Genomic DNA, 115343 nt, shown 5'->3' on the forward strand with positions numbered 1-115343 from the left:
GCAAATTGACGCGCATCGCCGGAGCGGATTTCTCGTTATTCCCCTCCCCTTACGGAAGTGTTGCACTTGAAAAGAGCCAAGCCTTGGCGCTTGGCGAAGAGCTGGTGAAAGCAAGCGCGTTGAAACGCTCTTTCCCGGTGCCTTCAGCTGGCATTCATCCCGGCCTTGTGCCGCAGCTGTTCGAAGATTTCGGCACTGACAGCATCATTAACGCAGGCGGCGGCGTCCACGGCCATCCGGACGGCGCGGCAGGCGGCGGCAAAGCATTCCGCCAGGCAATTGACGCCGTACTTACTGGACAATCGCTTGCCGAAGCCTCAAAACAACATCATGAATTAAAAACAGCTTTGGATATATGGGGGTAACAACCATGAATAAAACGGTCATCTTCTGTGATTTTGACGGCACCATCACCAATTCAGACAACATCATCGCCATCCTCCAGCATTTTGAGCCGCCGGGATGGAATCCGATAAAAGACCAAATCCTGTCTCAGGAAATATCCATCCGCGACGGCGTTGCGCAAATGTTCTCGCTGCTGCCTGCAGCAAAAAAAGATGAAGTTATCAAGTTTGTCTTGGAACAGGCGCAAATCCGTGAAGGTTTCGCCGATTTCGTCGCTTATACGCGCGAACGCGAGATTCCTCTTTATGTTGTCAGCGGCGGCATTGACTTTTTTGTCCATCCGCTCATTAAACCGTTTGGCCCTTTTGCCGGCGTTTATTGCAACGAAGCGGATTTCTCGGGCGAGTCGATCCGCCTTGAATTTCCGCATGGCTGCGACGAACAATGCCCGAGCCAAGGCTGCGGCTGCTGCAAGCCCTCGATCATTCGCCAATTGCTCGAGGACGGCGCACAAAGCATCGTCATCGGCGATTCCATCAGTGATTTAGAAGCCGCGAAGCAAGCGGATTTCGTCATCGCGCGCGACTATCTTATTGGGAAATGCGAAGAGATTGGCTTGCCGTACAAGCCATTTGAAAACTTCTATGACGTCATGTCGATCATCGATGAAAAACTGGGGGTGAAGTCATGACCGCATTCCAAGAAAGATGGCAGGAACTCGCAGACATCAAAGACGAATTGGCATTGCGCGATTGGTTCATGGGAACGAGCGGAAACCTGGCAATTAAAGTTCAGGACGCGCCGCTGGAATTTCTCGTCACCGCGAGCGGCAAAGACAAACGCAAACGCACATCGGAGGATTTTTTACTGGTGGATGCGGAAGGCAAAGCAGTGGAAGAAACGCCGCTGAAGCCTTCAGCTGAAACGTTGCTGCATTGCGCAGTCTATGCCAAAACCAGTGCGGGCTGCAGCCTTCACATCCATACGGTTGCCAATAACGTTATTTCTGAAATCTACGGCGACCGGGGCAAAATCGACTTTCAAGGTCTGGAGCTCATCAAAGCATTCGGGCTATGGGAAGAAGACGCCGTACTGACGATTCCCATCATTCCAAACCATGCCCACATCCCCGACCTAACGGAAGAGTTTGAAAAACACCTTTCTGCTGACAGCGGTGCAGTGTTGATCCGCAACCACGGCATCACGGTGTGGGGCAAAAATCCATTTGAAGCTAAGAAACTATTGGAAGCAAGCGAGTTCTTGTTTCAATACCAGCTCGCTTTATATCAAATACAATCCCATTAAGAGAGGAAGATTAACATGGCAATCATCAAAATCCAAGGCACAAACGAAACAATCGAAGCGCAGAATGAAGTAGCAGCATTTCTAGAGCAGCAGGAAGTCGTCTACGAACATTGGGACATTGAAAAATTGCCGGAGCATTTGCGTGAGAAGTTCGACCTCAGCGACGCTGAAAAAGAAGAAATCTTAACGGCATTCAAAACCGAAATCGATGACATCTCCGAGCGCCGCGGCTACCAGGCATCGGACATCATCTCTCTTTCCGATTCCAATCCGAAGCTGGACGAGCTATTGAAAAACTTCCAGCGCAAGCACATCCACACAGACGATGAAGTCCGCTATATCGTCAGCGGCCACGGCGTCTTTATCATCCAAGGCAAAGATGAGCGCTTTTTTGAAGTCCATTTGACGCCTGGCGACTTAATCTCTGTCCCTGAAAACATCACGCATTACTTCACATTGGCCGACGACCGCAAAGTTGTCGCAGTACGCATCTTCGTCACTACTGAAGGCTGGGTTCCTGTTTACCAAGAAGAAGGCGTACAATCTTAATAAAAAAGAACCGGCAATTGCGCCGGTTCTTTTTTATTGTGCTTCTTTCCTTAACTTATTCCGTCCTATCCATAACCCATAAAAGTTGAACAAGAGAATATTTATAATCGATATTCCGCAAAACAGCTACGCTTGTCGCGGGCGTCTCCGTGTTTTGCTCCATATCAAGAGATATCTTAGCGGAGGCGCGTCAAGGGGCTAGGCGAAGCTAGGAGACGAGTGTTCTTCTCGTCTCCTAGCGAGAGCCATGCCCAAAGCGACCGGAGCGATTTTTAATATGATACTTCTTTAATTCAACTTATATAATTTGATTTTAATAATCAAAAAAGTTTCGAAACTGAGGCATTACTCTTTAAACCTACTAAACAACTTGGTATAATAATCAATAATCAAAGGAGGCTTCTGTATGTCTATTCCAAAACCGCTTGTGCAATCCAACCAAGCATTTATCGTCCTCACTGTCATCCTTGCCCTTATTTTCCATAAAGCGATTTTATTGCTGCCATTCTTAGTCGGCGTTTATACATTAATCACCAAGAAGAATCCTGTCATCCAGTTCAATAAACGATTTCTGAAAAAACCTGCGAACCAGTATGTCCAGGAAGATCGCGACCAGCAGATTTTCAATCAATGGATTGCCACAATCTGTCTCGGGTTGTCCCTGCTCTTGTTTGCGCTCGGTGCAACAACGGCTGGCTACGTGTTCAGCATCATGGTGCTGATCGCTTCAGGAGTGGCGCTGATGGGCTATTGCATCGGCTGCACTATCCGCTACCGCTATATGATGTGGAAGCACAATAAAACAAAAATCCAGTATTAAACCGAAAGCGGATGCTTTCGGTTTTTTTTGTTTTATTTAATTTGGCCGTTGCCGCGGATCAGGTATTTTGTCGAAGTCAACGCCGGCAAGCCCATTGGGCCGCGTGCATGCAGTTTTTGCGTGCTGATGCCTATTTCTGCTCCGAATCCGAATTCAAAGCCGTCCGTAAAACGGGTCGACGCATTGTGGTAGACAGCAGCCGCGTCCACTCGATTGAAGAATTCCAAAATGCTTTCATTTGTCTCCGAGATAATGGCCTCTGAATGCTTGGTGCCATAAGTGTTGATGTGGTCGATTGCCTGCCCGGTTGTGTCGACAACTTTCAGTGCTACTTCGAGCCCCAGGTATTCCGTCGCCCAATCACTTTCGGTCGCAGCGCATACACCGTCCCATTGCCGGGCCGCTTCGTCTCCGTGGATTTCCACGCCTTGCTGCTGGAACGCTTCTATCAGTTGCCCAAGATGCTTATCTGCCCAGGCTTGGTGGACCAGAACCGTTTCGCAGGAATTGCACACGGACGGGCGCTGGACTTTCGCATTGAGCGCAATCCCAAGCGCCATGTCGACATTCGCCGTCTCATCAATATAGACGTGGCAATTGCCTGCGCCCGTTTCAAGCACCGGCACGGTGGCGTTCGCGACGACGGTCTGGATCAGCTTGGCTCCGCCTCTCGGAATCAGCACGTCCAAATAATCGTTTAGCTTGAACATCTGCGCCGCCGTCTCTCTGCTGGTGTCTTCGATCAATTGAACGGCATCGACTGGCAGCGGGCTTTTTTGGAGCGCATGGTGGATTACTTTGACAAGCGCTTTATTGGAATGGATGGCTGTCGAACTGCCGCGCAGCACGACCGCGTTGCCTGTTTTCAAGCACAAGCTGGAAGCATCGACCGTGACGTTCGGGCGCGCTTCGTAAATCATGCCGACAACGCCGAGCGGCACACGGATTTTTTCCATCTGCAGGCCATTCGGGCGCTCCCATTGCTCGAGCACTTCGCCGACCGGATCCTCAAGCTCTGCTACTTGGACCAGTGCCGAAGCAATTTCCGCCAGTCTGCCTTCATCCAGCTTCAAACGGTCGATGAGCGATTCGCTCATTCCCGCTTTCCGCCCCGCTTCTACGTCCTTTTCGTTCTCCTCTAAGATGAATTTCTGTTCTTCCAGCAATTGCGCCGAAATCCGCTCCAACGCTTCATTTTTTTGCGCCGTTGTCATTTGCGCCATAATCGCTGCCGCAGCTTTCGCTTTTCGGCCTTTTTCAATCAGGCTATCCTTTTGAACCGTTTCAAAAACTCCACTCATCTATCAGATCCCCTTTCCTGCGTGGCTGAACCACTGGCTTCGGTGGATGACCACCTGCCGTTTTCCGGTCTTTGTAATGACCCGGGCCGCTTTGCTGCACAGCCCTTTGATTTCCTGCAATTCCTCAGAAGAAAAGTTCACTTGCCCTCGGCCGATGACTTCCCCCGCAGGATCGACGACTTCCACGACCTCTTCAGCTGTAAAGCGTCCGAAGATTTCCGTAATGCCCACTGGCAATAAACTCCTGCCTTGCTGCGAGATTGCCAGTGCCGCGCCGTGATCCACTTCGATCTTGCCATGCGCTACCGAATGCAGCGCCAGCCATTGTTTTGAATTTTTCACTGTTGCCTGCGGCTCATCGCCTATATACGTCCCATCGCCAGTGCCGTCAACAATGTCGAGCAGCTTGTCCGGCCCGCTTCCTGCGCCAATGAAAATATGTGTGCCCAGCGCGAGTGCAGTCTGGGCTGCTTCCACTTTCGATTTCATGCCACCAGTACCGACAATCGATCCTTCGCTTGATGTTTCTTCAATGAGCTGGTCCGGTATTTCCGATAGGAAGCCATAGCGTTCCGCATCGGGGTTGTTGCGCGGATTGTCGCTGTATATGCCATTGATGTCTGTTAGAATGATCAACATCTGTGCCTGCACCAATCCGCTGACCAACGCCGACAACATGTCGTTGTCACCGAACGTCAGTCCTTCAACTGACACCGAGTCGTTTTCATTGATGATCGGCAGAATATTGCGCTTCAATAACTCCGCCAGCGTAGCACCGGCGTTATGATAAAGGTCTTTTGCCAGGAGATTTTGGCGCGTCAGCAATAGTTGGGCCGTGACGATGCCGTGCTTTTTGAATTCCTCTGAATAGGCGTGGAGCAGCTGCCCTTGGCCGATTGCAGCGGCAGCTTGTTTACCGACAATGCTGACCGGCCGCGCCGAGTAGCCCAAATCGGTGAAACCGGCAGCGACTGCCCCAGAAGATACCAAAATCACTTCATGCCCCTGCGCTTTCAGCCGCGCCAAAGCATGGCCATGCTCCTGGAGCTTTTCAATGCAAAGCCCACCATGAGTATTGGTCAATGAACTGCTGCCTATTTTCACGACAATCCTCTTCTTTTTCACAAACTGTCACCCCCTGTCCTTCATAAGTCTCCGTCTCATCCGAAAATCAATAATAGCATTATTATGCGTTAATATGTATTTTTAGTCAATATATTTTGATTATTTATACAATATCTTTACAAATAAGCATAAGTTGCGTATATTCTTCTTGGCCAGCGTGAGAGGAATTAATCTGTAATTCCGGGAAATAGGCCTTTTCGTTAACAAGGAGTAAATCAGTCTTAACATGACGAAGCGGCCAGTTGACATGACTTGCGAAAGATTTAACAAGTACAAGCTAACCATTAACATGAACTGTTTGAAATTCAACCGGCACTAACTATAAGTCTCACTCTGCGATTTAGATTCAATAGCGCAATATCTGAACCACTCTATAAAAAAAGCCCCGGATTCAATGGAATCCGAGGTTTTTAGAAAATCATGCAGTGTTAGGTTCCGCGTCAGCGGCTTTCAGTGATTTGTATTTGATGATTTGCGCTGCATACCATAGAAGAACTACCAATGTGATGCATGCGCCGATAATCATGGAAAGCTGGTAATCCATATTCAGCCCTTCCGGCGCGTAAAAGATGTATGTCGCTACGACGCCTGTCATGAAGCTTGCCGGGATACCGGTGATCCAATGGAATTTGAAATTGCTTAGTAGATAGACCGTCGCTGTCCACAGCATAACGGTCGCTACGACTTGGTTGGTCCAGCCGACATATCTCCATAGGAATGTATAATCGATTGTCGCCATATAGAATGTCGGAATCGCCAAGGGGACTGTCACCAATAATATTTTCCACTTGCCTTCCATGTCCGTGAATTTAGACAGGATGTCAGTGAGAATCATGCGGGATGAACGTAATGCTGTGTCGCCTGTTGTGATTGGCAGGATGATGACGCCAAAAATTGCCAGGATGCCGCCCATTGTGCCAAGAAGCGAGATGGAGATTTCGTTGACTACGCCAGAAGGTCCGCCTGCAGCAAGCGCCGCTGCCAATCCTTCTGTACCGCTGAAGAATGTCATTCCGGCAGCTGCCCAAATCAAGGCGATCACGCCTTCAATGATCATCGCTCCGTAGAAGATTTTGCGGCCATCGGTTTCTTTCTTCATTGTGCAGGCAATGATCGGGCTTTGTGTGCAGTGGAAACCGGAAATGGCACCGCAGGAAATGGTGACCATCAGAAGCGGCCAAATTGGCAGTTCGCCGGGATGCAGATTAGAGAATGTCAGGTTTGGCATCGGCTTGCCCGAGAAAACCAGCGCAACCGCCACGGCGATTGCCATGAATAGCAAGATGCCGCCGAGAAGTGGATAAATGCGGCCAATGATGCGGTTGATCGGCAAGATGGTCGCAAGGATGAAGTAGAAGAAAATGAGCCCCAACGCTACCGTAAAGCTGATCGGTGAAATTTGGGAAATCAGCTGGGCCGGACCTGCTGTGAATGCAGCTGCCACCAGCAGCATCAGCACTAGCGACAAGCCGTTGATGAAGATTTTCATGTGCTTGCCGAGATAACGGCCGACAAGTGTTGGGAATTGAGCGCCGCCGTGGCGCATCGACATCATGCCTGAGAAATAATCATGTACAGCTCCTGCAAAAATCGAGCCGACAACGATCCAGATAAACGCAACCGGCCCGTATAAAGCCCCGGCGACCGCTCCGTAGATCGGCCCGAGCCCGGCGATGTTTAGAAGCTGGATCAAGTTTCCTTTCCACCAGCTCATCGGGATGAAATCCAGATTGTCCCTTTTGGTATATGCGGGTGTTGGTGTATTGTCATCCACCACAAAAACCTTTTCGATGAATTTCGAATAAAATACGTAACCGAGAATAAGAAACAAAAGTGCGCCAAAGAAAGTTACCATATGCTGTGTCCTCCTGTTGTGTGTTTTAAGATATGATTATGATAACATGAATAAAATATAATATTTTGAAAAAATAATATTTTCTTTCAATTTTAATCAATTTGACCCTTTTTTTCCCTCTTAAAAAATAAAAAAGAAGGCATAAATGCCCCCATGACGCGGCTTTATCCCTTTAATTAAAGATATTTTAATTCATAACTCTTTATTTTCGTTCAAGAAAAACAATCGAATTCCTGCAAAAATGTTATTCGGTAATAAGGTGGGAGTGAATGAGCAGCCTTCGCGTTACTTCGCTAATATAACGGTCAATCAATGCCATGGCTGCCATCTCCTTCGATGAGAAGTTGAAGTTCTTGCGTAACGTTCTGCCAATCACTGTTCAATTGTGTGAATGCTTCCATCCCTGCTTCACTCAATGCGTAATACTTGCGCGGCCTGTTTCCTGTCTGATCCCAGCTTCCTGTCAGCAGCTTCTGCTTTTCAAGACGCCGCAGCAATGGCGGCAAGGTGCTGGGATCCAATAACAGCCCACGCTGCTCCAATAACTTCACTAGGGCAGAGCCGTATTGCGGTGTCTTTAATTGGCTCAGGACTGCGAGCGCCAAGACGCCGCTGCGGAGCTCGGATGCCCAGCCGTCCAAAGATGATTTGTCCATCCTATTCACCTCCAGGTTTAATCCATGCTTATCGAATTGCTTATACTATGTATCCTAAAGCATCGGAAAAACAATGGCAAAATATAAACTGATGATTCCGTAAACTAAACATAGGACACTACTGATTTCTGCACGTGTTGCCAATAAAAAAAAGCCCCTCCATGAAGGGGCTTGAGAATCAAAAAGCGATATCAATTTTTTTGGCAGCTTGGATTTTCTTTTCATTTCCATCGAACAAATCACTGGTAGTGATGCTGACAGCGTCGATATCCGGGTTTTCAACGATAAAGCCGATGCTGCCTTTTTTGGTTTCCCCCGGGGCGATTTCGCCGTTCAGTTCTTCAAGGTAAATATCGTCTTCCCATAATTTCGTTTCGCCTGCATTTGTTTCCAGCAGCGCGACCGGAGCGAAATTCAACGGCTCTTCTGTCGTGTTTTTAATTTCCACGAAGAATTTCACCACATGGAAATCCGTGTCATGCGTATAGGAATGGTAGAAGTCGATCAAGCCATAAGACGGTTTATAATGGAAGAGCTTGGCTTCTTGAATCGTCAGATTGATGCCGCCAATCTCTTGTGTGCCGGATTCCTGGCTGGCAGCGTTCAGCACGATTTCGCCTTTATCATCCCGGATGCTCTGCCCGGCTTTCAACAGGCTCTGGTCCGCCGTCACTTGCGGATTTTGCACATAGTCTTTGTAATAGGCCGGAGCTTCACTGCTTGGTTCTGCAGCTTCAGCAACTTGGCTTTCTTGTTTATCCGAGCATCCTGACAGCAAAATCGCCGATGCCAGAACGAGGTAGATGGCTTGCTTTTTCATAGCGGCTCCTCCTTGTAAAAAGCCCCTCGGCCTCGATTGGCAGAGGGATGCTTTTCAGTTTTCCAAATTTATTTGTCGTTGATTTCGACTTTCGCTTTCAGCAAGTCGAATATACCCTTGGCCATGTCGGTATTTTCAATATTGCCGGCAAACTTCTCGCTCGAAGGCCCGAACGCGTAAACCGGAACATCTTCACCCGTATGTCCGCCGGTTGTCCAGCCAGTATGCGTGCGCTCGTTGAAGATTTCTTCAATCGCGTTATCGATTTGTGTCAGGTTTTTCGTTTCTGCAGCTTTTTTGACCGCTCCGATTTCTGCGTCAGTCAGCTCCAAATCGATAAACTCGCTCAAAGTCTCTTCTACACCAGCGCCGTCCACAATCTGCTGTGCCATAAAGTCAGGCGTACGTTTAGCAGCTTTGATTGGCTCGCCAAACCAGTTGTAGATGCCGTCAGAGCCGATTGAGAATCCGCCTGTTGAATGGTCAGCTGTTGTGATGACCAATGTATTCTTGTCTTTCTTCGCAAATTCGATTGCCGCTGCGAACGCTTTTTCAAAGTCCTGCATCTCGCTCATAGCACCGACGATGTCATTGTCATGTCCAGCCCAATCTACTTGGCTTCCTTCGACCATCAGGAAAAAGCCGTCTTTATCTTTTTCCAGCCTGTCGATTGCCGATGTTGTCATTTCTTCAAGCGACGGCACTGACTCTTCACGGTCAATCATTTTCGGCAATCCCGCCGGAGCGAATAAACCGAGAACTTGCTCGTCATCATTGGCCAATAGCGCTTCCCGGTCAGTTACATAGCTATAGCCGTCTTTCTCAAACTCTTCCGTAAGGTTACGATCTTGGCGATCAAATAAATCCGTTCCGCCCCCGAGAAGTACATCCACTTTATGCTTGCCGTTAATCATCTCATCATAATAATCATCCGCGATGGCGTTCATATTTTTGCGTGCCACGTCATGTGCGCCGAATGATGCTGGAGTTGCGTGCGTAATTTCAGATGTCGCCACGAGGCCTGTTGCTTTGCCTTTTTCTTTCGCGGCTTCAAGAACCGTTTTCACTTCGCTTTTATCATTATCGACAGCAATTGCATTGTTATATGTTTTAATCCCAGCAGACATCGCAGTTGCAGCCGATGCTGAATCCGTAACGTTTTGTGCCGGATCTTCCGGATAAGTCATTTGCTGTCCGACAAGATGGGAATCGAATGCCGTGCCTTCAGCGAATTTTGTTCCGGCATTGTCCTGCATATAGCGGTAAGCTGAAGTATAAGAAGTGCCCATGCCATCACCGATCAGGAAGATGACGTTTTTCACTTTCCCTTGGCTATGTGCTTTCCCTTGGCTTTTCCCAGGTGCCTGAGCTTCAGCGCTAGGAACTGAAACGGCGATTCCTGACAATGCGACTGCTGATGCGATGATGAATGGAAGTACTTTCTTCTTGAACGGTTTGCTGGTCATTTTTCCGCCTCCAATAAGTTAGTTGCTAGAACAGCATACTTTTTTATTGTTAAGGCCACATAAATGCTATTTATGTTTTGTGTAAATTATTTTAAAATAAGATTACAAACATCACTGCATACCGCGCCGTTTCTATCTTTTAGGCAATAAAAAACCATTCCCCAATGCCAAGGAATATGGCTTTAGGGGATGGTTTTTTGCTTTTTATGGATTGTATGCATTAATTCGTTTTTTGCGGAACTGCATTTTTTGCAAGGAAAAGATAGGCGAGCAATGCGATCAGGCACATCGTGAAAATGGTAAGCCCCATCGGCACAGCTGTTTCTTCCCCGGCAATGCCGACAAGCGGAGCCGTAATTGCTCCGAGTATGAATGGCAGCAGGCCGAGCAGTGCGGAAGCGCTGCCCGCTGCTTGGCTCTGGCTTTCCATAGCCAGCGTAAACGAAGCTGTGCCGACCACACCGATTGCTGTGACGAAAAAGAAAATCGGGATGACAACAGCCCATAATGGTCCATTGAAACTTACCATAGCAAGAAGGACTGCTCCTGCCACTACTGCAGCATACAATGCCCATTCCAAAAATTGCTTTTCAGAAATCCGATAGGCGAACCGACCGACCGCATAGCTTCCGATAATCAACCCAATGCCGTTCATGCCGAACAGCAGACTGAAAACCTGCGGCGATACACCATAGATATTTTGATAAATGAACGGCGTACCGGAAACATAAGCGAATACGCCGCCGATCAAGAAGCCTTGAGCCAGTGCATAACCGGTAAACTGCCGGTTTTTTAGGATAGTGGAGAAACTGCTGAACGTTGACAAAAGATTGCTCGGAATCCGTTTTTCCACTGGCAAACTTTCAGGCAGGCGGAACGCTGAAATAAGCAACAAGATAAGGCCGAGCAATGAAAGTGCCATGAAAATGCCTTTCCAATCCGAGAACAAGAGCACTCCGCTGCCGACAGAAGGCGCAAGCAAAGGCACAAGATTATTCACGACCATCAACAACGCGAATAAACGCGTCAGCTCTGCACCACTGCTGACATCCCGCACTATTGCCCGGGAAATAACGAGTCCGGCCGAAGCCGCAAATCCTTGTGCAAAACGCAAAAGGACAAAGATGAAAATATTCGGTGCAAAAACACATGCTGCTGAGGCAATGACGTATATTGCCAAAGAAATAATCAACGGCTTGCGGCGGCCGTGCATATCACTGAGCGCACCTGCAAATAATTGGCCAATAGCCAGCCCGAGCAAAGTCGCAGTTAAGCTGAGTTGTACTGATGAAGCTGTCGTGTCGAAAACATTTGCCAAAACCGGAAAAGCCGGCAAATACATATCGATAGTAAAAGGGATAAGCGATGTAAGCGCCCCTAAAAGTATGATGAAACGTGCACGTTTAAAACCGGTCAAGTCTCCCATATGTAAACATCCTTTCTTCCAGGAAACCATTCCCGTTCTTTTTTTATTTATTTCCTCAAATTATTACGTGGGGCGAAGAAAATAACTGTTTTCTACAATAGCATAATTTATGGAGTGTTCATCTTGTTTTGACTTGAAAAACAAAAAAAGAACCGGCAAAGAGCTTTAAAGCTCTTTGCCGGTTCTTGAAACTAGATCAATTTAATTATATGCCATTTCCGTATCTGTCTAAGCAATTCTAGAAGCTACTGGATCACGCCTTCTTCTCTTAGTACGTCTTCAAAAGCTTCCACTACTTTTCTATCATAATGGGTATCTGTCATCTTTTTAATTTCTTTGAAGGCAAATTGGGCATTAAAGGCTTTCCGATAAGAACGATCTTCCGCCATGGCATCGAATGTATCGCTGACTGCGATGATGCGGGCTTCTAAAAGAATCTCTTCCCCTTTTAAACCGTATGGATATCCAGTCCCGTTTAGGCGTTCATGATGTTGGGCTAAAATAGGAGAAGCCTCTTCATAAACAGTCCCTTTCAACATTTCAGCACCATCCAGCGGGTGTTTTTTTATTATATTGAATTCTTCAGTCGTCAGGGCGGTCGACTTATTGAGTATTTCTTCCGAGATGTACACTTTCCCTATATCATGAAGGGAGGCGGCAATATTAAGATTTTCTAACTTTACTTTGCTCAACCTCATTTTTTTAGCGATTTTAATTGAATAATTGACTACGCGATCTCCGTGGTTGTATGTGTAACGATCTTTTAGTTCTACTTGCTTAACAATATCCATTAGCGCTGACATTTCCTTGCTGAGGTGAATGAATACAGGCTCTGTACTTACCCATATAAAAGTTGTATCTATTAGAACCTCGAAATGGACTGGCTCCTTTATTCCACTGACAGAAAAGTATTCGTGAGGGCCGAATTCTATTTTTTGCCCATCAACTTCTCCAACTATTTTTCCGGACAAGATATAACAGAATTCCATCACTTCAGGATTATCAGCTGGATACATATAAAACAATTTTTCTTTTTCAAGAAATTGGAGCATTATTTCTGTGCCATCCCCGCGTGAGAGCAGGCTGATATTTGAAATGTCTAATTGAACACTATCTAGTACAGTGCCCTTCTTCCCTATTTTAAAACCTTCCAAGCCACTCACCTCAGTAACATGAAAAAAGAGTTCTTTCTTAATGAGAACTCTTTTTTCATAATTATAAAAAATTCAGGAATATTTAAATACAATTTATTTATAGCCAACTATGCGTATCGGATCAATCCACACGGACTTATGTGCAAATTGTACCAATCGCCAAGTGCATTCGGCCAAGATGCCATAATCAGCTGCTTTTGCGATGGCTTTTTCAGATATTCTCCAAGTTTCGTTATAGACTTTTTCAATGATTTTGTCGAGTTCTTGCAGATACCGTTCTGTTTTCGCTTCCGCTTTTTCTGTTTTGCTAAGCAATTGCTTTTTCAACTTCTCAATTTTCTCTTCTGCTTGTTTGCTGTCCCGAGTTTGGCCAGATTCCAGTGAATCGGTGAATTCGGCAATGTCTTGTTCGAGGGCCGTAATTTTTTCAGCGATCCGGTTTTCTTGGATCGCCAGCGATGATTCCAGCTGGATGATTTTGTCGATATGATTCTTCGTATCTTCGCCTTCGTTAACAGCTTGGGTCAATTGTTCCCGCGCACCTTTCAGTTCTTCCTGAAGTTCTATTACTTCTTTGCCCTCTTCGATTCTGCGCAGTTCCAGCAGGTAATCTTCTTGCAGTTTATCCGCTTTTTTTACAGCCTGTTCGATTTTCCGGTCGATTTGCTCATTTGCTTTTTCGACAATTTGATGCCCTTTTTCATAATCATGATTCTCTTCCGCCAAGGCACTTGTTCCAACCCCTAAAAATAACACTGTCGCTAGCATTGCTGTAAAAAATTTCTTCATCCTTGACCTCCGATTTAATTTATTAGGCAATTAAAATCATTTATTTCCATAATAAGTAATCCTTAAGTTCTATAATATCCAAATTAATTCATTTAGTCAATTAATTTAAAATGTTCAGTTTTATTATAATGAGCCCATCCACAAAGTAAAAGTGGACAGGCTTTTAGTCAAGAATGGCGGTTGATGAATTCCCGGATTTTGTGTCTGTATATTTCTGGCGCTTCATACCCTGGCATGTGCGAGCAGTTTTCAAAGACTTGAAATTCCGCTCCTGGCACCAGGCTGGCGTAGTATTCCGTGGCTTCAGGCGTTGCTTCGTCAAAACGGCCGCACGTGAACAGCGTGGGCACATCTATGTCAGCAAGCCTTTCAGTAACGTCAAAGTTCTTCAGCGTCCCGGTCACCGTAAACTCGGACGCGCCCCACATAAAATTATAGATTTGAGTATTGAGCTTTTCCAGTTCCGCCACCATTTCTTTCGGCCACGGATTCAAGCGGCACATATGCTTGCTGTAATAAGCCATCATCGCATCTTGGTATTCTTCAGTATGAGTTGTTTTTAAGCGTTCACTTTTCTCAATAATGTCCTGGACTTCTTCGGGGAATTCCTCTAAGCAACTCCGCTGATTGGCTTCCCAACGCGGCGCGCTGAGTGCCGGGCCAGAGAAAATAACGCTCTTGACACCCTTCGGCTTCTTGTCCAGCAAGTAAGAAGCTGCGAGCATCGTGCCCCACGAATGCCCCAGCAAATGAAATTCTTCCAATTCCAATGCTTCGACCACATGTTCCAGCTCTTCTACATAACGGTCCACTGTCCATAAATCGGTGTCAGTCGGATGGCCGGATTTGCCGCATCCGAGCTGATCGTATTGGATAACCGGACGTTCGCTGCCGAGCTGCCGCAGCGGATCGATTTCAGAACTCATTCCGCCTGGACCGCCGTGCAGCACCAGCAGCGGAATTCCTGGACCGTCCCCTGTAATGCGGAACCAGACATTGCCGCCTTTGACCGGTACAAACCCTTCTGTTATATGTTCCATCCGTTCATAACCTCCCTAGATGTTGTCTTTTATTAAATTCTTCATTGGTTCGGATTTCCCTTTAAAGCCCCTACCGATTCGGTGTTCAAACTTCTGAAATGAAATAAATAACAGCTTTTTATACTGTTTCCAGCCTTTTCACCGATCTTTTTATCAGTTTCTTTAAGATTTTTTCGTTTTTTCTGTAAGTTTGAAAAATTTGTATATATTTTGTAATAAAGAGATGCTATACTCCGATTACTAGGCATAATATATCAGTCATAATTAATTTTTTAGTCTTTTTTGTTCAATCTTAGTCATAAGTCCCTTTTGGAAATCAGTTTCACCTACTTGCATCCGGATCCTCTGGTTGTTTGTAGCGATCCAGCCAAGTCCCATAGTCTCAAAAAAAAGAACATCAGCTTGAAGGAGGAGAAAGAGAATGAAGAAAAAGAGATTGAAGAAAAAAGCTACGAAGGGGTTTGCTGTGGTATCGGCTTTATTGCTCTCCGGCGTTGTTTCAACCAGCACGGTGTTGGCAACTGAATTGGTTTCGGTTGCGGAGTTTACAGCAACAGGCGGAAATATCGAAATTAAACAAGGGACGGTCAAAAAGTTCAATATCATCGTGTCGTATCCAGATGGAAACTCAAGTACAAAAGGGGAATTGTTTGTCGATTCTAATTATTATTGGGACGGTAACAAAGTAGCCTCCAATACTCCTAAAAAGGTCGTTTTTGAAGGAAGAACTTTAGAAGCAAAAGTTGAAATAACCGTTGATACGAAAAATGTACCATCTAATCAATATAGCTTCCCTGTCAATGTAAGAATTACAAATACAGCCAACGGCAAAGGAAATCATTTATTTAACGAGACTCCAGACATGATATCAATCAAAGTAATTCCAAGCGACACGACTGCCCCTGCAATCTCCATAACAAATCCGGCCAACGGCGGCTTCTACCAGACAAGCCAGCTCCCGGCAGAACCGGCGTTTACTGTAGTTGATGAAAGCACCACAACAAACAGCTACACGGGCTGGAGCAAAGAAGAAGGCAATCATACGCTGACGGTTTCTTCTATTGATGCTTACCAGAACCAAGGCAACGCTTCTGTTGCTTACACTGTAGACAATACGAAGCCGCTCATCACTTCCCAAGTGGCGGATGGCGGCGTCTATAATTCCAAGACTTTGGAAGCGCTGCAAGACAACTACTTTGAAGTAAGCGAACCGAACTTGAAAGCTTCCCAAGCAGATCCGCTAGACTTCTCAGTCGGTGAGCATACAGTGCTTATCACCGCAGAAGACAAAGCGGGCAACCAAGCGGAGAAATCAATCACCTATATCGTCGATAACGAAGTTCCTTCGATCTCATTCAACTTCACTACTGGTGGGTTTTATACTTCTTCCGCTTTTGAGGCATTCAAGCCGTATTTCGAAGTTAAGGACAGCAATTTAGACGCTGCGAAAACTAAAGCCGCAGAACCTGTCCTGGCAGAAGGTCCCCAATCGTTGACTGTTGAAGCGGCAGACCTTGCCGGCAACACGAACAGTGCGAAAGCATCTTATACGATCGATGACACAAAACCGAATGTGGCTATCCATCTGGAGGAAGGCAAGTTCTATAACCAGCTTGCTTTAAGCTCTGTTGGAGAATTTTATTCCGTTTCTGATTTGAACCTCTTCAGCACAAACGCTGACGGATTTGGGACAGAAGACGGCGTACACCAGGCTTCTGTAACTGCTACGGATTTGGCCGGCAACGAAACGGTGGAAACCGTGAATTATGTAGTCGATACAGCGGCACCGGCAATCGCAATCGATGCTGAAAAATTAGGCAACGGCGGTTTCTATACTTCCGATTACCTAGGAGAACTTGCTGACTTCTACACCGTGAAAGACGCCAACTTGGATGCTGGCACAGTTACAACAAGCGAATTGAAGTTCGAAGAAGGCACACACACCTTCTCCGTGACAGCGGAGGATCAAGCTGGAAATACTTCAACTGAAACCGTCACTTACACAGTAGATAATTCAGCTCCTGAACTTTCGTTCAACCTGAAAAACGGCGGCTTCTATCAATCAGCCAACCTGCCGGCAAAATATTTTAATGCAACGGATAAAAACGGCGTAGTCAGCATCGTTTCCGCTGATGATTTCGCAACTGCTGAAGGCGCACATACTTTGACGGTAACCGTCATGGACGCAGCTGGCAACAGCACAACTGATACCGTGTCATATACGGTGGACAATACGGCGCCAGAAGTGGCGATTTCTGCACCAGCCGATGGCGGGTATTACAATTCCACAAACTTGCCGGAACAACCAGCATTCACAGTAAATGAAACCCATTCTTATAAAACAAATACCATTGGTTGGAATACGACGGATGAAGCGACGCACACCGCAACTGTTACAGCTACTGATGAAGCTGGCAACACCGGCCAAGCCGCTGTTACGTACACACTGGACAACACAGCGCCAGCCATTACTTCCACTTTGGTTGATGGCGGCATCTATAATGCGGCATCTCTTCAAGCGCTTGAAAGCTATTACAGCGTTTCAGACACGAACCTGAATAAAGAGACAATCGTTTCAAGCGAGTTGATTTTGACTGAAGGCAAACATACTGCAACGATTACGGCAACCGATAAAGCCGGCAACAAAGCCGAAAAAACGATCCGTTACACAGTGGACAATACAGTACCGTCCATCCAGTTCAATTTTGCGGACGGTGGTTTCTATACGGCCGGTAAATTCCAGTCATTTAATCCATATTACTCCGTAACGGATGAAAACCTGGATGAAAACTCTGTTTCTGCAGAAGAAGCAAGTTTGGCTGAAGGCGCAAACAGTGTGACAGTCAAAGCTGCGGATTTGGCGAAAAACACCAACGAAGCGACGGCAAGCTACACAATCGACAACACGAAGCCAACAGTTTCATTAGCTCTTGAGTCCGGCAAATATTATAACCTCGCTGCACTTGAAAAACTGGGGACATACTGGACTGCAAAAGATACAAACTTAGAAGAAACCATTGCTCCAACGCTTGCCACAACGGACGGAACGCACACAGCAACCGTAACGGCAATCGATAAAGCGGGCAACGAAACAACCGTTTCCGTCGAATACCACGTCGATAACACGGCGCCGGTGATCAAGCTTGATGAATCAAAACTGAAAAACGGCGGCTTCTACACCGAAGCTTACCTTCAGTCATTGAGCGAAAAACCTTATGCAATCGTTGACGCAAACCCAGCAACGGACAGCGCAAGCGATTTTGAAACCGAAGAAGGAACTTACGATTACACCATTACAGCGACCGATAAAGCGGGCAACACTTCTTCTAAAACTGTTTCCTATACGGTCGATAACACAGCGCCAAGCATTTCATTCGAGTTGGCTGAAGGCGGCATCTATAACGCAGCTTCTCTTGAAGCGATCGGCCAATATTACAGCACTGCAGACAAAAACGGCAATGTTGCAGTTGAAGCAGATAAATTGGTAACGAACGTGGATGGCAGCTACACATTGAACGTAACGGCAACCGATGGAGCCGGAAACACGTCGACTGATTCGATTACGTATACGCTCGATAACACCAATCCTGAAATCGCCTTCCTTTTGGAAAACGGCGGCCATTACACAAGCAAGTCGCTTGCTGATGTTTTGGGCAGCGGTAATTATTTCACAGCTAAGGATGCACATCTAGGAAAAGTCGATGCGGATGAATTAGCGACGGCTGAAGGCGAGCATACGTTAACCGTTTCGGCATTGGATGCTGCGGGCAACCAAATCGAAGCTTCCATCACTTATGTGGTCGACAATTCAGCTCCAGTCATCAGCGGGCTGCAAGGGCTGTTCGATGGCCAGCGCTTCCTGCAAGGCCAAACTGTATCGGTAACTCCAGTTGTAGCTGATAATTTCGACAAGGATCTCCAAACGGCAACAACGCTATTGGATACATCAAAAACCGGGAAACAAAGTGTCACTGTCTCTATAACCGATAAAGCGGGCAACGTGAGCACGTACACAATGTCCTATTACGTATACGGCTTCAGCGGAGTTCTTGAGCCGATCAAAGCAGACGGCAAGAGCACATTCCAGAAAAACAGAACGGTGCCAGTGAAGTTCCAGATTGCTGACGGCGGCTTGTTCGTTAAAGACGCAACGGCAACAATACACTTGGTTAAAGTTTCCGGCAACGATGTTGGGGAAGAAATCCTTGTGACTTCGACTTCAAATGCCACAACCGGCAATCTGTTCCGCTATGACTTGACTGACAATCAATACATCTTCAACCTGGGGACGAAAGATTTGGAAGTCGGACAGTATAAAGCCGTAATTGCTATCACGCTTGACGGCAATACGATCCACCAACATTCACCGGTTTTCAGCATCAAAAAATAACAGACTCCCAGCACCGCTTCGGCGGTGCTGATTTTTTTTGCAATTAACTATATGAATAAATTAGCTGAAACAAGAAGCCCAGTTCATTAAACCCTAGAAATAAGCATAAAAAAGCATCGGTCCTAAGGGAGCCGATGCTTTTCTAATTTCGCTTATTTCACTTCAACCGTCCAGCCAAGTGCATCTTCCACTTTGCCGGTTTGTATGCCGGTGATCGTATCGTATAGTTTTTGCGACAACTCGCCTATTTCATGGTTATTGACGACCATTTTGCTTCCTTGCCAATTGAGTTCTCCGACCGGAGAAATGACAGCCGCCGTTCCGGTGCCGAAAACTTCTTCGACCTTGCCGTCCGCAAAAGCCTGGAAGATTTCCTGGATGGAAATTTTTCGCTCCGTTACCGGCACGCCCCATGAATTCAGCAATTCGATGATTGATGTCCGTGTAATTCCTTTTAGGATGCTGCCATTGAGTTCAGGCGTCAGCACTTCTCCATCAATCTTGAAGAAGATATTCATGCTGCCGACTTCCTCGATGTATTTCTTTTCGACGCCATCGAGCCATAACACGTCTGCATTTCCGGCTTGTTTCGCTTGGGCTTGAGCCTGGTAGCCGGAAGAATAATTCCCCGCTGTCTTCGCCATGCCCGTACCGCCTTTTACCGCACGCGTAAATTGGTCTTCGACATGGATGATGACCGGTTTCATGCCGCCCGGGAAATAAGAACCCACAGGTGACAAAATCACCATGAATTTATACGATTTTGCAGGCGCTACAGCCAAATTGGCTTCTGTTGAAATGATGAACGGACGGATATATAAAGATGTACCTGGTGTTGAAGGCACCCAGTCTTTCTCCAGTTCAATCAGTTTCCTCAAATATTCCAGCATCAATTTTTCGTCGACTGGTGGAATGCTCAGGCGTTCGCTTGATAAATTCAGGCGCTCAAAGTTCTTTTCGGGACGAAACAACAAAACGCGCCCGTCTTCCGTGCGATAAGCCTTCATGCCTTCAAAAACAGTCTGCCCATAATGGAAAATCATCGCTGCCGGATCCAGCGTAATCGGTGCGTAAGGTGTGATTTTAGGTTCATGCCAACCTTGGTCCGTTGTATATTCCATTGTAAACATATGATCCGTAAACAAGGTGCCAAAAGGAACCTGATCCTGTAAGGGTTTCTCTTTCAACTGTGTGCTTTTAACAATTTCAAGCTCGGATATTCTTACCAATGTCAGGCACTCCTTTTCAAATTTCATAATTTTATTGGGTAATGTGAATAATTATACGCTTTTACATTGTAGTATTAAAGTGATTTTTCGGAAATGCCGAAAATTAAGAAAAAAGACCTTCTCGATTTGTTTTTCTTCAGGAAAATACACAAGAAAAGGAACCGACTGATTAGTTGGATTCTTTTCTTTGTTTCGTTAGCAGCTAACCGCTTACATTCATCTAATTATACATCTTTATTCCATCTTTTTTTCCAATAAAATGGATATATCATTCGATTATGACGAAATACTGTCCGATCTGACCTAAATATTGTCCGGAAATCCAAAATACTGTCCGCAATACCCAATTTACTGTCCGCGAGCATTTTCTGTGAAAGTTCAACCCCCTGAATGGAAACAGTTTACCGCGGTAAACTGCCTGGGTCCGTGAGCGGCTGGCCGCTTACTTCCATCTGCCACTCTCCACTAACTTGCCTTTTAAAAAGCACTCCTTCGATGCCATCTGGCTATCGCAGGAGTGCTTTTTAACTGACCACATCGATAAAATGCGCAAGAATACGGGCCGTCAGCCCCCAGATCACTTTGTCTTCATAGAGGTAGAAATATTCTTCCATTTCACGCGCGCGCCAGCTGTAATCCCGGCCGCCCTCGATTAACTCATACGGAAAATCGTCTTCCGGCTGCACATCAAACTGGATTTGGTAGACCCGTGGTCCGTTGTTGATAAAAAATGATAAGGGCACACTGAACAAGCTGTCGACTTCTGCCGGGTTCGGTTCGAACGTCGCGGATGGTGCGATAAATCCGGCAAAGGCATAAACGATCATGCCGAACGGCGACACGATGTAGTCGAGTGCGAACACTTCGGAAATCTCATCTTCACTGATGCCGAGCTCTTCATTGGTTTCCCGCAGCGCTGCGGATTTGGCCGAATGGTCCTCGGGATCAATCCGGCCGCCCGGGAAACAGACTTCCCCCGGCTGTTTGCGAAGCGTATGCGCACGCGTTTCGAACAGCACATGCACTTCGCCGTCTTTTTCGATCAATGGCAGCAAAATCGAGAACTTCGAAAAATCCCGGCTGCCGAGCACCTGGGGTTTATGGTTTTTTATCTTTTCGGTAATTTTTTTGGCGTCCATCATCCAATCACCTCTCACTTAATCATCAGTATTTCCCGAATATCCTCTTCTGTCAAGGCGGCCAGGGAGTCCTGCCCCGAATGGATGATTTCATCGATCAAGTTTTTCTTGCGCTCTTGCAAGTCGCTGATTTTCTCTTCGATCGTCCCTTTGGCGAGCATGCGGATGACCTGCACTTCATTCAGCTGGCCCATGCGGTGCGCCCGGTCCGCTGCCTGCTGTTCAACCGCGGGATTCCACCACAGGTCGTAGAGGATGACCGTATCTGCCCCAGTCAAGTTCAATCCCGTACCTCCGGCTTTCAATGAAATCAAAAACAAATTGCCTTCTCCTTCATTGAAGCGGTCGCATAATTCCACGCGCTCCTTCGGCGGCGTCTGACCGTCTAAATAGAAATAAGGGATGGCGTGCTTGTTGAGATTCCTGCCGATCAAACCGAGCATTTGTGTAAACTGCGAGAAAATGAGGACGCGGCGCCCAGCAAGCCGACTTTCCTCCACTATTTCCATCAATTGATCAAATTTGGCAGAACCGCCGCCGTAATCTTCGACAAACAGCGCTGGATGGCAGCAAATTTGGCGCAGGCGCGTCAAGCCGGCCAAAATCTTGATGCGGTTTTTCCGCAAACTGCCTTTCGCCAAGTGCTTCAGTGCATCTTGCTTTAATTCCGCTAAATAAGCAGCGTATAGCTTTTTCTGTTCTGGCTGGAGTTCGGAATACTGGGTGGTCTCCACTTTTTCCGGCAGCTCAGCGAGCACTTCTTTTTTGGTGCGCCGCAAAACGAACGGCCGGATGCGCTTCGCAATATTGTCCCGCCGCAATTCACTGAAAGCGCGGCGGTTCGGCAACAATTCCGGAAAGACGACACGGAAAATCGACCATAATTCATCCAGCGAGTTCTCGATCGGGGTGCCCGTCAGCGCAAAGCGGTATTTCGCCTGTATGGCGCCTGCCGCTTTCGCCGTCTGAGTCACCGGATTTTTGAAGGCTTGCGCTTCATCGAAAAACACCGTATGGAATTGCTTGTCGCGGTAGAGGTGGCCGTCCATCCGCAGCGACGGATACGACGTGATGACAATATCGCAGCCTGAGACGCCCTTCAGCTTGGATGCACGCGTGGCACTCGTGCCGTCGATGATGCGTGCATTGACCTGCGGCGCGAATTTCTTCAGCTCGTTCAGCCAATTATAGGTCAGCGACGAAGGCGCAACGACCAGCACGGGCAGTTTTCGCGCCCGGACTTCCGGCAGCACCGAAACGATGAATGCAATGCTTTGCAGCGTTTTGCCGAGCCCCATATCGTCTGCCAAAATGCCGCCGAACCGGTATTGCGCCAAAAGCTTCAGCCAGTGGAAACCGGCTTTTTGGTAATCGCGGAGCACCAGCTGCAGCGATTCCGGCACAGCCGCTTCCAAAGCGTCCGGATTCCCAAAGTTTTTCAAGAGCTTCGCAAATTCTTCTCCCGGTTCCGCAATCCCGCCTTTTTCGAGCCCTTCTGCCAATCGCATGCCGTGCAGCAGCGGTACACGGATTTCCTCTTCTTCCAAATCCTCAGTGGACAGGTCCATTTCTTCCATAAATTCATGAAGCGCCCAGAATTCCGGTGTTTCCAGCGACATCAATGTACCCGTAGGCACCCGGTAATATTTGCGCTTTTCCTGGATTGCTTTCATGAGTTGCTGAATTTCCGTTTCCGGAATCCCCTTCAAATCGAAGTGGAACGACAGCCAATCGGTCCGTTCTTTTATTTCAATTCGCATTTTCGGTATACTTGGCGCTTTTTGCACGCGCAGCTTGACTGCCGTTGTCGCGAAAATTTTCGCCAGTTCTTCCAGCTCATGCACGGTGTGGTAAAGAAACTCGTATTCCGCTTCTTCATCTTGCATGAAAAAACCGCCAGGCGTCTGGATGAATAAACTGTCAGCCATGATTTTCATGATGCGCTGTTCGATATCCAACCGGCGCCGTACGCCGGGAATGGAACGGTATTCATGCTCCTGCTCCTCGCACGGATTAACGGTGAACTGACCGTATTGAAACTCTATTCCGGCCAATAGCCGGTTGCTGACCCGGTCCAGGAAAACTTTTGCTGTCAATGGCGTTTCTTTCAAGGTTTTCGAAACCGGATCCGCTATATCGACTTGGCCGAGCCGCATCAAGCCGGGAACCGCGTGTTCCATGAAATGGCTGAGCTGCTGAGCAGATATTTCCATTCGCTGCAGCCCTTCGCCGCTGAGCATTTCTTTCAATTCAGCAAGCCGGATGCAGTCTTCCTCCGTCAGCTTGAACAATTGTCCGTCGGCCAAAGCGCAGCTATATGCACGGAAGACCGCAATCTCTTCCAACCCACTGACTTCCAATCCATAGCCTTCGCCTGCCCGGTCCACTTCAAACGACAGCGGCAGCCGTTCGCCGTAGCGAATACCCTTATAGCAGCGGCTGTCCTGCATGAATTTTACGCCCGGCGCCGCTTCAAGCAGTGGCAGCAGCAATTCCCAAGCAGCTGCGGATATCAATAAAGTCTTTTCTTCGGTTAGGGGTCCAAGCGGCTGGCTTTTCAAGAGAAAGCGCAGCACCGCATCGGTTTCGCGCATGAAGTTATGGCGTTCGGGATTGTAAATCGAACCCGGCGCAAACTCGGTGATTTTTCGTTGCCCAAGGTGCTGGAGAAAACTCCAAGGCTCCGCAATCTCCTGCAATTCCACTTGCCCGGCAGCCAGGCGGATGCCAAAGCCATTTCCAGCGTCCCCGAGCGAAACCGGCACACACGTAAATTCGACATTGAGCGTCTGCCGTGCGTCGAAATGAAGCCCTTTGCCGCTCGGGCGTTTAGGCTCGTTGCCGAATAAGCCGAGCATGCGATCTGCCAGCGGCTGCTCCGCTTGCTGCCGCTCCTCGAGCGCCAATAGCGTTGCTGCAATGTGCTGGCAATAGGTTTTCACAAAACCAACAGGCGGGCAGCTGCAGAATGCTTTCAACGACCCATTGGGATCCGGCTGTACCGTGACAGTGCAAACTTCTCCGCTGTAAACCCGCGCTTCCGCAAGTTCTTCCGTTTGCGGCATGAGCTCCACTTTTCCAGCCAGAAAATAAGCCTTCCCTTTTTTATAAGCGGCATCGCCGCAACATTTTTTTATGAGTCTGTCATTTAAAGAAAAATTCATGGTTTTACCCCTTTGCCGTCCATCTCTTGTATTCTCCATTATCGCTAAAATCTTTCTTTCTGTACAATGGACAGCTTGTTCCGGGTAGTCGACTCTCTTAGTTTATTTATAAACGTAGAAAAACCCCGCCACACTTGCAAAACGCAAATGTGGCGGAGTTCTATTTTGCTTACCAGGCTAGAGAAATCTTGCTTCTCGCTGCTCTCCAATCCAGAAATCTATTATTCCGTATAAAGAGACATCGAGATCTCTTTTACCCGCGCATTTTTATCTTCTGATTCTGCCACCACAACGTAACGCTCATTTTCCAAAATAAATTCACCCGACACGATTTCTCTGTCTTCCATTTCATTGAAGTAGGCAGTGATTTTAATGTCCTGTCCGATTGCCTCTTCCATCTGGGAAACCGTCAGTTGGGTAAAGCCCCGAAGGTTGACATTGTTGATGGTTGTTTCAAAAAAGCCATGGAAAAGTGTAAAGCTTTCGTAGCGTAAAGCGACGCCGCCTTCGTATTCCCCTTTTTCAATCCAATTTGGATAACGCGCTTCCACCTCAACCACTTCATCACCGAGACTGATTCCGGTGTCAAAATATGCATGGCCTAAAAGTACTTGGAGTTGCTTTTTGGGGGCAAGCTGCTCGGTTTCTTTTTCTGCAGCCACTGTAGTTTCCTCTGTGGAATCTTCCGGTGGAGCTTCAATCATTTCGTCCATTTTCTCTTCTGAACTTTTATCTTCCGCTTCTACTGCCTTTTCCTCCGTGGAATCTTCCGTTACAGTTTCAATCGATTTATCTGTATTTTCTTTAGAACTTTCATCTTCCACCAATGGCAATTCCGGGTTTTCTTCAGAAGGCGATTGATTTTCTTTACCACCTTGAATTTCTGTTGGCACGTCTTCTTCTATTAAATAAGGGTAGGCCCAAAGCCCGGACACTCCGATTACAGCTACCCCTACAAGCGCAGGGATAAATTTAGGCACACGCGCTGGTTTCCGAACGTTGTTTCGCTCCTGTGCCGCTTTCAAAATCTGTCCTTTTTTCGCTTCTGATAAGGTCACTTCTTTCGGAACCGATTCATCCAATAGCCGTTTCAAATCCTCACGCATGGTCAATCCCCTCCTCCGAAAATGTACTGCCCATCTGTTGGCGTCCTCTAGCAAGCCGCGTCTTCACTGTGTTATCCGGTATCTTCAGCACTTCGCTGATTTCCCGTACCGATAGCTCCGCATAATAATAAAGCCACAGCACTTCCCGGTATTTCAGAGGGAGCTTGCCGACTGCTTCCACTACTTCACTGCTTTTCTCTGTTGCCAGCACCGTATCTTCAGCTGAGCTTTTATTCGGCAAGAGAGGGCTCAGCTTGTTTGTCAATTCGATTTTGCGGTGCGCCCAGCTTTTGAAATAGTTATGGCATTCGTTCACGGTGATGCGGTACAGAAAAGTTTTGACGCTCGAACGCCCTTCGAACTTCTCGAGATTCGTATAATAGCGGATGAAGACGTCTTGCACGATGTCTTCTGCCTTCGCCCGTTCTTTCACAAACGAATACGCCAACCGCATCAAATAATGCCCGTACTCATCCATCGCTTCCGTAAGCAACCGATCCTTTTCGTATTTCTCCAAGCCCTCTCCCCCTTTTACTATCTGTTAGACAAAGCTCAATGCCCCGCCGTTTCGTTTTTCTCAAAAAAATACTCGTTCAGCTTTTTGCAGCTAAACGAGTTAACTAATTTCGTTCCCTCAGGAGATGAATTTCTATGCCTAAATGCACAAGGGTTTCTGAAGAGCTTATTCAATTTAATCTTCAACAGCGACGCTTTTTATGAACTTCTTATTTTTGCTTTTGTCTTCCACCCAAACTTTTACCTGCTATAAACGTTCCATGTCTTCAATTTTTTTGTTATTCTTTTACAAAAACCTTGCCAGTATCGGAAATAACGAGAAACAAAGTTTTTTCTTCTTAGAGCGAAGAAGTACCTTCAAAAGCATAAGCCCATCTGGTAGTGAAAGGATTCCCAGGGTTTTGCCCTTCGGTGGGCATGATATCCTCTTCCCTCAGCTCCAGTTTGTCGTACTAACCAGAATCTGTTCTTGGGCTTGTTGAGGGTAAATTCCGGAAGCGAAAGGAAGACGCCGGCAGCCAAAATCAGCATAAAAAAGGCGTACCTTCCGTATTTTTTTGCAGGTATAAGATGCTTGCAAATCGTCACATGCACCACTAAGAACACAATCGAGAAACTTAGCGTTATCACGTTATCGTAAATGGCTCTATTAAAGAAGAATAATATAGCAAACAGGCAGATCGATATAATTGCGCCAACCAAGTAATCTTTCACTGTTAGCCATCTCCTTCATGGCGTTTTGAATAGTTTAAGAAGTTTCATTTAAGTACATACCAGTTAAATCCTCTTTTTCCCAGAAACCGCTACCGTGTGAAATTGTCTTGAATTTGGGCCTTTTACTAATGCCACTTCTAAAAATCCGTTGTCCTTCATAAGGGGAATTAGTTGATCGTTTATCATGTTATCAATTCCTTCCCACTTCTCCTCATTCTTGCCATTACAAAGCGTAATTACACAAGCACCGCCAGGTTTTAAAACTCTAGATATCTCTGAAATGGCGGCAGATAATTCATCCCAAAAATAGATGGTGTGGATGCTGAATATTTTTTCAAATTGCTCGTTTTCGAAAGGCAGGCTTTTCACATTTCCATGTACCAGTTTTGCCTTTTCTTCCTTCAGCGCTTTTTTGTTTCTCATCGCAGCTGAGCGGATTACCGCAGGCGAAAGGTCCAATCCCACTACTTTCTCAGCTTCATTTTTTTCTAAGATCAACTTAATTGCGTACCCTGAACCACATCCAAGTTCCAAGATATTTTCTCCCGGTTGTATATCCAGCAACTCAATCGTCCATAAGGTCTCTGGCTTATGCTGCCACACCATCTTTTCACCTATGTAAGCTCCTATCAACCCTTTAGGTGTTCTGTACTGCCCATCAATAAACGCTTTAACTCTGCTCATTAACTCCATGACTCACCAACTTTACTTTATTGTGTTAAAAAATAAGTGTTGGTAAAAGTATACCGATACGGGCGCTTTAAAACAGCTAAAAAATTTCCGATTCTCATCCGTTTCATGTGGAACAAAACACCTTCAAATAATGAAACAAAAAAGATGACCCCTTACACCATGCGGGAATCATCTTATCGCAACAGAAAGCTGCTGGCTACTTGTATTCACTCGTTCTCCAGATGGGGCCTGGTTCATCTTTCATCTGTATTTGTTTTGTTGTGAGGTTGATTCTCTTTTCGTTGTTCTGTTTTTCTTTCAGTTCGAATTCGGATATCACATCGTCCATAGCTTCTTTTGTTGAGTTTTAATTGTTATGCTCCCTGGGAACCACAATTTAAAGAAAAATTCATGGTTTTGCCCCTTTGCCGTCCATCACTTGTATCCTCCAGTATCGCTAAAATCTTTCTTTCTGTACAATGGACAGCTTGTTGCAGTTTGCGACTCTCTGACTTTGTTGTCCCGGCGCATGATGAGCACGAACAACTTCCATTTATAGCTCACTTGCGTTTTTTTTGAGTTGTGTTTTTCTATAAACTGAGAAAACCCAACAAACTTGTTGTTACACAAGAATGATGAGCTTCTTTCTTTATATACATTTAGTTGGTAGCTTCCGGTAATCCCTCATATGTTAACTAGTCATTTTAATTAAGAACTCTACCTATTCATTAATTTAAGCTACAGAAATGAAAAATATATTTTATTAACTTTGAGCTAGCAACACTTTAGCAACAACTTTTTAGTAATATAAAGAAATAACTGTAAATTGAGAAGAGGCATGATTATGAAGATGCAACAATCCATTTTAATTGTCGAAGACGAAGAATCCATTCTTGATATATTAGCTTATGCCTTGAGAAAAGAAAGATATATTGTACACGGAGCCACTACAGGTGAAGCCGCATTGTCCCTTTTCCAGGGCACCGAAATAGATCTGGTCATTTTAGATTTGATGTTACCTGATACCACTGGCTTCGAGCTATGCAAGAAAATAAAAGCGACGAGCAATTTACCTGTCATGATGTTAACCGCCCGTGATGACATCGTCGACAAAATATTGGGATTGGAATTGGGTGCTGATGATTATATGACAAAGCCCTTTGATGTACGGGAAGTGAATGCAAGAGTAAAGGCATTGCTGCGGCGTCCCTCACATGGACAATCCATCAATTATTTAGCGGTAAATGAAGCTATCCGTATTATTCCTAACTCCCATACTGTCCTGAAACACGAAGAACCGGTAGCCATGAAACCAAAAGAATATGAACTTCTGTTGTTATTCGCCCAACATAAAAACCGGATATTTTCCCGTGAGGAAATCTTGGATACAATATGGGCCATGGATTTTGAAGGTGGACTGCGAACGGTGGATGTTCATGTGCAACGGATTCGCAAAAAGCTGGATTCATCGATTATTGAAACGGTATTTGGCACCGGTTATAAAATGAGTGGGTATTAGTTGATGAAATGGACAATCCGAAAGAAATTTTTCATAGGATTTTTGTTGCTATTCACCTTAGCCGCCTTCAGTTTTTATCAAATCATGGAAAACACAATTGAAAGTAACACAACATCCGTGCTGGAAAATGATTTAACAAAATTACAGCATACTTCCAAAGAATACATCAAACAGTTCTCGAGATTGCAGGGCAGCGATGAGAAACTATTTGCCGAGTTTGGCAGTACGATTGCACAAGAACTCAGTAATATCAATTCTCAGAGCATTTCCATCTATGACGCTGATGGATCTTTTCTAAATGAAGCAACGCCTATTGATAACCCCTTGCTGATGGAGAACCAAAAATACCAGGAAAGCTTAAAGGAAAACAGCAGCACAGAACTTTCGGAGGCTTTCCAAAATAAGGCTGCTTATACTCTTGAAACGGTCGCAGGTGGAACACTGATTCATTTCGCATATCCGGTCTATATTGAAGGTGCTTTTTACGGTGTATTGAAGTTTACTGGCGATTATTCGGCAATGTTTAAACACAATCAACAGTTATTGAACAGCTTCACACTCCTCAGCATCCTGCTTTTTGTCGGTGTATTTATCATTTCCTTGTTGCTGACAAATCAACTGATCAAGCCTTTGCATGCCCTTTCTAATGCCACAAAACAAATTGCAAAAGGCAATTATAAAGTGAAGGCGGATGTACATACTTCAGATGAAATTGGGGAACTGGCGAAGAATTTTCAACTGATGCAAAATGAAATTCAACAGCAAATGCATGTAATCGAAATGGAAAAAGAGAAAGTATTGTTGCTGGAGAAAAAACGCACTGATTTTTTTCATAACGTAACGCACGAACTGAAAACACCCCTGACCACCATTTCCGGTTACGCTCAAATCATCGGAGAAAAACAGTTCGACGACCCCCTATTCTTAGAAAAAGCCGCCAGCAGGATCCATTCCGAGAGTGACCGGTTAAACAAGATGGTTGTTCAATTGCTCTCTTTCTCTAAAGCTCAAGCTGATGTAGCCCGTACGGTTGAGGTATTTGATTTGTTCTCGCTTATCGAATCGGTCTGTGAAGACATTAAGATGGAAGCGACTGATGCTAAGATGCCTATACTGTTAACGGGCCAGCCTTTTAGCATGAAAGGCAATCCGGATGAAATGCGCCAGGTCATCCTTAATGTCTTATCGAACGCAATCAAACATGGAAAACCGAATCGTGCAATTGAAATTCATATAGAAAAGACGATCATTATTAAGAATTACAGCGATCTTATCCCCCAGAAGATTATGCAGCATGTTTTTGAACCGTTTGTTCACGGTAAAGCAAAAGACAGCCATGGATTGGGACTGTTTATTTGTGAGCAAATCATCACTAAGCATCAAGGCACGATTTCATTCGGTTATACGGATGAGCAGGCAATCATTGAAATTTCTTTACCTCAGTGGCAACAAAACGGAAACAAGTTTGAGATGGTTGGAAATAACATTGTTCTATGATCAGTATGTGCACAAACATACTTGAGGAGGAATAAGAATGAAGAGAAAAATTCAAGGTTTCACCATGCTGGCTATCGTTACGGTCTTTGCAGCTGGTTATGCCATCCAAAGCAAGGCGGATACAGAAAAAACAGTTACCATCACAGAAGACGTTCGACTCGAAAGTTCCCTTTCGGATAGCGCGATTGGCGTATCTCATGAAGGAACCATTCCAGTAGAGATTCCGGTAAGTGAAACATCCAATTATACAGGTTTTTTGGGAAATCAAATCATTTTTAATAGAGATGGTGCCACTAACCGAGTAAGTATTCCAGAATTAGAAGAAAGTGAAATCGCTGCTCGTGAATTTAATGAAGTGTCCGAAAACGGCAAGCGCGCTCTTAGTAGAGATGGTGCTCAAGTTTATGTGATGGATTTAGAATCAGGTACTGAAAAAGAAATCGGGTCCGGTACTGAAATGGATGAATATTACTTTGCAGATGCCGAAGGAAATGAAGTGATTCATATTATGGATACATCTGAAAAGATTCAAATTCAAACAATTGAAGTGGCTACCTTAAAGATTGAAAACTGGGATTTGACCAGTCTGTTTAAAGTAGATGGCTTGTATCTATCGAACATTCGTAAGGACAAGGATGGCATCTATGTAACAGGAGAATCTATTGACCAAGGGCCTGGTCTGTATCATCTGAATTATGACGGTGAACTGCGGTTGATCATTGCCTTGCCTGAAAGCGACTCACCAATACTCGGCTCGGTAATGAATAGTTATGACTTCTTAGATCCCAACAATATTATTTTCAATGGGATGTATAATGAAAAATCAGGTATTTTCTTAATGGATTTGCTGTCCGGTGAAGTAACCCAATTAGTAGCAGGCGGTGAGGACGAGGAAGGAATATGGACACCTTCTTATAAACTGTCTCCAGATAAAGAAAAACTTCTTTTCGATACACCCGTACAAGTAGGCGATGGTTATAAAACAAATATTTATATGGCCGAAATTATGGATGGCAAGTTAGTGAATGAAGTTCAGATTATGGGAAATGCTGATTTATATGCAATCATCAGTATGACAGGCGCTTGGAGCGCGGACTCTAAAACAGCCTATGTTGGTACTACAACAGCGAAAGATAAATTCATCGATGCGGTCGAGATATTTACTATCGAGTAAAAAGAATTTCTAATATGAATGGCCAGAAGGTTCAGTTACACCCTTCTGGCCATTTATATTTTCACTTTAAAAAGCTTTAGATTAGTTTCTTTGATTACTTCCGATAACCTCATGATATGTAAACCGAATTCACGCCAAAGCTCTTTTAATCCTAGAGCACAGAGCTTAGATTGTAATGTTACATTCAGACACAAACAACCTGACGCTTCAAGAATATTTATATTAGTCTTCATTTAACACTTGATAAAGACTTACTTCGTAGTCAGAAATAGAGATGAAGTGATGAATCTCTGATGGATTTAGTCCTCTCAAGACTCCTTGAACCGTTCCTAGAAGCAGCGGTGCCTGTGCGCCGATTTCTAATTGATACATTACTTGATCGGCATCGTAAGAATCAAAAAAGTAGGCATAATCCCCTCTGACGCAAAGGGCGTGAGATCCATGCAATATTTCAGGAATTGAATAGGAACAGAAACCCCGTGTCTTGGGGTTCACTTCAACCAGCTGAAAATCGGTGTATGGAAAGAGCCATACGTTGTCCCCTTCGCCTTTGCAAAGTGCATAACAATCATCGATTACGCACGGATCCGACAAATCGGAATGATAGCGGAAGAGGACTTTTCCCATAAGGTTAAAAAGCACGAGCCCTTCGGTGGAAATGCCGTTTCCATAGACCCCTTCATCAAAATAGCTGATCCATATCCCTTCTTTTCCAACAGCTATCTCTTCAATTGCCTCTCCCCCGTTAAAGGAATGGATGAGGTGGCCGGTCAGATTGATGATAAATACATTTTCTTCGTTTTCCTCATTTTCATAGGTAGCTACCAAAATGTGAAGGTCATCAACCCACCGGATACGCGATAAGCTATACCGCGTAAAGGAAACATCTATTTCGACACCCTTCAATTGAATGACTGTCTTGTTATTTTTCTGGAGAATCACGGCCGTTCCGTATCGGCCCTTCCAGTCCGCATCAACAACTTCCACCGACTCTCCTTGATGGGAAGAAGACGAATAAATGATTTTTTTTGTTAGTCCTTGGCTCAAAAAAACTCCCCCTAATCCTCACGCCAAATGGTCTCATTCCTCTTTCTTCTCAATATACCAACAGAACGAAATGAAGGCTATATAATTCTAGTAATAAAAGCGTTCGTAAAAGTACACGTTTACGAACACTCTAAAAAAGCACAAAACCGCTAAAAAAACCGTTCGTAAACATGTCCAAACACTTTACGAACGTTCGCTATCCTCCAAACACTTTTTCGAACAGTTTCCGTCTCATCTAAAGAACGGAGAATTCCCATAGACAAACAAGCTCCAGCAAAAAAAGCCGCCGAGTCTTTTCTCGACAGCATAAAACCCGGGCTAGATGCCCGGGTTTTAATTTGTATCCGTTTCACGTGGAACAAAATCAGCCTTTTTTAACGAATTCCGATTTCAACTTCATCGGCCCGAAACCGTCAATCTTGCAATCGATGTCGTGGTCGCCTTCGACAAGTTTGATGTTCTTGGCCTTTGTGCCGATTTTCAGCACCGACGAACTGCCTTTTACTTTCAGGTCCTTTATCACTGTTACGGAATCGCCGTCTACCAGAACGTTGCCGTTTGCATCGCGCACAACTTTCACTGTTTCTTCCTCTTCCACTACAACCGTCCATTCGTGTCCGCATTCCGGACACACCAATAGATCTCCATCTTCATATGTATATTCCGATTTGCATTCTGGGCAATTTGGCAAAGTTTTCATTTCTTCAATTCCTCCCATCATCTAAGCAATATCTCAAGACGTTCCTTCCATATTACCACGCCTTGAGCCTCTTCAGAAAGTGAATATGAAACGAATTTTGGGACAGCTACTGCCCAGTCAATCGCGTAAAAAGCCTGCAGGGCGCAATGCCCGGCAGGCTGGATTTTGTTCTCTTTTTCGCTTAACGCAAGGTCCGCTTCAAAAACTCCTGAGTCCGCTCTTTCTTCGGGTTGTTGAAAATTTGTTCAGGCGGCCCTTCTTCAACGATGACGCCTTTGTCCATGAAGACAACCCGGTCTGCTACTTCTTTGGCAAATTCCATCTCATGCGTAACAATCAGCATTGTCAGCCCGCTTTTCGCCAAGTCTTTCATGACTTTCAGCACTTCGCCGACCATTTCGGGATCGAGTGCCGATGTCGGCTCATCGAACAGCATCACATCCGGTTCCATCGACAACGCACGCGCAATTGCCACACGCTGTTTCTGGCCGCCAGAAAGCTGTTCAGGCTTTGCATTGATGTATTGGTCCATGCCCACGACCTGCAGAAATTGCTTCGCTGTCTTTTCGGCATCTTGCCGCTTGCGCTTCAGCACTTTCATTTGCCCGACGACGCAATTGTTCAAGACATTGTGGTTATTGAACAAGTTGAATTGCTGGAACACCATGCCAAGTTTGGTGCGGTAGGAATGAATGTCATGGCGGTCATCAAGGATGTTTTCGCCATTATAGATGATCTTGCCGCCGCTCGGTTTTTCGAGCAGGTTGACACAGCGGAGCAGCGTCGATTTACCGGATCCGGACGACCCGATGACACATACTACTTCGCCTTTGCTGACAGAGAAATCGATGTCTTTCAACACTTCATGCGTTCCGAAGGATTTGCTTAAATGCTGGATTTCAATAACTTTTTCCATAAGGTCTCCTCTTCTGCTATTGCGGATTTCTTATTCTTTGATTTTATGTTCTGTGTCTTCTGCCGTGACCACTTGCATTGGCAAGCCGCCGATCATGCTGTAATTGGACGGCCCTGCCATTTTGCGCTCAAGCTTGCGCAGCAGGAGCGTGATGGTGAATGTCATGACAAAGTACAAGACGCAGGCGATGAAGAACGATTCGAAATACCGGAAATTATTGCCCGACACCGACTTGGTCTGGAAAAACAATTCCGTGACGCCGATAACGTTCAATACGGCGGTGTCCTTGATATTGATGACAAACTGGTTGCCGGTTGCCGGAAGGATGTTGCGCACTACCTGCGGCATGACGACGTTCATCATTGTCTGGAAATGATTCATGCCGATTGCCTGTGCCGCTTCGAACTGTCCTTTGTCGACAGAAATGATACCGCCCCTGACGATTTCCGACATATAAGCGCCCGTATTAATGGAGACGATGAAAATCGCCGCCGTAAAGACATCCATATCAATGCCGAAAGCCATCGCCGAGCCGTAGAAAATGACCATTGCCTGAACAATCATCGGCGTGCCGCGGAAAAATTCCACGTACGCGGACAGCAAGAAATTGATCGTTTTCTGGAACAAACGCTTCACGCCGCGCTCCGGCATCGGAACTGTATTGACAATGCCGATAATCAAACCGATTGCGGCACCGATCAACGTGCCGATGATGGAAATCAGCAATGTCATCCCTGCTCCGCGCAGGAACATTGGCCAATTATTTGTAAGTATGGTGATAACCCACTCAAGACTCATGGTTTTCCTCCTAAAAAAATTTAAAGCCGGCTGCATTTAGCTGCAGCCGGCACCGCCTAAACTTTTACTGGGCAGCTGGTTGGTTTTGAATAGCCTTATCCATGATTTCCTGGCGTTGCTCTTCTGAGATGCCAGTTAATGTTTCGTTGATCTGTTCTGTAAACTCGCTGCCTTTTTTCAAGCCGACAGCTACTGCCGTGTCATCTTCTGAAGTCTCAAAGCCGTCTGTGAATTCCACCATCGCGAAATTCTCGTTCGCTGCTGAAGCGCTGACCGCTTCCGGGCGTTCTGAAACATAGCCGTCAATCATGCCCGACTCAAGCGCTACCCGCATTGCTGGGAAGCTTTCCATTGCCGTCTCTTTGGAAACCCCTTCAATTTGGTCGATAACCGTATAATGGAACGTATTCAATTGCGCCGTTATTTTCGCGCCGCTGAAGTCAGCAAGCTCGCTCGCGCCTTCAAATTCGCCGCCTTTTTTCACAACCATCACCAATTCCGATGTGTAATAATGCTCGGAAAAATCGATGGTTTCTTTGCGTTCCGCTGTCGGCGACATGCCCGCCACAATGGCATCGATTTTGCCGGAGTTCAGTGCTGGGACCAAGCCGTCCCATTCCGTTTTGACGATTTCCAATTCTTTTCCGAGACCTTCCGCGATTTGTTTCGCGATTTCCACATCATAGCCGCCCGCGTATTCCGCATTGCCGGAAATTTTCACAGCGCCATTGGAATCATCGCTCTGCGTCCAGTTGAACGGCGCGTAGCCCGCTTCCATCCCTACTTTAAACGTCCCGCCTTCTTCAGTTGAACCTCCGCCTGAAGCTGCGTCTTCTTCCGATCCGCATCCCGCAAGCAACATGCCCAGTGAAAGCACGGCTGTTAACATCAATCCTGATTTCTTTTTCATCTTTTCATTCTCCCCCTTTGTGTTTTAAGTAAAATAATTCTGAATAGGCCAAAAAGGGCAGCTATGTACAAAAAAAGACCTGAGATAGACTCAGATCGCTATATGCATAGTTGCCCTAAATCCTCTTTTCCCGTATCGAGATAGCACACCGCGAAAGACTGGGAAGTCCAATGCGGCAGTCCTGCAATTATTCACTGCAGACCCAGCAAGTAATAATGAGAAATATTACAAACTTCGGCGGTCTTCCCTTCTCCATAGCATCCTTGTTTCTCAAACTCCTCTATGGACTAATAAATTCCGCGCCTCTACCTCACCGGAAAGTGAGGTCATATTCACTTGTTTTTCATAGTCTACATTATTACTTTTTTCCTGTCAACGCCGCTCCAAATTCTGTTCTGCGCTCTTTTTCCGCGTCTTATCATCCATCAAAACTATTCAAAGAAAAAGTAGTTGTTGTAATTAAGCGAATATCCAAATTTATTACTATTCTTGTTTTAAATGAAAGCATAAAAATATTTCACCTTCCAAAGCAAAGGACTGAAAAAGGCGAATCGGCTCTTTTAAAGATGGTCTGCCTTTTGTTTGCGCAATTATTCCCATACTTGCTTTAAAGTTTCCCTAAATAAAGAATTAAGCTTATCGGTTGGGTCTCCAATGCGCGGCGGCAATGTCTTTGCATAAGCTTCCAGCCCTTCAATTTCACTGTCCAAGAAATGATGAATGGCAGGAATCCGCTGTTCCAGATCCAGCTCTTCCCCCGCTTTCTTGCGCTCCAACAAATCGAGGATCTCCTCTTTCAAAATCCCCTCGGGCACAAGACCTTCCATTAACTCATAAAAATCAATCGGCGGAATGGTCTGGTGCTCTTTGATCCAAGTCGCAGCCAATACAGGACGCAATGCATAAAAATATTTTTTTATCTTTACCTCCTCTTTGTTGAGATGGGTCCGGTAATTACTTTTCGCCATATTTAAATAATGGTAGAGGCTTGCATTCGGAAAGAAAACTTCATCTTCCAAGGTCTTTAATTTTTCTTTGAACGAATAGGCTTCATAATACTGGATTTCGCTGTACATCCACTCCAGAAATGGTGGGTTGCTTTTCCGGAACAGCCGCAAAGCTTTCGTGATTTCCCAACCGCTGATGTCGAGCATGTCGTTAATGGGCATTTCAATGACATCCCGCTTCTCGCCGATGCCTTGCGGGTCGATGGCCAAATACCACTCCAGCTGATGAATATAGACGAAACGGACGTCGTAATCACTGTCCGTTGACGGAAATCCCCACGCCCGGCTGCCGGACTCAACCGCGAACAGCACTTTCACTTGAAACTGTTCTTCGATTTCTTTTAACTTTTCCTGTATCACCTGATCCATCAACGCCACCGCTTTCATTAATTTCACTTCTTATTTGATTAGCATAATTGATTTGCCACGGAATGCCAATTTGCCCACACATCCCATATACACCATAATAATTTATTTAAATATTCCGATAAATTAGAAGTTTAATGATTTCTTCGTTGTATAATGAAAGCAGAAATCATCTTGCATTCCAGGAGGCGAATGAACGCATGGCTCACACGAAACAGACCATCTTCATCAATGCTCCACTTGAAAAAGTTTTTCGCTACACCATCAATCCTGAAAATTGGGCACATTTCTACAACAATCTGGCTTCTCCGAAAAAAATTGACGGCAACGGTGAGGTCGGTACCGTCGTTGAAGCCGAGTATGCCATCATGGGCATGCATTTCCCTGAAACCATTCAAGTCACAGAATGCGAAATCACCGACAGCACCGCCAAATGGACGGGCATGATGAGCGGCAGTTTCAATGCCAGACAATCCAGCTATTACGTTACGAGAGACTCTGGTACAGAGGTCAGTTTTGAAATCGAAAGCTATATCCCGGATGACTTGTTCGGAAAAATCACCGACCGGATCATCTACGAACGGCTGAGCCGGAACTCTGCCTCCCATACCTTGGAAAACATCAAAGCCATTTGTGAAAGTTCCGAGTAGCAAAAAGGAAAGCGCGCTGCAAAGCGTACTTTCCTTTTTTGGTTGGCTTCTGGCCGTTGCTGCTATATATTTTAGGAAAGGCAGTAAGTTTTTTCAGAGCCCTGGTAAAATTGTTGAAAAGAGGTGCGAAGATGAAATCGATTATTTATACGGACGACAACAAGTTTCTTGCAGGCATTACGGTGAAGAACGAAGAAGCACCGGAAGCCAATAATATGGCGCTCCACGCATGCATGGATCCTGCTAAGATTGCCGAAAACCGGGCACTTCTTACAACATCAGTCAATAGCAGCATGAATGATCTCGTTTGCGCCCAGCAAACCCATAGCGCCAATTTCCACCGCGTGGAAACGTCGGACAAAGGCCGCGGCGCATTGGATTTGGCGAGCGCCATACCGGATACGGACGCTCTTTATACATACGAATCGTGCATCTTGTTGTCCAGCTTTGCTGCCGACTGCGTGCCGATCCTGTTTTTCAACGAATCGGCGGGAGTTGTCGGCGCCGTCCATTCCGGCTGGCAAGGGACGGCAAAAGAGATTTCATTGAAATTGTTCCAACACCTGATTGAAGTGGAACAATGCCGGCCGGAGGATTTTCGCATCCAGATTGGACCTGCCCTGAGTCAGGAGAAATTCGAAGTCGATGAAGACGTGTATTTGAAATTCAAGGCGCTTGGCTATGCGGACAGCTTTGCGTATTACAATGAAGAAACCGGCAAATACCACATCGACAACCAGCTTGTGGTGAAAAAGCAATGTGAACTCGCAGGCATCCCTGCAGATTCCATAGCGGTCGACCGGATCTGCACGTATCAGGATCCTTCCGGCTTTTCTTACCGAGAAAACCGGAAAGCCGGCCGCCATATGGCATTCATTATGAAAAAATAGAGGCAAAGCCAATCGCGAAAGGCATTCCAGTGAAAGCTGGAATGCTTTTTTTCATAGATATTAATCAAAATTGCTGCAAATAGCGTATTTTAATTGGATAGTTTTGGATTCACTTCCCTTGCCGAGCGAAATACTTTCTCTCAACTGCTAAATACTTTCCGCACGCAAAAAGGGGCGTCTCCGAAAGGACGCACCTGCCAAATCTATTCGTATTTAATGTTGCCTCAAGCTCTGTACAAAGGAAAATAGGAGCTGTTTTCGTCTTTCTCTTTTTCAAAACAAAGCATTTGGTACAACGCAGGATTGTGGATTTTCTTTCCGATATGGAATTCCAGCGGTGCGTCTTGGGTGAAAGTCTTTTTGAAGCGGTAAAGGTTGTCGTCCTGACCTGAATAGCCGCCGCCCAGATGAAACGCTTCCGCGCCCCCCGCCTGGCCCCATTCGGCGATTTTGAAAAGCAGCAAATTGTTCGCACCCAGGTTCCGATATGCCATTAATGATCCTGATAAATGATAGTGGATGAATTTGCCCTGGCTCAACACTAAGGTCGCCGCAATCATTTTCCCATCCAGGAATGCGCCGAAGAAATGAAGGTCCGATCCGAACAGCGTGATGGTTTTTCGGAAATATTCCTCGGTGAAAAAGTAATAACGGGTCGCGTTGTTGCGGCGCATGGTGTCGTAATACATCAAGATGAATTCCTCGAGGTAATCTTCCGTGCTGATTTTTTTGATTTCGATGTTGTTCTTTATCGCTTTGCGGATCATGTTGCGGTTTTTTCCCGGAATGCGGCTCAGCAAATCGCCTTCCTGCTGCAGCCCGATTGCCACTGTATCGCTGACGTAGGAAATCTCCATCTCGGTTTCGAAACCTTGCTGGTTGCCTAATAACGGATGGAATCTGGCAAATTCCGAGACGATGTGATGGCGCTGGCAATATGCGCCGAATTCTTTTCGGAATTCCGACAGCAAAGCCTGCTCGCTGCCGCAGCATGAAATCAGCGGTCCACCGTAGCCATATGGTGTCGTAATATCGTATAATTCCAAATCGCCTTCATTGGCAATCGTCCGTTTGATGACCGGATACGCAATTTTGCCGGAAGCATTTTCAAAAACGAACAACATCGCCTCCCCCTCATCCAATAACAGGGCGCTCATAAAATATTCATGCGAGAAATAGATGTCGGTATTCGAAAAGCCGGCTACAAGGCGATTCCAGCGAACGCTGTCCTTGCCATCAATGACTGTGAGTAATCTTGTTTCCTGCACCTGCATAACATGACCCCCCTGATTTTGAAAAGGTGTCGGCTGATTCACCTGTTCTTATTCCATACTTTAAAGGGCGCAAATGAAATTCAGGTGAAATTATGCAGGGGTTTTAATTTTTTTTGCATTTTACGAAAGGCTGTCGAGGATCCGGTCGCAAAGCGCCATCGTTTGGACGTTGTCGCGTGCGTTCGACAAGGGCATCGCACCCGTTGTACAGCATTCAAAGAAATGGGCCATTTCACCGACAAAACCGCGGAGGTACAGGTCCCGGTAAGCTCCGGACATCGGCGTTGCGGACGGCTTGTAATGGGTGTCCGCTTCTTCGATCGATTGCCATGGCTGTTCTTCGTGATGCTGGGATTTATGAATCGTCAACGCATTGATTTCATCCGCAAAAGCGAATCCTTCATCAAACGTCACCGTGATATTCTCACTTTCACGCGTCCAGGCAGTCATGCCGCTGAAATACAGGCTGCCGACCACGCCCGTTTCAAACTTCAACGAGATGCTATGTGAAATAAACCCTTTGCTGCTGTTTTTGAACCCTTTCACTTCCACCGCTTCGCCGAACAGGAACCGCACGAGGTCCACCATGTGGATGGCGGCGAACTTCATGAACTGCTCGTCATTTTCACAAAACAAGGTACTGTCGACAGCAAAGCGCGCTTGGAAAGAGCGGGCTGGACCGAGCGTTCCGCCATCAATCACTTCTTTGAGTTTTTGGTAAATCGGTGCGTAGCGCTTCATGAACCCGACCATCACTTGGACTCCGGCTGTTTCAGCAGCGGCTGCAATGTCAGCCGCTTCTACCTCCGTCATGCCAAGCGGTTTTTCGACAAAGACGTTTTTCCCTGCATGGATGCAGTCAAGCACTAACGCGGCATGGTCTTCAGGCTGGGCAACAACCACCACACCCGCACATTCTTCCGCTTCCAGCATGCTTCGGTAATCATCATAAGCGCTGCCTTCGCTTCCCAGCCGCTGAAGCGCATTGCGGGAACGCTCAAAACTGCGCGTGGCAATCGCTTGGATTTCCGCTCCCGCTTCCAGTGCCGCTGGGTAAATATTCGTCGTCGAATGGAGGCCGGCTCCAATGAAACAGACATTTGTTTTTTTCATATGACCTCTCCTTTTTTCTTCATATCATATACCAAGACCGTCAAAAAAAGCCCTTTTCCATATAAAAAAGCCGTGAAATGCTTTTGCATTTCACGGCTTGCGCTGATTATCCAGCTTGTTTTTGCGGCGGATCGGCCAGCAGCGACGCCACTATTCCCAATAGCGGAAAAATCATGATGACCCATAGCACTTCATCATAGCCGCCAAAACGGTCAAAGAACAGGCCGAACGGCAATGGCCCGAGAGCAGAACCGACGACCATCACCGCCATGGAAATCCCTGTGATGCTGCCCAAGTATTGCCGGCCAAAATAATTCGGCCAGATCACACTGAGCGTCACGCGTTCAATGCCGAGCATGAATCCCCAAACAACGGCAAACAGAATCGCTGAGGAAAAGGCGCTTGCTTCTTTCAGCAAGAAGATCGATGCGATCTCCCCGGCAAAAACAGCAGCAAGCATCCATTGTACCCGGATCTTATCAAGCAAATAGCCTGCCAGGAAAGTCACCGGAAAACCGATGACAGCCATGAGGCTTAAGACGGCAGCAGCCGTTTCAGGCTCAAGCGACTGGAGCGAAAAAATGGAAACGAGGTGGAACGTCATGCCGGTATTCACCAGCGCCGGAACTGCTACACAAAACAGCAGCAGCCAAAAAGTCCGAGTCGTCCGGGCCTCTTTCACCGTCCAGCTGATATCAGCGGACAATTGCCGCTGATGCTCTTTTTTGCTGACACTTGGACCATTGTCCGGCCGTAATCCGAAATCTTCCGGCCGGTTGCGGATGAAGAAAAAAGCCAGCGGCGTAAATATGAGGATTACCGAAGCACCAAGAATCTGCCACGCTGCGCGCCAGCCAAACGATTCGATCAGCCAGACATTGAGCAGCGGGAATGCGGCGGAACCGATCATCCCTCCAAGCGCCGCCAATCCCAAGGCCTTGCCGCGCTTCTGAATGAACCACTGCGGCACCAGCGAATTCGGCACGAGCGACATTGAGCCTTGCCCGAATAACCTGACAGCAAAAAAGCCGATAAACAGCATCGCCCAGTTGACGACGAGGCTGTTGAACACACTTGCCGCTGCTAACAGGATGGAAACGATGACCGCCATTTTGCGTGCACCGAATTTATCGACCATTCGGCCGACCATGAACAGCATAAGCCCTGCAAGCAAGGTCGCCGCTGAGTAAATACCGGAAACCGCCGAGCGGCTCCACCCGAATTCTTCTATGTAATAATCGATAAAAATGGCATTCGAATACGTTTGTCCCGGGCCTGAGAAGAAATGAGAGAGCCCTGCAACGATGACAATCAGCCAGCCGTAATAAAAGGGCGTTTGGATTAAACCGGGTTTCTTTGGGTGTGTGCTTTTTATGCCTTGCATGTCCAAGCTCCTTTGCATAAAAAAGGAGCCCCGGAGAGCTCCTTTTCCAATTACCTTTTCATTGTTATTTGACGATCAGCACCGGACAATTCGCCCGTTTCACGACTTTGTGGCTGACACTGCCCAGCACCATTTCCTGGAGCGAGTTCAATCCGCGGCTGCCGATGACCAGGATGTCGAATTTTTCTTTATTGGCATATTCGACGATTGCCGGACCCGGTGTGCCATGAAGGATCTCGACTTTGTATGGGATGTTCTCCGCCGCCAAAGTTTGTTCGACCGGCTGAAGTTTTTTTCTGCGCTGCATGTCCAGCTCCAGTGAACTGCCGCTGTGCAGCACTTCGTTTTTAGCGTTGTCGTAATCTGCAACAAAGACGATCGTCACTTGGGACTCCGGAGAACCCGCCGCTAACTTTACCGCTTCATTCGCCGCGCGCACCGAATGGTCCGAGCCGTCCACCGCAAGCAATATCCGATTATACATATTCAGCACTCCTTCATTGGTTTAATGGGTTGGCAATTTGGCCTTATCGTTATTGAAAATAGCCAATTGGTCAATCAGTTTCTGGCTGCCTGAATCGAGGCCGGTGATTACGACGTCGTTGCGGTTTTCTTTGAATTTCAAGACGACCCGGTCGACAGCGCCGACGCCGGAATCATCCCAGATATGCGCATCCGTGAAATCGATGTACACTTGCTGTCCTTCGACTTCGTAATCGAATTTCTCCAGGAAATCATCGACCGAAGCAAAGAATAATTGGCCGACCACCCGGTAACGGGCAGCTTCCTGCAATTCCTTCTCCACTTTGATCTTTGAAATTTTAGCGACAAAGAAAATCGCGCTCAATAAAACACCTGCAAAAACACCTTTTGACAAATCGTGCGTATATACCACAATCGCAACGGTTGCCACCATGACAATCGCATCGGCTTTCGGCGCTTTTTTCAAATAGCTGAACGAAGACCAATCGAATGTGCCGATCGACACCATGATCATGATGCCGACAAGCACGGGCATCGGAATTTGAATGACGACGTTGCCCAGAACGATAATCAGGAACATCAGAAACGTACCGGCTACGAACGCAGACAATCTGCCGCGGCCTCCAGATTTAACATTGATGATCGATTGGCCGATCATGGCACAGCCGGCCATGCCGCCGAAAAACCCGTTGACAAAATTGGCGATTCCTTGCCCTCTCGACTCTTTGTTCTTGTCACTCGACGTCCCCGTCATATCGTCAACAATATTGGCGGTCAATAACGATTCCAACAAGCCGACCACAGCCAATGCCAATGAATACGGCAAAATGATCATTAAGGTTTCAAGATTGAATGGCACGTCCGGCAGCAGGAATGTCGGCAATGTCTGGCTGATAGTGCCTAAATCCCCCACCGTGCGCATATCAAAACCGTAATAAATCGTAACGGCAGTCAATGCCACCAATGCGATCAATGGAGCCGGAATGGCTGTAAAAAATCGCGGTACAATGTAAACGATCGCCAACGTGATGGCGACAAACACATACGTCAGTGTATTGATGCCAAGGAAATGCGGCACTTGCGCCATGAAAATCAGGATAGCCAGTGCGTTGACAAAGCCGATCATGACAGCCCGCGGGATGAACTTCATCAATTTCGCAACTTTAAATACCCCCAATAATAATTGGATGACCCCTGTTAAAATAGTGGCCGCCAATAAATACTGCAGCCCGTGGTCGCGTACAAGCGGCACCATCAGCAAAGCCATAGCGCCCGTAGCTGCGGAAATCATTCCTGGCCGCCCGCCGACAAATGCGATGATGACGGCGATACTGAACGAGGCGTAAAGTCCCACCATCGGGTCAACCCCCGCGATGATCGAGAATGCGATTGCTTCCGGAATCAATGCAAGCGCTACGACAATCCCTGCCAGGATGTCTCCCCTCACATTGCCAAACCATTGAGTTTTAATTTTTTCTAACACAGCCCTTACTCCCTTTTACTCTATATTTTTATGGCTTTTAACTCTCATAAAAGCCGAGCCTTTTTTGCAATAGCAATAGTGTATCATCATCGTTCCTAAAAGAGAACCTTTTTGGAACTTTTTTATTCTATTTATGGTATAATGGATGGAATTCGTTTTATGTAAGGGAGATTTTACCGTGTTGATAGGATACGCAAGGCCAAGTGCAGAAGATCCGGTTTGCGAAAATCAGGTTGCACAGCTGAAAAATGCAGGCTGCCAAGACATTTATATAGAAGAACATGCTTCTCCCAAAAAAAGAATTCGTCTGTACGAGCTGCTTGAAAAAGCTGGTGCCGGCGACAAAATCATCGTCTCAAAACTGTACACTTTAGGTGATTCTACACGCCATTTAGTTGAGCTATTGGACACTATGGAAGCCAAAAGCCTGTCGCTTTTGTCAATGCGCGAAGAAATCGACACCGCCAACGAGAAACAATACCCGTTTCAAAAAATCCTCCACTGTTTGGCCGATTTCCAAAGCGATGCTATCAGTGAAAAAACCAGAGCCGGCTTGTCGGCGGCCAAAGAAAAAGGCGCTGTATCCGGACGTCCACGCAAAGCGGATGAAAATGTTAAAAAAGCCATTGAGATGTACGAAAGCAAACAATACAGCCTAGCTGACATTAAAGAAAAAACCGGCATCAGCAAATCGACACTTTATCGTTATTTGGAAAATTAATGCCCGGTATTTTTAAAAGGAGATTTTATATGCTGAAAAAAGAATGGCCGAAACATACGATTTTGGCAATCGCCGTCCTTGCGACTTGGCTGAAAACCTATTTCGTCTACAAAACCGGCTTCTCGATCACGATTGACAATCCGATGCAGGAATTGATCCTGTTCATCAGCCCCTTAAGCCTTTTGCTGTTCCTGTACGGAGTATCCCTATTTTTCAAATCCGAAAAAAACAAAAACCGCTATTTAGTGGCGGCAATGCTGCTCACTTCGGTCATTCTTTACGGCAACGTCGCTTTTTATCGCTTTTTCAGCGATTTCATCACATTGCCGGTGCTGTTCCAGACTGATAATTTCGGCGATCTTGGATCCAGCGCCGCCGCAAGCATTTACCCGACCGACGTTTTGTATTTCACCGATCTCTTAGTCGTCCTGCTGGCTATTAAGTTCCTCCGCACGAAGCAAACGAATGAAATGGGCTTGAAAATCCATCGCCGTGTCTATTTCGTATTATCGGCAGCTGTGCTGTTCCTTAATCTCGGTTTAGCCGAGGCGGAACGTCCGCAGCTGCTGACACGCAGTTTTGACCGCGAGATGCTGGTGAAGAATATCGGCATGTACAATTACCACCTCTACGACGTCTACATTCAGTCCAAATCACAAGCACAGCGTGCCTTTGCCGATGGTTCTGAACTGACGGATGTCCAGAATTACGTCCATGCCAATCAAGCCGATCCATCCAGCGACATGACTGGGATTGCAGAAGGCAAAAACTTGATTGTCGTGACGCTGGAATCGATGCAAAGCTTTGCCATCAATGAAAAAATGAACGGGCAAACCATCACCCCTTTCCTGAACGAACTGACGACTGATGAAGATACCATCTACTTCCCGAATCTCTATCACCAGACAGGGCTTGGCAAGACATCGGATTCCGAGTTCATCCTTGAAAACTCGCTGTATCCGCTGAGCGGAGGCGCTGTATTCTTTACGCACGGCGGCAATACCTACAATTCGATGGCTGAAAAATTGGGTGGCGAAGGCTACGTCACGAACGTCCAGCACGCCAATACAAAGAGTTTCTGGAATCGCGACATGATGTATGAATCACTGGAAATTGATGAATTCCTAGATATTCAAAGCTTTACCGTAGGCGAAGGCGATGCGGTCAATTGGGGCATGAAAGACATTCCGTTTTTCGAACAATCAGTTGCCCATATGGCCGAAATGCCGCAGCCATTTTATAGCCGTTTAATCACACTGACCAATCACCATCCGTTCACTTTGGATGAGCAAGACAAAATGATCGATGAATTCGATTCGAACTCCGGTACGCTCAACCGTTATTTCCAGACGACGCGCTACCTGGATGAGGCAGTAAAAGAATTGTTTGATGAATTGAAAGAAAGCGGCCTTTACGAAAACTCGATCATCGTCATGTATGGCGACCATTATGGCATTTCGGAAAATCACAACGAAGCGATGGCGCAATATCTTGGGAAAGAAATTACGCCTTATGAATCCGCACAGCTTCAGCGCGTACCGTTCTTCGTGCACATTCCCGGTTCCGGCAAAGGACATGTGAACGAAGAAATCGGCGGCCAGATTGACATGCGCCCGACAATCCTCAACTTAATGGGTGTTGAGACAGACAACGATATGCAATTCGGCAGTGACTTGTTCTCAGAAGAACATGAAGAGAGCGCTATTTTCCGCGATGGTCGCTACGTTACGAAAGACTATGTCTACGCCGCAAATACGTGCTATGAAAATGGCACAGGCGAAGAAATTGACCCGATGTTGTGTGCACCCTTCACGGAGCAGGCACGAACGGAACTGGAATTTTCAGAGGAAATCATCATCGGCGACCTTTTGCGGTTCTATGATGAAGAAACCGGCAACTTGAATATTTCTGAGCAATAAAAAAAGAGGGCTGCGCCTAAAAACCGCAGCCCTCTTTTTTATTGCTTACTCTTTATACCTTCAATGCCAATACACGATTCTTCAAAAAATGGTAGACCCCGTCTTCGTCACACGTGAATTCCGTCACTTCATCGACGACTGCCTTGATGTGGTCATGTGCATTTTTCATTGCCACTGAATGGGTAACAAATTCGAACATCTTCAAATCGTTGTCGCTGTCGCCGATCGCCAATGTGTCGCAACCTGTTAAGCCGAAGCGTTCCAGCATCTGCTCAATGCCCGATGCTTTGCTGACATTCGCCACCATCACTTCCGCGTTATGCGGAGAAGACGGCGTCATCGTAAAGTCCATGTCCTGCTGCAGTTCCGCAAGTACGACTTTCCAGTTTTCGATTTCTTCCTTCGTTCTCGCAAAAAAATAAAATTTGGAGAAATGGCTGCCGACGATTGTTTCCGTCCACGCAATTTCTTCCGCAAGCGCTTTTTGGCGCGAAATCCATTCGTTGATCTGCACCGAGTCCGGCTTTGGTTCACGGATGGCCGCTTCTACAAAATCCCGGTCCTGCTGGAGGACGATCCGCGATTCGCCATAAGGGAAAAGTTCGTAATAGATTTCATGTTGGCGTGCTTTCCCAATAATCGTTTCCACCAATTCCAGCGATAAAGAATGCTCGAATACCGTCTCTTCGCCAATATAGCCCGACATACCATTCGCCGTGATGATGCCGTCTACCGCAAAGCCTGGCGGCAACATCTCTGTTAATTCAGCCGCCGATCTCCCTGTTGCTATAAAAACAAATACGCCTTCGCTGCGCAATTCGTCTATAATTTCTTTCGTGTGGATGCTCACTTTGTTGTGGTGATTCAGGATGGTTCCATCCATGTCCAAAAATACTGCTTTCGGTTTGATTGACACATTATTGCCTCCTCATTATACAAATAGAAACTATTAAGCCAGTATACGCCTGAATTTTTCCAAACTCAATGAATGCAGACCAAGTTTACAAAAGCTTAACCGTTCTGACAGCATCTTAATTGCTATTGCAATATGGCAATAAATGATAGAATAATGCTAATCAAAAAAGTTTTATGGGCGTTTTAGTTTTTTATAATAGGTATCGATATTCCGCAAAACAGCTTCGCTTGCCGCGGGCAAGACATTGGCCGAAGCTAACGAGGGCAAGTCTTTGCGACGAAGCAGCGAAGCGATGCAGGAGCAGTAAGGTTTTCTTCACTGTTTTGCTCCATATCTAGAGAAATTAAAGAACATGCTGAAACTGCAACTTTCATTTTCTTTGACAAAAGAAAAAGTTCACTATCAAGAAAGACATTTGAATGAAGCGGAAGGCGGCGACTCCTGCGGAACTAGCCTGAGCTGAAGGCCCCGCAGGAAACGAGGTTTGTAGAACCTCGTTTGCGACGAAGCTAGCGAAGCGATGCAGGAGCAGCTCTTTTTCTAGCGACGAGGAGACTGAAGCCAGGCCCGCGGAAAGCGTCCGCAAGAGCGCAATGAAAAGAGATACACGAAGCCAGGCGGATGGAGGTTGAAATGGAACAGATTTTAATTATAGAAAAAGTATTGAATAATAATGTCGTCATCGCCCGCCATGACACCTATAAAGAAGTCGTGCTGATCGGCAATGGGCTTGGCTTCAACCGGAAAAAAGGCGACAGCATCCCTTTCGACACCGCCGACAAAACCTTTTTGCTGAAAGATGAAAAAGAAATGGAGCAATACGTCAACCTGCTGCCCCATATCGAGGAGAACCTTCTCGGTTTCATCCATGACTTGCTGCTGTTTATCGAAGACGGCATGGGCAAAGAGCTGAACGAGCATATCCATGTCGCTTTGACAGACCATCTGGCGTTCGCCATCAGCCGGGCGCAAAAAGACATGCAGTTCTCGAACCCGTTCCTTTACGAAATCGAGGCGCTATACCCGAAAGAATACCGTGTCGCCAAAGAGGTCGTGAAAAAAGTCGAATCGCATATCGGGATCACTTTTCCTGAAGGGGAAATCGGCTTTATCGCGCTCCATATCCATAGCGCAGTGACCGACAAATCGCTGCGCGACATCAATCGTTACAATGCGCTCATCTCACAGCTGGTGGAAATCATTGAAGCGAACTTGTCGATTCAGCTGCAAAGAGACGATGTCGATTACCACCGGCTGATCCAGCACCTGCACCGCGCTATCGACCGTGCCCATAAAGGCAATTCCATCGCCGAGGAACGCAAACTCGAAGAATTGTTGAAAAAGGAATATCCGGTGTGCTATAATCTTGCGTGGAAGCTGATTAAAGTGATGCAAAACCAATTGAACAAGCCGATTGATGAAGCTGAAGTGCTTTATTTGACGATTCACCTTCAACGCTTGCTCAATAATTAAATAAGCCAAACATACGTGTTACTGATACGATCAGGCATGAGTATGAAAAGATTCAAAGATTAATCCAAAGGGGAATTCCATCCTTTTTTAATCGCGTCTTTTCTGCTCATGCCTTTTCTTTTGCCAGCACCGTTCACTTTGGCCGCATCTAAGATAGCCCATTTTATTAATAAGGAGGAATTTTTATGTCAGTTAAAACTGCAAAACCTGCAAAATCCCGAAATCTTTTCGGCCTTATGCAGCAAGTCGGTAAAGCATTGATGCTGCCGGTCGCGCTTTTGCCAGCTGCGGGTATCCTGCTTGCATTCGGTACTAGCTTTGCCCAAGATTCTTTTTTGGAAGCGGTGCCATTCTTCGGCGCTGACTGGCTTCAGAAATTATTATTCGTCATGGCGGAAGCCGGCGGCATCGTATTTGCTAACTTGCCGTTGCTGTTCGCGGTCGGCGTTGCCATCGGACTCTCCAAAGGCGACGGCGTAGCGGGCCTCGCAGCCATCATCGGCTATTTGATCATGAATGTCACGATGAAGGCGTTCGGCAATATTACGCCTGAAATGACGACGGATCCCAAGTACGCGGAAGTGTTGGGTATCCCGACGCTGCAGACAGGCGTCTTCGGCGGTATCATTGTTGGTATCATGGCAGCTTTCCTATACAATCGATATTTTAATATCCAATTGCCACAGTTTCTCGGCTTTTTCGCCGGAAAACGCTTTGTGCCGATCATCACTGCTTTCTCGGCGGTGTTCCTGGGCATCGTGATGTTCCTGGTTTGGCCATTCGCCCAAAACGGTTTGAATGCTCTTTCCCATTTCATGCTTGAAACGAACCGCACGCTTGCGGCTTTTGTTTTCGGGACAATCGAACGTTCATTGATCCCATTCGGCCTGCACCACATTTTCTACTCACCGTTCTGGTTTGAGTTCGGTTCTTATACAAACGCAGCGGGCGAAATCATCCGCGGCGACCAGCGCATTTTCTTCGCTCAGCTGCAAGACGGCGTCGACTTTACCGCTGGTACATTCATGACTGGGAAATTCCCGTTCATGATGTTCGGCCTTCCGGCTGCTGCTTTGGCAATCTACCACACAGCGCGCCCTGAGAAAAAGAAAATTGTCGGCGGCATCATGGCGTCCGGCGCATTAACTTCATTCTTGACGGGTATCACGGAACCGCTTGAATTCTCGTTCTTGTTCGTTGCTCCTATCCTGTTTGGTATCCATGCAGTTTTTGCGGGTCTGTCGTTCATGACGATGCACTTGCTCGACGTTAAGATCGGCATGACCTTCTCTGGCGGCTTGATCGACTTCCTGCTGTTCGGCGTTATGCCGGGCCGTACAGAATGGTTCTGGGTCATCGTTGTCGGACTGGTATTCTCGGTCATCTACTACTTCGGTTTCCGTTTCGCCATCCAAAAGTTCAACTTGATGACTCCTGGGCGTGAAGCGGATGAAGAAGGCGATGATGTTGATGAAGTAATCAGCGACTTGCCTTATGAAATCCTTGAAGCTATGGGCGGCAAAGAAAATATTGCGAACCTTGATGCTTGTATTACACGCTTGCGTGTCAGCGTTGAAGACAAAAACAATGTAGACAAAGCTCGCTTGAAAAAACTTGGCGCTTCCGGCGTCATGGAAGTCGGCAATAACATCCAGGCCATCTTCGGCCCTGTGTCGGATAGCCTGCGCGGCCAGATGCAGGATATCATGGACGGCAAAACGCCGCGTGCGAAAAAAGCTCCTGCAGTAAGCGCAGAAGAAGCAGCAGTTAATTTGGCGGCATTCGAGTTCAGCAGCCCGATGACCGGTGAAATTTTGCCGATCAGCGAAGTTCCTGACCAAGTGTTCTCCGGCAAAATGGTCGGCGACGGTTTTGCGATACGCCCAACAGATGGCAAAGTAGTTTCTCCGGTCAACGGCAAAGTCGTGACGGTGTTCCCTACGAAGCACGCAATCGGCATCGTGGCGGACAACGGCACAGAGATTCTGATCCACATCGGTATTGACACGGTCCACCTGAAAGGTGAAGGCTTCACTTCGAAGATTGAGCAAGGCGACCTTGTCGAACAAGGCCAATTGCTGATGGAAGTGGATTTGGATTATGTCGGAAAAAATGCACCTTCAATCATTACGCCAGTCGTCTTTACAAACCTGGAAGAAGGACAATCAATCTCCGTCCAAGCAACAGGCCATGTAAAAGCGAATGACAAAAACATCGTTGCTATCATTGAAGGCGACTCTGCATCAAACTAACCTTTAACTAATAAACAATAGAAAAGCCAATGCAGCTGCGAGTTAACTCCGCAGCCGCATTGGCTTTTTTCATTTTATTCAGAGTGCCAGGATTTTGACAGTGATCCGGGATATTTCATGGGTATTGACTGGAGATTCCAGTTTCTGGCCGTTCGCACAATCGATGAATTCTTTTAGTTCGTAATACATCGTGTCAAAGCTGTGTTCCACAGACAAGTCTTCAGTGCTGCCGTCGCGGTATTTAATCGTTGCAATCTTCGGGTCGCTGATGCGGTCGATTTCGATGACGCCGAGTTCGCCCTGGATTTCGCTTGGCATGTACGAGTCCGATATTTTCGAATACATCGCCACTGCTTCAAAACCGTCGTAATTGAGGATCATGCTCCCCTGCCCTTCGGCTCCGGTCGATAACAGGTGCGTATTTTTCAAAACTGCCTGCGGCTCTCCGGCAAGGTGGACAATCGGCGCGATGCAATAAACGCCAAGGTCGGTTTTGGCGCCATTGCCAAGTTCCGGTATAAAAGCGTTTTCGATAATGCCTTCTTTGTATTTGTCGTAGCGCGACGAATACTGGTTGTAATGGAAAACAAAACGGCGCAGCGGTCCGATTTTGTCCAGGTTCTTTTTCACATTGAGGAAAGTCGGTGTCACGGTTGACTTCATCGCTTCCATAAACGTTGTTCCATACTGTTGTGAGGCTTCAATGATGCGGTCGAATTCCTCAGCAGATGTGGCAGCAGGCTTTTCACAAAGCACGTGAATGCCGTGTTTCATTGCAAGAACACTTTGTTCCACGTGAAACGCGTTAGGGGAAGCGATATAGACCGCATCGATTTTTCCGCTCTCGAACATCTCAGCCAAATCCGTGTAAACATATTTCACGCCATATTTTTCAGCAAATGCTCTGCCTGTCTCTTCCGTTCTGGAATAGATGGCGCCGATGCTGAACTCCGGCAAATCTTTTGCCGCTTTAATCATCCGGTCGGTAATCCAATTCGTTCCGATAATGCCAAATCTCATATACAATCTCCTTTTCTGCAGATAACGCCGTTCTTTTTTTGCAATAAACTGAAACCTCAGCGATGCCCAGCCGTAAATAAAACCGAAAGGCCATTTTCCAATCCTTACAAATTGATGAAGGAGTGATTTTCATGATGTGGTTCTTCGTATCGCTCGTCTCGGTTATCGGTTTTGCAGCATTGCTCGATTGGCGAAAAAATAAAATCAATCATTCTCCCCACCGGTTCGATCATCCGGACAATAGTTCAGGAAGCTCCACCCATTATTACAGCGGCGAATCCTCTTCTTCAGACTGCGGAAGTGATGGCGGCGGTGGCGGTGGTGGTGGCGATGGCTGACTTTACCGTGCCTTACTTTTCTATAAAAAGAATTTGGTGAAGAAGGTTGTGCCTTTCGGACCCGTCTTGATTTCGATTTTGGCATTGTGGCGGGCGGCGATGGCGTAGCAGATGCCCATCCCCAGGCCCGTCCCATTGTCTTTCGTCGTGAAGAACGGCGTTCCGATTTTCTCCATTACCTCCGGCAGGATTCCTTCTCCTTGGTCTTGTATAGCAAGCACGACACAGTTTTCGTCCGCCCTGTAATAGGTGCTGATGTACAGCAGCCCTCCCGCCTCCATCGCTTCAAGGCCGTTACGGTAAATATTGATGATCAATTGTCGGATTTCGTTATGGTTCAGCAGCAGTTCAGGGATTTCTTCGGTTTCAATTTCAATTTCTTTGTCTTGGTTGGATGTATCAATTTTGATCAACGGGGAAATGCCTTCGATGATCGCATTCAGGTTCGACATCTGCAAATCGGATGTCCGCGTATTTCCCACTGACAGGAATTCTGTAATAATGGCATTGGCGCGATCCAATTCCTCGATCATCAGGTTGAAATGCCCTGCGTGCTCCTGCAGCCCATCTTCCTGCTGCAGCAATTGAAGAAAGCCCCGAACGGTCGTCATCGGATTGCGGACCTCGTGGCTGATGCCCGCTGCCATCTGGCCGATCAGATCCAAATTGGCAAGCCGCTTCAATTCCTTCTCATACTTCCTTTTTTCCGTGACATCCTTCAACATACAGCAAATGCCTTCATCGTAAGGATACGCCACTGCCTCAAAACAATAACCCTCCAACGAATCGATTTCAAAATGCACTGACACCCGGTCATTCATAGCGCGGTGGAATTCTTCATACATCGCTGTTTTGGCAGCGCTCGGGAATACTTCCCACATATTCTTGCCTATTACTTCTTCCGCCGTTTTGTTATGCGGCAGGAATTGGTGTTTATTGATATAAATATACTCCCAATCCTTGTTCAACGCGAAAAAGCCGTCTGTGATGCTTTCAATGACGCTCGCCACTTTTTCGTTGGCAGCCGCAAGCTCACTCGTCCGCTCTTCGACCATGTTCTCAAGCTGGTCCATATGCAATAAATTCGAGAACGTCGGAGCCGTCGTGTCAACAATCGACTGCGCCATCTTAACCTGGGAATCTTCGGAGCCCGCAACGTCCACTTCGGCCACTGCAATAACCCCTAACACTTCTCCCATGGATACAAGCGGAATCATCAGCAGCCCTGCCTGGCTTTCACCCGGAATGAGCATGACGTTTTTTGAAGCAATCGCTTCCTCCGCCAACTCCCCGTAGCTCCGGGAAGGGTCTGCGCCTGCAAGCTTCCTGCTCCACTCTGCTTCTGTCCAAGCGCAGTTTTTATTCATCTTGGTAAGGCCGACCGTCTTTTTCTCCACCGGCTCCAATAGATGGGCAATAATTTTTTCGCTGCCTAAGATTTTCGCCAAATAGTAGAAACATTTATCCAAGCATTGCTGGATCGATGAGCACATCGACAGCTCACGCGTCACATTGAGCAGCAGTTGATTTTCAGCGATCAGCTCTTCTTTTTGTTTGAACGTTTTCGCATTCTGGATGGCGACTGCCGCCATATTGACGTAAGCTTCCACGCTTTGAATTTCCGATTCCGTTAAATACATCGGCTTTCCAAAATCGAATAAGAAAACCAAACCAAACAATTCCTGCTCAAAGCAAATTGGCAGCGCCAGCAGCGATTTCACTTCAAAAGCTTCGACCGGCGTGCGGTCTGGCCGCTTGTCTTTTAAGGTATCAGGAATGTAGATTGTTTTCCGCGTTTCAATCACTTGCTTGGCCAACAGGTCTGTAGCCGGGTCGATCACCTGCGTTTCAAGCTTTTGCCCGTTAATGACATCCGGTTTTCCCGCAACTGCTCGGAAGGTACCGTCATTTTGGGCCATGAAAACTCCCACTGAACTGCATTGCACAATCTCTTCTGAAATCGCCTGTGTGACATGCTGCAGCACCTCACGCAGTTCCAGCTTCGTATTGATGATCTTCGTTATATTGGCAAGTCTGGAATATCGGGTTTGTTCCGCTAACATACATGTGGTCTCCCATCACTGGCATAATTCGTTTCCATGCCTTTCTGCTATTTTATCCCTTTTTGCTAGTAACTGCTAGAAAAGTCAGCTAATCAAACTCAAATTTCCACGCCTGTATCCGGTTTCGGTCAACAGAATAAAACTAAAATCACAAAAAAGCCAGGAACCGCGGTAAAATCGCTGCAGTTTCCGGCTTTTTTTATCATATGAAATAGAAAAAGCACCCTACCCGGAGGTAAGGTGCTGCTTTACGGCGTCCAAATCACGGTTCACAACGTGTTCCTAAAAGGAGTATTTGTCCGTCTTACGTAAACGAGCTCATCGCGTCTTTAACAATAAGGCATGGCAGCGAATGTGTCAATAAATTTCGCCTCTTCCAGCCTGGCATTTCATGCTTCTATCCTTTTAGATAAAACTGACCCCTAAACATTATCCCAAATTGATACTTTCCACTACGCCAGTCCTCTGCTAGTGTTATCAGTAAATTTAAAACAAAAAGCAGCGGAACAGCCCGTCTCACGAGGTTCCCCGGCCTTTTAAGAAAAGGAAGGTTACGGCTATGCAAAAAACAGCTCCTGCAGCGTCTTATTCCAATAAGCGCACATTCAATCTTATTTTGACGTCGATGTCCATCGCACTCGTCTTTGTTGCCACATTATTATTGAACATCAAATTGCCAATCACGGCAAATGGCGGCTTGGTCCACCTTGGAACTGCGATGCTCTTTATCATCGCCATCGTTTTCGGCCCTAAAAAAGCGGCAATCGCAGGCGCAGTCGGCATGGGGTTATTCGATTTGGTATCTGGCTGGACGTTATGGGCGCCAATTACCATCCTGGCACGCGGCTTACAAGGCTATCTGGTCGGAAAAATCGCCTGGTCGAAAGGCCGCGACGGAAACAGCGTCGGCTACAACATCCTGGCGGCAATCGTCTCCATCCCATTCATGCTGGCCATCTACTACGTCGGAGAAGCGATCATTTACGGCAACTTCGTGGTGCCGGCAGCGTCGATTCCGGGCAATATCGTACAAAATGTCGTCGGTCTTTTAGTCGCAATACCTGTGGCGATCGCATTGAAAAAAACGCCGTTCTTCAAATAAAATCCGAATCATCCTTGCCGGCATTTTGCCGGAAACAGCAAAAGAACCTCCGAGCCGCGAGCGGCTTAGAGGTTCTTTTCTTTGTCTAGAGAAATTCTTAAGCTTTTTCATTAACCAATGCCGCTTGTGCACCGGAAACTGGAGATGCGGTCACGTTTGTTTCGTTCAAGCCTAGCGATTTCGCTGTAGCCGCATGGATTTCTTCGAACAGCGCTGGGTTTTCAGCAAGCGCTGTACCGTATGAAGGAATCATTTCTTTGATCTTCGGTTCCCATTCCTGCTTGTGCTCAGGGAAGCATTTGTCGAAGATCTCAAGCATTGCGTGAACGGCAGTCGAAGCGCCTGGAGAAGCTCCCAGCAACGCAGCGATCGAACCATCAGCGCTACTGACGATTTCGGTGCCGAATTGCAAGGTGCCTTTGCCGCCTGCTTCTGTATCTTTAATGACCTGAACGCGTTGGCCAGCCACTACGACATCCCAGTCCTCAAGCTTGGCAGTCGGGATGAATTCACGCAGTTCTTCAACGCGCTTTTCGTTCGACAGCATAACTTGCTGAACAAGGTATTTCGTCAATGACATCTCTTTCGCCCCAGCAGCAAGCATCGTGAAGACGTTGTTCGGTTTAACCGATCCGATTAAGTCCATGTTCGAACCTGTTTTTAGGAACTTCGGCGAGAAGCCGGCAAATGGCCCAAACAGCAAGGATTTTTTGTTATCGATAAAGCGTGTGTCCAAATGCGGCACGGACATCGGCGGTGCACCGACTTTCGCTTTGCCGTAGACTTTCGCGTGATGCTGTTCGACGATTTCCGGATTCGTGCAGACCAGGAACATTCCGCTCACTGGGAATCCGCCGATATGGCGGGATTCCGGAATACCGGTTTTTTGCAGCAATGGCAAACTTCCGCCGCCGCCACCGATAAAGATGAATTTTGCAGTGTGGTACTCGATTTTATTGTCGGCGAGGTTCTGGACCTTGACTTCCCAAAGGCCTTCGCTCGTGCGTTTGATGTCTTTGACGCTGTGCTTGTAATTGATCTCGACATTTTTCTGTTGCAGGTGGTCAAACAACATTTCCGTCAACGCGCCGAAATTGACGTCTGTGCCGGAGTCGATTTTGGTTGCCGCAATCGGTTCGTTCGACGTGCGCCCTTCCATGATCAACGGCATCCATTGCTTCAGCTTTTCAGGGTCAGCAGAGTATTCCATGCCTTTGAACAGCGGATTCTTAGATAGCGCTTCAAAACGCTTCTTCAAAAAATTCACGTCTTTTTCGCCCTGCACCATGCTCATATGCGGAATCGGCATGATGAAGTCCTGCGGATTGCTGATCCGCTTATTGTTCACCAGGAAAGACCAGAACTGTCTGGACAGCTGAAATTGTTCGTTGATATTGATCGCTTTGCTGATTTCTACAGAGCCATCCGGTTTTTCGGGTGTATAGTTAAGCTCGCACAGTGCCGCATGCCCCGTACCGGCATTATTCCACTCATTGGAGCTTTCCGCTCCCGCTTTTTCGAGCTTCTCAAACACTTTGATTTCCCATTCCGGTGCTACTTCTTTAAGCATTGCGCCCAAAGTTGCGCTCATGACTCCCGCACCAATTAAGATAACATCTGTTTTTTCATGTCGGTTGCTCATTATACCCTTCCTTATCCCGTATATTTGCAGATCAAGATGCATGCCTAGTCCGGCTGTACAGCTCTTCTGCCTTTTTTATAAGTTTATCATAATCCATATTGGCTATTTACATTAAATATCTGCTACCAACTCCCAATTATAAACTATTTAAAGCGCGTTATAAAGCGGAAAGCCCTTTTGCAATGGCCTAATAACAAACAAAAACCAAGGCTAGGAAGAAGCTTGCAAGGCATAATTCCCTTCAACCCCAGAAGCTTTTAGAGAAGAGAAGTTTTTTATCTGAATTTAGCAGGAACTTCCAGCTATGCTGTTGAATAGAGCCTCAAAAGAGAAACTTCTGTCATCCCTAGAACTGGCTTTTCGCATTGCTCGGATCCTTAACTTGCCGCAGCCAGAGATATTTTACAGGGATGGGGCGCTAAGAACACCGATTGTTTTGCTTTATTTTTTATGAGGTTTTAAAAAAGGAGGCAGGAAATGAATTCTAACAAAAGAGCGGCAAAAATTGTGGGTGTGCTGTTTCTACTGGCAGCAGTTTCAGCGGTTGCCGGTGTCCTTTTATACGCTCCTATCCTAAACGTACCCAATTACCTGGTTGAAGGTGCCGAACACGACAACCAGATCATACTTGGAGCGCTTATGGAATTGGTTCTCGTCGTATCAGCGGTCGGCACGGCGACGACAATGTTTCCATTTTTAAGAAAGTACAACGAAACAATTGCTCTTTGGCATGTTTGCTTCCGGTTTCTTGAAGCGGTTGTCATTACTATTGGTGTAATCAGTGTACTATCTTTACTAACCTTAAGCCGGGAATTTGCAGCAGCAGGCTCTCCGGATACTGCCTCTTTTGAAGCTGCCGGAACTTCATTGATCGCTATCCATGACTGGACATTTATGCTTGGACCACTTTTCTTTCTAGGGATTAACACGATTATGTACAGCTATATTTTTTATAGAACCAGGCTCGTACCCAGGTTTATATCTATTTTAGGAATAACAGGTGCTATATTCGTTTTTATATGTGCTTTGTTAGTCATGTTCGGAGTAATTGAACAAGTGTCTTTCTGGGGGGGCATTTTGGCGCTGCCGGTAGCAGCCACGGAAATGATTTTAGCTGTATGGCTCATCGTAAAAGGATTCGATGAATCTGTGCTTGCTTCCCTGTCTGCGAAGAAGAACCCAGCTGAATCAGCACTGGACTAAATAATGTGGATTCTTGATTAGAGCGGAAGGCGAATGCCTACTATTAAAAAGTGAAACGGAGGCAACAACATGCAATTGGGCGCTTTTTCAGTCAGTCTAAACGTCAGCGACATCCACGCCTCGAAAGATTTTTACGAAAAGCTGGGGTTTGAAACGTTCGCCGGCGATATCGAGCAAAATTGGCTCATTATGAAAAACGGCACGACGATTATCGGCCTATTTCAGGGCATGTTCGAAAAGAACATCCTGACATTCAATCCGGGTTGGGATGAAAATGCGCAAAACCTGGGGGAGTTTGCGGATATTCGCGAGCTCCAGAAAACACTGAAAGCCGGCGGCGTAAAATTTCTCAGCGAAGCGGATGAAACGAGCGAAGGCCCTGCGAGCTTCACTGTCGAAGATCCGGACGGCAACCCGATCCTGCTCGACCAGCACCGCTGATACCGATAAAAAAGGAAGGTTCTTATGCGCCGCATAAAAGCCTTCCTTTTTTATTTGCAGCTTTAGGAATTGCGCACCCACGCGGCAATGCCTTCGATATCTTGCGGAGAGGTCCTGCAACAGCCGCCGATTACTGTCGCCCCGGCTTTATGCCATCTTTGGCTAAGGGAGCTGTAGCGCTCTTCAAGCGCCTTTCCGTCCCACGTCTTGCTCGCAACGTCGTACGCTTCACCGGAATTCGGATAAACGATAATCGGCTTTGCGGTCTCCTCCGCGATTTCCCTTATCAGTGATTCGATAAAAGCTGGCGCCGTGCAATTAATGCCGATTGCCGCTACCTGCTCCTGGCCATCTAGGTATTTGGCGCATTCAGCAGCCGTTTCTCCGTTGCTAATGTGGAAAGCATCTTTCGCGCTGAAAGAGATCCACGCGTACACTCCCGGAAATTCCTTCAGCACTTCCACAATCGCTTCCGCCTCCAGCAAAGAAGGGATTGTCTCACACGCCAATAGGTCAGCGCCTGCTTCTGCCAGCAGCTTCATGCGGCTTCTGTGAAAATCCTTCAGCTCCTCCTTGCCCACACCGTAATCGCCGCGGTATTCAGAGCCATCCGAAAGAAATGCACCATACGGACCCACAGAAGCGGCCACCAGCGGTTTCGGCCGGTTCGACTGATCGTCCAGCTCCGCCCAAAATTCATCGCGCGCCTCTTGTGCCAGTCCAACCGACTTTTTGATCAAGTCCGCTGCCTCGTCCGCTGTCAGCCCTTTTTCTTTATAGCCTTCGATCGTCGCCTGGTAACTGGCCGTAATTGCGCAATCTGCACCGGCTTGGAAATAATCGAGGTGGACCTTCTTTATCAATTCCGGATTTTCCATCAAAACTTTCGCTGACCATAAACGATCATTTAAGTTACAGCCGTAATTCTCAAGCTCTGTCGCCATTGCGCCGTCAAGAATGACAATTGGAAAGCTTTTCAAAATTTGTTCGATCGGGTTCATTTCAAAACATCCTTCCTATGTCCAGGTTCGTTTATCATCTCTACTTATTTCGGCTTGCTTTACTTAAAAACTGCTTTGTTCTTTCAGCTTTCGGCTGAGTGAAAAGCTGTTCTGCTGTTCCTTCTTCGACAATCACGCCGTCTTCCATGAAAATGACGCGGTCCGAGATTTCACGGGCGAACTGGAGCTCATGGGTCACGATAAACATCGTCTTCCCAGTAGCTGCTACGCTTCTAATCGTGGCCAAAACTTCATCAACCAGCTCTGGGTCAAGTGAAGACGTCGGTTCATCGAACAATAAAACTTCCGGATTCAGCGCAAGCGCACGGGCAATGCCGACCCGCTGCTGCTGGCCGCCGGATAATTGTGCCGGGTAATAGCTGAGCCGATTCGTCAATCCCACACGTTCCAAGATGTCCAGACTCTTCTTTTTTGCTTCGTCTTTCTTCAATTGCTTGACGCTCGTCAAGCCGATCATCACATTATCCAGCACGGTCAAATTTTTAAATAAATTATATTGTTGAAAGACCATACCGGTCGACGTCCTTAACGCGAAAATATCTGCCTTGCTTGCAGATTCAACGTCCACTCTTTTGCCGCCGATTTCCACGATTCCGCTCGTCGGCTGTTCCAGGAAATTGATGCAGCGCAGCAGCGTCGATTTTCCTGATCCGCTTGGACCCAAAATCGATACAATCTCACCTTTAGAGACCTTTAGGTTGATTCCTTTCAGGACGTGTTGGCTGTCATAGTATTTGTGGATGTTTTCTAACTTGATCATGCCGCAATCCCTCTTTCATATCTGCGCGCCCGCTTCTCTATTTTCACTAGCACCCGCTCCACGATAATGCAAAGAATCCAATAGACAATGGATACCGCAATATATACTTCAAAAAATGCCAAGCCGCGCGAACCAAGAATTTTGGCTTGCCCCATAATGTCCACGACGCCGATGATGAACACAAGAGATGTGTCTTTGATCGTACTGATGAACATATTGCCGAGGTTCGGTATGGCTACGGCCAAAGCCTGCGGGAAGATGATTTTCAGCATCATAGCCGTCGGGCTCATGCCGATCGCTTTCGCGGCTTCAAATTGGCCGCGGTCCACCGATTCAATTGCGGAACGGATCGTTTCGGATAAATACGCGCCGAGGTTGATGGAAAATGCCATTAACGCATATACTTCAGGCGCAATGCTATTGACGTCTGCGGATTGCAGCCAACCGTATTCGATCTGCAGAAAGTAAATGATCTTCGGTATTCCATAAAACACGAGATAGATTTGAACCAGCAAAGGCGTTCCCCTGATAAAAGATACGTATATCGATGAAATTACACTTAATACCGGAACCTTATATATTTTAATCAATGCCGTAAAAACGCCGATAAACAAACTTAATACCAATGAGCCGACCGCTATTCCGATCGTAATGGGCAGCCGTGAAACAATCGCAGGAAAACTATCGATTAAAAAATTCAGATCCAGTAAATTCTCCATTTTCTCTTTCCTTCCAGGAACTTTTATTCAGGAATATATTCTCCGCCAGTCCACTTTTTCGATAGTTCTGCTAAGGTGCCGTCCTGTTTAAGCTGTTCCAGAATCGGATCAACCAATGCTTTCAACTCTTCGCCCTGCTCGCCATTTTTCAAGACAATCCCCATATCATCATTGACCAAGGGCTGGCCCACAATTTCGACGCCTAAATCGTTCTTTTCCAACACCGCATTGATCATAATTGGATCATTGACATAGGCATCCACACGCCCATTTTGGACATCCTGCAGAATTTCTGAAGGGTTGCCGCTTTCGCTGTATTTCAAGTCGATAGGGGTTTTCGCCGTTTCGTTGTATTCCTCCAGCAAAAGCGTATACGAATCGCCCGCTAATGCGCCGACCGCCTTGCCTTCCAGATCTTCGACTGTTTGGATATCTTCTCTCCCGGATTTCACGGCAATGACCGTTTCAGCGGCAAAATAAGACTCGTCGGTGAATAAGTATTTTGCCTGGCGTTCAGGCGTCTTCGCTACTTGGTCCGCTATTGCCTGGATTTTATTGGATTCCAAAGCCAGAAACATGCTGTCCCACGGAACGGCGACAAACTCGAATGCGTAGCCATCCAATTGTTCATCAATCGCTTTTACAACGTCGATGTCGTACCCGGTCAATTCGTTGTTATCATCCGCAAAAGCGAACGGTGGATAATCATTCTGCGTCCCTACCAAAATCACTTGGTCGCCCGTTGCGCTTGTTGCTTCCTTTGATGAACACCCGCTTAATGCTCCAGTTACACCTACTAATAAAAACAGCGATACGAATAAATAATGGTTTCTTTTCATGTTCAAGCCCCTTTTCTTTGTCTAAGTGGTGTTATCCGTGCGAAGCACGCGGGAAATCTCCCTGTTTTTTGATACAAAAAAGCCTCTTCCAATAGGAAAGAGGCTCAACCAATTTCTTATCTCTCAGAATGAAAACCATTCTGCAGGAATTAGCACCTCTCATAAAAATGATGGTTGCTGGACGTCACAGGGCCTGTCCCTCAGTCTCTCTTGATAAGTTATTTAATTTTTTTACATATTAACGATAGTATTTGACATTGCTCCTCATGTCAAATGAATTTTTCTTTTATTTTGAATTTACACAAATTATTTTTGTGGAAATCCGGAATTTATGATTGCTGGGCGTACAATGGCTGATTGACAATGATTCAAATCTTCACTACTATTCTAATAATAATTCATATCCATTTATTTTACAGGCCAGCCTGCCTTCTTAAAACGTTTCAAATTCAGCAAGTATGGGAGTGATATAAAAATGACAAACGAATCTCTTTACGATGCCGCCATCATCGGCGCCGGAACCATGGGCATGGCGGCCGGCGCCTTTTTAGCACAGCAAGGCGCAAAAACGCTATTGATCGATGCCTTCGACCCGCCTCACCTTAATGGCAGCCACCACGGGGATACCCGCTTGATCCGGCATGCTTATGGCGAAGGCCGACAATACGTTGCGTTAGTGCTGCGTGCCCAGCAGCTATGGGAGGAATTAGAGCGGCAGACCGGCACCAAGATTTTTGAAAAAACCGGAGTGATTGGCCTTGGCCCGAAGGAATCCCCTTTTCTACAGGAAACTATTGCAGCTGCCAGAAAGTATGACCTATCGTTAGAGGTTCTCAACAGCACTGAAATTATAGAGCGATGGCCCGGCTTTTCAGTGCCGGACCATTTTATCGGCTGCTTTGAAACGGAATCCGGTGTCATTTACAGCGAGAATGCGATTCGGGCGTATAAAGAAATTGCGCTTGCGAACGAAGCACATTTTATGCCCAATACACCTGTTCAGCACATCGATTTACATGATGCGAAAGGCGTTAAAATTTCAACCGGAAATGCGGAATTCCTTGCCAAGAAAGTGATTGTCACTGCCGGGGCATGGGCTGCGAAACTACTGCCCGATTTAAAGCTGCCCATTCAGCCGACACGCAAAGCCGTCGGTTGGTTCGAAGCCCCTCATTCCCTATACGATGCGGCCCATTTCCCTTCCTTTTACGTAGAAGACCATGATAAAAAGTTTTATGGTTTTCCTAGCCTGAATGGCACTGGGCTTAAAATCGGTAGATCGGATGGAGGACAAGCAATTGATCCGCATCTGCAAAAACAGAATTTCGGATTATACGATGCAGATGAAGGCGATTTGAGGCATTTTCTTGAAAGCTACCTGCCTGAAGCAAACGGGAAACTTGAACAAGGGAAAACCTGTTTGTATACGTTATCCAGTGACAATGATTTTATCGTCGACTTCCATCCGGAAAATGATCGTGTCATTTTCGCCTGCGGTTTTTCTGGGCATGGCTTTAAGTTTGGCAGTGTGATGGGCGAAGTATTAAGCCAAATGGCTTTAGCAGGCCGGAGCGAATTTGATATTTCCATCTTCTCGCTTAAAAGATTCGGTTTATGATGGAATGCCTCGAACATCTTTTATGAAATAAAAAACCGCAAGCATTTTTTAATTAAAGAGGACTTACGGCAAAAAAATCCTGGCCAGTATGATGCTCCTGGCCAGGATTTTTTCTTATTAGTTCGTTACATCAAAACGATCGGCATTCATCACTTTGTTCCATGCTTTGATGAAATCGCGAACAAATTTTTCTTTGCTGTCGTCTTGTGCGTAAACTTCGGCAATTGCACGAAGGATCGCATTCGAACCGAATACTAAGTCAAAACGTGTTGCTGTGCGTACGACTTCGCCCGTCGTACGGTTTTTGCCTTCGTATTTATTGAACTTGACTGGCGTCCATTCGATGTTCATATCCAACAAGTTAACGAAGAAATCGTTTGTTAACACGCCGACTTTGTCGGTCAAAATTCCTTCTGTAGCCCCTTGGTAATTTGCACCGAATGCGCGCATGCCGCCGACTAATACAGTCATTTCCGGAGCTGTTAAGCCAAGCAAGCTCGCTTTATCAAGCAGCATTTCTTCTGGGCTTGTTGCATATTCTTTCTTCTGGTAATTTCTGAAACCATCTGAAATCGGCTCCAACACTTTGAAGCTTTCTGCATCGGTGTGTACTTCAAGTGCATCTCCGCGACCTTGAGTAAATGGCACAGCGATATCATATCCAGCTGCTTTTATAGATTGTTCAATTGCAGCATTTCCTCCAAGCACGATCAAGTCAGCGATGCTGATTTTGTTGTCGGTTTCTGCTTTCAACTGCTCGTAGAAAGAAAGAACTTTGGCCAATTCTTCTGGCTCATTTACTTCCCAATCGCGTTGAGGAGCGAATCGGATGCGTGCTCCATTGGCGCCGCCGCGCTTGTCTGAATCACGGTACGTGCTGGCAGAAGCCCAAGCTGTTTTAACCAATAGCTGTGGGTTTAGTCCGCTTTCAAGGATCTTCACTTTCAGCTCATCCAATTCTTTGTCTTTTAATGTACCTGGTGCTTCCGGTACTGGATCTTGCCAAATCAATACTTCTTCTGGAACTTCTGGTCCCCAGTAACGCACTGTTGGCCCCATGTCACGGTGGAGAAGCTTGAACCATGCGCGAGCAAAGGCATCTTGGAATTCTTCCAAATTTTCATAGTAACGGCGGGAAATCTTTTCGTATGCCGGGTCCATGCGCAACGCCATGTCTGCCGTTGTCATCATTGTTTTCACTTTGATGGATGCATCTTCTGCGTCAGGCGCCATATGATCTTCTGGCAAATCTTTTGCCGTCCATTGGTATGCACCAGCAGGAGATTTCGTTAACTCCCACTCGTAGCCGAACAATTGCTCGTAATAGCCATTATCCCATTGTGTCGGGTTGGCAGTCCAAGCCCCTTCGATACCGCTTGAAATCGTATCGCGGCCTTTTCCTGAACCGTATGTGCTCTTCCAGCCCATTCCCAAGTTTTCCATAACAGCTGCTTCCGGATCGTCACCTACCTCAGAAGCATCTCCAGCTCCATGAGCTTTACCGAATGTATGTCCACCTGCGATTAACGCAACTGTCTCTTCATCGTTCATTCCCATGCGGCCAAAGGTCTCACGGATATCGTAAGCACTTGCAAGGGGATCAGGCTTGCCATTTGGTCCTTGCGGATCCACATAAATCAAGCCCATTACAACTGCAGCAAGAGGTTCTTCTAATTCGCGGTCTCCTGAATAACGGTTATCCGATAACCACTCTTTTTCATTGCCCCAATAAACGTCTTCTTCCGGTGCCCAAATGTCTTCACGGCCTGCGCCGAATCCGAACGTTTTGAAGCCCATTGATTCAAGTGCCACGTTGCCCGTCAAGACGAGTAAATCAGCCCAGGAAATTTTGTTTCCGTATTTTTTCTTGATCGGCCACAACAAACGGCGGGCCTTGTCCAAGTTTACGTTATCCGGCCAGCTGTTAAGCGGTGCAAAACGCTGATTTCCGGTAGAACCGCCTCCACGGCCATCCAGTGTACGGTAAGTACCTGCGGCGTGCCATGACATACGGATAAATAAACCACCGTAATGGCCATAGTCAGCCGGCCACCAGTCTTGGCTGTCGGTCATCAAAGCGTGAAGATCTTGCTTTAATGCATCATAATCCAATTTCTCGAATTCTGCTTTGTAATCAAACTCTTCTCCTAGAGGATTGGATTTTTTATCATGCTGATGCAGAATGTTGACGTTCAGCATGTTCGGCCACCAGTCTTTATTTTGGGTTTTGCCTGGTTTGTTCGAAGTTGTAATGGCACTATCTCTGTGCCCACCTGTTTGGCTGGTTGGCTGCCCGCCTCCTGCGCCCGTTATCGGACATTGTGCATCTGATGCAGCTGTGTGACGCTTTTGGTCATTGTTATCCATCTTTTAAACCCTCCTAATGATAATGAAAATGGTGAACTCTAATCCATAATTATTGATGCCAACTATTGTTAACGGCATACAATAATTCTTACATTAGAATTATACTAAAGTAGATATAGACTGAACAGCAATAAGGTTCTCCGTTTTAGATTTAAAGGAAGTTTCTATTTTATTCATTCAATTTCATGTCTTTCCATTCTCAGGAATCGAGGAATATCATCCATTATTCATGAAATTTTGCTTTTCCAAGTAGTCCAGCACCGTTTGGGAAAATTCAAGATGAGGTTCCTTCGTATATTTGGCCACTGAATAGATTTGCGCAAGGTTCGTTAATTCTAGCTGTTCCGTCATTTCCTTTAGCCTGGGAACCTCCATATAGCGGTCCCATCCCTTTTTATTTCTTTCTTTATAAATTTCCAGAATTTTTTCCTCCGAATAATCACGGTATTGATCGTAGTGAACAATTCCATGCATGGGCAGCCGGTCTCGCGGGGCAGGATTTTCTGCCGGATATCCTAAAGAAAAGCCTACTATTGGCACAACATTTTCCGGCAAGTTCAAGAGTTCGCCAATTTGGTCACAATTCGCAAGCGTTGAGCCCATATAACAAATGCCCAGTCCCTCATCCTCTGCTGCCAATGCACAGTTCTGCGCCACTAAAGTTGCATCAATGGCACCTATCATCAGGCTCATGAAATTATCAAAATGGACAGGCGCATCATTGAGAGCCAGCCATTTTCTCATTCTATTAAAATCAGCGCAGAATGTGACCAGCACTGGAGCATCAACTACCATCGATTGTTCCATATGTGCTGTGTATAGTTTTTCTTTAAGTTTTTTGTCTTGCGTAACAACAATCGAATAAGTTTGCATATTGCCGCTTGAAGAAGCACGAATGCCCGCCTCTAATATTTCGTCCAGCAGTTCCGGACTGATTTCCCGATCCTCATATTCTCTTATGGATCTATGTCTATGAATAGCATCTTTCAACTCCAAAATCATCACTCCTTATTCAAATGATAGCATTAAATAAGAATGTTCTGAAATTAAAGATTGCTTGTTAAAAGCTTTTTTGGATGATGATCAGGCTCTGCAGAACTAGATTACCGTCATTTAGTAATAAAACAGTTCAGTCGATTTGACTGAACTGTTTGAGAGAATATATTTTATTAGTAACTATCACTAACTTCCTGCCAAAACTAATTTGAAAGGATGCATCCACATTGGAAATTGAGAATCTGCTCAAAGTTAAGACAAGGCAAGAATTAAGAAATTGGCTTGAGGAAAATTCAACAACAGAAAAATGTTGTTGGGTAATCGTAAGTGTACCTGAACGATCAGGTGTCATTCAGTATCTAGATGCAGTGGAAGAGGCCTTGTGTTTTGGTTGGATCGATGGCATAGCAAAGAAAATATCAGCTGCTGAATTGGCTCAACGGTTTTCTCCGCGAAAGAAAACAAGCAATTGGACAGAATTAAATAAGGAACGAGTACGAAGATTAGTTAACTTGGGAAGGATGAAAGAGGAAGGGTTGAAAATTCTCCCCGATATGCGGCCTGAATCTTTTATTATCGACAAGGATATTGAAACCCGTCTGAAAGAAGATAGCCAGGTATATGAGAACTTCCTGAACTTTCCTGAACTGTACCGGAGAATCCGAATTGATACCATTCAAAGTTCTAGAAATGACCCTGCTATTTTCAATAAAAGGCTGGATAAGTTTATTAAAAATACAAGAGAAAACAAAATGTACGGCCAATGGAATGACAATGGCCGTTTGACCGATTATTGAAGAATCATGAAATCAAAAGACCCTTCTACAAACAGAACGCTGGCTGCCCGTTTTTTCTAAAGCAGGCAGCCGGAGTCTTGTTCATTTATAAAGAAGCGACTCTTTTTCGATCGTGACGACCTGTTTTGTTTCGGCAGCTTCCATGATGCCTAAAATGACTTTCAGCGAACGGAGTGCATCTTCGCCAGTGACAATCGGCTCCTGATCCAAGCGGATGGAATCGATAAAAGCGTCAATGACTCCGCTTTTTGTCTGGTTGTCGTTTGTTTGGATTGCTTCCAGCTGGTAATTTATTTTTTCGCCGGATTGCATGATGACTTGAAGCTGGTATTCTTCGTCGTGGTAAATTTTCATGATGCCTTTCTCGCAATAGACCACGGTGCTGTTGTCTTCTTCTCCGTAATACGTCCAGGAGAAAGCGGCATTTCCGAGGCGCCCTTTTTCTGTCACCAAGCTGCACACCAGATTGTCGCAGACTTCAATCGCTTCGCCGTTCTCGTCCACCTTGTGCAGCGCGCCTTGGAACGCGCTGACTTGAACAATTTTATCGTCGAGCAGGTAATGCAGCAAATCGATTTTGTGGATGCCGAGATCGCCGCCGACGCCGAATCCGGACCGTTCTTTCTTGAAAAACCAGGTGGACTTGGTTTTATTGATGCCCCAGGCTTCCGGGCCTGAATGCCCGAATGCCGTGCGGAACGTCAGCACTTTGCCGAGTTCTCCGCTGGCAATGATTTCCTTCGCTTTCTGATGGGCGCGCGTAAAACGCTGGTTATGGTCAACCATCAGTTTTTTGCCGGATGTTTTCTGGGCCGCCAGAATTTCTTTGGCATATTCCACCGTCAGGGAAATCGGTTTTTCGCACAGCACATGCTTTCCGCTCAACAGCGCTTGGGTGGAGAATACATGATGATGCTCATTCGATGAACAATCGCTGATGGCGACGATGTCGGGGTCGGCAAACAATTCATCGACACTTTCTGCGACCATTCCGCCGAACATCGCCGCCATCGCTTCGGAACGGTCGAGGTTCCGGTCGTAAAAGACGATTTCATCGACATATGGATTCGCTGAATATTCCGGTGCGTGGCGCATTTTTGTGATGGACCCGCACCCGATAATACCTACTTTGATGCCCATCGGATTTCCTCCTATTCTCTTTTTTGGAACACGACTGCAATGATGATGATGAGCCCTTTAACGAACCCTTGAAGATGGGGAGAGACGTTCATCAGGTTCATCATATTATTCAGGATACCCAAAATCAGGATGCCGAAAATCGTACCGATTATTTTTCCGCGTCCGCCGGTCATCCGCGTGCCGCCGATGATGACGGCTGCAATGGCGTCGAGTTCGTATTGCGACCCTGAACTGGAAGAAGAAATCGAATTCAGGCGCGAAGTTTCAATGACCGCCGCGATGCCGACGAGCGTACCGATCAGTGTATATACACCGATTTTGATGCGGTCCACGCGGATTGCTGACAGCATCGCTGCTTTTTCGTTCGACCCCAAGGCATAGACGTACCTGCCGAAGCGGGTTTTGTGCATCAATACATAAATCAGCACCGCCATCACGAAGAAAATGATGACCGGAAAATCGAAAATCCATAAATTATTATTGGCGATTGCCGTAAAACCGCTGACTTCGCCGGAGACACTGCCGCCTTCGGCGATATAAAGCGCGATTGAACGCGCGCCTGCCATCATCCCAAGCGTGGCGATAAATGAAGCGATCCGCCCTTTTGCGACCATCAGGCCATTCAGGAATCCGGCAAACGAACCCACCAAGAGTGCCGTGAAAACTCCCACTAAAATGCTGCCGGACGCATTTAATGCCAGCACGGAAATCACGCCGGCAAGCGCCAAGACAGAGCCTACGGATAAATCGATGCCGCCTGACAGCATGACGACTGTCATGCCGAGTGCGATAATGCCGATGATCGAGACCTGCATCAAGATGTTCAATTGGTTATTGATATCAAGAAATCTGGGGTTCATCGCGGAAGCGCCGATGTAAATAATGACGAATGCGATAATGACACTGTATTCCGACCAGAGCCAGGACAGCCGGCTTTTCACGCTTGGCGATTCCGGACTGTATTCTTTTGTGTCGATGTTAGCCAATTTTCTCTCCCTCCCTTTTCGCTCCAGTGGCATAATGCATGATTTCTTCTTCGCTCGCTTCGTCGCCAGTGAACCGCGCAGTGATTTCGCCGTGGTACATGACGTAGATGTTGTGGCAGATCCGCATCACTTCCGGGGCTTCAGATGACAGGATAATGATGGCTTTGCCGAGCTTCGCGAGCGTCAGGATCTGCTGATAAATTTCTTGTTTCGCGCCCACATCGATTCCTTGTGTCGGGTTGTCGAAAATTAGGATGTCCGTTTCCGCTTCCAGCCATTTCGCGATGATGACTTTCTGCTGGTTTCCGCCGCTTAGCTTATCGATGGTGATGCGCGGATTGTGCACTTTGATATTCAATGCTTTTTTATACGTATTGAATTTCTGCTGCTCTTTTTTGTCTTGAATAAACCCCATCCGTTCAAAATTCCCCATCGACGACAGGGTCATATTGTGGATCACACTCAAGTCTTTGATGATGGCATTTTCTTTGCGGTCTTTCGGCACATAGCCCATCCCCGCTTGCAGCGCTTTTCGAGGATGCGTTATTTTCACAAGCTTGCCTTTCACTTTCACAATGCCCGTGTATTTTTTCCGGTAGCCGAACAAACTTTCAAAAAGCTCTGTCCGGCCATCGCCCGCAAGCCCGGTAAAGCCCACGATTTGGCCTTGCTGGACGGTAAAATCGATGTTTTTGAATAAACCCGCGCTCGTCAATCCTTCCACTTCCAACGCCAATTCGCCAAACGCATGCTCATGCACGTACCGATCCTGCGAAATGGCTTTCCCGACCATCAGCTTGGTGATCACTTCCAGATTCTCGTTTTGCATCACATCCGTTTTCACCAGCTGGCCGTCCCGTAAAATGGTGTAGCGATCACAGACCTCCTGGATTTCCTTTAATTTATGGGAAATGTAGATGATGGAAACGCCGGACTTTTTCAAGTTTTTCATCAAGATAAAAAGCCGGCTCACTTCATGTTCTGCAAGCGACGTTGTCGGTTCATCCATAATGATCAATTGTGATTTATGCAGCAATGCTTTTGAAATCTCGATCAATTGCTTGTAGGAGGTCGCAAGATTCCGCACATATTCTTTCGGATCGATGGAAACTCCAAGCTGCGCTAAAATTTCATGGGTTTGGCGGCACATTTCTTCCACGTTCAAAAACCCGAATTTGGTGCGAATTTCTGAACCTAGAAACATGTTTTCATAGACTCTTAGGTCGCCGACCATATTCAGTTCCTGGTGGATAAAGCTGATGCCTTGTGCCTGCGAAACATGCGGATTCACAAGTTTGATTTCCTCGCCGTCGATCAAAATCTTTCCGTTGTCCGGTTGGTGGACGCCGCCTAAAATATTCATCAGCGTCGATTTGCCTGCCCCGTTTTCGCCAAGCAACGCATGAATTTCGCCCCGTTCCACTTCCAGCGTTACCTTTTTCAAAACCGGCACGCCGTTAAATGATTTTTCGATTCCGTTCATTGCCACAAAAGGATGCATTGCCATGTCTTACCCCCCTATAGGAAAAGAGGAAATGCAATGGTTCCATTGCATTTCCTGAGTTTGTCGAGAAAGGTAAATCCTTTTTCTGATAGAGCCGATATTCCGCATAACAGCTGCGCTTGCCGCGGGCGAGCGCCAAGCCTCCTCAGTCGCTTCGCTCCTTGCGGGGTCTCGGCTGTCTCGCTTTCCCGCAGGCGTCTACGCTGTTATGCTCCATATCTGGAGAACACGAAAGAAACTGCAAAAAGTGTATTTCTCTTGTTCTTCAGTAAAAGAAATAACTCGCTAATAAGAAATACCTTGGAATGAAGCGGAAGGCGGCGACTCCAGCGGGCAAAGCCTGAGCTGAAGGCCCCGCAGGAGCGACAGCGACGAGGAGACTGAAGCCAGGCCCGCGGAACGCGTCCGCCTGAAGCGAAATGCAAAACAATCATCTAAGGTTCTCGACAGTCTGAGGAAATGCAATTATTCCATTGCATTTCCTGGCAGTCCGTTTAGAATTTCGATTCTGGATCGTAATATTCTTCCACATTTTCTTTTGTCACTTGCGTCGCTTCTTTTACAACCATCGCTTCAGCCGGATCTTCGCCCTGGGCGATGCCTGCCGCGATTGTCACCGCATCTTCCACCATCGTCGGTGAGTAAAGGAACGTCGCTTTCATCAGCCCGTCGTTTTGAATATCTTCAAAGACGCCTTTAGCTCCGCCTGCACCTGTGACAAATTGGATATCCGTACGGCCAGCTTCTTTGATAGCCTGCAAGACCCCTAATGCCATGCCATCATCTTGCGTGAAGACGGCATCAATTTCAGGGTTCGCCTGCAAAATGTTCTGCATGACTTCCAATGACTTCTCAGTAGAAAAGTCGCCGCTTTGGGATGCAATGATTTCCATGCCTGGTGCAGCTTCCACAGCTTCTTTAAAGCCAGCGCCCCGCTGTTCGGTCACCGAACTTGGAGGACCGGTGATTTCAACGATTTTCCCTTTGCCATCCAATTGTTCCACGAAGTATTTGCCAGCATTGACGCCGATTCCTTCATTGTCCCCTTTTACTACAACCGTTGCCGCATCGTTTTCAAGTTCCCGGTCCACAATGACGAGCGGAATGCCGGCATCTTTTATCTTTTGGCCGACCGGGGTCAAAGCTGCAGATTCAATCGGCAGCATGACAATCACATCAACGCCCTGCGCGATTAAATCATCGACATCGTTTGCTTGTTTGTTCGGGTCTGCCGCATTGGTCATGACGTAGTCAATGCCATCGCTTTCTTTTAAAGCCATCGCCTGTTTTTCAGCGCTGTCGATCAAAGCCCCCATCCATCCATGCGTTGCTGAAGGGAGGGAGATGCCAATCGTCAATTGCTCGTCTCCCCCTTCGTTCGTTGAACCGGTCTCACCGCCGCTTTCTGTACCGCCGCCGCACGCTGCCAAACCGAAAATTGTTACGAAAGACAATAAAATGAGCCATAATTTCTTCACTGTATCCACCCCTTTAAGTTTTTTAAAGCACCCTTCACTGCACACGATCTTTTTCTTAGCTAAGACCAGCGCTCTATCATCAATCCCTTTAATCATAGAGCGCCGGCCTCAGCTGCCTTATCCGGTAGTCGATTCCCGTATGACCAATTCAAAGCCCAAGACGACGCTGTCTACGGGTTTTCCTTGTATCTTGTCGATCAGCATCCGCGCAGCAACGGTCCCCATCTTATACATCGGCTGGGCGACTGTCGTCAGCGCCGGGTTCGTCATATTGGAGAAATCGATTTTATCGAAACCGACTACGGCAATATCTTGCGGCACTTGGAGCCCCGCGGCTTTTATTTCTTTCAAGGCCCCGATTGCCAATAAATCCGATACAGCAAACACTGCTGTCGGACGGTCTTTTAAATGGAGGATTTTTTTCACCGCCAATTGCCCTTGTTCAAAGCCCAATTCCTGCGTATAAAAAATATAGTCCTTATTCAGCGGAATGCCGGTTTCCTGGAGCGCGCGCTCATATCCCATCCGCCGCTCGCGGGCATAGAGGAATTTCTCGTCGGAATTCATCAGTGCAATTTTTTGATGGCCGATTTGGATCAAGTGCTTAACGGCCCGGTAAGAAGCTTCTTCGCTGTCGATCGTGACGTAAGGAATGTCCACACCGCCCCCGTATTCGCTGCACTGAATGATGGCGTAGTTTTCAGCCAATTCTTTCAAGGTCTCGACGTTTACAGCCGGATCCATCGAAATAATGCCATCCGCCATCTTTTTCCGCAGCAAGTCGAAATAGATTTCCTCTTTTTCCGGCTTCGAATCCGTTTCGCATAGCAAAATGCTGTAATTCTGGCTCAATGCCATATTTTCAATTCCTTTGATGATTTCAAAATAAAACGGATTGGAAATAGTCGGGATTAAAATCAGCACAATGCGGCTTTCGGAATTCCGCAGGTTCCGGCCCAGCATACTCGGCTCGTAATTTAAGTATTGGATCGCCTCCTCTACTTTCTGCTTGGTTTTTGCTGCTACTGTCGTTTGGCCATTGAGCACTCTGGAGACGGTTGCCACCGAAACCCCTGCATGCTTAGCCACTTGTTGGATATTTGCCATATTCTTTCCTTCTTTCTGACACGACACTCTTGCTTCAAAATGTAATCGATTACATTTTCATAATAAATTAATCAGAATTATCTGTCAATAAGTATTTTTTTATTAGAAATACGTTGATTTTAACGCTTTTTTTCTATATGTTAATAATGTAATGGTTTACATGACAGTATATTCAGAAATTTAGATAGGAGGGGATTTTTTGAAACTGGGAGTTTTTACTGTATTGTTTTCCGATCGAAACTTTGAAGATATGTTGGCTTATGTATCGTCAAAAGGCATCGAGGCAATTGAACTGGGCACTGGCGGCTATCCGGGCGATGCCCATTGCAAATTGGACGAATTGCTGGCCGATGAAGAAAAGCAGCAAGCGTTTCTGCAGCAAATCGAAGATGCCGGCTTGATCATCAGCGCGCTCAGCTGCCACGCCAACCCGCTTCATCCGCAAAAACAAGTTGCGGGCCCAGCGGATGAATTGCTCATCAAGACGATGCAACTGGCATCGAAACTGCACGTGCCGGTCGTCAACACGTTTTCCGGCTGTCCAGGCGACCACGAGAACGCGCTTTATCCGAATTGGCCAGTCGCCGCCTGGCCGCACGATTTCCAGGAAGTCCTCAAATGGCAATGGGAGGAGAAGCTGATCCCTTACTGGAAAGAAAAAAACAGCTTGGCGGAATCGCTCAACGTGAAAATCGGCTTGGAGCTGCATGGCGGATTTTCCGTCCACACCCCGGCGACGATGCTGCGGCTGCGCGAAGCATGCGGCCCTTACATCGGCGCCAATATGGACCCGAGCCATATGTGGTGGCAAGGCATCGATCCGGTGGAAGCCATCAAAATTCTGGGCCGCGAAAACGCGATCCACCATTTCCACGCCAAAGACACCATCATCGACCAAACGAATATGAACCGAAACGGCTTGACGGACATGACCGATTATTCCCAGATGAAAGACCGCGCCTGGTATTTCCGGACAGTCGGATTCGGCCATGACCAAAAAACTTGGGCCGACATCATCAGCACGCTGCGCCTCTATGGCTACGATTACGTCGTCAGCATCGAGCACGAAGACGGATTGATGTCGATCAACGAAGGCTTTACCAAAGCGGTGGAAAATTTAAAGCCGGTGATGGTGAAAGAATCGGTAGGGGCGATGTGGTGGGCGTGATTCTGTTGCCAGCCAAAAGAAAAACCTCATTTAGCTCCCTGCAACACGGCTAAATGAGGTTTATTTCTTTTTCTATTCCAGCTCTTCTTCCGCAAGCAGCTTGAATCCTTCAATCATCGTGTCTTCTTCCACTTCGATCAAAATGCAGCGCTTGCCGTTGTAATTGACTTCTTTGACGTAACGTAAGTCTTGCGGGCTGATCTTGATTTCCGCGACTTTCGTGCTGATTTTGATGGATTTCGAGGCGTAGCTTGGTACGACATGGCTGGCTTTCATTTCATAGCTTCGGTCTTCAACGACCTGCTGAAAAGCCCGTTCCACTTTTTCGATGCTGACATCTTTGACGCCGCTTGCCTTCAACACACGCGTCACTTCCACCGTATCCAAAACCGGCGTTTCCACATCTTCTTTCTCCGCTTCTTTTTCCACTTCCAGCATGATGTTGATTTCATCATAAAGGCCGGCGAGCGTCCGCGAATTCACTTCGTCGCCGATCACGGCTTTGACGATTTCCTCAAACACCGCTTTGTCTTCTTCGGCCGTCATGATTTCATTGCCGTTCAAGACATTTTCGATAAACTGGAAATCCGGTTTATTCGCTTTGCCCGAAGCATAGACGATGTGATGGATATCCGCGGCGTTGTCCGTGAAACTCGGAAATAGGAAGCCTCCGACAGGCGAAGCCAATTTAATGACCGGGTCGACTAGCACATTCGACTTGAATTCTTTTTCGACAAAATCAAACACCAAAGAACTTTTTGGCAGCTCGGTCTCGTTCATGCTACAGAGGATGAACGGCGTCGTGTACACCTCATCGCGCAGATCGATTTCTGTTTCATCCGCCTGGCGCTTCGTCGTTTTAAAATAAGTCCCCCGGATGAACGTGACTACCATGTCCTTTTCATACGGTTTCTCTTCCACCATCTTCAAGGCGATGCGCTGCATATTCGTTTTCCATTCAGCTGCGTCCTCTGCCTCCAGTCCTTCATACAGGAGCCGCTGCGTATGGTCCGCCTGTCCTTCTTCCTGCGGCTGGAACTTCACTTCAAACAGCTTCACATCCATTTTTCCGCCCAGGACCTTCTTGAAATTGGCAAGGAACAGCTCCTGCTGCTCACGGTCCAATAAGGAAAACGAGCGGCCCTCCTCATGGAAGATCTCACTGCTTTCCTGCTGGATGTAGACATTGTAAATTTCAGCGATTTTCAATAAATCCGTATCCAACTTAAATCGTTTGCGAATATCTGCGATATCTTTATTGTTCATTTATAATTCCAACTCCCTGATTCAAAATACGTGGTATGTACAAAAAAAGAGCAACCAAAGCTTTGTTCAGCTTTTGGTGCCCTTACAGTATAACAAGATTTCGGATGAAACAGACATCACGATACAGAAAACAACGAAGTGACCCGTTTAATGCTTTGTCGCGTGCCACCGCCGATGGAGCTCATGCACTTGCTCCGCCAGTTCCGGCACGGGGCCAGCCACTTCTGCATTCACGATGACATCTCTAATGGCCAAGTTGCGGACTCGCGCAGGCGGTGCGCCCAATTCACTCATCCATCCGGACAACTGCTCCGACGAACTGGCGTAGACAATCCGGCCAAGACCGACCCAGCCATGCGCCGCCGCACACATCGGGCAATGCTCGCCCGATGTGTAAACCGTCGCCTTGCTTCTTTCTTCCGGTGACAGGTTATTTGCTGCCCAACGCGCAATCGCAAACTCGGGATGCTGCGTATGATCACCTCCCGCCACGTGGTTATGGTCTTCAAACAGCACTTCGCCGGCAGCTGACACCAGCACGGACCCGAATGGCTCGTCGCCTTTGTCCAAAGCTATTTCCGCCAATTCCACACAACGCTGTAAATACTTTAAATCCGTTTCTCCGATCATTTTTAAGTCCTCCTTAAAAAGTTATCATTGGAATTCAAACTATTTTTTGTTGTTCAAGGGAGTCCTCTGTATAGAGCCTTATGAACGTTGATGCAATAAAAAAATGGATTCCCCGTTCTCCTCATCCACCTGCGCAAATCCCAATTTCTCCAGCAGCTGAACCGACGCAATATTTTCGGGCGCGGCTCCGGCCATAATCTTAAATTCGCCTTGCTGCTGGATCCACTGGATCATTGCTTGGGTTATTTCATGGGCATAACCCTGCCTTTTAAAGGACGGGCTGACGGTATAGCCAATCCAGAAAGTGTCAGCTTCCTTTTTAATAAAGACATCCCCGATGAGAATTTCATCATCTTTCCTGATGATCGCAAACTGCGCGCCGCTGTCCACAGTCGCTTCCTTCAAAAGGATCTCTTCGTATTCCTCCCGCGATAACCCTTTAAAGAATTGAAATTTCATCCATTCTGGATCGTTGCGGTATGAGACAAAATCATTCAGATCGCTTTCGGCAAACCGTCTTGTGTAGCATCTTTCGGATTCGAAGATTACTTTCATTTCATCGTTTATCATGAACTTTTTCACCCTCTCTTCATTCACCAATGATTATTGAGCTATCTTTATCGTCTGAAGTTCCTTTTGAACAGTATTTATTGATGTAATGGTAGCTTTGGATTGTTGAGCCAATTTATCAGTCTGGTATTGAAGTTTCTCTCTCGAAGTTGCTGACTCATGTTCCATTTTTAAGGAAAATGGAACATCATAAATGAACCAATCGAAATCGTTTTTTTCATAGCCGATATCAATACGCTCCATATGGTTATTTCCCAACTCCGATAATCATGCAAAAGGAATCCGCCCAATTCTAGGTTTTAACGGATTCCTCATGCAGATTTGCTGTAAGTTTTGAATTGTGTTCCACAGAAGCGCGATTTCATCTAACTGAAAATCAGCGGGACCATACGCAGAATTCTGCAGCGGTTCAAGTCGCAATTCCAATAGATCTGTTTTCATATTCTGCATTGTTCAATGCTTTCAGAATGAAATGTGCAACATCCGCACGGGGGATGGTCTTGGATTTTTCCGGCACACCCGATGCAGCTTCTCGGTACTTGCCTGTAAAAGGCCCGTTGATCAAGCCCATCGGCCGGACAATCGTATAGGTCAATCCGTGTGCTTCAATATGATCTACAGCAGCCCGGTGATCAGCTAGAGCATTCTTCAGCATGCCCATCATCAGTTTCCCGCTCACGCCTAGCAGTTCATTATGGACGCCCGCAGAAGCGGTGTAGACGATTCGTTTCACATCATGCGCCTCCATGCACGCGACTATGTTTTTCACCATATCCTGGAGCGCCGTCGATTTTTTCATCCCTTGATCCGAGCCTAAACACGACACGACCGCATCATGGCCAGCAATCGCGTCTGAAACCTCCGCAGCATTGAAGGCATCTCCTTTAATAACCGTTAAATTCTCATGTGTAACTTCCAGCTTGGCAGGATTTCGGACGAACGCCGTGACCTCAAAACCATTTTTTACTGCTTGCTTCACGACCGATTGGCCTACACCGCCGCTTGCGCCAAAAACAATAATTTTCATGCTGTTTCACCTTTCTTTCTCATTTTTATGTTAGAGAAGACGATTTTCACCTCGCTTGCATTTCCTGCACTTGATACTCGCGCCAAATTCACTCTTAAAATCTTTAACCAGAATCCTATTAATACTGTAAATTCTCTTTGAGCCTTTAAGGTTTTAGAGCACTTCTTGCTAGAGAAAGGTTTTCAGAATAAATATTTTAACAACAAAAATATCATGATAATAAATATATATTTATTGTTAATCAATAAATAATCTGTTAAAATCAACTTAACAATACCGAAGTAAGTTGCTTTTTATAAAACTCAATATACTAAATTGAAAATATGGAAAGGCAAAAGTTAAGAAGACAGTCAAAAATAATGTAGTTTGATCAATAAACATCATAAAGGACAGCGGAAATTGAGACAACAATTAGTAGAGGAGGTAAAAATTGTGGACAGTAACAATTTTATTATTGAAAATATCGCAGATCCCAACGCGCTTGAAAGATTTTTCAGGGAAGACCCAAAAGCTTTTAAAAAAGACTTTGCAGAGGCTTTCGCACAAAATTCTGATTCACCGGTTCTTGCCGTTTGGCATGAACGGCTGCATTTCAAGGAGGCAGCACATACAGATAAAAATTTCTTTCTTCAAAAGGAATTTTTATTCATGGGCATGTTAGCAATTCTGGCCGGCATCAGCACCCGGATCATCTTCCATTTTGTCGAACTGCAGGCAATTGCCCCCATTAACCTTGCTTTCGGCGTACTTCCCTTTATTGCCGCCTATTTTGTCTATAAAAATCCACCGAAAAATAGTGTTCTGTACTTCCTTATGCTGCTATTCCTAATCTCAGGAGTTTATCTCAATAGGCTGCCCTTAGAATATACAGACAGCATCATTCTTGCTTACTTGCACCTTCCCATATTCCTATGGGCATTGGTTGGCCTTGCATTCGCTGGGAATAAATACAGCAATGACAGCACCCGGTTAGCCTATCTCAAATTCAATTTGAATTTCGTTATGCTCTACGCCAGTTTGGCGATCAGCGGCATGCTGCTGGCGGCAGTTACTACGCAGTTATTCAGCTTTGTTGGCTTAGACATAGAAGAATTCTATTTCAGCAATATCGTTTTATTTGGAGCTGCTGCTCTCGCTGTCGTGACAGCATACGTGGTTTCACGGAACCTGAAACTCGCTAAAAATGTTGCCCCGTATATAGCGAAGATTTTCAGCCCGCTCGTCCTGGCAACATTAATAGCCTATCTCATCGCAATTATTTGGCTCGGGAAAAATCCATTTTTGGACCGTGATTTCCTGATAATCTTCAACGGCATCCTTCTTGGTGTGCTGGCCGTCACCATCTTTTCCATTACCGAAAGCGGCTCAGACGAGAAAAAGAACATCTCTGATTATGTAAATGTTGCCTTGATTGTGCTGGCGCTGATCATCGACAGCGTCGCTTTATCCGCCATCATGTTCAGGCTGACTTCTTATGGCATTACGCCCAACCGCCTTGCGGTTTTAGGCGTAAACATCCTGGTTTGGGCCAATTTAATCTGGATCATGCTTTCCTATCTGCGTTTTCTGCGAAACAAAACCGGCCCTTCCACCATCCAAGATGCCGTTACGAAATATTTACCGGTCTACGGAATTTGGGCAGCTTTCGTTATCTTCACTTTTCCGATAATTTTTTGATTAGAAATTTCTGTTTGTATAATAGGATTTTTCTTTCCATCACGAATTTACAAAAGCCAAGAATGCCAGGCAAGTTTTTCTCTTTTGCTTGGTGTTCTTGGCTTTTTTTGTTTTTATAAGATCTTAGTTACTTATGATAAAGTTCTCTGTAATGTTTCAAAATGATTTTAGTTGTTGAACTCCCAGTAAAATATGATTGCTCCTTTAAACAAAACCTATACAGAATAGCATAGGTTTTGTAAATCATTTATTTTTATTTAGATTCCTTAATGTGCCGTAATTTCCACTTTAATTCTATCCGGATCTTCAAAAAAGACAGCATAATAATCAGGCCCTGCTGCATAAGGATGTTTTTCTTCATATAAAATTTTTATTCCTTTTCTTCTTAATTCTTCGGTGATTTCATCTACAAAAGCTGTCCCATCACCATGAAATGCTAAATGATTTAGCCCAACTCTGCAGCGGTGATAGGAAATATCAAGAAAACTTTCTTGTGTTTGAACAAATACAATATATGTTTCATCCAAAACATAATTGATAATACCTACATCTAAATTAAGCTTCTCTTTATATCCTAGTTTTGGTAGTAACCATCCCCAGAATTCTCTCGTTTTCTCCAGGTCCGATACATATATTTCAACATGATTTAATAGTCCTCTCAAACTTGTCCAGCTCCCCCATTGAATATAGACCTAAAACAATATCTTAGATGCTTACAGCACCTTCCCTCAGCATAAACCTCATTTACTTATGATAAGGCTCACCCTTCATTATCCGAAAAGCCCGATAAACCTGCTCCACCAAGATCAATTTCATCAATTGATGGGGAAACGTCATTTTCGAGAACGACAATTTCTCATCGGCGCGTTTCAATACCTCATCGTGGAGGCCAAGCGAGCCGCCGATGACGAATACGATCTTGCTGCGGCCGTAAGTCATGAGAGATTCGATGTCTTTTGCCAGCCCTTCGGAAGTCTTCATCTTGCCATCAATTGCCAATGCGATAACATAGGCATCTGGGGAAATTTTTGCCAGGATTCGGTCGGCTTCCTTCCTCTTTACAATTTCCATATCGGCCTCGCTCAATTGCTCGGGCGCTTTTTCGTCCGCCACTTCGATTTCATTGATCTTCGTGTAGCTTCCCAGCCGTTTCGTGTATTCTTCAATGCCGGCTTTCAAGTATTTCTCTTTTAGTTTGCCGACACTGATAATTGAGATATTCACAACTTATCCCCCTTTACTTAAAATTTACAAACAAGTTACCCCCAGATGTTATACACATATCCACAGGTGTTTCTACATATTGTGTTGACTCATTCACTTGCCACAAGATACATCGCGGGCTCTTCGCAGTATTCGCACTTTGTGGATAACTTTTCTTCGTCTGGCAATTCCGTTAAAATCGGATAACTTTCTGTCTTTGCCACGAACACGTCTAACGCATGCTCCACATGGGTTTTGCAGCAATAAATCTTCATTTTATCAAATCCTTTCGATTTCCGAATATTCTACATAGTTATACACATTTCGTTCATGTTTATCCACACCCTATTTTAACAGAAGTGAAAGCCCGGGAATAGCAAAGCTTCGAAAGCCCTGTGGATAGTTATTTCCTTCGATGATAGAAATAAGTTATCCACATGACGTTTTTTTGCTTTCACGAACATTGCTTATCAAAATCAGTCGGATTGTTTACAAAACTTACAATAACAATACACAAGAAAAAGGGACGAAAAAGTCCACGATGCGCAGGTTGGCATCGTGGACTTTTTTCATACTTCCGGCGGCTCTGCTCCCATCGCTGCCCAATCTTCTTTTGCTGGGCCATAAATCCCGGGAACTTTCAAACCTGCTTGGCGCATCAGCACTGTCATTTGTCCGCGGTGGTGGATTTGGTGCGTCATCAGCACTTTCAAAATGGTTGCGACGCTCCACATTTCGCCGTACATATTATGTTCTTCCACCAAAGTGTCATCTGTCCAATTGTCCCGCATCGCCATCACCATCGACTGGTTGGAAAAACGGTACGCTTCCGCAATTTCCTGCGCCGTGTCCGGCACCGGATTGCCGAATCGCGCCGCTGAAAACTGCAGGCCAGTATGGCCAACCATTTCATCGAGCGCCGTCGCGAGATGCCAGGCGAGTCGCCCAAGCGTTCGGTAGCCATCTGCGACCGGCTGGCTCAACGACTCATCCGTCAACACATCCAGAACTTTCTGCGTCGCTTGTTCTTCGGCCTTCCATTCTTTGAAAAAATCATCCAATGTTTTAAACATCCAATCCCTCCACATCATGTCGTGTCTTTTCCTTTATTCGCCGCCGGCCCGCCATTTCCTGCCTCAAAAAAAGATCTGGAAGCAAGGGCTTCCAAATCTCTATTGAATGCTATAAAGCGGAATTATCGACAAGCTCCAGTTCAAAGTCCATCAATTCCCCATTGCGGTAGGCTTTGACGGCCATCGTGTCGCCGATTTCCTTTGTATTGTACAAATGCTTGCGAAGCTCGATCAAATCGCCCACAGCTTTGCCGTCCAACTCGATGATGACGTCAAACTGCTGCATGCCCGCCTTAGCGGCCGCTGAATCATCAAGCACCGAATTGACCACAACACCTTCTTTGACCTCTGTAGGGAGGCTTAAGGTCTCCTCGCGCTGTGCTTGCGGCACTTGCGCCAAATCAATCAAGGTCACACCCATTGCAGGACGGATCATTTCGCCATTTTCTTCAATCGATTCAATAACCGGGATTGCCGAATTGATCGGAATCGCAAAACCGATCCCTTCGACATTTGACGTGGCGATCTTCATCGAATTGATGCCGATCAGCTGGCCACTGAGGTTGACCAGCGCACCTCCGCTATTGCCTGGATTGATCGCTGCGTCCGTCTGCAGCACTTCCGCTTGCCAGTCTTCCGTCCCATCGCCATCCAAGTCGACAGGAATGGCCCGATCCTTGCCGGACACTACTCCCGTCGTCACCGAACCGGAAAAATCAAGGCCCAGCGGATTGCCGATCGCGATAACCGGTTCACCGCGCTTCAATGCGTCCGAGTCGCCAAATTCCGCCACATCCTGGACAGCCGCGCCGTCCATTTCAATGACTGCGAGATCGGTCCAAATATCTGTCCCGACAAGAGTCGCCGCTACCTTCGTCCCGTCTGCAAGCGTCACTTCGATGCTATTGGCGCCATCAATGACGTGGTTGTTCGTCACTACAAACGCCCGTCCGTTATCATTTTTATAAATAACGCCAGACCCTGTCCCTGCCTCTTGCGGCTCGGTCTGCGACCAGAAATCGGACGATTCCTGCAGGTTCGTCACACCGACAACCGCATCCGCCACACTATCCACCGCTTCTGTCACATCGGTCGTCACATCCACCGACACGGATTCGGACTGCCGCTCCTCCTGGCCGGCACCTGCGTTATTCCCTGTCCCATTTCCTGCGTTATTATTGCCTGCACCCGGCATCAATTGCGGCACCGACTGAAACAAAAACCAAACCAGCAAAGCCCCGACAGCAACTCCGGCCAGTCCGGCTAGAAACGAACTCGTGCGCCTAGGCCGGCGCCGGCCCTCTGGCGGCTGATTGTAATATCCCACTGCACCCATCCTCTCCTGCTCTTTACTGTTGTATAGCCTTAGTTTAAGAATCCGAAACGGCGTTGGCAAGCCACAGCAACTGCTGGCCGCTAGACAAATTGGAGAATGTGTATTATTCGTGTTGCCACTCGCTTTTGACGCTTCGGGTGGGGCAAAGATGATTGCTCCTGCGCAAGTTCGTCGCAAATGAAATGGTCCAAATTCCATTTGGCCATCTCATTGGCTCACGCAGGAAGCCAGGCCCTTAGCCGCTCGACGCTAAAAATCTTGAATCACTGGAACATGTCTATCACTTTTGCTATTACTTCATCTTTCAATTCTAAAAGATGCACTGACACTTGTAACTGATATGGAGCCAAAAAGCGGAGACGCCTGCAAAAGAACTCTGCTCCTGCAGCGCTATGCGCTTCGTCGCAAAGAATTGCCCTCGCAGGCTTCGGTCAACTCTTGCCCGCGGCAAGCGTAGCTTTTTGGCGGAATATCAGCTATAACAGAAAAAAGGCTGCACCGGGTCTCGGTGCAGCCTTTTGGTTCCTCTATACAATAACAAGCTCGGTCGGGATATTGGCGTCTGTGTCCAGGAGGTCGACATACTCGCCGACAATAATGCCTTTTGTCTGCAAGGTCTGCTCGACGCTCATGCGCGCCAGATCTTTCATATTGTTATCCGCGCTTAAGTGGGACAAATAAATCCGCGTCGGCTTTTCAGCCATCACTTCGCTCATAGCGACTGCTGCATCTTCATTCGATACGTGGCCCACGTCGCTTAAAATCCGCCGCTTAACGGACCAGGGATAGCGCCCCATCTGCAGCATGCCCACGTCGTGGTTGCTTTCGAAAACGAACGCGTCCGAGGCCTGGATGATGCCTTTCATGCGGTCGCTGACATAGCCCGTGTCCGTGATAAGCGAAAGCTTTCGGCCATTTTCATGGAATACGTAAAACATCGGGTCGGCAGCATCATGCGACACCCCGAACGACTCGATGTCGAGCCCGCCGAAAGTTTTCACCGTCTCCATGTCAAAATGGAATCGCTGCTCGTTAGGAATCGCGCCGACGAGCCCGTCCATTGCCATCCAGGTCTTGGCATTGGCGTATACAGGCACCTTATGCTTGCGCGCCACAATGCCAAGCCCTTTGATGTGGTCGCTATGCTCGTGCGTAACCAGGATGCCGTCTAGATCGCTCATGCTTTTGCCGATTGAAGCAAACAGGGCTTCCAGCTTGCGTCCGCTCAGTCCGGCATCGACTAAGAACGATTGGCTACCGCTTTCTATATAAATAGCGTTGCCCTTAGAGCCGCTTGCTAATACACTAAAACGCATAATAAAAACTCCTTATTGTGCAGGTTCTTCCTCTTCCTTTTCCTTCAGCTCGATAACGCCATCTTTCACAGCGTTAACGAAAAACTCTTGCGGCGTGCCGTCTTCAAGCGTCGCTTGGATGCGCCATGTCGGCAAGAACATTTGCGTTTCTTCCGATACGGTCACATACTCCGAATAACCGATTTCCGCCGAATCAATTTCCGTATTCGTCGGCAGCAGGCGTTTCTGGTAAAGCGTATGAATCGCTTGGATAGCCGGAATCAAGGTTTTCTGCTGTTCGCTTTCTTCCACATTCTCAAAAATCGTCTGTTCGTAATTCACCACTTCTGCATTGTCGTTCCAGTAAACCGTCAACTTGCCGCCATCGCTGTAATAAAGCGGTTGGCCGCTGATTTCCTGGAAAAAGACCGCTTGGCGATTTTTTTCATCAATTCGCCAGAGGACGTAATTGTCGCCTCTGTAGACCGTTTTGTCCACAAATTCCTGCAACACTTCTGTACTCACTTTTTCTCCAAGCGGCATCGGTTCATTGAACCTCACTGCCAAGGATTTGTCGTTCGACACGTCCCCTGTGGAATCCGGACCCGGAACATCTGCTGCGACAAAAGATTTCATCTTGCCGGTTACGTATGGCTGGCTTTCCACCCCTTCCGGAAGATTGGAATAGCTGATTTTATCGGCTTCCAGCTTTTCTTCGTTGGAAGATTCGACAAGAAAGACGACGTTCTGCGATTCGTTGTAGCGGTCAAGATACAGCGAATACAGGAAAACGTTCAGTATGGCAAAGACAATGATGAAAATGGATTTGGTTTTATTCCAATCCAAAGGGATCGCCTCCTAACACTTCTGCTGGCAGCTGCGTCCAAACGCCATCCGCTTTGTAATACCAGGCAGGCTGCAGGCTAATCAGCCGCTCCGGTTCTTTTTCATCACGGGCCATTGAATAGCCCTGGACGATTTCCGAAACGCTTTTGGGTTCGATGTCCATATGTTCAATGGCGTGCAATACAGCTGCGCCGGAAGGCAATTCCAGCGAACCCGATGCGCCCAACGACTCCAGCACATAATAGGGCCGCTTATAGCGGAATACTTTTTCCATTTCAGCTTCCACACCCCAAACAACTTCAAGGTCGGTTTCGAATGTCTGGCTGAAGACCGGAAGATTATCCTGATACAGGCGATAATCGATTTTCTGGTTCAGCGGCTCCATGCCGAAATACCGGTAATCATTTGTCCAGCCACTGTGGCTGTTAATAAAATCCGCCGTCTTAAAAATCAATTCGGAGGGGATGGCCGGGTCATTTGTTTCTGCTTGGGGCTGCACGTAATTGACGCTTTTAGCATTTTCATCAAAGCTCATCAGGGCATCCGATTCATCGCTGTACTCCCGGTTCACTAAATCCCCAGTCGTCGTCACGCTGCCCGGATTTTCGAACAGGCCGTCAACTAATTTCTGTTCCGGAATGTCTTCCTGCAGATAGCGGTAAGTGTTCAGCACCTCCGAGCTTTCCGGGACGTAAATCGGCAGCACGCCGACTTTTTTGCTGGTGATGTAGGTTGAGTAATTTCCGAAAGCCGGTTCCACAACGGCGTTCATCAAGTTCTCCAGCTCTGTGGTCGAAACATTGCCCTGGTGCACGCGACCGGATTTGGAATTGATGAAATACAACATGAAATCCGTCTCACTCGCTTCTTCCCATGCAACGACAATGCGGTCGAATGACGCCTCCGGCATGCTGTCATCTGTGATGGTCAGGATGCTATCGATGACCGGGAACGGCACGGGGCCGGGGAAATAGATTGTTGCGCGATCTGGCCCGTGCATAAACGAAGCCAATTTCTTGACCGGCGTATCTTCTAAAATCGTCGTAATATCATGGATTTGCCATTGCTTCATGACATCCAGCAGCAAATCAATCTGCTGCTGGCTTGTTGTGCCTTTCGCTTCTTCTTCCGAGTGGTAAAGCACTTTCGTCGCCTGGACCACTTCTTCGACGTCCTTGTTCGCTCCAAGCTCCACTTCTGTGGCCGGTGTACTTTCAATTTGCGGGAATGTCGGCGTAAATGTCCAGATGGTAAAAGTTAGCGCCAAGCTCAAGAAAATCAGCAGGAATAAAAAGATCGTTTTTATTTGTTCAACGTATTTCATTCCCACTCACCTCCGTCATCCTCTTCGAATGGCAGCGTGAAGAAGATGGTTGTGCCTTTTCCAAATTCACTTTCTGCCCAAATAGCGCCGCCATGGGTGTTGATCATTTCTTTTGAAATTGCCAAGCCCAGTCCGGTCCCGCCCATTGCACGCGAGCGGGCGCGGTCGACGCGATAGAAACGGTCGAAAATGCGGTCGACGTTTTCTTTCGGAATCCCCATGCCCTGATCGCTGACACGAATCAGCAAGAAGCCGTCTTCAACGGTCATGTCAAAGCGGACTTTCCCGCCTTCCGGAGAATATTTCAAGGCGTTGGAAATGATGTTATCAATAACTTGCGTCAATTTATCCGGATCGACTTCAACAAAATACTGCTCTTTCGGCAAATAACGCTCGAAGCGGAGCTTCTGCGATTTCGACATCTCGAACCGGTCAATGATGCGGTTGAAGAAACGGCCGAATTCGACCATCTCTTTGTTGAGCTCGGTTTCGCTGGCATCCATTTTCGAAAGCTTCAACAAATCGTTGACCAGGCGAATCATACGCTCAGTCTCCGTCTGCGTCACATTCAAGAAGTTTGGAGCCAAGTTCGGGTCTTCCCATGCACCATCTGCCAACGCTTCGAGGTAGCTTCTCATCGTCGTCAGCGGCGTACGCAGCTCATGCGAAACATTGGCCACGAATTCGCGCCGCTCGACATCGATTTTCTCTTGCTCGGTATTGTCGTGCAGCACAGCGATGACGCCGTTGACGAAGCCAGTCTCTTTCTGGATAACCGAAAAACTCGTACGCAGAAGCGTGCTTTCATCGTATTTGCTGAAATCGAGTGTAATGGCTTCTTTCAAGTGAATTAAATCTTCAAACGTGTACTCCATATCCAGTTTCAGGACTGAGGTGATCGGGCGGTTGATAACCGTTTCACGTGAAACATTGAGCAAGCGCAGCGCTGGGTCGTTGATGAGGATGACACGGCCGCGCCTATCGGTCGATAGGACGCCGTCTGTCATATTCGACAGTACCGACGCCAATTTGCGCCGCTCGCTTTCCGTAGACTGCTGGGATTCCTGCAGCCGATTTGTCAGGTTATTGAACGATTTCGCCAATTGGCCGATTTCATCGTCCCCATAAACGCGCACTTTGCGCGAGAAATTCCCTTTGGCCATTGCCTGCGCCTGCCTCCGCATATCCGAAATCGGTTTGGAGATCGTCTGGGCGACCAGTACGCCGAGAATTGCGGTGACCGCCAATGCGATGGCGGTCCCGCCTGCAAGGATCGAGTTGATATCGTCCATCTGGTTATAGACATTTTCAATATCCGCTTCCATATACAAAGTGCCGAGCACTTCGCCGCCTTCAGCCATAATCGGCTGAGTGCGGACCCAAATACGCTCAGCTTGGGCATTGACGTAATTCCGGTCATAAGCCGCTTCTCCGACAATCGACTGCATGACAATGTCGTGCGTCGAACGTTGGCCGACAAGCGACTGATTTTCCACAGCAGAAGATGCCAAAATCCGGTAGCGTGAATCAATTACGCGAATTTCGTCGATATCGTCCGATTTAAAGCCGTTAAGGACTGACCGCAAGCTTTGCTCAGCGGTCAAGTCCTCATCCGTCCGTTCTTTGATCAATTCCTCCCGCACACTGAACTCCACAATGTTCATGCGGTCTTCAATCGAGCTTTTGAAATTATCAATCAGCGTTTCTTCAAGCTGCTGGGCAAAGTAAAGGCCGATGATTTGCATCGCCAATAAAATCAGCAGGATATAAATAAGCACAAACTTAACGTGAATCGATTTGAAAAAACTTACTTTATGCATTCAACCTACTCCTGTTCAGGATTCCGCAAGTAATAGCCTACTCCTCTGCGGGTTACGATCCAGGCCGGGTGGCTCGGATTGTCTTCTATTTTTTCACGCAGGCGGCGAATGGTTACATCCACTGTGCGGACGTCTCCGAAATAATCATATCCCCATACCGTCTGCAGCAAATGTTCACGCGTCATCACTTGGCCAATGTGCTTGCCAAGGTAATGCAGCAATTCAAATTCACGGTGCGTCAATTCGATTGTCTCATCGCGTTTCTGGACCAGATAAGCGTCCGGTTGAATCGTCAGCACGCCCACTTCGATATCGTTCGAATTGGGTCCGCCTTCTTCAAGCGGCACGACGTTCTGGCGGCGCAAGTTCGCTTTTACCCGCGCAATCAATTCGCGCGTCGAGAACGGTTTCGTAACGTAATCGTCCGCTCCTAGTTCAAGGCCTAACACTTTGTCGATCTCCGAGTCTTTGGCAGTCAGCATGATGATCGGGAAATCAAACTTCTTGCGGATCTCACGGCATACTTCCATGCCATCGCGGTTCGGCAGCATGATATCCAAAAGCATCAAATCCGGCTGAAGTTCTTCAGCCAGTTTGACCGCTTCGTCACCGTCATAAGCACACACTACATTGAAGCCTTCTTTTTTTAAATTAAACTGCAGAATATCTGCAATCGGCTTTTCATCGTCTACAACTAAAATCGTCTTATTCATCATTTTCTCCCCTTCGTATTCCAACTTTTGTATATGGAATTCCCTCCGCTATGCATTCTTTTCTACCCTTACTTTATCACTGTTTTGAAGGTTTCGCACCTCTCATTCCCCGGTGGTTATTTCCCGGGAAATAATTAGCGGAGAATTGAAAAAGATCGGCCCAAGCTGCTGGCCGATCTTTGAAGCTTTATATTTTGATGAATTGTTGAGAATACCTTTTAAAGATACTTCAAAACGCTCATTTGCGCCAGTGGAATGCTCTTCGAAGAAAAAGATAAAAGACGTTGTTAACTCTTTTCATTGCGCTTCAGGCAGACGCTTTCCGCGGGCACGGCTTCAGCCGCTTCCCTCGCTCTGCTCAGTCCAGGGTCTTCGGCTCGTGCTGTCCCCGCAGGAGTCGAGCGCCTTTCGCTCCATTTAACGGGTGTTCTTAATAGTGAACCAGTTCTGTGATCAAAGAGCTTCAAGACAAAACTTACTGTAGTTTCTTGTTGAGCCTGTCTAGTTTTTAAGAGAAGGTTCTTCTGTTAACAATTATTAGGCGTTAGTTCTTGGTTATCAGGCACTGTCTTGAAGTTAACATGCACTATTAGAGAATCATCAGACATTGCTCGAATTTTAACCAGCACTAGCTAACTAGTGCCATCCATATTCTAAGTTCAAAAGCTGAATATGAAAAGCCGTTCGCCTCTGCGAACGGCTCCTTAAACCGAAAGAGCTGAAACGATGCCGTTTCAGCTCTTTCCTTTGGATCTTATTCGTTAGCGCCACACGCTTGTGACGATGTTTGTTTGGTTGCGGTCAGGTCCTACTGAGAAGATGGAAATCTGGACGCCTGTCAATTGCGCGATGCGCTCAAGGTAATGGCGTGCGTTGTCAGGAAGTTCATCCAGTGATTTGCAGCTTGTTACGTCTTCAGACCAGCCTGGAAGCTCTTCGTATACCGGTTCGCATTCAGCTAGCATGCGCAAGTTTGCCGGGTATTCTGTGATCAGTTCGCCGTTGTGGCGGTAAGCAGTACAGATTTTCACCGTATCCAGTCCGCTCAATACGTCGATTGAGTTGACTGTCAGGTCTGTCAATCCGCTGACACGTCTCGCGTGGCGGACAACGACGCTGTCGAACCAGCCGATGCGGCGCGGGCGCCCTGTTGTCGTGCCGTATTCTTTGCCGACTTCGCGGATCCGGTTGCCCACTTCGTCAAACAATTCGGTCGGGAATGGTCCGTCGCCGACGCGGGATGTATATGCTTTGCAGACGCCGATGACGTGTTGGATCGTAGTCGGCCCGACGCCGGCTCCGATTGTCACGCCGCCCGCTACCGGGTTCGAAGATGTAACGTATGGGTATGTACCCTGATCGATATCGAGCATGACCCCTTGCGCGCCTTCAAACAATACGCGGCGGCCGTGATCGATTGCATCGTTAAGCACTTTTGAAGTATCGGTTACGTATTTCGCGATTTCCTGTCCGTACGCAAAATACTCCTCCATGATTTCTTCTACAGTGAATCCTTCTGTTTCGTAGAATTTCTCAAACAGACGGTTTTTCTCTGTTAAGTTCATGCGCAGCTTTTCTTCGAACACAACATGGTCCAACAAATCCGCCATGCGAATTCCGACACGTGCTGCTTTGTCCATATAAGCAGGACCGATGCCTTTGCCCGTTGTTCCGATTTTATTTACTCCGCGGCGTGCTTCTTCCACTTCATCCTGCTTGATGTGGTATGGCAATAAAACGTGTGCGCGGTTTGAAATGCGCAGGTTCTCAGTTGTCACTCCACGCTCATGAAGGCCTTTTAATTCTTTTACAAGCGCTTTCGGATCTACGACCATGCCGTTGCCGATTACTGAAATTTTGTCTTTATAGAAAATCCCTGATGGAATCAAATGCAATTTATACGTTTCTCCGCCGAAAATGATGGTATGTCCTGCGTTATTTCCGCCTTGGTAACGCGCAATTACTTCTGCGTGTTCAGATAGAAAATCAGTGATTTTCCCTTTTCCTTCGTCTCCCCATTGCGTTCCTACTACTACGACTGATGTCATCGTCCGCACCTCCGTTAGGCTTATGCCCTTGTTTCAAACAGTCTTCATTGTATCAACGAAATCACCCTTAGTCAATAATAAACAGAAGAAAACACGAACATATAAATGTGTCTTCACATTTAATGTTCGTGTTTAAAAGTCTCCGCCGGATTCGTGCTGGCTCCAGTCGATGGTGACGAATTTATTGTATTCTTTGACGAAAGCCAGCTTTACCGTGCCGGTCGGGCCGTTACGTTGCTTGGCGATGATGATTTCAATCATGTTTTGGTCTTCGGTTTCTTTGTCATAATAATCTTCCCGGTACAAGAAGGAAACGATATCGGCATCCTGCTCAATTGATCCGGATTCTCGCAAATCCGACATCATCGGCCGCTTATCCTGGCGCTGTTCCACTCCACGCGATAGCTGCGACAATGCGATGACCGGCACTTCAAGTTCACGCGCCAGCCCTTTCAATGAACGGGAAATATCGGATACTTCCTGCTGGCGGTTTTCGCCCGAGCGTCCAGGCCCCTGGATCAGCTGCAGGTAATCGATCATAATCATGCCAAGTCCGTACTCTTGTTTCAAGCGGCGGCATTTGGCACGGATGTCGTTGACCCGGATGCCCGGCGTGTCATCGATGAAGATGCCGGCATTCGACAAACTGCCCATTGCCATCGTCAGCTTGCGCCAGTCTTCCGTCTGCAAAGCCCCTGTACGGAGTACTTGCGCGTCGATGTTGCCTTCTGCACACAGCATACGCATGACGAGCTGTTCAGCGCCCATCTCCAGGCTGAAGATAGCGACGTTCTCGTCGGTTTTTGTGGCGACATTCTGCGCGACATTCAACGCGAATGCCGTCTTACCGACAGATGGCCGTGCAGCCACGATGATCAAGTCATTGCGCTGGAAACCAGCGGTGACTTTGTCGAGGTCACGGAAGCCGGTCGGGATTCCGGTGACATCGCCTTTGCGGGTATGCAGCAATTCAATATTGTCATACGTGCTTACAAGAACGTCTTTGATGTGGGTAAAGTCACCAGCATTTTTCCGGCTCGATACTTCCATCATCTTTTTTTCCGCTTCTGCGAGAAGCGTTTCCACTTCGTCTTCACGCGTGAAGCCGTCTTCGACAATCGTTGTCGCTACACGGATCAAACGCCGGAGCAGCGCTTTCTCTTCAACGATGCGTGCATAATGCACGACATTCGCTGCGGTAGGGACAGCATTGGCGATTTCCGCCAAATACGACAAGCCGCCAACATCTTCCAGCTCTTTTTTGACCGACAATTCCTCTGTCACTGTTACCACGTCAATCGCTTTGCCGTGGTCGGACAAATTGATCATCGTATCGAAGATTTTCTGGTGGGCAATGCGATAGAAATCCTCAGGATTTACAATCTCTGCAACCGTGATCAACGCCTGTGGTTCCAGGAAAATGGCGCCGATGACCGATTGTTCGGCTTCATGGTTATGCGGCGGGACGCGATCTATTGCTTCATTCATCGAGTTCATCACCTTACGCTTCTTCTGTTACATGGACTCTAAGCGTAGCAACAACATCTTGATGGACTTTAACCGGAACGTTCGTGTAGCCGAGCGCGCGGATGGCATCATCCAATTCCATTTTGCGTTTGTCCAATTTGATGCCGTGTGCCTTTTCAAGTTCCTTGGCCACTTGCTTCGTCGTGATTGAACCGAATAAACGGCCGCCTTCGCCTGATTTCGCTGTCAATTCGATGGTCAGGGCTTCTAATGTCGCTTTCAGCTTTTGTGCTTCTTCCAACTCAGCCGCAGCTTCTTTTTGTTCTTTTTTCTTCTGGCCGTCCAATTTGCTGACCGCCGCCGTATTCGCTTCAATGGCGAAATTATTCTTCAACAGGAAGTTATGCGCGTAGCCATCCGCCACGTTTTTGACTTCCCCTTTTTTGCCTTTGCCTTTAACGTCTTTTAAAAATATCACTTTCATTCTGTTTGGCCTCCCTCGTATTGTTCCATTATCACTTGTTTCAATTCGGCAATTGCTTCATCGATTGTTGCATCCGGCATTTGGGTCGCTGCGTTCGTCAAGTGGCCGCCGCCGCCCATATTTTCCATAACGATCTGGACGTTGACTTCTCCCAGCGAACGAGCCGAAATGCCGACGCCGCCTTCCGATCGCTCTGCTAAGACAAACGATGCATTTACGTCTTTCATCGTTAACAGGATATCCGCGGTTTGAGCGATCAACACCGGGCTGTAGATTTTACCCGCTTCGCCTCTGGCAATCGCGATGCCATCCTCGACGAACTCGACGGTTTCGACGATTTTCGCGCGTTCCATATATGTTTCCAGATCTTCCTTCAGCAAACGCTGAACCAATACGGTATCCGCGCCATTCGAGCGCAAGTACGATGCCGCTTCAAAGGTCCGCGAACCTGTCCGCAGCGTAAAGCTTTTGGTATCGACAATGATGCCTGCAAGCATCGCTGTCGCTTCAAGCATCGATAACTTTTCGTGCTTCGGTTGGTACTCAAGCAATTCGGTCACCAGCTCCGCCGTAGACGATGCGTAAGGTTCCATATAGACGAGCAGCGTATTGGTAATGAATTCTTCGCCTCTGCGGTGGTGATCGATCAGCACGACGCGCTCCATGCGCTGGAGCAGCCGCTCATCAATGACCATAGAGGGCTTATGTGTATCGACGATGACAAGCAAAGAGTTCTCTGTCATATCCGCCAGCGCTTCTTCCGGCGTGATAAACCGCTCGTACAGCTCGTCGTCCTCTTCAATTTCTTCCATTAAGCGCATGACGCTGCGGTCGTATTCATTGAAATCAAGGATAATGCGTCCTTTGACTTTATTCATCGCAGCCATTTTGGCAACGCCGACAGCTGCGCCGATTGCGTCCATATCGGGCATTTTATGGCCCATGACAAAGACTTGGTCACTTTCCTGGATAAGGTCGCGCAGCGCATGTGAAATGACGCGTGCGCGCACTCTGGTGCGTTTTTCGACAGGATTGGTCTTGCCTCCGTAAAATTTCACTTTTCCGCTTGGGTGCTTGATGGCCACTTGGTCGCCGCCGCGGCCGAGGACGAGGTCCAGGCCGGACTGTGCCATGCTGCCAAGCTCGACAAGCGATGCCGAACCGGCGCCGACGCCGATGCTCAGCGTCAAAGCGAGATTGTCTTTCGACGTCACTTCGCGCAGATCATCGAGAATCGCAAATTTTGATAGCTCAAGGTCTTTTAATATCGATTCATTGAATACGGCAAGAAAGCGGTCTGACGAAATCCGTTTGACGAAAATGCCATGGTTCGCTCCCCATTCATTGACCAGCGACGTGACCAGGCTATTCAAATTGCTTCGCGTCTGATCATCCATGCCTTGCGACAATTCATCGTAATTATCGATGAACAAAGTGGCGATGACAGTGCGGTCCGCGTAATACAGCGTCTCGATTTCCACTTGCTCGGTAATGTCGAACAAATAGAACAAACGATCATCCGCCCGGTAATAAACCTTGTATTTGCGTTCGCCGAGCGTGACGGTCATATCTTTTATTTCATCCGATTTCACCAATGTGTGGAATTCATCCGATAAGCTGTAAAGCGATTCGCCGATCAGCGTATCGTACTCCAAAGTCGATGTCATATATGGATTTGCCCATTCAATATCAAAATTTTCATTGACCAGGAGAATTCCGATCGGCATCTCGAGGAGCGCTTCTTCTCCGACCTTTTTCATCCGGTAGGACAAGGTCTCTATGTGTTTTTCAGTTTCTTCATATACCCGTTTTTCTGTCACCCATGCAGCTGTAAAAGCCAAGCCGAACAATAACGTAAAAATGCCGGCGGCCCATTCGGACCAAAGGGTGATCAAAATGATTGCGGCCGCTCCTAAGAGGAGCAGCGCCAAGAGCGGATACCGAAGTTTTCTTTGTCTAAAAAAAGCCGACATTCGTTTCAGCTCCTCATTTTCCTTTAAACTCGTGTGCCCGTTTCACCCAGCCTCTGATATCGAATCCAAGGTCGACGATCCCGACGATGCTCGTAAACGACAACAGCGGGAAAGCCAGAATGCTCACAAGGACCGTCACCCATTTCGGCCATCCTTCTTGATGGATGTAGAAATGGTAGAACGAAACGCCCTGCAGGAACATCAGGAATTGCAACACGATGGATGCGTTGATGATTATCATATAGGGCATGGTCCCCGGCTGGAAATCGGACAACAGCGGGACGAGCAAAACGATTAAATAATACCATAATACACTTTTCGGCAATTTCATATCCCGAAAAGGTGGGAATTTCGGAACGTCCGTGCCCAGCCGCTTTAAAATCGGCAAAAGAAGCAATAACAAGATCCATACGATCATAAATACCGACAGCACAAGCAGCGCCGGCAATAAAGTTTCGAAAGAGAACATGATTTGGCTGATGAACTCATCGTAATCTTCGTTCGGTGCCCCGAACTTTTCCATCATAGCGCTCGTCTGTTTATATGAAGCTTCCATCGCCGTCATCATTTCTTCGATGACGTTGATGCCGAACAGCCAGATAGAAGCCAGGTACTGCAGCATCACTGAAAGCAGAAGCACTACCCCTGAGCCCATGAACATAAAGAGCTTGCTTTTGCCATAATAAATCGACAAGCCGATCATGACACCAAGCGGCACATGAATCAGCGCCAGCGGCAAGGACAATAGACCACCGATTATGAACGCCAAAAACAGGCACACTGTAGCGAAAAGCGCAGAAGCCTTCCAATCATATTTCGCGCTGTACCAGGCAACCGGAAGCGCCAAAAAGAGCGTCGTTATTACATTTAAGAGAGGCACATAAACCGAGACAGCCAAAAGCACTGTAAACACTGCGGCCATCATGGCGCCATTTGTAAGTTTTCTTGTTTGTTGATTTTGCATCCGTGTGAGTGTCCCCTTCTTTCGGGTTTATTTCATCCTTGTAATTGTATCATGATTACGGAACCTGAACAAAACTACGGGACGCTGGCTGTCTCGTACAAACATGAAAATATAAGCTGATATTCCGCAAAACAGCTTCGCTTGCCGCGGGCGTCTCCGCTGTTTTGCTCCATATCTGGAGTAGTTGAAGAAGCAGAAGAAAGTGTACCTTTCATCTCTTGTTCATAGAAGTAGTTCTCTATTAAGAAAGTTCCTTGATGGCATTTCGCCAATGGCGGAATGCGCCCTTTCAATTAAAGGAGCCGTTCGCCGAAGCGAACGGCTTTTCATATTGGTCTCTTGAACTTGGAGAAAAGCGACGCTTCTTACATAATGTCGGTTAAAATCCGGGCAACGCTTGTTGATTCTCTACTAATGCGTTTTAAATTCAAGATAGTGTCTCATAACGAGGAAATAATGCCTGTTCATGGAAGAACCTTCTCTAAGAAACTAGATCAAGGTCATCGAAAAACTACATCACTCACTATCTTTAAGCACTTTGATCAAAGAACTGGTTCACTATTAAGAACACTCTTTGAATGGAGCGGCAGGCGGCGACTCCTGCGGGATTAGCGAGACAGCCGAGACCTTGCAGGAGCGAAGCGACGAAGCGGCTCGGCGCTCGCCCCGCGGAAAGCGTCCGCCTAAAGCGCAATGAAGAGGCGTCTAAAACAACAAAAAAAAGACCGGTTTCCCGGTCTTTTCGAAAATTATCTTTCTTCAGCTACGAATGGTAGAAGTGCCATGATACGTGAGCGTTTGATAGCGATTGTCAACTTACGTTGCCATTTAGCGCTAGTGCCTGTAACACGACGTGGCAAGATTTTTCCTCTTTCAGAAATAAATTTCTTCAATAGGTCAGTATCTTTATAATCGATGTGCGTAATGTTGTTTGACGTAAAATAACAAACCTTTTTACGCTTTTTGCCTCCGCGACGTGGTGCCATATCGAATTACCTCCTTTTTTGTTGGATTTTAGCCGCTAGTTCCAGCGTTCATTAGAATGGCAGATCGTCGTCCGATACTTCGATCGGGCCGCTGCCGCTTGAGAACGGATCCTGGTCTACGCGTGTATAGTTTTGTTGGCTTGGGTTTTGCTGACTTGGGCTTGGCGATTGGTTCTGTTGATAGGACGGCTGTTGTCCTTGTGAACGGTCTGCACCAGCTCCAGAACTTTTCGGTTCCAGGAATTGGACGCTGTCTGCAACGACTTCCGTCGTATAAACGCGCTTTCCGTCCTGCCCCTCGTAGCTTCCAGTTTGAATGCGGCCTTCTACGCCAGCCAAGCTTCCTTTTTTCAGGAAATTCGCTGTGTTTTCAGCTTGTTTGCGCCAAACGGTACAATTGATAAAATCAGTTTCCTTCTCCCCTTGCGCATTGGAGAATGTCCGGTTTACAGCAAGTGTAAAACGGGCAACTGCCGCACCGCTTGGAGTGTAGCGAAGGTCTGGATCTTTTGTCAGTCTTCCGACTAAAACAACTCGGTTAATCATCAGAATTCAACCTCCTTTTAAGTCAATATTTTTAAGGCTGCCGTCTTTTGCTTATACGTCTTTGCGTACAGCAATATGACGGATAATGTCTTCGTTAATGTTCGCAAGACGTGTGTATTCGTTGATAGCTTCAGAACCAGCGTTTACTTTTACGATCTGGTAGAAACCTTCACGCAAATCGTTGATTTCATAAGCTAAACGACGTTTACCCCACTCTTTCGACTCGATGATTTCAGCGCCGTTTGTAGTTAGGATGTCGTTAAAACGCTCAACTAGAGCTTTTTTAGCTTCCTCTTCAATTGCAGGCTGAATGATATACATTAATTCATATTCTCTCATCGTGTTGTCACCTCCTCATGGACTTGGGCCCTGCTGTTACCAGCGGGCAAGGAGCAAGCAATTCATATTATTACTCACATCAATGTATTGTACCACGTTTGGACACCCGCCGCAAGCATGTTTTTCACTGCCGCTTGCGCTATAATTTAGGCAAATGCTCAAAGGAAGTGATCGAGTGGAACCGGTCCGCGTCATTGAATTGGATATCAGGGAAATCGCACCGAAAGCGTTGTGGGCGAACGTCTTGCTCGTCGTGATTTTTGCCGCTGCCTACCATTTCTTCACGGAGCCGCTGTCGTTCGGCTTTTCTTGGTGGGCGGTCTTGTTCTTCACGGCCGGCTACGCGGCCCTGATCGTTCTCCATGAATTATTCCATTTGATCGGCTTCGTCGTCTTCGGCAAAGTGCCGATTTCATCGCTCGATTACGGCTTCGACCTGGACATGGGCATCGCGTACGCCACCACCAGCCGCGCGATTCCGATCAAAGCCATGAAAAAAGCCCTTTTGCTGCCGTTTTGGATGACCGCTGTCCTTCCGGCGGCGCTCGGCTTTTGGCTCGAAAGCCAGACCCTTATGCTGTTGGCCGCTATGCTCGCTGCCGGTGCCTATGGCGATTTCCATATGTACCGACAGCTGCTGCAAGAACGGTATGACAGCTGGGTTCTTGACGATCCCAAGCTGCCGCGTCTGCGGATCTACGCCGATAATCCATACAAAAAAAGCACCGGAGAATAAATCCTCCCGGTGCTTTTCGATTTACGCTTGTTCTTGTGCAACCCGAACATCCCAGACGCCCGTCTCCACTTTTTCTTTCAATAACCCGTTTGCATTCGCCACGTACACAATGGTTTCCATAACTTCACCGTTCGCGTAGACCTCGATTGTCTGTTTATCGAAAAGGTCAGTTTCTGCCTGAGCAGTATACCCTTCAAGATCGTCTATGGCCGGCCATAGTTCTTCCGGAATGTCATAAACCTGTCCTTGGATTTCTCCTTGTTCAGCTTTCACCATTGCTGGATAGCCCATCCCTGTATCATATAACGTTCCTGTGGCCATGGCGTGTTCTGCGACTAAATCGGCTTCACCCAAATAGCAATGGTATTTCCCGCCTTCTTTCAATGTTCCATATACGAACAAAAGCATTTCTGATCCTCCTAATTTAAAAAGACCGAGCGCTAAGGCATTCGGTCCCCTTCATATTGTTCCGTGGCGTGATGCGTTGTCTTGTATTACAGCTCTGAAATGTTTATTGCCATTTGGGACGGTTTCTAAACCTCGTCCCTTATAAATTGCTTAAATATTTGAAGCTTTTGGCTTAGACGTTAAAACGGAAAAGCATAACGTCGCCGTCTTTAACGATGTATTCTTTACCTTCTTGACGCACTTTGCCGGCTTCTTTTGCAGCTGCCATCGAACCCGCTTCAACAAGGTCTTCATAAGCTACCGTCTCGGCGCGGATAAAGCCGCGTTCGAAATCAGAGTGGATGACGCCAGCACATTGTGGGGCTTTCATGCCTTTTTTAAATGTCCATGCACGCACTTCCTGCACACCGGCAGTAAAGTAAGTGGCAAGCCCGAGCAAGCTGTAAGATGCTTTGACCAATTGATCCAGACCGGATTCTTTGATGCCCAATTCTTCAAGGAACATCGCTTTCTCCTCGTCGTCCAATTCAGCCATTTCTTCCTCGATTTTCGCACAGATAACGATAACTTCCGCATTCTGTTCTGCCGCATAATCGCGTACTTGTTGAACATATTCGTTGTTGTCCGCTTCCGCGATTTCATCTTCCGCTACGTTTGCTACATAAAGCATCGGCTTAAGCGTCAGCAAGTTCAAGTTTTTCGCGATGCGCAGCTCGTCTTCCGTAAAGTCGATCGAACGGGCCATTTGGCCATCTTCGAAGGCTTCGCGCAACTTCATAAGAACAGGCTCTTCAGCAATTGCATCTTTGTCTCTTTGCTTCACAAGTTTGGCAGCGCGCGCAATGCGTTTTTCGATGCTTTCCATGTCAGCAAGGATCAATTCCAAGTTGATGACTTCGATATCGGAAATCGGATCCACTTTGCCTGATACATGCGTAACATTGTCGTCAGCGAAACAGCGCACGACTTGGCAGATTGCATCTACTTCACGGATATGCGAAAGGAATTTATTCCCAAGACCTTCACCTTTACTGGCGCCTTTAACGATGCCGGCAATATCAGTGAATTCGAAAGCGGTAGGAACCGTTTTCTTCGGATCCACCAATTCCGTCAATTTGTCTAAGCGTTCGTCTGGAACTTCTACGATTCCGACGTTCGGATCTATCGTACAAAACGGGTAGTTGGCTGCTTCGGCCCCCGCCTTTGTAATAGCGTTAAATAATGTGGATTTCCCCACGTTTGGTAATCCTACAATCCCTGCAGTCAATGCCATAGGATTCACGACCTCTCTTCTTTTAAAAACGAATTATTTTTTTGCAACCATTCTATTATAAGAATGAAAATCAGTTCTGTCCATTTTTCCAAACTTATACAAATATACTATTTAAATATAATTCTACTCCTGCTCGGCCTTAACCAACACCCGTTTCATCTTTTTATTGAATTCCACCCGCGGAATCATGACGCTATGCTGACAGCCCTCGCATTTGATGCGGATGTCTGCACCCATGCGGATAATTTTCCAGGCATTTGCCCCGCATGGATGGCCTTTTTTCATTTCCACGATGTCGTTCAAACCGAATTCCTTCATTTCCATGACTTTGCCCCTTTCTTACTTTTTGGCAATTACCGACGGATTGGTGTCTTCTGGTGACCGCTGCACCATGACCATCCGTGGATAGGGAATTTCCACGCCTTGTGTATCGAGAAATTCCTTCAAGTCGCGGCGCAATCCGCGTGAAACGGCAAAATGCTGCATCGGCAACGTTTCCGCAATGATGCGCATGACCACTTCCGTCGTCGTCAAGTTCTGTACGCCCAGCAATTCAGGCGGTTTGATGATTTGTTCGTATTTATCCTGTATGTCTTCGAGGAATTCCTGGATCAGCTGCTCGACCTTCGCCATATCCGATTCGTACGAAATGTTGATGTCGACCACTGCAATGGAATTGTGGATCGAAAAATTCACGACATCCGTTACATTGCCATTCGGGAAGATAAACAATTCCCCTGTAAAGCCTTTGACTTTCGTTGTCCGGAGCCCGATTTCTTCGACGGTCCCTTCGGCCTGCCCGATGCGGACATAATCGCCAACCGAGAACTGGTCTTCAAAAATGATAAAGAATCCAGTGATGATGTCGCGCACCAAGTTTTGTGCGCCAAAACCGATGGCCAACCCGAGCACCCCGGCCCCGGCAATCAACCCAGTAATATCAATCGTGAATGCCGACAGTACCGCAATGATGGCCATAAAATATACCACATACGCAATGACGTTCTCGAGCAATTTCGACATCGTCTGCTGCCGCCGCTCGTTATATTTCAACGGCCCTTTTATGCGCACCGCAAATGTTTTACGGATCAGCACCTTAGCAACCCTTACAACAATTACCGCTAAGATGACGATCAAGAAAACTTTCAAGCCGACAAAACCGATGCCGAGCCACATTTGTTCATCCAATAACAGTTTTTTTACTTTTTCAGTTCCTGATGTTACATCAGCTATTGCTTGTGCACTCATTATTACACCATCCTAACTTACAATTAACCCAAATTCAGTTTAAACATAACCGTGACGATGATCGCAACAACTAACACTCCTGGCAATAAATTGGCAACCCGCATTTTGGTGACGCCCATCAAATTCAAACCGATAGCGACAATCATGACGCCGCCGGTCGCCGTCATTTCAGTAATAAACATATCAAGCGCCGCTTCCGGTATCAACAAGCTGATTTGTGTAGCGAATAGTGCAATCAGCCCTTGGTAGACGAAAACCGGGATAGCAGCTAGCAATACACCGATGCCAAGCGTCGATGCCAGGATGATTGAAGTGAATCCATCAATCAGCCCTTTTGAGATCAACACGCCGTGTTCGTTTGCCAAGCCGCTTTCAAGTGCGCCGATAATGCCCATAGCGCCGATGACGAAAATTAGCGTAGCCGTTACGAACCCTTGTGCGATGCTTCCTTTGCTTTCTTTCGCACCCATTTTGACCTCAATCCAATGGCCGAAACTATTCAACTTCTTATCCAGGTCGATCCACTCGCCGATCACCGCCCCAAATACGAGACTGATGATAACTACTACAAAGTTCTGGCTTTGGATTCCCATTTGCAAGCCCAGTACGACAACCGCCAAACCAATCACATACAATACCGTTTCCTTCATCTTTTCAGGAATATTACGAAGTGCCCGCCCGATTAACGTGCCGACAACGATTAAAACGGCGTTAATCAATGTCCCTAAGAGAACCATCTATTCATTTCCCCTTCCGCCTGCGCTTCCCTGTTCTTTGCATAGCAGAGCCTATTCCCTTTTAAGAGGAATAGGCTCGACTTAGTTTAGGAGTTCAAGGATGCGTTCCAGGTCTTCTTCAGAGAAAAATTCGATTTCGATTTTCCCTTTATTTTTCGTTTTTTTGATTTGGACACTCGTTCCGAAGCGGTCTCTCAGCTCGGATTGCTTTTCTTCTATAAAGAGATCTTTTTTCTTTTCAATTGTTTCACGTGGAACATCTTCATTCAGACGCTGCACAAGATTCTCTAATTGACGGACGTTCAAGCTTTCTTTTACTACTTTTTCCGCTGTTTCCGGAATCATTTTCTTGGAACGCAGGCCTAGAAGCGTACGGCCGTGGCCCATTGTCAGTTTCTTGTCCGAGATCATCTCGCGGACTTTTTCTGGCAAGGCGAGCAGCCGCACATGGTTTGCGATGTGTGGACGGCTTTTTCCGAGGCGGAAAGCCAGTTGTTCTTGTGTCAGGCTCAATGCTTCCATCAGCTTTTGGTAGGCTTCCGCTTCTTCAATCGGCGTCAAATCTTCACGCTGAAGGTTTTCCAGAATAGCAAGTTCCATCATTTGCTGGTCATTCAACTCTTTGATGATGGCCGGAACTTCTTCCAATTTCGCGAGTTTAGCCGCTCGGAAACGCCGCTCCCCCACTACTAACTCAAAATTATTACCTTTTTTGCGGACCACCACAGGCTGAAGGATGCCGTGTTCTTTGATCGACTCTGATAATTCCTGCAACGCCGTGTCATCGAAAACTTTCCTCGGCTGGTAAGGGTTCGTGCGCAATTGGCTGATATTGAGCTGTGTAATCTTTTCTGTCTCGCTCAATGATTCGCCTGGGAATAACGCGTTAATCCCTTTTCCTAATCCTTTAGCCATTACGAATCACTTCCCTTGCTAAATCTAAGTAGACTTCTGCGCCTCTGGATTTCGGATCATAAATAATGATCGGTTCGCCGTGGCTTGGGGCTTCGCTTAACCGGATATTCCGTGGAATAATCGTCCGGTAAACTTTATCCTGGAAATACTTTTTCACTTCTTCAATAACCTGCAGACCTAAATTCGTCCGGGCATCGAGCATGGTCAATAAAACACCGTCGATTTCCAGGTCATGATTTAAATGCTTCTGTACCAAGCGCACTGTGCTCAGCAGCTGGCTCAATCCTTCTAATGCATAATACTCGCATTGAACGGGAATCACAATTGCATCAGAAGCTGTCAATGAGTTGATCGTCAGCAATCCCAATGATGGCGGACAGTCAATGATGATGTAATCGTACATTTCTTTGACTTCCTGCAACGCTGTCTTCAGCCGAACTTCCCTCGACATTGTCGAGACCAATTCGATTTCCGCTCCCGCTAGTGAAATTGTGGCAGGTACGACATGAAGATTTTCTACTTTCGTCTCCATAATCGTATCTTTCACGTCTACATCATCAATGAGCACTTCGTAAATACATTGGTCTACATCGCCTTTGTTGACACCTACTCCACTAGTGGCGTTCCCTTGCGGATCAATATCTATTAAAAGGACCTTTTTGCCCAAATAAGCAAGGCAGGCACTCAAATTCACTGAAGATGTCGTTTTTCCTACGCCGCCTTTTTGATTGGCGATCGCAATAATTCTACCCACACTTGCACCAACTTTCTTTCATACTTCTCTCATTTTACTGCGCATACAGAGTTAATACCATCTATAACACATAAAATAATGATATATCTTTATCTATTGTAGCAAATCAATGTACAAATTAAGGTTACATTCATATTAAAAAAGCTCTTTCCGCCGTGGGAAAGAGCTTTTCGCTATTTTTTCTTCTGGATTTTCACCGTAATCTGGTAATATTCATCGTGTTCTTCTTCTTCCGTGGATACATCAATGCCGCTTTTTGACACCATCGTCAACGATTGCTTGATGGTGTTGACGGCAATCCGGACATCACGGCTGAAAGCTTTGCGCCGCGGCTTTGCCTTTTTCGGCTCGGTCGACAAGAGCTTCTCCACTTTCAGCTCAAGCTGCTTCACATTCAGGTTCTCTTCCAATGTTTCATCGAAGAGCTTTTTCTGCATGTCCCCGTCTTTGACTTTCAGCAGCGCACGCGCATGGCGCTCCATCAATTTGCGGTCAAGCAATGCCTGCTGGATGTCCGCCGGCAATTTCAACAGCCTTAATTTGTTGGCAACAGTCGACTGCCCTTTGCCAAGGCGCTGGGCAAGCGCTTCTTGTGTAATGCCATGGAGTTCCAGCAGGTTTTGGTAAGCATTCGCCTCTTCGATCGAAGTCAGCTCTTCCCGCTGCAAATTTTCTATCAACGCGATAGAAGCTGTTTCCTTGTCGCTCAAGTTTCGGACAATCGCCGGCACTTCATCCCAGCCAAGCGAAGACATGGCGCGGAAACGACGCTCCCCTGCGATGATTTCATAATGGTCGCCTGTTTCTGTCGGGCGCACCACAATCGGCTGTATGACGCCGTGCATATGGATGGTGCGGGCCAGCTCTTCAATCTTTGCTTCATCAAAGACGGTCCGCGGCTGGAATTTATTGGCGCTGATTTTATCCCGCGGAATTTTAACAACTTCCTCGGAACTTTCTGCCGCCTCTTGGACTTCCGGTTGTTCATTTACTTGTTCTGTTGGTTCATTTGCTTTATCGCTGCCCCCGAAGAACCGGGAGAAAGGACTTTTCATCCTCAAGCACCACCTTTTAAAAAGCTCACTTGCATAGTATTCGCTATTCCGTGACTCGATACCTTTATGTCAATGTTCCACGTGAAACAATAACTTTCTTAGGCCTTTGTTGCTTAAGCAATGGGTGATTTGTTCGGCATTCCCGGTTTGCGCGGGTATTTCTTCGGGGTTGCTTTGAATTTGCGGAACACTTGAATATAGCGTTCACTTTCTTCCACTGGCAATTTAAACGAATATACGTTCTCCTTTTTAACACCGAGCTTTTCCAACGCTTTTTTGGCGTCTTCCAGTTCATCAGGCGCCGAAGCGGCTTTCATCGCTGCGAATAATCCGCCGTTCTTCACAAGCGGAACACACAATTCTGCCAGGACCGACAAGCGCGCTACTGCTCTGGCAGTTACCAAGTCGTATTTTTCACGGTGCTCTGACTGGCCGAAGTCCTCTGCCCGCGCATGGACAAAACGTACGCCGGACAAGTTCAGTTTGTCACTTAAATGCGTCAGAAATTGAATCCGTTTATTCAATGAATCGACAATCGTCACTTCAATGTGCGGGAAACAAATTTTCAACGGAATACTTGGGAATCCGGCACCCGCCCCCACGTCGCATAATTTCATCGGCTTCGTGAAGTCCAGATAGAAAGCGGCAGTAACCGAATCGTAGAAATGCTTCAAATAAACAGAAGGCTGATCCGTAATCGCTGTCAGGTTCATCTTTTCGTTCCACTTGACCAGTTCTTCGAAATATGTCCGGAATTGAGCCAATTGTCCGTCCGTAAGCTCAATCCCTTTCTCACTGAGGGCGTCTTTGAATTGTTGTTCGTTCATGCGCTTGTTCCTCCCTCTTCCGTTCTGTTTTCTATGTAAAAATGGGCTGGCGCAAACCAGCCCACATTTTATCGTTATCACTTAACTGGATATTTTCGCAATTCTTCCTTGTTCAATATACACCAAAAGAATCGAAATGTCAGCAGGGTTCACGCCGGATATGCGTGAAGCCTGTGCTATGGAGAGCGGCCGGACTTCCGTCAGCTTGCCGCGGGCCTCGGTCGCAATCCCGGAAATCGCATGGTAATCGATGTTTTCTGGAATTTTTTTGTTTTCCATTTTCTTCAGCTTATCGACTTGCTGCAACGATTTTTCGATGTAGCCTTCGTATTTAATGTGGATTTCAACTTGTTCTTTCACTTCTTCTTCCAGCTCCACTTCGGAAGCCGTCAGCTGGGAAATCATTTCATAGGTCATTTCCGGACGCTTCAACAGATCTGCTCCGCGGATGCCGTCTTTCAGCTCACTGCCCCCTGCATCCCGTATGGCTTGCTGGGTAGTTTCGGTCGGCTTGATCATGATGGCTCTTAAACGCTTGATTTCATCTTCAATCCGCTCTTTTTTCGCGATGAATTTTGCATAGCGTTCAGCTGATATCATGCCGATTTTAAAACCAAGTTCCGTCAAGCGCATGTCCGCATTGTCATGGCGCAGCAATAAGCGGTATTCCGCGCGCGACGTCAATAAACGATACGGTTCATTGGTCCCTTTTGTCACCAGATCATCGATCAGGACGCCGATATAAGCGTCCGAACGGCTCAAGATGACTTCTTCTTTGCCCAGCACTTTCGCTGCCGCATTGATGCCTGCCATCAAGCCTTGCCCCGCTGCTTCTTCGTAGCCTGACGTGCCGTTGATTTGGCCTGCCGTGTACAGATTTTCAAGCTGTTTCGACTCGAGCGTCGGCCATAATTGCGTCGGTACGATGGAATCGTATTCAATTGCATATCCAGCACGCATCATTTCGGCTTTCTCAAGCCCTGGGATGGATTCCAGCAGTTGGCGCTGGACGTGCTCAGGCAAACTTGTCGAAAGCCCTTGTACGTAAACCTCGCGCGTATTGCGCCCTTCCGGCTCCAGGAAAATCTGATGGCGCGGCTTATCATTGAAACGAACGACTTTATCTTCGATGGACGGACAATAACGAGGCCCTGTCCCTTTGATCATCCCAGAATACATTGGCGACAAATGCAGATTGTCATCAATGATCTGGTGAGTTTTTTCGTTTGTATACGTCAGCCAGCAAGGCAGCTGGTCCATGATGAATTCCGTCGTTTCAAAGCTGAATGCACGCGGCACATCATCTCCCGGCTGAATTTCAGTCTTGCTGTAGTCGATCGAATTGCTGTTTACGCGCGGCGGCGTCCCTGTTTTGAAACGCACGGTTTCAAATCCGAGCGCTTCCAGGTTTTCTGCTAGCTTGATCGACGGCTGCTGGTTGTTCGGACCGCTTGAATAACGCAGATCCCCGATGATGATTTCTCCGCGCAGGAATGTTCCCGTCGTAATGACAACGGATTTGGCACGATAAATGCCGCCTACCTGTGTGATCAACCCTTGGACTTTGCCGTCTTCAACGATCAATTCTTCAGCAATGCCCTGGTGGAGCGACAAATTCGGCTCTTCTTCCATCAAACGCTTCATTTCCTGCTGGTAAAGCACTTTATCGGCTTGCGCACGCAAAGCGCGCACTGCCGGCCCTTTTGCTGTATTCAACATTCTCATTTGAATGTGTGTTTTATCGATAACGCGCCCCATGGCTCCGCCAAGTGCGTCAATTTCGCGTACTACGATGCCTTTTGCTGGTCCGCCGATTGACGGGTTGCAAGGCATGAATGCGATCATATCCAGATTCATCGTCAAAACGAGCGTTTTTGCGCCCATCCGTGCTGATGCAAGAGCAGCTTCCGCTCCTGCATGGCCAGCGCCTACGACGATGACATCGAACGTGCCTGCTTCGTATTGTGGCATGTCCGTTCATTCCCTTCGAGTTTTATTTCCCTAGACAGAACTGCGAGAACAATTGGTTCAATAATCCATCATCCGCGGTATCGCCGATGATTTCCCCAAGAAGTTCCCACGTTCGCGTAACATCAATTTGGATCATATCCACCGGCACGTCCATTTCGGCCGCTTCAATGGCATCTGAAATGGTTGCGTGCGCTTGGTGAAGCAAGGAAATGTGGCGTGCATTGGAAACGTACGTCATATCCCCTGATTCAATCGATCCTTCAAAAAATAGCTTCGCAATAGCTTCTTCCAGCTGATCGATGCCTTCTTCTTCTATTAAAGAGGTGGTGATCAACTGTTTGTCGCCTGCGAGTTTTTGCACTTCAGCCAAATCGATTTTCTGCGGCAAATCAGTTTTGTTTATAACGACAATGTAATCCATGCCTTTCACCGCTTCAAATAACAAGGCATCTTCCGGCGTCAGCGCCTCCGAGTAATTCAGCACGTAAAGAATGAGATCCGCTTCTTTCAGCACTTTCCGGGAGCGTTCGACGCCGATGCGTTCAACGATGTCTTCGGTTTCCCGGATCCCGGCAGTGTCCACTAAACGCAGCGGCACTCCACGGACATTGACATATTCCTCTATTATATCACGGGTTGTGCCCGCTATTTCTGTGACAATTGCTTTGTTTTCCTGCACCAAACTGTTGAGGAGTGAAGATTTTCCGACATTCGGGCGGCCAACAATGACCGTAGAAAGCCCTTCTCTCAGAATTTTCCCTTGCGACGAGGTCTGGAGCAGTTTATCGATTTCACTGCGCACCCATTGCGCTTTTTCCAGCATAATCGGGCGTGTCATCTCTTCCACGTCGTCATATTCCGGATAATCGATATTCACTTCCATTTGGGCGATCGATTCCAGCAGCGCCTGGCGCAATGTGCCAATCAGTTTCGACAAACGCCCTTCCATCTGATTGAGCGCAACATCCATGGCGCGGTCCGTTTTGGCGCGAATCAAATCCATCACCGCTTCCGCTTGGGACAAATCGATGCGCCCGTTGAGGAATGCGCGCTTCGTGAATTCCCCTGGCTCCGCCAAACGTGCACCTGCACGCAAAACGAGTGCCAGCACCCGATTGACGGAAACAATGCCGCCGTGGCAATTAATCTCGATGACATCTTCGCGTGTGAAGGTTTTTGGCGCCTTCATGAACGATACCATGACTTCTTCGACGATTTCCTCCGTCCACGGATCGTTGAGATGGCCGTAATGTATCGTATGGGTGGCTTGTGAAGCCAAACTTTTTCCGCTTGGCGCCTGGAATATGCGATCAGCAATCCCGATAGCTTCCGGCCCGCTCAATCGGACGATTGCTATGGCCCCTTCACCGCTCGGCGTGGATATCGCGGCTATTGTATCGAATTCCATGTTATTGTATCCTCCTTAGTATCAAAAAAAACGTAACAGCTTCTGCAAAACGCCGAAGCCCTGAAATGTAGAACCTGAAAATTATCCCCAAGATTTCTCTAGCCCGGGATTCACCATTGCGCTTTAAAAGTTGTCCACATGTGGACAACCGGTAAATGCCCGTGACTTTCTAACATATTACATTAGCATAAATGCCTTTATTCCGAAAGGGTGAGTGCTCCGTTTCCTTTTATTTTTTACCGGGCTTCCTCCCCATAAAAAGAGCCGCCGAGAAATTCTCGGCGGCTCTTTGCTATTTATTATCTTAGAGGTTCAATGACCAGATAACGATTCGGTTCTTTTCCTTCTGAATACGTGTCGATATCAAGCCGCCTTGACAGCGCCTGATGGATAACTTTCCGTTCATAGGAAGGCATCGGCTCAAACTGGACGCGGCCGCCTGTGCGGATTGCTTTATCAGCCATCCGGTCAGCCAGCTGCTCCAATGTTTCCTGGCGCCGCTCCCGGTAATTCTCGGCATCGAGCTCAACGATCATGAATTGGTCCGAATGCTTATTGGCGACAAGCTGTGCTAATTGCTGAAGGGAATTCAACGTATTGCCACGTTTTCCGATCAACATCGCCACTTTTTCACTTTCCAGATAAAAACTGACTTGCTTGCCTTTGCGCTTATGCGTGATTTTCAGGTCTTCGATGTTCATGCCTTTTGAAATCGATTGGATGTAAGCTTTGGTTTCTTCAATTGCCCGCTCGTTCAACTCTTCGGACGCTTCTTCGACCAATTCCTCTAAAATTTCTTTCGGTTCACTGGAAACAGCCTCAACTGCTGCCTCTTCTTCCTCCATTACTGGAGGATTTTCCGCAGGCTCGAGTTCTTTCACAGTGACTTGAACTTCAGCTTGCTTTGATCCGAAGCCTAAAAATCCCTTTTTTTCGGTTTGAATTACATGAACTATGACTTCTTCACGAGTTACTTGGAGTTTTTCTAATGCTGCAGATATCGCGTTTTCAACAGTAAGACCCGTTTGCGTAATCTGTTTCACTTTTTAGCCCCTCCTGCTTTCGTTTTAACAGGCTGTTTCGTTTGTTTCACTTGTTTCGTCTGCTTTTTGCCTACAGGTTGCTTTTCAAGCTCAACAGCCGCCGAAGCAACTTTCTTTTTCTTTTCCCACGGACGATAAATAACCAGGTTCTGAATAAGGGAAATAATATTCCCGATTACCCAATACAATGTCAATGCTGATGGCAAGATGATACCAAATCCGATAATCATCAGCGGCATGAAATACATCATGATTTTCATCTGCGGATTGTCCATCGCCGGCCCCGTCAATAGAACCACAAACTGCATCAAACCGGCAATGATTGCCAAAATGATACTTGGTTCAGCGAGCGGGAAAATCAAGAACGAACCCAAATCGATCGTCGGTGTGCTGTTCATCCGGCTGATTGCGTGGTAGAAGCCGATCAATACTGGCATCTGGACCAGTACCGGCAAGCAGCCAGCCATTGGATTGACACCGCGCTCTGAAAACATCGCCATCATTTCCTGCTGGTATTTCTGCTGCGTTACCGCATCTTTCGATTTGTACTTTTCTTTAAGTTTCGCCAAATCCGGCTGAAGTTCCTGCATGCGCTTTGAACTGCGCGTCTGTTTGACCATCAGCGGCAATAAAGCCACCCGGATAATGATTGTTACAGCAATGATTCCCAATCCGTACGTTCCAAGCAGTTCTTTAAAATACGTTATCGCTGAAACCAGCGGCCACACGATAAATTCATTCCAAAATCCTTCGCTGTCGGCACTGATCGGCTGTTCAAACTCAGTACAGCCGGCTAGCAGCAATGAAACCGCTATCAGTGAAATAAGCAGTGCAATGCGTTTATTCAACCTTCTTCCCCCAAACTACTTTTCAGTTGCTTCTATAATAACATTCAATTTGCGGTGTTTTCTAGTTCTTTGGCAAAGCGCGTGCGATTTTCAGCACATGCTCCAAACTCTTTTTGCTTTCGTGGTAATCCAAATCGGCCGCCTGTTGCCGGGCGATAATGACATAATCGGCGTTCTGCATCAAATCCGCGTGGTTTTCTAGAAATGCCTGCCGAATAAAACGTTTAATGCGGTTTCGCGTAACTGCGTTCCCCACTTTTTTGCTGACGGACAATCCCAGGCGAAATTCCGGCTGATCGTCTTTCAATACATAGACGATAAACTGGCGATTCGCGAAAGATTTCCCTTTTTTGAAAATCCGCTGAAATTCTTTATTCTTCTTGATCCGTTGGTGCTTATTCATTTTTTCACCTGCTTATTGTGGTTCATTCCTGCTGAAAAATCGGCAGAAAAGAAAAAAAAGACCACTGATGCGGTCAGTGGACTTAAGCTGATAGTACTTTTCTTCCTTTACGACGGCGTGCTGCGATTATTCTACGTCCGTTTTTTGTGCTCATACGTGCTCTGAAGCCGTGTACTTTGCTGTGTTTACGTTTATTTGGTTGGTATGTGCGTAATGTCATTGGTGACACCTCCTGAATATAAGTTAACTATTTCTCAAAGACAGTCTTGACTATTATATAGTCGCTGTGCATCAAATGTCAATATCTTATTGAAAAAGATGCCTGTTGGCGATTTTTGTGAAAGCTAAGTCTTATTCGATGTGTAGATCCGATATTCCGCAAAACAGCTACGCTTGCCGCGGGCGAGCGCCAAGCCTCCTCAGTCGCTTCGAAAACCTTGTGCTCCTGCATCGCTTCGCTAGCTTCGTCGCAGGCAAGACTTACCCGAAGCCTGCGAGGGCAAGTCTTTGCGACGAAGCGCATAGCGCTGCAACGCACTTTAATGTCTCAAAGTTAGCGCAGCGATGCAACGGTTTTTCATGTCCCGAAGCTAGCGAAGCGTTGCAGGGACAGAGACAGGAGCAGTAAGGTTTTCTCCGCTGTTTTGCTCCATATCTAGAGACCAGAATAAACTAAAGAGAATATATCTTTCATATTATAAACTAGATAAAAATTAGCATCTGGTAACTAGAAATTTCTTTGAATGAAGCGGAAGGCGGCGACTCCAGCGAGAGCAGTGATGGAGCAAAGCGACAGAGCGACGAGCTGAAGACCCTGGACTGAGCGCAGCGAAGGAAGCGGCTGAAGCCGTGCCCGCGGAACGCGTCCTCCTGTCTCTGCATCGCTTCGCTAGCTTCGAGACATGAAAGTGCGTTGAAGCGAAATGAAAAGCGACTCCAAAAGTTTCTTTCTACCCTCTTTCTCCCCCCTTCGCTTAATATAAAGTTATCCACATACCCTCCAGAAAAATTATATTTCCCTGTGCGGCATTTTTTTGGTAAACTATTTTATCCACACCCCTTATCTACAACTTCCTCACATAAGAACCCCCTGTGGATAGAATTATTGTGTGTAATAATTGTAATGTGGATAACTTAATTAATCGCTTGTAATGTCTCAATTATTTTGATAACATTAACTTGTTTTCACTTGTTGATAATTTTTCGCACAAAAAACTTATCCACAAACTGTGGGTAAGGTGTGGACAGTTAATAAACGGTCTGTTTGTAAGTGTTATCCACAGGCTGTGATTTTGTGTATGGTATACTAAAAAAATATTTACATATAAAGGAGAAAAGCTATTGGAACACTTAGACGAAATATGGTCAAGTGTCTTAGCCCAAGTTGAAACAAAAATCTCCAAACCCAGTTTTGAAACGTGGTTAAAGTCAACAAAACTTTTGTCTTATCAGAGCGATACAGTCACAATATCAGCGCCAAATTCGTTTGCACGTGATTGGTTGGAAAACCATTACGTGCATTTAATTACTGGAATCCTTTCAGATTTGACGGGCGATGATCTGCTGATAAAGTTTGTTGTGCCCAAAAATCAGGATATGGATGATTTTCAACTACCAGCCCCACGCGTAAAGCCTGGCCAGAATGAGCTGCAGGAATTTCTTCCTGGGATGCTGAACCCGAAATATACATTCGATACGTTTGTAATCGGGTCCGGCAACCGTTTTGCCCATGCTGCCTCGCTAGCGG

Annotated in this window: 106 protein-coding genes and 2 riboswitches (2 of these 108 only partly in view); of the genes, 25 read left to right on the forward strand and 81 right to left on the reverse strand. The window is 46.8% G+C overall.

The genetic code is table 11. From position 1 onward, the window contains the following. From AC4EHJ_RS10395 to AC4EHJ_RS10415, 5 genes are all read left to right on the forward strand, one after another. Positions 1-365, forward strand: partial view of a 2,3-diketo-5-methylthiopentyl-1-phosphate enolase gene (locus AC4EHJ_RS10395; protein WP_490975489.1) — the final stretch only. 850 nt of this gene lie to the left of the window's left edge; only the last 365 of its 1215 coding nucleotides appear in the window; its start codon lies beyond the left edge, outside the window; the stop codon is at positions 363-365. Positions 366-370: 5 nt separating this feature from the next. Further along, entirely contained in the window at positions 371-1036 is a 666-nt protein-coding gene (locus AC4EHJ_RS10400) for a 2-hydroxy-3-keto-5-methylthiopentenyl-1-phosphate phosphatase (protein WP_490975490.1), read from the forward strand. Next, entirely contained in the window at positions 1033-1650 is a 618-nt protein-coding gene (locus AC4EHJ_RS10405) for a methylthioribulose 1-phosphate dehydratase (protein WP_490975491.1), read from the forward strand. Before AC4EHJ_RS10400 ends, AC4EHJ_RS10405 begins: the two co-directional genes overlap by 4 nt. Positions 1651-1665: 15 nt before the next feature. Then, positions 1666-2199 carry a 1,2-dihydroxy-3-keto-5-methylthiopentene dioxygenase gene (locus tag AC4EHJ_RS10410; protein WP_490975492.1) on the forward strand — a complete coding sequence of 178 codons (534 nt, stop codon included), beginning with the start codon at positions 1666-1668 and terminating at the stop codon, positions 2197-2199. Positions 2200-2605: 406 nt separating this feature from the next. Next, the gene (locus tag AC4EHJ_RS10415) at positions 2606-3019 is read left to right on the forward strand and encodes a DUF4395 domain-containing protein (protein ID WP_490975493.1); all 414 of its coding nucleotides are present in this window, start codon (positions 2606-2608) and stop codon (positions 3017-3019) included. A 32-nt stretch (positions 3020-3051) separates the two neighbouring features. Here the strand turns inward: AC4EHJ_RS10415 and AC4EHJ_RS10420 are convergent, their stop codons facing one another. The 10 genes from AC4EHJ_RS10420 to AC4EHJ_RS10465 form a co-directional block, all read right to left on the reverse strand. Further along, complete coding sequence (locus AC4EHJ_RS10420; RefSeq protein ID WP_490975494.1) at positions 3052-4320, reverse strand: glutamate-5-semialdehyde dehydrogenase; 1269 nt, start codon at positions 4318-4320, stop codon at positions 3052-3054. Positions 4321-4323: 3 nt separating this feature from the next. Further along, positions 4324-5445: a glutamate 5-kinase gene (gene proB, locus AC4EHJ_RS10425; protein ID WP_490975495.1), complete on the reverse strand. Its 1122-nt coding sequence runs from the start codon at positions 5443-5445 to the stop codon at positions 4324-4326. A 418-nt stretch (positions 5446-5863) separates the two neighbouring features. Further along, the gene (locus tag AC4EHJ_RS10430; RefSeq protein ID WP_490975496.1) at positions 5864-7300 is read right to left on the reverse strand and encodes a carbon starvation CstA family protein; all 1437 of its coding nucleotides are present in this window, start codon (positions 7298-7300) and stop codon (positions 5864-5866) included. Positions 7301-7605: 305 nt separating this feature from the next. After that, entirely contained in the window at positions 7606-7956 is a 351-nt protein-coding gene (locus AC4EHJ_RS10435) for a PadR family transcriptional regulator (RefSeq protein WP_490975497.1), read from the reverse strand. A 178-nt stretch (positions 7957-8134) separates the two neighbouring features. Beyond that, positions 8135-8776 (reverse strand): hypothetical protein, encoded by a 642-nt coding sequence (locus tag AC4EHJ_RS10440; protein WP_490975498.1) that lies wholly within the window; start codon positions 8774-8776, stop codon positions 8135-8137. A gap of 68 nt (positions 8777-8844) precedes the next feature. Further along, positions 8845-10242 carry an alkaline phosphatase gene (locus tag AC4EHJ_RS10445; protein WP_490975499.1) on the reverse strand — a complete coding sequence of 466 codons (1398 nt, stop codon included), beginning with the start codon at positions 10240-10242 and terminating at the stop codon, positions 8845-8847. 220 nt (positions 10243-10462) lie between these two features. After that, complete coding sequence (locus tag AC4EHJ_RS10450) at positions 10463-11668, reverse strand: multidrug effflux MFS transporter (RefSeq protein WP_490975500.1); 1206 nt, start codon at positions 11666-11668, stop codon at positions 10463-10465. Between the two features lie 245 nt (positions 11669-11913). Next, positions 11914-12822 carry an HD-GYP domain-containing protein gene (locus tag AC4EHJ_RS10455; protein ID WP_490975501.1) on the reverse strand — a complete coding sequence of 303 codons (909 nt, stop codon included), beginning with the start codon at positions 12820-12822 and terminating at the stop codon, positions 11914-11916. Between the two features lie 93 nt (positions 12823-12915). Then, positions 12916-13611 carry a hypothetical protein gene (locus AC4EHJ_RS10460; protein WP_490975502.1) on the reverse strand — a complete coding sequence of 232 codons (696 nt, stop codon included), beginning with the start codon at positions 13609-13611 and terminating at the stop codon, positions 12916-12918. 167 nt (positions 13612-13778) lie between these two features. After that, positions 13779-14651, reverse strand: coding sequence for a proline iminopeptidase-family hydrolase (locus AC4EHJ_RS10465; RefSeq protein ID WP_490975503.1), 873 nt, complete (start codon positions 14649-14651; stop codon positions 13779-13781). Between the two features lie 421 nt (positions 14652-15072). Here AC4EHJ_RS10465 and AC4EHJ_RS10470 point away from each other — a divergent pair, with 421 nt between their 5' ends. After that, positions 15073-19041: an Ig-like domain-containing protein gene (locus AC4EHJ_RS10470; protein WP_490975504.1), complete on the forward strand. Its 3969-nt coding sequence runs from the start codon at positions 15073-15075 to the stop codon at positions 19039-19041. A 152-nt stretch (positions 19042-19193) separates the two neighbouring features. Here AC4EHJ_RS10470 and AC4EHJ_RS10475 read toward each other — a convergent pair whose 3' ends face one another. The 7 genes from AC4EHJ_RS10475 to AC4EHJ_RS10505 all read right to left on the reverse strand — a co-directional run bounded on the left by AC4EHJ_RS10475 (position 19194) and on the right by AC4EHJ_RS10505 (position 27593). After that, positions 19194-20261, reverse strand: a complete 1068-nt coding sequence (locus AC4EHJ_RS10475) for a branched-chain amino acid aminotransferase (protein ID WP_490975653.1) — start codon at positions 20259-20261, stop codon at positions 19194-19196. A 533-nt stretch (positions 20262-20794) separates the two neighbouring features. Beyond that, positions 20795-21409 carry an NUDIX hydrolase gene (locus AC4EHJ_RS10480; protein WP_490975654.1) on the reverse strand — a complete coding sequence of 205 codons (615 nt, stop codon included), beginning with the start codon at positions 21407-21409 and terminating at the stop codon, positions 20795-20797. A gap of 14 nt (positions 21410-21423) precedes the next feature. Then, positions 21424-24573, reverse strand: a complete 3150-nt coding sequence (locus tag AC4EHJ_RS10485; RefSeq protein WP_490975505.1) for a DEAD/DEAH box helicase — start codon at positions 24571-24573, stop codon at positions 21424-21426. 221 nt (positions 24574-24794) lie between these two features. Beyond that, positions 24795-25679, reverse strand: a complete 885-nt coding sequence (locus AC4EHJ_RS10490) for a hypothetical protein (RefSeq protein ID WP_490975506.1) — start codon at positions 25677-25679, stop codon at positions 24795-24797. Continuing rightward, positions 25672-26196, reverse strand: a complete 525-nt coding sequence (locus AC4EHJ_RS10495; protein ID WP_490975507.1) for a sigma-70 family RNA polymerase sigma factor — start codon at positions 26194-26196, stop codon at positions 25672-25674. Before AC4EHJ_RS10495 ends, AC4EHJ_RS10490 begins: the two co-directional genes overlap by 8 nt. Before the next feature lie 356 nt (positions 26197-26552). Further along, positions 26553-26909, reverse strand: coding sequence for a hypothetical protein (locus tag AC4EHJ_RS10500; RefSeq protein ID WP_490975508.1), 357 nt, complete (start codon positions 26907-26909; stop codon positions 26553-26555). A 63-nt stretch (positions 26910-26972) separates the two neighbouring features. Further along, positions 26973-27593, reverse strand: coding sequence for a class I SAM-dependent methyltransferase (locus AC4EHJ_RS10505; protein WP_490975509.1), 621 nt, complete (start codon positions 27591-27593; stop codon positions 26973-26975). 832 nt (positions 27594-28425) lie between these two features. On the opposite strand from AC4EHJ_RS10505, the gene AC4EHJ_RS10510 reads away from it, so the two are divergent. From AC4EHJ_RS10510 to AC4EHJ_RS10520, 3 genes are read left to right on the forward strand one after another with little or no spacing between them, the layout of a single operon-like run. Further along, the gene (locus tag AC4EHJ_RS10510) at positions 28426-29100 is read left to right on the forward strand and encodes a response regulator transcription factor (protein ID WP_490975510.1); all 675 of its coding nucleotides are present in this window, start codon (positions 28426-28428) and stop codon (positions 29098-29100) included. 3 nt (positions 29101-29103) lie between these two features. Then, a complete protein-coding gene (locus AC4EHJ_RS10515; protein WP_490975511.1) occupies positions 29104-30597 on the forward strand; it encodes a histidine kinase dimerization/phospho-acceptor domain-containing protein in 1494 nt (497 codons plus the stop codon). Between the two features lie 37 nt (positions 30598-30634). Then, entirely contained in the window at positions 30635-31771 is a 1137-nt protein-coding gene (locus AC4EHJ_RS10520) for a TolB-like translocation protein (RefSeq protein WP_490975512.1), read from the forward strand. A gap of 222 nt (positions 31772-31993) precedes the next feature. Here the strand turns inward: AC4EHJ_RS10520 and AC4EHJ_RS10525 are convergent, their stop codons facing one another. The 6 genes from AC4EHJ_RS10525 to AC4EHJ_RS10550 form a co-directional block, all read right to left on the reverse strand. Continuing rightward, positions 31994-32818 carry a YxiH-YxzG fusion protein gene (locus AC4EHJ_RS10525; RefSeq protein WP_490975513.1) on the reverse strand — a complete coding sequence of 275 codons (825 nt, stop codon included), beginning with the start codon at positions 32816-32818 and terminating at the stop codon, positions 31994-31996. Positions 32819-33182: 364 nt separating this feature from the next. Next, positions 33183-33518: a zinc ribbon domain-containing protein YjdM gene (locus AC4EHJ_RS10530; protein ID WP_490975514.1), complete on the reverse strand. Its 336-nt coding sequence runs from the start codon at positions 33516-33518 to the stop codon at positions 33183-33185. Positions 33519-33699: 181 nt separating this feature from the next. Next, positions 33700-34434 (reverse strand): amino acid ABC transporter ATP-binding protein, encoded by a 735-nt coding sequence (locus AC4EHJ_RS10535; RefSeq protein ID WP_490975515.1) that lies wholly within the window; start codon positions 34432-34434, stop codon positions 33700-33702. 30 nt (positions 34435-34464) lie between these two features. Then, on the reverse strand, positions 34465-35232 hold the full coding sequence (locus AC4EHJ_RS10540) for an amino acid ABC transporter permease (protein ID WP_490975516.1): 768 nt from the start codon (positions 35230-35232) through the stop codon (positions 34465-34467). Positions 35233-35296: 64 nt separating this feature from the next. Beyond that, positions 35297-36142 carry a transporter substrate-binding domain-containing protein gene (locus tag AC4EHJ_RS10545; protein ID WP_490975517.1) on the reverse strand — a complete coding sequence of 282 codons (846 nt, stop codon included), beginning with the start codon at positions 36140-36142 and terminating at the stop codon, positions 35297-35299. A gap of 133 nt (positions 36143-36275) precedes the next feature. Next, positions 36276-36458: riboswitch (Lysine riboswitch) on the reverse strand. Positions 36459-36732: 274 nt separating this feature from the next. After that, the gene (locus AC4EHJ_RS10550; protein ID WP_490975655.1) at positions 36733-37518 is read right to left on the reverse strand and encodes a nucleotidyltransferase domain-containing protein; all 786 of its coding nucleotides are present in this window, start codon (positions 37516-37518) and stop codon (positions 36733-36735) included. 197 nt (positions 37519-37715) lie between these two features. On the opposite strand from AC4EHJ_RS10550, the gene AC4EHJ_RS10555 reads away from it, so the two are divergent. Together AC4EHJ_RS10555 and pgeF are read left to right on the forward strand one after the other, a co-directional pair. Continuing rightward, positions 37716-38165: an SRPBCC family protein gene (locus tag AC4EHJ_RS10555; RefSeq protein ID WP_490975518.1), complete on the forward strand. Its 450-nt coding sequence runs from the start codon at positions 37716-37718 to the stop codon at positions 38163-38165. A gap of 131 nt (positions 38166-38296) precedes the next feature. Continuing rightward, positions 38297-39055: a peptidoglycan editing factor PgeF gene (gene pgeF / locus AC4EHJ_RS10560; protein WP_490975519.1), complete on the forward strand. Its 759-nt coding sequence runs from the start codon at positions 38297-38299 to the stop codon at positions 39053-39055. 224 nt (positions 39056-39279) lie between these two features. Here pgeF and AC4EHJ_RS10565 read toward each other — a convergent pair whose 3' ends face one another. From AC4EHJ_RS10565 to AC4EHJ_RS10585, 5 genes are all read right to left on the reverse strand, one after another. Next, complete coding sequence (locus AC4EHJ_RS10565; protein WP_490975520.1) at positions 39280-40329, reverse strand: lipid II:glycine glycyltransferase FemX; 1050 nt, start codon at positions 40327-40329, stop codon at positions 39280-39282. A gap of 120 nt (positions 40330-40449) precedes the next feature. Continuing rightward, on the reverse strand, positions 40450-41442 hold the full coding sequence (locus AC4EHJ_RS10570; RefSeq protein WP_490975521.1) for a Gfo/Idh/MocA family protein: 993 nt from the start codon (positions 41440-41442) through the stop codon (positions 40450-40452). A gap of 106 nt (positions 41443-41548) precedes the next feature. After that, positions 41549-42826 carry an MFS transporter gene (locus AC4EHJ_RS10575; protein ID WP_490975522.1) on the reverse strand — a complete coding sequence of 426 codons (1278 nt, stop codon included), beginning with the start codon at positions 42824-42826 and terminating at the stop codon, positions 41549-41551. Positions 42827-42890: 64 nt separating this feature from the next. Next, the gene (locus AC4EHJ_RS10580; protein WP_490975523.1) at positions 42891-43310 is read right to left on the reverse strand and encodes a universal stress protein; all 420 of its coding nucleotides are present in this window, start codon (positions 43308-43310) and stop codon (positions 42891-42893) included. A 21-nt stretch (positions 43311-43331) separates the two neighbouring features. Continuing rightward, positions 43332-44792, reverse strand: coding sequence for a SulP family inorganic anion transporter (locus AC4EHJ_RS10585; protein WP_490975524.1), 1461 nt, complete (start codon positions 44790-44792; stop codon positions 43332-43334). Positions 44793-44970: 178 nt separating this feature from the next. Here AC4EHJ_RS10585 and AC4EHJ_RS10590 point away from each other — a divergent pair, with 178 nt between their 5' ends. Beyond that, positions 44971-45513: a recombinase family protein gene (locus AC4EHJ_RS10590; RefSeq protein WP_490975525.1), complete on the forward strand. Its 543-nt coding sequence runs from the start codon at positions 44971-44973 to the stop codon at positions 45511-45513. 29 nt (positions 45514-45542) lie between these two features. Continuing rightward, positions 45543-47432 carry an LTA synthase family protein gene (locus tag AC4EHJ_RS10595; RefSeq protein ID WP_490975526.1) on the forward strand — a complete coding sequence of 630 codons (1890 nt, stop codon included), beginning with the start codon at positions 45543-45545 and terminating at the stop codon, positions 47430-47432. A 52-nt stretch (positions 47433-47484) separates the two neighbouring features. Here the strand turns inward: AC4EHJ_RS10595 and AC4EHJ_RS10600 are convergent, their stop codons facing one another. Continuing rightward, positions 47485-48348, reverse strand: a complete 864-nt coding sequence (locus AC4EHJ_RS10600; protein ID WP_490975527.1) for an HAD family hydrolase — start codon at positions 48346-48348, stop codon at positions 47485-47487. A 633-nt stretch (positions 48349-48981) separates the two neighbouring features. Here AC4EHJ_RS10600 and glcT point away from each other — a divergent pair. Together glcT and ptsG are read left to right on the forward strand one after the other, a co-directional pair. Next, a complete protein-coding gene (glcT, locus tag AC4EHJ_RS10605) occupies positions 48982-49821 on the forward strand; it encodes a glucose PTS transporter transcription antiterminator GlcT (RefSeq protein ID WP_490975528.1) in 840 nt (279 codons plus the stop codon). Positions 49822-50006: 185 nt separating this feature from the next. Then, entirely contained in the window at positions 50007-52073 is a 2067-nt protein-coding gene (gene ptsG / locus AC4EHJ_RS10610) for a glucose-specific PTS transporter subunit IIBC (protein ID WP_490975529.1), read from the forward strand. Positions 52074-52151: 78 nt separating this feature from the next. Here ptsG and AC4EHJ_RS10615 read toward each other — a convergent pair whose 3' ends face one another. Further along, on the reverse strand, positions 52152-53093 hold the full coding sequence (locus tag AC4EHJ_RS10615) for a Gfo/Idh/MocA family protein (RefSeq protein WP_490975530.1): 942 nt from the start codon (positions 53091-53093) through the stop codon (positions 52152-52154). A gap of 131 nt (positions 53094-53224) precedes the next feature. Between AC4EHJ_RS10615 and AC4EHJ_RS10620 the strand changes: the two genes are divergently transcribed. Continuing rightward, the gene (locus AC4EHJ_RS10620) at positions 53225-53431 is read left to right on the forward strand and encodes a hypothetical protein (RefSeq protein ID WP_490975531.1); all 207 of its coding nucleotides are present in this window, start codon (positions 53225-53227) and stop codon (positions 53429-53431) included. 20 nt (positions 53432-53451) lie between these two features. Here AC4EHJ_RS10620 and AC4EHJ_RS10625 read toward each other — a convergent pair whose 3' ends face one another. Further along, positions 53452-55494: a GAF domain-containing sensor histidine kinase gene (locus AC4EHJ_RS10625; protein ID WP_490975532.1), complete on the reverse strand. Its 2043-nt coding sequence runs from the start codon at positions 55492-55494 to the stop codon at positions 53452-53454. Between the two features lie 559 nt (positions 55495-56053). Between AC4EHJ_RS10625 and AC4EHJ_RS10630 the strand changes: the two genes are divergently transcribed. Further along, the gene (locus tag AC4EHJ_RS10630) at positions 56054-56596 is read left to right on the forward strand and encodes an ECF transporter S component (RefSeq protein ID WP_490975533.1); all 543 of its coding nucleotides are present in this window, start codon (positions 56054-56056) and stop codon (positions 56594-56596) included. A gap of 97 nt (positions 56597-56693) precedes the next feature. Here AC4EHJ_RS10630 and AC4EHJ_RS10635 read toward each other — a convergent pair whose 3' ends face one another. Next, a complete protein-coding gene (locus AC4EHJ_RS10635; protein ID WP_490975534.1) occupies positions 56694-58238 on the reverse strand; it encodes a malate:quinone oxidoreductase in 1545 nt (514 codons plus the stop codon). Between the two features lie 477 nt (positions 58239-58715). Between AC4EHJ_RS10635 and AC4EHJ_RS10640 the strand changes: the two genes are divergently transcribed. Together AC4EHJ_RS10640 and AC4EHJ_RS10645 are read left to right on the forward strand one after the other, a co-directional pair. Then, positions 58716-59441, forward strand: a complete 726-nt coding sequence (locus AC4EHJ_RS10640) for a DUF4386 domain-containing protein (protein WP_490975535.1) — start codon at positions 58716-58718, stop codon at positions 59439-59441. Positions 59442-59510: 69 nt separating this feature from the next. Next, positions 59511-59882, forward strand: a complete 372-nt coding sequence (locus AC4EHJ_RS10645; protein ID WP_490975536.1) for a VOC family protein — start codon at positions 59511-59513, stop codon at positions 59880-59882. A 62-nt stretch (positions 59883-59944) separates the two neighbouring features. Here AC4EHJ_RS10645 and mmuM read toward each other — a convergent pair whose 3' ends face one another. The 4 genes from mmuM to AC4EHJ_RS10665 are packed head-to-tail and all read right to left on the reverse strand — an operon-like array spanning position 59945 to position 63222. Next, positions 59945-60883, reverse strand: coding sequence for a homocysteine S-methyltransferase (gene mmuM / locus AC4EHJ_RS10650; RefSeq protein ID WP_490975537.1), 939 nt, complete (start codon positions 60881-60883; stop codon positions 59945-59947). A 40-nt stretch (positions 60884-60923) separates the two neighbouring features. Next, positions 60924-61664, reverse strand: a complete 741-nt coding sequence (locus tag AC4EHJ_RS10655) for an amino acid ABC transporter ATP-binding protein (RefSeq protein ID WP_490975538.1) — start codon at positions 61662-61664, stop codon at positions 60924-60926. Beyond that, positions 61661-62383, reverse strand: coding sequence for an amino acid ABC transporter permease (locus AC4EHJ_RS10660; protein WP_490975539.1), 723 nt, complete (start codon positions 62381-62383; stop codon positions 61661-61663). The genes AC4EHJ_RS10655 and AC4EHJ_RS10660 overlap by 4 nt, the downstream gene beginning before the upstream one ends. A 23-nt stretch (positions 62384-62406) precedes the next feature. After that, positions 62407-63222 carry a transporter substrate-binding domain-containing protein gene (locus AC4EHJ_RS10665; protein WP_490975540.1) on the reverse strand — a complete coding sequence of 272 codons (816 nt, stop codon included), beginning with the start codon at positions 63220-63222 and terminating at the stop codon, positions 62407-62409. 113 nt (positions 63223-63335) lie between these two features. Next, positions 63336-63442, reverse strand: a riboswitch (SAM riboswitch). A 255-nt stretch (positions 63443-63697) separates the two neighbouring features. Between AC4EHJ_RS10665 and solA the strand changes: the two genes are divergently transcribed. Beyond that, entirely contained in the window at positions 63698-64840 is a 1143-nt protein-coding gene (gene solA, locus AC4EHJ_RS10670; protein ID WP_490975541.1) for an N-methyl-L-tryptophan oxidase, read from the forward strand. A gap of 117 nt (positions 64841-64957) precedes the next feature. Here solA and katG read toward each other — a convergent pair whose 3' ends face one another. Then, positions 64958-67207, reverse strand: coding sequence for a catalase/peroxidase HPI (katG, locus tag AC4EHJ_RS10675; RefSeq protein ID WP_490975542.1), 2250 nt, complete (start codon positions 67205-67207; stop codon positions 64958-64960). 216 nt (positions 67208-67423) lie between these two features. Further along, the gene (locus AC4EHJ_RS10680; protein WP_490975543.1) at positions 67424-68209 is read right to left on the reverse strand and encodes a nitroreductase family protein; all 786 of its coding nucleotides are present in this window, start codon (positions 68207-68209) and stop codon (positions 67424-67426) included. A 221-nt stretch (positions 68210-68430) separates the two neighbouring features. On the opposite strand from AC4EHJ_RS10680, the gene AC4EHJ_RS10685 reads away from it, so the two are divergent. Beyond that, a complete protein-coding gene (locus tag AC4EHJ_RS10685) occupies positions 68431-69000 on the forward strand; it encodes a YdeI/OmpD-associated family protein (protein WP_490975544.1) in 570 nt (189 codons plus the stop codon). A gap of 81 nt (positions 69001-69081) precedes the next feature. Here AC4EHJ_RS10685 and AC4EHJ_RS10690 read toward each other — a convergent pair whose 3' ends face one another. The 5 genes from AC4EHJ_RS10690 to AC4EHJ_RS10710 all read right to left on the reverse strand — a co-directional run bounded on the left by AC4EHJ_RS10690 (position 69082) and on the right by AC4EHJ_RS10710 (position 75215). Next, positions 69082-70140 (reverse strand): Gfo/Idh/MocA family protein, encoded by a 1059-nt coding sequence (locus tag AC4EHJ_RS10690; protein WP_490975545.1) that lies wholly within the window; start codon positions 70138-70140, stop codon positions 69082-69084. A gap of 11 nt (positions 70141-70151) precedes the next feature. Beyond that, complete coding sequence (locus AC4EHJ_RS10695) at positions 70152-71126, reverse strand: ABC transporter permease (protein ID WP_490975546.1); 975 nt, start codon at positions 71124-71126, stop codon at positions 70152-70154. After that, complete coding sequence (locus AC4EHJ_RS10700) at positions 71119-72633, reverse strand: sugar ABC transporter ATP-binding protein (RefSeq protein ID WP_490975547.1); 1515 nt, start codon at positions 72631-72633, stop codon at positions 71119-71121. Before AC4EHJ_RS10700 ends, AC4EHJ_RS10695 begins: the two co-directional genes overlap by 8 nt. 491 nt (positions 72634-73124) lie before the next feature. Next, positions 73125-74108: a substrate-binding domain-containing protein gene (locus AC4EHJ_RS10705; protein WP_490975548.1), complete on the reverse strand. Its 984-nt coding sequence runs from the start codon at positions 74106-74108 to the stop codon at positions 73125-73127. Positions 74109-74225: 117 nt separating this feature from the next. Then, positions 74226-75215, reverse strand: coding sequence for a LacI family DNA-binding transcriptional regulator (locus AC4EHJ_RS10710; protein WP_490975549.1), 990 nt, complete (start codon positions 75213-75215; stop codon positions 74226-74228). A 199-nt stretch (positions 75216-75414) separates the two neighbouring features. On the opposite strand from AC4EHJ_RS10710, the gene AC4EHJ_RS10715 reads away from it, so the two are divergent. After that, positions 75415-76383: a sugar phosphate isomerase/epimerase family protein gene (locus tag AC4EHJ_RS10715; protein WP_490975550.1), complete on the forward strand. Its 969-nt coding sequence runs from the start codon at positions 75415-75417 to the stop codon at positions 76381-76383. A gap of 72 nt (positions 76384-76455) precedes the next feature. Here the strand turns inward: AC4EHJ_RS10715 and AC4EHJ_RS10720 are convergent, their stop codons facing one another. The 5 genes from AC4EHJ_RS10720 to AC4EHJ_RS10740 all read right to left on the reverse strand — a co-directional run bounded on the left by AC4EHJ_RS10720 (position 76456) and on the right by AC4EHJ_RS10740 (position 79876). Then, positions 76456-77649 carry a DUF4317 domain-containing protein gene (locus AC4EHJ_RS10720; protein WP_490975551.1) on the reverse strand — a complete coding sequence of 398 codons (1194 nt, stop codon included), beginning with the start codon at positions 77647-77649 and terminating at the stop codon, positions 76456-76458. Between the two features lie 147 nt (positions 77650-77796). Continuing rightward, complete coding sequence (locus AC4EHJ_RS10725) at positions 77797-78279, reverse strand: nucleoside deaminase (protein ID WP_490975552.1); 483 nt, start codon at positions 78277-78279, stop codon at positions 77797-77799. Between the two features lie 78 nt (positions 78280-78357). After that, a complete protein-coding gene (locus tag AC4EHJ_RS10730) occupies positions 78358-78849 on the reverse strand; it encodes a GNAT family N-acetyltransferase (protein WP_490975553.1) in 492 nt (163 codons plus the stop codon). 33 nt (positions 78850-78882) lie between these two features. Further along, positions 78883-79092, reverse strand: coding sequence for a hypothetical protein (locus AC4EHJ_RS10735; protein WP_490975554.1), 210 nt, complete (start codon positions 79090-79092; stop codon positions 78883-78885). Positions 79093-79258: 166 nt separating this feature from the next. Beyond that, positions 79259-79876 carry an NAD(P)-dependent oxidoreductase gene (locus AC4EHJ_RS10740; RefSeq protein WP_490975555.1) on the reverse strand — a complete coding sequence of 206 codons (618 nt, stop codon included), beginning with the start codon at positions 79874-79876 and terminating at the stop codon, positions 79259-79261. A gap of 432 nt (positions 79877-80308) precedes the next feature. On the opposite strand from AC4EHJ_RS10740, the gene AC4EHJ_RS10745 reads away from it, so the two are divergent. Next, on the forward strand, positions 80309-81553 hold the full coding sequence (locus tag AC4EHJ_RS10745; protein ID WP_490975556.1) for a DUF4153 domain-containing protein: 1245 nt from the start codon (positions 80309-80311) through the stop codon (positions 81551-81553). Positions 81554-81819: 266 nt separating this feature from the next. Here AC4EHJ_RS10745 and AC4EHJ_RS10750 read toward each other — a convergent pair whose 3' ends face one another. The 18 genes from AC4EHJ_RS10750 to rpsF form a co-directional block, all read right to left on the reverse strand. Next, positions 81820-82215, reverse strand: coding sequence for a VOC family protein (locus tag AC4EHJ_RS10750; protein ID WP_490975557.1), 396 nt, complete (start codon positions 82213-82215; stop codon positions 81820-81822). Between the two features lie 82 nt (positions 82216-82297). Further along, positions 82298-82777: a 23S rRNA (pseudouridine(1915)-N(3))-methyltransferase RlmH gene (gene rlmH, locus AC4EHJ_RS10755; protein WP_490975558.1), complete on the reverse strand. Its 480-nt coding sequence runs from the start codon at positions 82775-82777 to the stop codon at positions 82298-82300. Positions 82778-82866: 89 nt separating this feature from the next. After that, positions 82867-83031 carry a CxxH/CxxC protein gene (locus tag AC4EHJ_RS10760; protein WP_490975559.1) on the reverse strand — a complete coding sequence of 55 codons (165 nt, stop codon included), beginning with the start codon at positions 83029-83031 and terminating at the stop codon, positions 82867-82869. Positions 83032-83325: 294 nt separating this feature from the next. Continuing rightward, a complete protein-coding gene (locus AC4EHJ_RS10765) occupies positions 83326-83829 on the reverse strand; it encodes a DinB family protein (protein WP_490975560.1) in 504 nt (167 codons plus the stop codon). A gap of 109 nt (positions 83830-83938) precedes the next feature. Next, complete coding sequence (locus AC4EHJ_RS10770) at positions 83939-85156, reverse strand: S1C family serine protease (RefSeq protein ID WP_490975656.1); 1218 nt, start codon at positions 85154-85156, stop codon at positions 83939-83941. A gap of 536 nt (positions 85157-85692) precedes the next feature. Then, complete coding sequence (locus tag AC4EHJ_RS10775; protein WP_490975561.1) at positions 85693-86481, reverse strand: MBL fold metallo-hydrolase; 789 nt, start codon at positions 86479-86481, stop codon at positions 85693-85695. 12 nt (positions 86482-86493) lie between these two features. After that, a complete protein-coding gene (locus AC4EHJ_RS10780) occupies positions 86494-87306 on the reverse strand; it encodes a two-component system regulatory protein YycI (RefSeq protein ID WP_490975562.1) in 813 nt (270 codons plus the stop codon). Next, positions 87293-88630: a YycH family regulatory protein gene (locus AC4EHJ_RS10785; RefSeq protein ID WP_490975563.1), complete on the reverse strand. Its 1338-nt coding sequence runs from the start codon at positions 88628-88630 to the stop codon at positions 87293-87295. Before AC4EHJ_RS10785 ends, AC4EHJ_RS10780 begins: the two co-directional genes overlap by 14 nt. After that, positions 88627-90450, reverse strand: a complete 1824-nt coding sequence (gene walK, locus AC4EHJ_RS10790; protein ID WP_490975564.1) for a cell wall metabolism sensor histidine kinase WalK — start codon at positions 90448-90450, stop codon at positions 88627-88629. Before walK ends, AC4EHJ_RS10785 begins: the two co-directional genes overlap by 4 nt. A gap of 5 nt (positions 90451-90455) precedes the next feature. Further along, on the reverse strand, positions 90456-91163 hold the full coding sequence (yycF, locus tag AC4EHJ_RS10795; RefSeq protein WP_490975565.1) for a response regulator YycF: 708 nt from the start codon (positions 91161-91163) through the stop codon (positions 90456-90458). A 761-nt stretch (positions 91164-91924) separates the two neighbouring features. Beyond that, positions 91925-93211: an adenylosuccinate synthase gene (locus AC4EHJ_RS10800; RefSeq protein ID WP_490975566.1), complete on the reverse strand. Its 1287-nt coding sequence runs from the start codon at positions 93209-93211 to the stop codon at positions 91925-91927. Positions 93212-93343: 132 nt separating this feature from the next. Further along, on the reverse strand, positions 93344-94699 hold the full coding sequence (gene dnaB / locus AC4EHJ_RS10805; RefSeq protein ID WP_135500517.1) for a replicative DNA helicase: 1356 nt from the start codon (positions 94697-94699) through the stop codon (positions 93344-93346). Between the two features lie 13 nt (positions 94700-94712). Continuing rightward, positions 94713-95162, reverse strand: a complete 450-nt coding sequence (rplI, locus tag AC4EHJ_RS10810) for a 50S ribosomal protein L9 (protein ID WP_490975567.1) — start codon at positions 95160-95162, stop codon at positions 94713-94715. Next, complete coding sequence (locus AC4EHJ_RS10815) at positions 95159-97135, reverse strand: DHH family phosphoesterase (RefSeq protein ID WP_490975568.1); 1977 nt, start codon at positions 97133-97135, stop codon at positions 95159-95161. The genes rplI and AC4EHJ_RS10815 overlap by 4 nt, the downstream gene beginning before the upstream one ends. A 13-nt stretch (positions 97136-97148) precedes the next feature. Next, the gene (locus AC4EHJ_RS10820; protein WP_490975569.1) at positions 97149-98099 is read right to left on the reverse strand and encodes a YybS family protein; all 951 of its coding nucleotides are present in this window, start codon (positions 98097-98099) and stop codon (positions 97149-97151) included. Positions 98100-98848: 749 nt separating this feature from the next. After that, entirely contained in the window at positions 98849-99085 is a 237-nt protein-coding gene (gene rpsR / locus AC4EHJ_RS10825) for a 30S ribosomal protein S18 (RefSeq protein WP_006830564.1), read from the reverse strand. A gap of 51 nt (positions 99086-99136) precedes the next feature. Then, positions 99137-99631: a single-stranded DNA-binding protein gene (gene ssb, locus AC4EHJ_RS10830; protein ID WP_135500513.1), complete on the reverse strand. Its 495-nt coding sequence runs from the start codon at positions 99629-99631 to the stop codon at positions 99137-99139. Positions 99632-99682: 51 nt separating this feature from the next. After that, a complete protein-coding gene (gene rpsF / locus AC4EHJ_RS10835; RefSeq protein WP_135500512.1) occupies positions 99683-99970 on the reverse strand; it encodes a 30S ribosomal protein S6 in 288 nt (95 codons plus the stop codon). A 175-nt stretch (positions 99971-100145) separates the two neighbouring features. Between rpsF and AC4EHJ_RS10840 the strand changes: the two genes are divergently transcribed. Continuing rightward, a complete protein-coding gene (locus AC4EHJ_RS10840) occupies positions 100146-100706 on the forward strand; it encodes a DUF3267 domain-containing protein (protein ID WP_490975570.1) in 561 nt (186 codons plus the stop codon). 21 nt (positions 100707-100727) lie between these two features. Here AC4EHJ_RS10840 and AC4EHJ_RS10845 read toward each other — a convergent pair whose 3' ends face one another. From AC4EHJ_RS10845 to rpmH, 15 genes are all read right to left on the reverse strand, one after another. Next, on the reverse strand, positions 100728-101114 hold the full coding sequence (locus AC4EHJ_RS10845) for a gamma-glutamylcyclotransferase family protein (RefSeq protein WP_490975571.1): 387 nt from the start codon (positions 101112-101114) through the stop codon (positions 100728-100730). 172 nt (positions 101115-101286) lie between these two features. Then, positions 101287-102387 (reverse strand): redox-regulated ATPase YchF, encoded by a 1101-nt coding sequence (ychF, locus tag AC4EHJ_RS10850; protein WP_490975657.1) that lies wholly within the window; start codon positions 102385-102387, stop codon positions 101287-101289. A 123-nt stretch (positions 102388-102510) separates the two neighbouring features. Beyond that, positions 102511-102711 carry a DUF951 domain-containing protein gene (locus tag AC4EHJ_RS10855; RefSeq protein WP_135500509.1) on the reverse strand — a complete coding sequence of 67 codons (201 nt, stop codon included), beginning with the start codon at positions 102709-102711 and terminating at the stop codon, positions 102511-102513. A gap of 15 nt (positions 102712-102726) precedes the next feature. Further along, entirely contained in the window at positions 102727-103635 is a 909-nt protein-coding gene (locus AC4EHJ_RS10860) for a mechanosensitive ion channel family protein (protein ID WP_490975572.1), read from the reverse strand. A 23-nt stretch (positions 103636-103658) separates the two neighbouring features. Beyond that, positions 103659-104372, reverse strand: coding sequence for a DUF554 domain-containing protein (locus AC4EHJ_RS10865; protein ID WP_490975573.1), 714 nt, complete (start codon positions 104370-104372; stop codon positions 103659-103661). A gap of 81 nt (positions 104373-104453) precedes the next feature. Beyond that, positions 104454-105287 (reverse strand): ParB/RepB/Spo0J family partition protein, encoded by an 834-nt coding sequence (locus tag AC4EHJ_RS10870; RefSeq protein WP_490975574.1) that lies wholly within the window; start codon positions 105285-105287, stop codon positions 104454-104456. Further along, positions 105280-106041: a ParA family protein gene (locus AC4EHJ_RS10875; protein WP_135500506.1), complete on the reverse strand. Its 762-nt coding sequence runs from the start codon at positions 106039-106041 to the stop codon at positions 105280-105282. Before AC4EHJ_RS10875 ends, AC4EHJ_RS10870 begins: the two co-directional genes overlap by 8 nt. A 173-nt stretch (positions 106042-106214) precedes the next feature. Further along, complete coding sequence (noc, locus tag AC4EHJ_RS10880; protein ID WP_490975575.1) at positions 106215-107096, reverse strand: nucleoid occlusion protein; 882 nt, start codon at positions 107094-107096, stop codon at positions 106215-106217. Positions 107097-107209: 113 nt separating this feature from the next. Further along, on the reverse strand, positions 107210-107923 hold the full coding sequence (rsmG, locus tag AC4EHJ_RS10885) for a 16S rRNA (guanine(527)-N(7))-methyltransferase RsmG (protein ID WP_490975576.1): 714 nt from the start codon (positions 107921-107923) through the stop codon (positions 107210-107212). A gap of 81 nt (positions 107924-108004) precedes the next feature. Further along, a complete protein-coding gene (gene mnmG, locus AC4EHJ_RS10890) occupies positions 108005-109894 on the reverse strand; it encodes a tRNA uridine-5-carboxymethylaminomethyl(34) synthesis enzyme MnmG (RefSeq protein ID WP_490975577.1) in 1890 nt (629 codons plus the stop codon). A gap of 22 nt (positions 109895-109916) precedes the next feature. Beyond that, positions 109917-111302: a tRNA uridine-5-carboxymethylaminomethyl(34) synthesis GTPase MnmE gene (gene mnmE / locus AC4EHJ_RS10895; RefSeq protein ID WP_490975578.1), complete on the reverse strand. Its 1386-nt coding sequence runs from the start codon at positions 111300-111302 to the stop codon at positions 109917-109919. A 299-nt stretch (positions 111303-111601) separates the two neighbouring features. Continuing rightward, on the reverse strand, positions 111602-112345 hold the full coding sequence (gene jag / locus AC4EHJ_RS10900) for an RNA-binding cell elongation regulator Jag/EloR (protein WP_490975579.1): 744 nt from the start codon (positions 112343-112345) through the stop codon (positions 111602-111604). Then, positions 112342-113193 carry a membrane protein insertase YidC gene (gene yidC, locus AC4EHJ_RS10905; RefSeq protein WP_490975580.1) on the reverse strand — a complete coding sequence of 284 codons (852 nt, stop codon included), beginning with the start codon at positions 113191-113193 and terminating at the stop codon, positions 112342-112344. Before yidC ends, jag begins: the two co-directional genes overlap by 4 nt. Positions 113194-113254: 61 nt before the next feature. After that, positions 113255-113596 carry a ribonuclease P protein component gene (rnpA, locus tag AC4EHJ_RS10910; RefSeq protein ID WP_490975581.1) on the reverse strand — a complete coding sequence of 114 codons (342 nt, stop codon included), beginning with the start codon at positions 113594-113596 and terminating at the stop codon, positions 113255-113257. A gap of 82 nt (positions 113597-113678) precedes the next feature. Beyond that, positions 113679-113816: a 50S ribosomal protein L34 gene (gene rpmH / locus AC4EHJ_RS10915; RefSeq protein WP_144839691.1), complete on the reverse strand. Its 138-nt coding sequence runs from the start codon at positions 113814-113816 to the stop codon at positions 113679-113681. Positions 113817-114937: 1121 nt separating this feature from the next. Between rpmH and dnaA the strand changes: the two genes are divergently transcribed. Further along, positions 114938-115343 carry the 5' portion of a chromosomal replication initiator protein DnaA gene (dnaA, locus tag AC4EHJ_RS10920; RefSeq protein WP_490975582.1) on the forward strand. 941 nt of this gene lie beyond the right edge of the window, so the window shows 406 of its 1347 coding nt (coding positions 1-406); it begins with the start codon at positions 114938-114940; its stop codon lies off the right edge, out of view.

Source organism: Planococcus sp. TJ-301, assembly GCF_058268475.1.

Coding starts and splice junctions, on each gene's coding strand:
- AC4EHJ_RS10700 (WP_490975547.1), bottom strand. CDS start 72,633: ATGGCAATGCATCCTTTTGTGGCAATGAACGGAATCGAAAAATCATTT.
- AC4EHJ_RS10570 (WP_490975521.1), bottom strand. CDS start 41,442: ATGAAAAAAACAAATGTCTGTTTCATTGGAGCCGGCCTCCATTCGACG.
- AC4EHJ_RS10655 (WP_490975538.1), bottom strand. CDS start 61,664: ATGATCAAGTTAGAAAACATCCACAAATACTATGACAGCCAACACGTC.
- AC4EHJ_RS10645 (WP_490975536.1), top strand. CDS start 59,511: ATGCAATTGGGCGCTTTTTCAGTCAGTCTAAACGTCAGCGACATCCAC.
- AC4EHJ_RS10620 (WP_490975531.1), top strand. CDS start 53,225: ATGATGTGGTTCTTCGTATCGCTCGTCTCGGTTATCGGTTTTGCAGCA.
- dnaB (WP_135500517.1), bottom strand. CDS start 94,699: ATGAATGAAGCAATAGATCGCGTCCCGCCGCATAACCATGAAGCCGAA.
- AC4EHJ_RS10415 (WP_490975493.1), top strand. CDS start 2,606: ATGTCTATTCCAAAACCGCTTGTGCAATCCAACCAAGCATTTATCGTC.
- AC4EHJ_RS10595 (WP_490975526.1), top strand. CDS start 45,543: ATGCTGAAAAAAGAATGGCCGAAACATACGATTTTGGCAATCGCCGTC.
- rpmH (WP_144839691.1), bottom strand. CDS start 113,816: ATGACATTACGCACATACCAACCAAATAAACGTAAACACAGCAAAGTA.
- AC4EHJ_RS10575 (WP_490975522.1), bottom strand. CDS start 42,826: ATGCAAGGCATAAAAAGCACACACCCAAAGAAACCCGGTTTAATCCAA.
- AC4EHJ_RS10580 (WP_490975523.1), bottom strand. CDS start 43,310: ATGTATAATCGGATATTGCTTGCGGTGGACGGCTCGGACCATTCGGTG.
- rnpA (WP_490975581.1), bottom strand. CDS start 113,596: ATGAATAAGCACCAACGGATCAAGAAGAATAAAGAATTTCAGCGGATT.
- AC4EHJ_RS10450 (WP_490975500.1), bottom strand. CDS start 11,668: ATGGGAGACTTGACCGGTTTTAAACGTGCACGTTTCATCATACTTTTA.
- AC4EHJ_RS10815 (WP_490975568.1), bottom strand. CDS start 97,135: ATGTCGGCTTTTTTTAGACAAAGAAAACTTCGGTATCCGCTCTTGGCG.
- AC4EHJ_RS10690 (WP_490975545.1), bottom strand. CDS start 70,140: ATGGGCATCAAAGTAGGTATTATCGGGTGCGGGTCCATCACAAAAATG.
- AC4EHJ_RS10530 (WP_490975514.1), bottom strand. CDS start 33,518: ATGAAAACTTTGCCAAATTGCCCAGAATGCAAATCGGAATATACATAT.
- AC4EHJ_RS10400 (WP_490975490.1), top strand. CDS start 371: ATGAATAAAACGGTCATCTTCTGTGATTTTGACGGCACCATCACCAAT.
- AC4EHJ_RS10430 (WP_490975496.1), bottom strand. CDS start 7,300: ATGGTAACTTTCTTTGGCGCACTTTTGTTTCTTATTCTCGGTTACGTA.
- walK (WP_490975564.1), bottom strand. CDS start 90,450: ATGCATAAAGTAAGTTTTTTCAAATCGATTCACGTTAAGTTTGTGCTT.
- AC4EHJ_RS10565 (WP_490975520.1), bottom strand. CDS start 40,329: ATGCAGGTGCAGGAAACAAGATTACTCACAGTCATTGATGGCAAGGAC.
- AC4EHJ_RS10420 (WP_490975494.1), bottom strand. CDS start 4,320: ATGAGTGGAGTTTTTGAAACGGTTCAAAAGGATAGCCTGATTGAAAAA.
- AC4EHJ_RS10720 (WP_490975551.1), bottom strand. CDS start 77,649: ATGAACAATAAAGATATCGCAGATATTCGCAAACGATTTAAGTTGGAT.
- AC4EHJ_RS10555 (WP_490975518.1), top strand. CDS start 37,716: ATGGCTCACACGAAACAGACCATCTTCATCAATGCTCCACTTGAAAAA.
- AC4EHJ_RS10440 (WP_490975498.1), bottom strand. CDS start 8,776: ATGAAAAAGCAAGCCATCTACCTCGTTCTGGCATCGGCGATTTTGCTG.
- katG (WP_490975542.1), bottom strand. CDS start 67,207: ATGGATAACAATGACCAAAAGCGTCACACAGCTGCATCAGATGCACAA.
- AC4EHJ_RS10680 (WP_490975543.1), bottom strand. CDS start 68,209: ATGATTTTGGAGTTGAAAGATGCTATTCATAGACATAGATCCATAAGA.
- ychF (WP_490975657.1), bottom strand. CDS start 102,387: ATGGCATTGACTGCAGGGATTGTAGGATTACCAAACGTGGGGAAATCC.
- AC4EHJ_RS10765 (WP_490975560.1), bottom strand. CDS start 83,829: ATGTTTAAAACATTGGATGATTTTTTCAAAGAATGGAAGGCCGAAGAA.
- AC4EHJ_RS10485 (WP_490975505.1), bottom strand. CDS start 24,573: ATGAATTTTTCTTTAAATGACAGACTCATAAAAAAATGTTGCGGCGAT.
- AC4EHJ_RS10640 (WP_490975535.1), top strand. CDS start 58,716: ATGAATTCTAACAAAAGAGCGGCAAAAATTGTGGGTGTGCTGTTTCTA.
- AC4EHJ_RS10435 (WP_490975497.1), bottom strand. CDS start 7,956: ATGGACAAATCATCTTTGGACGGCTGGGCATCCGAGCTCCGCAGCGGC.
- AC4EHJ_RS10550 (WP_490975655.1), bottom strand. CDS start 37,518: ATGGATCAGGTGATACAGGAAAAGTTAAAAGAAATCGAAGAACAGTTT.
- AC4EHJ_RS10460 (WP_490975502.1), bottom strand. CDS start 13,611: ATGAAGAAATTTTTTACAGCAATGCTAGCGACAGTGTTATTTTTAGGG.
- ptsG (WP_490975529.1), top strand. CDS start 50,007: ATGTCAGTTAAAACTGCAAAACCTGCAAAATCCCGAAATCTTTTCGGC.
- ssb (WP_135500513.1), bottom strand. CDS start 99,631: ATGATTAACCGAGTTGTTTTAGTCGGAAGACTGACAAAAGATCCAGAC.
- AC4EHJ_RS10480 (WP_490975654.1), bottom strand. CDS start 21,409: ATGGACGCCAAAAAAATTACCGAAAAGATAAAAAACCATAAACCCCAG.
- AC4EHJ_RS10710 (WP_490975549.1), bottom strand. CDS start 75,215: ATGGCAAATATCCAACAAGTGGCTAAGCATGCAGGGGTTTCGGTGGCA.
- mnmE (WP_490975578.1), bottom strand. CDS start 111,302: ATGGAATTCGATACAATAGCCGCGATATCCACGCCGAGCGGTGAAGGG.
- AC4EHJ_RS10630 (WP_490975533.1), top strand. CDS start 56,054: ATGCAAAAAACAGCTCCTGCAGCGTCTTATTCCAATAAGCGCACATTC.
- AC4EHJ_RS10445 (WP_490975499.1), bottom strand. CDS start 10,242: ATGACCAGCAAACCGTTCAAGAAGAAAGTACTTCCATTCATCATCGCA.
- AC4EHJ_RS10865 (WP_490975573.1), bottom strand. CDS start 104,372: ATGGTTCTCTTAGGGACATTGATTAACGCCGTTTTAATCGTTGTCGGC.
- AC4EHJ_RS10410 (WP_490975492.1), top strand. CDS start 1,666: ATGGCAATCATCAAAATCCAAGGCACAAACGAAACAATCGAAGCGCAG.
- yycF (WP_490975565.1), bottom strand. CDS start 91,163: ATGAATAAGACGATTTTAGTTGTAGACGATGAAAAGCCGATTGCAGAT.
- pgeF (WP_490975519.1), top strand. CDS start 38,297: ATGAAATCGATTATTTATACGGACGACAACAAGTTTCTTGCAGGCATT.
- rplI (WP_490975567.1), bottom strand. CDS start 95,162: ATGAAAGTGATATTTTTAAAAGACGTTAAAGGCAAAGGCAAAAAAGGG.
- AC4EHJ_RS10820 (WP_490975569.1), bottom strand. CDS start 98,099: ATGCAAAATCAACAAACAAGAAAACTTACAAATGGCGCCATGATGGCC.
- solA (WP_490975541.1), top strand. CDS start 63,698: ATGACAAACGAATCTCTTTACGATGCCGCCATCATCGGCGCCGGAACC.
- AC4EHJ_RS10545 (WP_490975517.1), bottom strand. CDS start 36,142: ATGAAAAAGAAATCAGGATTGATGTTAACAGCCGTGCTTTCACTGGGC.
- glcT (WP_490975528.1), top strand. CDS start 48,982: ATGGAACAGATTTTAATTATAGAAAAAGTATTGAATAATAATGTCGTC.
- AC4EHJ_RS10490 (WP_490975506.1), bottom strand. CDS start 25,679: ATGCGTGAGGATTTGAAACGGCTATTGGATGAATCGGTTCCGAAAGAA.
- AC4EHJ_RS10760 (WP_490975559.1), bottom strand. CDS start 83,031: ATGAAGATTTATTGCTGCAAAACCCATGTGGAGCATGCGTTAGACGTG.
- AC4EHJ_RS10515 (WP_490975511.1), top strand. CDS start 29,104: ATGAAATGGACAATCCGAAAGAAATTTTTCATAGGATTTTTGTTGCTA.
- AC4EHJ_RS10730 (WP_490975553.1), bottom strand. CDS start 78,849: ATGATAAACGATGAAATGAAAGTAATCTTCGAATCCGAAAGATGCTAC.
- AC4EHJ_RS10725 (WP_490975552.1), bottom strand. CDS start 78,279: ATGATCGGAGAAACGGATTTAAAGTATTTACAGCGTTGTGTGGAATTG.
- AC4EHJ_RS10855 (WP_135500509.1), bottom strand. CDS start 102,711: ATGGAAATGAAGGAATTCGGTTTGAACGACATCGTGGAAATGAAAAAA.
- AC4EHJ_RS10635 (WP_490975534.1), bottom strand. CDS start 58,238: ATGAGCAACCGACATGAAAAAACAGATGTTATCTTAATTGGTGCGGGA.
- AC4EHJ_RS10615 (WP_490975530.1), bottom strand. CDS start 53,093: ATGAGATTTGGCATTATCGGAACGAATTGGATTACCGACCGGATGATT.
- AC4EHJ_RS10845 (WP_490975571.1), bottom strand. CDS start 101,114: ATGCTTTTGTTCGTATATGGAACATTGAAAGAAGGCGGGAAATACCAT.
- AC4EHJ_RS10785 (WP_490975563.1), bottom strand. CDS start 88,630: ATGAAATACGTTGAACAAATAAAAACGATCTTTTTATTCCTGCTGATT.
- noc (WP_490975575.1), bottom strand. CDS start 107,096: ATGAAAAGTCCTTTCTCCCGGTTCTTCGGGGGCAGCGATAAAGCAAAT.
- rpsR (WP_006830564.1), bottom strand. CDS start 99,085: ATGGCACCACGTCGCGGAGGCAAAAAGCGTAAAAAGGTTTGTTATTTT.
- AC4EHJ_RS10660 (WP_490975539.1), bottom strand. CDS start 62,383: ATGGAGAATTTACTGGATCTGAATTTTTTAATCGATAGTTTTCCTGCG.
- AC4EHJ_RS10405 (WP_490975491.1), top strand. CDS start 1,033: ATGACCGCATTCCAAGAAAGATGGCAGGAACTCGCAGACATCAAAGAC.
- AC4EHJ_RS10540 (WP_490975516.1), bottom strand. CDS start 35,232: ATGAGTCTTGAGTGGGTTATCACCATACTTACAAATAATTGGCCAATG.
- AC4EHJ_RS10465 (WP_490975503.1), bottom strand. CDS start 14,651: ATGGAACATATAACAGAAGGGTTTGTACCGGTCAAAGGCGGCAATGTC.
- AC4EHJ_RS10470 (WP_490975504.1), top strand. CDS start 15,073: ATGAAGAAAAAGAGATTGAAGAAAAAAGCTACGAAGGGGTTTGCTGTG.
- mnmG (WP_490975577.1), bottom strand. CDS start 109,894: ATGCCACAATACGAAGCAGGCACGTTCGATGTCATCGTCGTAGGCGCT.
- mmuM (WP_490975537.1), bottom strand. CDS start 60,883: ATGAACCCGATCGAACAAATTTTGAAAAGCTTTCCAATTGTCATTCTT.
- AC4EHJ_RS10625 (WP_490975532.1), bottom strand. CDS start 55,494: ATGTTAGCGGAACAAACCCGATATTCCAGACTTGCCAATATAACGAAG.
- AC4EHJ_RS10740 (WP_490975555.1), bottom strand. CDS start 79,876: ATGAAAATTATTGTTTTTGGCGCAAGCGGCGGTGTAGGCCAATCGGTC.
- AC4EHJ_RS10800 (WP_490975566.1), bottom strand. CDS start 93,211: ATGACATCAGTCGTAGTAGTAGGAACGCAATGGGGAGACGAAGGAAAA.
- AC4EHJ_RS10665 (WP_490975540.1), bottom strand. CDS start 63,222: ATGAAAAGAAACCATTATTTATTCGTATCGCTGTTTTTATTAGTAGGT.
- AC4EHJ_RS10520 (WP_490975512.1), top strand. CDS start 30,635: ATGAAGAGAAAAATTCAAGGTTTCACCATGCTGGCTATCGTTACGGTC.
- AC4EHJ_RS10505 (WP_490975509.1), bottom strand. CDS start 27,593: ATGAGCAGAGTTAAAGCGTTTATTGATGGGCAGTACAGAACACCTAAA.
- AC4EHJ_RS10860 (WP_490975572.1), bottom strand. CDS start 103,635: ATGAGTGCACAAGCAATAGCTGATGTAACATCAGGAACTGAAAAAGTA.
- rsmG (WP_490975576.1), bottom strand. CDS start 107,923: ATGAACGAACAACAATTCAAAGACGCCCTCAGTGAGAAAGGGATTGAG.
- rpsF (WP_135500512.1), bottom strand. CDS start 99,970: ATGAGAGAATATGAATTAATGTATATCATTCAGCCTGCAATTGAAGAG.
- AC4EHJ_RS10735 (WP_490975554.1), bottom strand. CDS start 79,092: ATGGAGCGTATTGATATCGGCTATGAAAAAAACGATTTCGATTGGTTC.
- AC4EHJ_RS10510 (WP_490975510.1), top strand. CDS start 28,426: ATGAAGATGCAACAATCCATTTTAATTGTCGAAGACGAAGAATCCATT.
- AC4EHJ_RS10535 (WP_490975515.1), bottom strand. CDS start 34,434: ATGGAAAAAGTTATTGAAATCCAGCATTTAAGCAAATCCTTCGGAACG.
- AC4EHJ_RS10775 (WP_490975561.1), bottom strand. CDS start 86,481: ATGCGTTTTAGTGTATTAGCAAGCGGCTCTAAGGGCAACGCTATTTAT.
- AC4EHJ_RS10870 (WP_490975574.1), bottom strand. CDS start 105,287: ATGGCTAAAGGATTAGGAAAAGGGATTAACGCGTTATTCCCAGGCGAA.